Here is a 115,343-nt window from a genome sequence, read left to right on the forward strand (position 1 = left end):
TGATGATGGTCGTCATGGGCGTGTTGCTGGGGTAACGCACGATTGGACCCTCTTGCGACTAGACCTTCGCAGTCAGGCCTTCTAAAAGACGCGCATGGATATTCGTCAGATCACACCGACCTACGCTGTCAGCCCGCAAATCGCGCCTGACGATTGTGCAGCCATCGCAGACGCCGGATTTAAAGCAATCATTTGCAACCGGCCCGACATGGAAATCACACCAGATTGTCAGGCAGCAGCTATTGAGGCCGCGGCAAAGGCCGCAGGTCTTGGATTCACCGTTCTGCCACTGACCCATCAAACCATGAACGCAGAAAATGTGGCGGCACATCGCGCTGCGATTGACGCAGCTGGCGGGCCAGTTCTGGCTTATTGCGCGTCCGGCACACGGTCGTCCATTGCTTGGTCACTGGGCCAAGCGGGTGATATGGCCAGCGACGACATTATCGAAGCCACTGGTAAAGCAGGCTACGATCTACGGGGATTGCACCCGCAGCTAGAAATGATCGCGGCGCAAAAGCCCTGATTTAGTCGTCAGTCGGGGTTTCTAAACCTTCGTCTTCCCAACTCAGTTTCGCGGGCGCGACAGGGTCTGCCTCCAGATCCTCGTCATCCCAAGATAACGGTGCAACGGCGACCGCTATGCTGTCGGCTTCCGGCATATCCATCGGGGCAGCCATCGGCATATCTAGCCCCCCATCATCGTCATGCGCTGCGTTATCAATATCCATCTTGTTGGCCGCGCCATCGATATCAAATGCGGCACCCGTCTCGGGGAGATCAACCAAGCTTGGCATATCGCTTTTGCCCAACTGGTTCATATCGGACAGCGCGACCTGTGGCGGGACCTCGATCCGAACGGCGCGCATCCCCGCAGATTGACCTAATCTGGCCGTCGCCACCTTGCGGCCATCGCGCGCCAAAATCTTGACGGATGAAACGGTGCATCCAGTTAGCGGCAGGACTTGCCCGACAACCAAATTTTCCGCCTGATGAAGTGGCAATTTGAAACGGTGCAGCTCCGCATCCAATCGGGCGGGCGACCCGTCGACAACCTTTCGGAAACGTTCATCCCAATCGCCCTTGACCTCAGGTGTCAGAACCTTCCCCACGGTTTCTGCACGGCAGGGCAAAGCCAACGCCAGTTCCGCCGTGCGGTCACCAGCACCAAGATCGAGCGACAGGCGGATCAGCCGATATTTCCCGTCATCAAGGATCAACCCCGCCGCCCGCGTCGAATTGATCTTGTCGCCCGCATCGAAACCCAACCCCCACCCGTCAAGCGGTGTGCGTTCAGCGGTATCCTGCAGGTGATGAAGAAACGCCGCGATCAGCGGCTGCGCCATTTGCGCATCGGTTCCGGTCGGCGGTCGATCTTCGGGGACATCCGGCAAAACCATCCCAACCGTCTGTACCTCCAGAAGAGCGGTCCGCATATTTAAATCGAGCGCGGCCAGACCGGTCACCGCCCCACCCGCGGTCATGCCAATCAACATCAGTTCTGGTTCTAACGCTGCAAGCAGTTGATCCAGCGACAAGACTTCTTCGCGCAGGGAACTGACACTGACCACAAAGTCGTGTGCTTTGTCCGCCGCCCGTGTGATCGCCAACCGGATCGCGCGCGACGACGTAATGGGCACATCTTCTGGTGCCGGGGGTGGCGGCGACGCCATTCGGCGCAGGACATCATGTACAACCTGTCTTGTCATAGACCCCAAACCAGACTCGTCGAATCGTCCACCCGCAGAATGCAAGCCAACCTCATATCATTAAAAATACACCGAAAATTCTTACTGAGACACTAACAGATCAGCGCCTTTTGCACTTGCATCATGCTTGGGCAACGTCACGCGGAAAGCAGCCCCCTTCTGCCCCGGCAAATAACTGATTTCACCGCCAAGCCGACCAAGGATTTCGCGACAAATCGCAAGACCTAGCCCCGCGCCACCTGCTTTACCTTCGTCTTCGATCCTTGCGAATTTTTCAAAGATCATCGTTTGATTTTCGATACTGATCCCATCGCCATTATCAATAAAATCAATGACATCCCGTCCATCAACGACCCGCACCTTGATGTTAAGAATTGGGCGCTCAACAGTGCAATACTTCTGCGCATTTGCGATTACATTCACAAACACCTGCACGAGCCGATCCAGATCAGTGGTCAGGGTTACGTCTTCGCGGCTGCGGTTCCGCAATATCTGCAAACCACGTTCTTGTACGCCGGATGCCCCGATAGCCCGATCCAGCAAATCAGACAACTGCCCGGTATGAATGTGTAGCGTCACCTGCCCGTTTTCCAACACCGACAAGTCCAGCAGATCATCCAGCAAACGCGTGAGCCGTAAGGCTTCATCGTGAATAATGCCCGCATATTTCCCGTGGTCTTCAGGCGACATATCCATATCGCGTAAGATTTCCGAGAACGATCTGATGGACGTCATCGGCGTGCGTAACTCGTGCGAAATCTGACTAAGGAACGCATCCTTCTGGATCGAAATCGCCGTCAGTTTTGTGTTCGCATCGCGCAAAGCACGCGCCGTGCGTTCTTGTTCGGCCGACTTCGCCTCAAGCTCGTTCGAATACTCTAGGATTTGCGCGGCTTCATCCGCCACAGCAATCAAGTCCTCGACCGAGATCGCAGCACCTTCCGTTAACTGTCCAACCATCGCATGGGCCGTTGCCGCCCCGACAGACCCAGCCAGTTCGCGTTCAAGGCGCACAACAAAATCGGGGGTGACGTCAGGCAAATACCCTTCTTTCCCTTGCTCTTCCGCCGATTTTTGGAACAAGCGTTGCGCCTCCGCCCCGCCTAATATGCGTTGCGCCATGATCAGCAGATCATCGGCACGCGCACCACTATTTGTCCACGACGTTGTACCCGCCGACATCTCGAACACGTTGACAAATTGCGCGCCCTGCAAGCGTTCCAACGGCGTTGGGAAACTAAAGACGGACCCGATAAAGAAGGCCAATGCGTTCAGAACGAGCGACCACATCAAGCCGTGAACAAGGTCATCCATGCCTTCAAGACCAAACAGCGCGTGGGGCCGCAGCCACCACATCCCCATCGGCCCGTTCGCAAGAACAGTCTCGGAAATAAACGCATCCGCACCGAAACTCGGAATATACAAGGTCCACAGCCAAACGACGAAACCAGTCACGAGGCCTAATACAGCCCCAACGCGCGTCGCACCCCGCCAAAAGATGGCCCCCAGCAGCGCCGGCAAAACCTGAACCGCGCCGCTGAACGACACCAAACCAATCGCTGCCAGCGCAGCCCCGCCCGCAGAGATACGGAAGTAAAGGTAACCTAGCGCCAAGATGCTCGCGATGGATAGCCTGCGCGCCAAAACGTTGACGTTGCGAATATCGCCGGACACCAGCGCGCCTTGCGGTCGACTGCTGAGCCATAATGGAACGATAATATGGTTCGACACCATCGTGGCCAAAGCAATCGTAGAGACAATCACCATCGACGTGGCCGACGAAAAACCGCCCAAGAACGCAAGCATCGCCAGCCCGTTTTCCCCCTGCGATAACGGCAGTGTCAGCACGAACAGATCGGGGTTCGCCCCTTCCGGCATCAATCGCAGGCCGACGACGGCGATAGGCAGCACAAACAGCGACATCAGCATCAGGTAAATCGGGAAAGCCCAACTGGCCATGTGCAGGTTCCGCTCGTCTGGATGTTCGACAACCAACACCTGGAACATGCGCGGCAAACAAATGAACGCGGCCGCAGAAAGGAAAATAATCGCGACCCAACGACCTCCTTGCGGTTCAAACTGGGCTATTTTTGATGCGTCAATCTGGTCCAGCACCGCAGCGGGCCCACCCGCGAGCCCCCAGATCACAAAGACGCCAACGGCGACCAAGGCCACTAGTTTCACGACAGCCTCAACGGCAATCGCAATCACGATCCCGCTGTGCCGTTCGTTTGCATCCAGACTACGCGTCCCAAATAGGACCGTGAAAATGGCCAACCCAACAGCAACCCACAGCGCCGTCGTATTCAAATCGGCCTGTTCCCAAATCCCACCACTGACCGGCACAAATGCGGAAAACGATTGGGTCACGGATTTGAGCTGCAACGCAATGTAAGGCGTCGCGGCCACCACGGCCATCACCGTTACAATCGCGCCAAGCCAACCGGATTTCCCGAACCGGCTGGAAATCAAATCTGCAATCGACGTGATCCGTTGCGTACGCCCAATCCGGACGAGGCGACGCAAAATCCACCACCATCCGATCATGACCAGCGTGGGGCCAAGATAGATTGTGACGTATTCCAACCCCGAACGGGCCGCATAGCCAACCGCCCCGTAAAAGGTCCAAGCCGTACAATAAATCGACAACGATAGCGTGTATACGAACGGACCGCGAAGCCATGATGCTAAGGTCGTGCGCGCCCGCCGTTCGGCCCAAAATGCAACCAAAAACAAGAACGCGACGTAGGCAAGCGACACAAAGACAAGCAGGTTAAACGACATCCGTCACCGCCCCTTCATGTGAGTGCGTCGTCACTTTTGTCCGGTGATCCTTCCGGTGACAAGCTGCGTGTGATCACCGCCGCGACAATAATCAGGATCACCCAAACCGCAAAAATATATAGCCCGACAGAAGACGTGGCAGGGATCAATCCAGACATAATCGGCAAAATCCACGCCAGAAACCCGACGAACGGCAGCATCCGTATCACATCCCTGAGCCGCCGCTGCCGATACGACGCGCGCGCCAGATAAAGCGGCATCTTGGCGGCCGATATGGTCGGCGGAACGGGCCTTAGGGGTTTCGGATCGTCCTGCATCTAGGCCGTTTCATCCATCAACTTGCGAACATAATCCTTCACGTCCTGATTGGAAAACGGCTTTGTCATGAAGTGGTTAGCGCCCAGCCTTAATGCAAGTTCGCGATCTTTAACTTGCCCACGTGCCGTCAACATCATGACCGGTAGATTTTCGAAATCAGGCTCCGCGCGAATATCACGCAAGATATCAAAACCGCTGCGACCAGGCAGCATGACATCAAGAATAATCAGATCAGGCGGCGTCGCGCGGACTTTGTCCATCGCAGTTTCGCCGTCTTCGTGTGTATGAACAGTCCACCCGTCACGCGACAGAATAAAGCTGATCGCTTCGATGATATTTGGTTCGTCCTCGATCAGCAGGACCCGTCTACCCATGATGTTGCTCCCCCCGAATGACGCCATGGTAATTTTCTTGCGCAGAGTATTGCGGCAATGCGCGGCCCTGTCAAAGCCCGAAACGCCAAAAACACTGACCAGCTGATCGCGCTACGCCGCATCGAACAACCCCAAGATGTTTCGCACACGAAACAACTTATGTAAAATCAGGATTTCCAAAACCTTAACAAAACGAAGCGCTTATAGCGCACAATTAAGATTTCACCTCAATTGCGGACGGTTCACGGCGCGCCGCGCATCCCGAACGTGGGCAAACCCTGCAAGACACGCCAGCCTTGATCGGTTCCTGTAGGCCGGGCGCAGGATCGGAGACAACCAACATTGTGGTTTCAAGCACTGGTGCCGCGCTGAAATCGGCATGCGTTTTAGGCACAGCAATCGCGTAACACATAAAACGTGCCCCAGCCTGCCCGGGCAAAACGACCTCTGATTTGATGGGGCGCATGGGCTGCGTCAGTGCGGCGTACAGTGGCCATAACGGACACCCTGCCGTGAACCGAGACGGCGCAAATCCGGGAACTGTTTTCAGATAAGTCAACGCGCCGGTTTGATCTGCGATAGCCAACCCCATCGGCGGAAGGCCTACATCAGCAGGCAACCCGCCAAGCCTGCGCAACACGGCGGGCAAGTCTGCGTCAAACTGTGCGGCAAGGGTCGACGGATCACCATGTGCGGCGACTGCGGCAGGCACGAAGGTGGCGCGCGGCATAAGACGCACGTCTTTGCTGAAGCGTACCAAATATTGCAGTAAAACCTCGCGGCCTTCCCGTGACAATGCGGGCGCATCATAGTCGCGCAGCAATGTGTCAGGCGCTGCGTTTGGATGCGCCTCTACCCGATCTAACAATTTGGTTTCGCGCGATAAAAAGGCTTCAACTTCTTCGAACCCCGTCAGGTGTTCGCGCGACGATGCAGCTTCTGTCGGGGGTTCAAGGTAGGCGACCAAGGCTTCGCTTTCGACCGCCAACCGCCGGCTATCGTCGTGGATGTTAACGTGAAACCTGCGCTGCCAATCGGCATCAATATTATCGTCGTTGGCCAAGATACCCGCAGTCGCACGGATCGACGTCACAGCCGTAATCACGTTGTGCAACGCGCCCGCCAACGCGGGGTCATGTGTCATGCGATCGCGCAGTACACGCACTTCCGCCTCCAACGCATCAACCCGCGCCTCTTGGGCAGCAATTAAACCCGCCCACCCCGGAAAGCGGGTCGCAAGATCTTCTGCACGGTCTGTTTCAATCGGTTGCGACGTCCGTGCGGCAGCGGCCCGCATACCATTCAACACAGCGGGTTCTGCCCCCTCGGACAAACTGGCCGGATCAGCATTCAAGGCACGTGCGAGCGACTGTAGCAATTTCCCGCCGATTCTGCGTTTGTTGTGCTCGATCAAATTCAGATAGCTGGCAGAAATGCCCGCGGCGTCGGCCACATCGGCTTGACGCATTCCTTGATCCAAGCGGCGTTCGCGAATGCGAGACCCTGTCATTGCATGGGCTGCCAACCGATTTCTCCAATACATATCAGGCGCTTTCTGCGTCTGCTCGATAATCAATTTACAAGATTTACAGATTTAGAGTCCAGTACTTTACAAAAAAATGACACTTGCACAAAGCACTGTTGGTAACGCGGGGTCACGCAGCCAAGATAGCATCAGCATGTAAAATGCGAGCTGTGTTCGGTAGGAGGCTGGATATAGCGAAATCAAAATGGGAGGATTTTAATGTCCAATTCTAACTTCTCACGTCGTGGCGTGCTGAAGACAGGCGCCATCGCTGGTGCCGGTCTTGCTGTTCCGACGTATCTCCGTGCTGATGGCCACACTGGCTACACAAACGCACCGGGTGACGGCGGCTCCGTGAAAATCGGTTTCAACGTTCCACAAACGGGTCCTTACGCTGAAGAAGGTCTTGACGAACTGCGCGCGCAGGAACTGGCTGTTGAGCACCTCAACGGTATCGGCGACGGCGGCATGCTGAACACATTCTCTGAGAAGAACCTCGACGGTACAGGTATCCTGGGCCGCAAAGTCGAGTTCGTCACAGGTGATACGCAGACGAAATCTGACGTGGCACGTGCATCTGCACAGTCCATGATCCAGAAAGACGAATGCATCATGATCAACGGCGGCTCATCTTCTGGTGTTGCCATCGCGGTTCAAGGTCTGTGCCAAGAAGCTGGCGTGATCTTCATGGCTGGTCTGACGCACTCTAACGACACAACTGGTAAAGATAAGAAAGCCAACGGCTTCCGTCACTTCTTTAACGGTTACATGTCTGGTGCGGCTCTGGGTCCGGTTCTGGAAGCAGAATACGGTAACGAGCGTAACGCTTACCACCTGACAGCTGACTACACATGGGGCTGGACACAGCAGGAATCCATCCAAGGTGCAACAGAAGCGCTGGGTTGGAACACAACACAGAACGTTCTGACACCAGTTGGTGCGGGTGACTTCTCATCCTACATCGCGCCTGTTCTGAACTCCGGTGCTGATACGCTGATCCTGAACCACTACGGTGGGGACATGGTGAACTCTTTGACACAGGCTGTTCAGTTCGGTCTCAAAGACAAGCAGGTCAACGGTAAAGACTTCACGATCATCGTGCCACTTTACTCTGAACTGATGGCCGCTGGTGCGGGTTCCAACATCCAAGGCGTGTTCGGTTCTATGAACTGGAACTGGCAGCTGCAGGATGAAGGCACAAAAGCTTTCGTTAAATCCTTTGGCGAAAAGTACGGCTTCCCACCATCCGGTGCGGCGCACACATGCTACGTTCAGACGTTGCTGTATGCGGATGCTGTTACACGTGCTGGCACGTTCAACCCTTGTGGCGTTGCAGAAGCTCTCGAAGACTTCGACTTCGACGGCATGGGCAACGGTCCAACATCTTACCGTGGCGCCGACCACCAGTGCTTCAAAGACGTGCTGGTTATGAAAGGCACGGACAACCCAACCAACCAGTTCGATACACTGGAAATCGTGGAAGTTACGCCACGTGCACAGGTTGAGTACGCACCAGATCACCCAATGTTCGCCGGTGGCGACCTGGGTGCATGTAACCCTGGCGCATAAGCTAACCAAATCCGAGATCGGCACACTGTGCCGGTCTCACCCACCCCGGGGGAGCGGGGCGTAAACGGCCATCATCACGATGCGCCGTATCAGTAGAGAACTGGTAAAAAGAGGCGGGGTCGATGGACGATATTATCCTTCAAATTCTCAACGGTTTGGACAAAGGCTCTGCTTATGCATTGATTGCCTTGGGTCTGACGTTGATCTTCGGGACACTAGGTGTGGTGAACTTCGCCCACGGTGCCCTTTTCCTGATCGGTGCATTCTGCTCGGTCACAGTGTCACGTCTACTCTCGATTAGCTTTGAGAAGATTGACGAGACCCAAACAGATTTCTTGGGCAATCCGTTGAAGGTCGAAACACCCTATGTGGTGGAATGGTTCGGACCTGAAATGGGCATGAGCCTGATCGACTGGGCTGTGCCTATCGCGATTATATTCGCAATCCCTGTGATGATCCTTGTCGGTTTCGCCATGGAACGAGGATTGATCAAGCACTTCTATCACCGCCCACATGCTGACCAGATCCTCGTGACCTTTGGTTTGGCGATTGTGATCGGTGAGATCGTCAAGGCAAACTTCGGCGCGAACCCAATCCCAACGCCCGCGCCTTCTGCATTTGCAGGTGCGATGGACTTTGGTGTGCTGATGGGATTTGAACCAAACGCGATCATCTATCCGATCTGGCGCTTAGTCTACTTCCTCTTCTCGATGGCCATCATTGCCGCTGTGTTTGCTTTCTTGCAGTTCACAACATTTGGCATGGTCGTGCGTGCTGGTATGGCGGACCGCGAAACAGTTGGCCTGCTGGGCATCGACATCGACAAACGCTTTACCTTTATGTTTGGTCTTGCGGCTGCGGTCGCTGGTCTGGCCGGTGTGATGTACACACCAATCCTGTCGCCCAACTATAACATCGGTATGGACTTCCTCGTGCTGTCCTTCGTTGTGGTTGTTGTTGGCGGCATGGGGTCATTGCCGGGCGCTGTTCTGGCGGGCTTCTTGCTGGGTATTCTGCAGTCCTTTGCTTCGATGAACGAAGTCAAAGCGATCCTGCCGGGTATCGACCAAATCATCATCTATCTTGTTGCAATCATCATCTTGCTGACCCGGCCACGTGGCCTGATGGGACGCAAGGGCGTGATGGAGGAATAATCATGCTTGGTATGAACGGAAAAGACACCGCTCTCTTCATCGTGGTCTGCCTGATGGTTTTGGCAGCCCCGATCCTACTCAACCCTTTCCCAACGGACAGCGCCTTTGCGCAGTTCAATGCGGGCTACCCTGCCCTGTTGCAGCGGTTCGTGATCTTCGGGATCTTGGTCATCGGGTTTAACATCCTGTTCGGCCTGACAGGTTACCTGTCCTTCGGTCACGCCGCTTTTCTGGGTGTGGGGTCGTTCGCAGCCGTTTGGATGTTCAAACTGCTGTCCTACAACATCGTCCCTGCAATCATCCTGTCGGTGATCGTCGCTGGATTGTTCGCGGTCGTCATCGGCTACGTGTCCCTGCGTCGGTCAGGTATCTACTTTTCAATCCTGACACTGGCATTTGCACAGATGATGTATTCCATCGCCTACTCCGACTTGGTCGGTAAGGTTCTGGGGACGCCAATCACCAACGGTGAAACTGGCCTACAGGTCTACAACGACGATCCGCAGTTCCTACTTGGCGAAGGCGATCCGGTGGTTCCCCACCTGTTCGGTATCGAAATGAACGGGTCTGTCACATGGGACGTCGGCGGCTGGAGCTTCGTATTCCAGAACGGTTACTACCTTGCTGGTATCTTCATGATCGCGTCCTTCTACCTTGCGATCCGCATCTTCCGGTCCCCGTTTGGCCTGATGCTGCGGTCCATCAAGTCCAACCAACAGCGCTTGAACTACACTGGTATTTCAACGCGTCCTTACATGCTGACAGCCTTTGTCATCTCTGGAATGTATGCTGGTCTGGCAGGCGGTCTGCTGGCTGCGATGGATCCGCTGACAGGAGCGGAACGGATGTTCTGGACTGCGTCTGGTGAGATTGTGATCATGTCCATCCTTGGTGGTGTTGGCACGCTGATCGGTCCGATCTTGGGCGCTGGTGTGATCAAATACATGGAAAACATTGTATCTACGATCAACGACACGGTTGTGCACGGCTGGTTCGCTTTCATGCCGGAAGGTCTTGAAAACTTCTTCGTGGCGGTCATCCACCCGTTCATCGGTAAGGGCTGGCACCTGACACTGGGCCTTGTGTTCATGGCAGTTGTTATCTTCCTACCAGGTGGTCTGGTCGAACTTGGTCAGCGCATTGGCGCAAAGTTCAGCCGCAAGAAAACAACTGACGCCTCTGATGGCGCCACGACACCAGCTGAATAAGGAGCAATATGATGGGTATCCTTGAAGTAAAAGGCGTCAACAAACGCTTCGGCGGTTTGCAAGCGCTTGGTGACGTGAACCTCAGCGTCGCTGAAAACACAGTCCACGCGATTATCGGCCCAAACGGGGCCGGTAAATCCACCCTGCTGAACGTGCTTGTTGGAAAACTGATCCCTGATAGCGGGTCGGTAATGTTCGACGGTCAATCTGTGCTAGGGCGTCAGCCCTACGAGATTAACCAGATGGGCATCAGCCGCGTGTTCCAAACACCTGAAATCTTTGCCGATCTCACCGTGTTTGAAAACGTAATGATCCCGTGTTTCGCCAAACGTGACGGGGCCTTCCGGCTTCACGCGATCGGCAGCACACGCCACGAGACTGACATCCACGAGACCGCAGAAGCGATCTTGGAAGACGTCAACATGCTGGAAAAGCGTCACATGGTGGCATCCAGCCTATCACGTGGTGACAAACGTCGCCTTGAGATGGCGATGTGTCTGGTGCAGGAACCGCGCCTGTTGCTGTTGGACGAACCGACTGCGGGTATGGCCCGTGCGGATACAAACAACACGATTGATCTGCTCAAAGAGATCAAGGAAAAGCGCGACATCACAATGGCAATCATTGAGCACGACATGCACGTTGTGTTCAGCCTAGCGGAACGGATCACCGTTCTGGCGCAAGGTACGCCGCTGGTGGAAGAAACACCTGAAAACATCAAAGGCCACCCGAAAGTACGCGAAGCGTACCTCGGCGAAGCACAGGTGTAAGGAACAATCCAATGAACCAACCATTCAACAAAAACGCCAACAACGCGGCCACCCACCCTGCTTTTCTCAGCGTGTGGGAAATCGAAGCGTATTACGGCGAAAGCTACATCGTTCAAAACGTCAGCTTTAATATCCACGAAGGCGAAATTCTGGCTCTGCTCGGTCGGAACGGTGCGGGTAAAACATCAACGCTGCGCACCATTGCGCGCCTTGATGACCCCGCATTGAAACACGGTGAAATCTGGCTGGACCACCAGCCGCTTCACGATATGAAAGCCCATCAGGCCTCTGCCGCAGGCATCGCGCTTGTGCCAGAAGACCGGCGTATCATTGCAGGCCTGACAGTTGAAGAGAACCTTCAACTCGCCCAAATCGCCCCGCCAATCGGTTGGTCGCTTGAGCGAATCTATGAACTCTTCCCGCGTCTGGGCGAACGTAAGAAACAGGAAGGCGTCACACTGTCTGGTGGTGAGCAGCAGATGCTTGCCATCGCTCGCGCCCTTGCACGCGATATTAAGGTTCTTCTGTTGGACGAACCTTACGAAGGTCTGGCCCCCGTCATCGTGCAAGAAATCGCAAAGACACTGAACATCATCCGCGACCAAGGGATTACGACCGTGATTGTTGAGCAAAACGCAGTTGCTGCGTTGAAGCTGGCGGATCGGGCGGTGATTCTTGATACGGGCACCGTGGTCTATGACGGCTCTGCTCAGGAAGTTCTGGAAGACGAAGCACTGCGTGCGCAGTACTTGGCGATCTGATTTTATTGCGGACAATTTTATCCGATTGTCCGCAATTCATACTTTGCTAAGGAAATTGACGGAAACTAGACCAATATGGTGTCAATCATTGAGGTCAGAGATGGAAGTTTCCTTTGCGCCACGCGCCGTACCGCAATATCAGAACGACGTTGTAACACATCAAACTACTCCTGCTGCCGACGAAGAAACCAGCAGAACAACAGCGAAAACACCTGACGAAATCGTCACCGTCAGTAATCCACGGTCAAAAATCGATAAGGCCCCGCTTCTAGGTCTGTCAGAAATCGAAAAACCTGCCCCGACCGAAGAACAAACTTTGAAGCCTTATGGCGTGATAATGCTACCAATTCGTGAAGATGACGACGCCACGACACGGAAGCTTTGACCTGTCAATTCCGACGCTCCGTCACTTTCCCTGATGCTCTGGCTTTCCACTGCGTCACCGTTCCCCTATAAGCGTCCCGATTGATACCGCGCAAAAGCGGATCTGAGGAACTTTGGGCAACGGGCCGAGGACGACATGAGCAAAAAAACCTCTCACGACAGCGACGTCAGCTTTATCCAAGCATTGGCAGAATTGCTGCGCGAAAATGATTTGACCGAATTGCGTGTCAAACGCGATTACGCCGAAAACGACAGCCTTGATGTACGTGTCGGCCGCTATGCGCAACCAGCACCACAACAAGTTGTGGCCGCAGCCCCAGCACCCGTTGCTGCTGCACCGGCGGCAGCCCCTGCCGCAGCACCAGCTGCCGCACCCGCAGGCGGTAGCGAAGATCCAGCAAGCCATCCGGGCGCTGTGACATCACCAATGGTCGGCACAATCTACATGGCACCAGAACCCGGTGCTGCACCTTTCGCCGCTGTGGGCAAAACAATCGCTGAAGGTGAAACATTGTTGATCATCGAAGCGATGAAAACAATGAACCACATCCCTGCCCCCAAATCCGGCACGATCAAACGGATCCTGGTCGAAGACGGCGCACCTGTCGAATTCGGCGCACCACTTGTGATTATCGAATAAGGGGCAGCCAATGTTCGACAAAATCCTCATTGCCAACCGCGGCGAAATCGCCTTGCGGGTGGTGCGTGCGTGCCGTGAAATGGGCGTGAAATCTGTCGCGGTCCATTCTACAGCCGATTCCGACGCGATGCATGTCCGCATGGCCGACGAAGCGATCTGCATCGGACCGCCTTCCAGCGCGCAATCCTACCTGTCGTTTCCGGCCCTGATTTCGGCCTGTGAAATCACAGGCGCGCAGGCGATCCACCCGGGCTACGGCTTCTTGTCGGAAAACGCTGCATTTGTGCAGGCCGTCCAAGACCATGACATCACGTTCATTGGCCCGACAGCCGAACACATCCGCGTCATGGGCGACAAAATCTCTGCGATTGAGACCATGAAAGAACTGGGCGTGCCATGCGTTCCCGGCTCTGGTGGCGGTGTTGATACGCTGGAAGATGCACAACGCATCGGTGCTGAAATCGGCTATCCGGTCATCATCAAAGCCACTGCTGGTGGCGGTGGTCGCGGCATGAAGGTCGCCGAAACCGCAAAAGACATGGAACAGGCGTTCTATTCGGCCCGCGCCGAAGGCAAAGCCGCATTTGGCAACGACGAAGTCTACATCGAGAAATACCTGACAACACCGCGCCACATCGAAATCCAAGTGTTCGGTGACGGCAAAGGCAACGCAGTCCACCTCGGCGAACGCGATTGTTCCCTACAACGGCGCCACCAAAAGGTTTTCGAAGAAGCCCCCGGCCCCTGCATCACGCCAGAACTGCGTGAACGGATCGGTAAGGTCTGCGCGGACGCAGTTGCGAAAATCAACTACATCGGTGCGGGAACGATCGAATTCCTGTTCGAGAACGATGAATTCTACTTCATCGAGATGAACACACGTTTGCAGGTGGAACACCCTGTGACCGAAGCGATTTTTGGCGTCGATCTTGTACGCGAACAGCTGCGCGTGGCTTCTGGCCTGCCTATGTCATTCACGCAGGACGATCTGAAAATCAACGGTCATTCGATCGAGGTCCGGATCAACGCCGAAAAGCTACCGAACTTTTCACCCTGCCCCGGTACGATCACACAATACCACGCACCAGGTGGTTTGGGCGTTCGGATGGATTCGGCGCTTTACGACGGCTACCGCATCCCGCCCTACTACGACAGTTTGATCGGCAAATTGATTGTGCATGGCCGCGACCGTCCAGAAGCGTTGGCGCGTTTGGCCCGTGCGTTGGGCGAATTGATCGTGGACGGTGTCGACACGACGATCCCACTGTTCCACGCGCTTTTGGCGGAGGAAGCGGTCCAAACCGGCGATTACACCATCCATTGGCTCGAGGAATGGTTAGACGCCAACCTCGCTTAAACCATTGAGTAATCAAGACGAAATCGAATTGACGCCAGACCTGTTGCTGCAAGGCTACCGGGCTGGCGTTTTTCCGATGTCAGAAACACGCGACAGCGAAGACGTGTTCTGGGTGGATCCCCGCTTTCGCGGCATCCTACCCCTCAACGGTTTTCACATCTCACGGTCTTTGCGCAAACGGTTGCTGCGCGGCGACTACAGGGTGAGCTTTAACACCTGTTTTGCGGACGTCGTGCGCGGCTGTGCGAACCGTGACGAAACGTGGATCAACGCCACCATCTTTGATCTGTACAAGGCCCTGCACGACCAAGGCGATGCGGCCAGCTGCGAGGTTTGGCAGAACGATACGCTTGTGGGCGGTGTCTACGGCGTCACAATCGGCAGTGCCTTCTTCGGCGAAAGCATGTTCAGCACGGCCACCGACGCATCCAAGGTGGCACTGGCCTACCTGACAGATAAGTTGCGGACAGATGGGTTCACACTGTTTGACACGCAGTTCATCACCGACCATTTGGCCAGTTTAGGCGGTGTTGAAATTCCCAGATCGGCCTATCACGCCTTGTTGCGTGATGCCTTGCAACAGACCGCCGAATTTACACCAAGCCGGCAAATAGCCTCAGCTCAGGACCTGATACAGCGCAACACCCAGACGTCGTAACGCGGGTGCTCCATCGCGTTCAGCGCAGGCGCAGAGGCGATCAGCCAGCCTTGAAATGCCGGATCAGCGTTATCCCGATAAGCCACTGTAATGTTTGCAAAAGCATCACCCGACGGGTTAGCGCGCGGATAGCGGCATTCTTCGAGCGTTAGTTTGAGATGGCCAATGTCACGGGTTTCGCCATTCGTCATTTCAACGTCGGTCACGGTGCCGTTCAGCTTATCCAGCACCCGCAATTCACCGCCAACGGCGGTTGCTGCCTGCTGGGCAACAGCGCCAAACGGCAGCATCGCAAGCGCAGTACCAAGAATCAAAGCCTTCATTGCGTATCCCCGTCCCCGGTCACAAATTTCAACAGCAAGGAAATCAAACTGATCGCGCCCTGCGTATCTTCGATTTCTTCGCCCGGCGCAAAGTTATCCATCGACCCGCCCGGTACAATCTCGACGAAACTGCCGCCCAAAACGCCTTCAGATGCGATGGCCACAGCGCTGTCATTCGGAATTGCGACGCCGTCTGCGAAGGACAGCACGACGTCAGCGCGAAATGTATCAGGGTTCAGCGTCAGCGCACCGATCTGGCCGATCTTCACGCCAGCAAGGCGGATATCGGTTCCGGTGGTGATACCTTCGGCGGACCTGAAACTCGCCGTCAAATCATACCCTTGGGACGATCTTCCTAGGCCAGCAGCCTGAGCCGCGTAAAACCCAAAGCCGAGGGCCACAGCCAAAACGACAGCCCCAACAAGCGTTTCTGTCCGGTTCTCACGCATGATCAAACCACCACGGGACCCGTCTATTCGGGGCTCCACGCCTCGTAATCGCTACGGGATTTTGGTGTCGCCGCACGCAAAGATCCGGCTGGTGCATAGGCATCCACGGTACCCGTCAGGTTTACCTGATGCGGCTGTTCCCATGATTTGTGGACCAGTGGTTTGTCGGTGGGTGGTTCGTCCCATGTCCGGTGCAACCAGCCGTGCCAATCAGGATCAATGCGGGATGCTTCGATGTCACCGTTGTAGATCACCCAACGACGGCTATCGTCTGCGTTGCGGTAAAAGATGTTCCCTTGACCGTCTTCGCCGACTTTTTCACCGTTCCGCCAAGTCCAGAACTGCGTGCCGAAGGACTGACCTTCCCACCATGTGAAAATGCGTTTGATTGTGTAGCCGATGCCCATTGCGCGTCTCCAATTCGTCCCCGCTGTCATGCCCCAATTGATGTCAAACGTCTAGTCCGACAGATGTGGTCAGGCGGGTGTAAGCCCAAAATCTTTGGCGAAAATTTATGCGTCGGGCGCCAGTGCGGTCACTTCGATCTCAATTTTGTATTTCGGATCGACCAAACCGCAGCTAATCATCGTCGCAGCCGGAGGATTCTCGCCAAAGGTGGCACGCAACAGCGGCCAGCATGGTTCAAAATCGTCAGCATTTGGTAGGATATAACGCACACGCACGACATCGGCCATCTCAGCCCCTGCATCCGCTAGCGCGGTTTTGATCACATCAAGCGCGCCGTGGCACTGTGCGATCACGTCCTCGGGGACATCCGTGCCGGGATAAACGCACCCCGACACATGCACAAAGCCACCTGCAACAACAGCGCGGCAATATCCGATCTTGTCCTCGAAAATACCGCCTGATGTCATACGCTTCATCCGTTAGCTCGCTGTTGCGGGCTCTTTTTCCGATGATTTTGCATCGTCGTGGATCATCAATGGTGATGCGTCTGGACCAACCGCCTCTTCGTTCACGACAACTTCGGTCACAGTGTCCATGCCCGGCAGGTCAAACATAGTATCAAGCAGGATATCTTCCATGATGGACCGAAGACCACGTGCACCTGTTTTGCGTTCGATTGCACGTTTCGCAATCGCCTGCAGGGCGTCGTCGGTGAATGTCAGCTTCGTGTTCTCAAGTTCGAACAGACGCTGGTATTGCTTCACAAGCGCGTTTTTCGGCTTGGTCAGGATGATGATCAGCGCATCTTCGTCCAGATCGGTCAGCGTCGCGATCACTGGCAAACGGCCAACAAATTCAGGGATCAAACCGAACTTCAACAGATCTTCTGGTTCGAGATCGGTAAACACTTCGCCCACGCCACGTTCGTCGACGTCTTTCACTTCCGCACCAAAGCCCATGGAAGACCCTTTACCGCGCTGTGAAATAATCTTGTCGAGACCTGCAAACGCACCACCACAGATGAACAGGATGTTCGTCGTGTCCACTTGCAGGAATTCCTGCTGCGGGTGCTTCCGGCCACCTTGCGGCGGAACAGAGGCCACAGTGCCTTCCATGATCTTCAGCAGCGCCTGCTGAACACCTTCACCCGATACGTCACGGGTGATGGATGGATTGTCAGATTTCCGTGTGATTTTATCAACTTCGTCGATGTAAACGATGCCGCGCTGCGCACGTTCAACGTTGTATTCGGACGCCTGCAACAGCTTGAGAATGATGTTTTCGACATCTTCACCGACATAACCGGCTTCCGTCAGCGTGGTCGCATCGGCCATTGTGAAAGGCACGTCCAAAATACGGGCAAGGGTCTGCGCAAGCAGTGTCTTACCGCAACCGGTTGGGCCGATCAGCATGATGTTAGATTTCGCCAACTCAATGTCGGATTTATCCGCATGGTTCAGGCGTTTGTAGTGGTTGTGAACGGCCACAGACAGCACGCGTTTCGCATGCATCTGACCGATGACATAATCATCCAGAACACCACAAATCTCGGTCGGTGTTGGCACACCTTCACCGGCTTTCAGACCAGCGGATTTGGTTTCTTCGCGAATAATGTCCATGCATAGTTCGACACATTCGTCGCAAATGAAAACGGTTGGACCCGCGATCAGTTTACGCACTTCATGTTGGCTCTTGCCGCAAAAGCTACAATAGAGGGTGTTTTTGCTGTCGCTGTTGGACGAATTCGCCATTATCTTCCCCTTGGCCGGACGGCCATACTGCTGCCGTGAACTGCTTACCGACCCAAGTCTAGGGCAGCACGCACCGGTCCACAATGTCAAAATGTCTACCGCACGGTGGTGTTAACAAGGTGTTAACAATCCACCGTGCGGAAGTTGATTATGCGTCTGCGTCGTCGTCTTTCGCGCGGTTCGTCACGATTTCGTCGATCAGACCCCAATCTTTCGCTTCTTCAGGCGACATAAAGTTGTCGCGCTCAAGTGCGGCTTCGACTTTTTTCAAAGTCTGGCCTGTGTGCGTTACGTAGATCTGGTTCAGACGATCTTTCAGCTTCTGGGTCTCTTGGGCGTGGATCATGATATCCGTTGCCTGACCTTGGTAACCACCAGATGGCTGGTGGACCATGACGCGGCTGTTCGGCAGTGAGAAACGCATGCCTTTTTCACCAGCTGTCAAAAGCAATGACCCCATGGATGCCGCCTGCCCGATAACCAGCGTGGACACCTTCGGTTTGATGTATTGCATCGTGTCGTAGATCGACAAACCGGATGTCACAACGCCGCCTGGGCTGTTGATATACATAGAGATTTCTTTTTTCGGGTTCTCGGCTTCAAGGTGCAACAGCTGCGCCACAACAAGCTGGGACATGCCGTCATGGACAGGCCCATTCAGGAAAATGATCCGCTCTTTCAGAAGGCGCGAAAAAATATCGTAGGCGCGTTCACCACGGGCTGTCTGTTCGACGACCATAGGCACGAGGTTCATGTATGTTTCGACTGGATCTTGCATCGGCTGTGCCTCACTCCGGGATGGCTTTTGACCATCATTACTTCAAATGTCCTGACAGAGTCTTAGTGTCGCCTGACAGGGGCTTCAAGGGCGGCTGTTTCATCTTGGCGATTTGGATTGACAAATGCGTTAGCCGTGGCTTACGGTAAGCCATGACTTACGAAATGACAATAGCCGCTTTGGCCGACCCGACCCGCCGCGCGATTCTTGCGTGTTTGCGCGACGGCCCCCTTGCTGTCGGGGCATTGGCCGAAGGTTTGCCTGTCAGTCGTCCGGCAGTAAGCCAGCACCTGAAGGTATTGTCAGGCGCTGGCCTGCTGAAGGTCTCGCAACACGGAACCAAGCGCCTATATACCATTGACCCGCGTGGCGCGGATGATTTGCGCCGATATCTTGACAGCATGTGGGATGACGCGCTCGACGCATTCGCAAAAGCAGCACGCGACAAAGCCGCCCAAAAGGACAAATCATGATCCCAATCCACAAAACGACGCATGTCCCGCTTTCGCCAGCAGAAGCGTTTGATCTGTTCATGGCGAACCTCGACACGTGGTGGCCTAAAGACCGACACGCGTCAGACCCAACCGCCAAATTGATCGTGGAACCCCGCAAAAATGGTCGCATCATCGAAATTTGTACGGATGGTACACAAATCCACTGGGGCACAATCATCGGATGGGACCCCGACCGCTACATGGCCTTCACATGGCACCCTGACGGCGATGAAGACGCGGCAACGGTCGTAGCGGTGTCCTTCAAACAAACGGCGGATGGCTGCCAGCTTGATCTGACGCACGGTGGCTTCGACGTTTTGGGTGATACCGCCCATGCCGTTAGCACGTCCTATCTGATCGGATGGGACTTAACGCTCGGGTCCTATAGTTTTGCGGCGTCAAAGCAGCGGGTGACTGCTTGATTTCACACTGCATCGCGATAGCTGTCGGTGATGATAGACCCGACATATACCGCCGCCCTCGCCCGCCTGAATGCATTCATACCGCATGCGGGCTTCGACTACGCGACCAAACGCAATTATGACCGCTCCGACCATCCTCATGTGTCGCAACTGTCCCCCTACTTGCGCCATCGCATCATCACTGAAGACGAAGTATTGCAAGCCACGCTAGCCCGGCATTCCCCCAAAGCGGCTGAGAAATTCATCGCAGAGGTATTCTGGCGGACCTACTGGAAAGGCTGGCTAGAAATGCGCCCTTCCGTTTGGGCTTCATACAAGACCGACCTGCAAGCCGCGCAAAACCGTATCCAAACCGAATCCGGACTGCGCGCCGATTGGGAAGCGGCCTGCAAAGGCAAAACAGGCATTGATTGCTTCGACCATTGGGCAAAAGAACTGGTCGAAACGGGTTACCTGCACAATCACGCCCGCATGTGGTTTGCGTCGATCTGGATTTTCACGCTGCGACTGCCATGGACCTTAGGGGCAGATTTCTTTCTACGGCACCTGCTCGACGGTGATCCGGCCTCGAACACGCTGTCTTGGCGCTGGGTTGGCGGGCTACAAACCGTCGGGAAAACCTACCTCGCACGGCCTGATAACATCGCAAAATATACGGACGGACGGTTCCAGCCCAAAGATTTGGCAACCGAAGCGTTCCCACTGGATGGCACGCCACCACCGCCGCCGACTGACATTCCAACCAGCGATCCAATCGACCCAACCGCACGCACCGGTTTACTGGTGACAGAAGAAGACCTATCGCTTCATCATGTACTCTCGGTTTGCAAACCGGTGGCCACAATCACTCTCGACGCTACCCAATACCGCAGCCCAAACCACGTCAGCCCAAAGGTCACAGATTTTGCAGGCGCGGCCATCACGGCCGCAACGACGCGCTTCAGCGATCGGATCGGTCCGGTATCAGAAGACGCAGACATCACCGCATGGGCGCAAGCCAACCAAATCACGCAGATCGTGACACCCTATGCACCCGTCGGACCCGCAGCCGATCAGTTGGCCGTCCTGAAACCTCAACTCGCAGCAGCCGATATCACGCTCTGCCAAGTCGTCAGACCCTACGATTCAGCGGCTTGGCCCTATGCCACCAAAGGGTTCTTCAAATTCAAAGACGCGATCCCCAAACTGCTTCCCCAACGTCACCTCTGATATGATACACTTGTAAACGCCACATAACGCTTATCTAAAACCGAACGACACCAATCACTCTAAGGGGCCGACATGCCAACAACGCTGAAAATCAACGACACGTCCTACGATATTGATTTGCCAGACAATGTGCCCCTTCTTTGGGTCCTGCGGGACGAAGTGGGTCTTCCGGGAACAAAATTCGGATGTGGTGTTGCAGCGTGTGGGGCCTGCACGGTCCATATCGACGGTGAAGCAGTACGGTCCTGTCAGGTCGCACTCGCGGACGTTTGGGGCGATGTGACCACCATCGAAGGCCTTGGAACACCCGACAACATGGCGATCATCCAGCAGGCATGGGTCGACAACCAAGTCGCACAATGCGGCTACTGTCAGTCGGGTCAAATCATGCAAGCCGCTGATCTTTTAGCAAATAACCCCGAACCAACGGACCAAGACATCGACGATGTGATGCAGGGCAACCTATGCCGCTGCGGCACCTACCCGCGTATCCGCGCCGCCATCCATGACGCCGCCACAAAAATGAAGGAGGCTTGAACCATGGCCAGCATCGGTAAAATCGCCCGCCGTACATTTCTGATCGGGTCCGCCGCTTTGGTGGGTGGGGTCGCTTTCGGGGTCTATCAAGTCAAAAAAGACACGCCAAATCCGCTCCAAACCGCCGACGGTGAAAGCACCCTGAACCCTTACATCCTGATCAACGCAGATGGCGTCACGATCATCACGCCGCGTGCCGAAATGGGCCAAGGCATCCAGACCACAATGGCGGCACTTGTTGCCGAAGAAATGGATCTGGATTGGAACGACATCAACGTGATGCACGGCCCACCTGCAAAGGCCTACTACAACGGGGCACTTCTGGGTCTCGCCCTACCCTATCACCACTACACCGATTCCGAATTCATGACCGGAATGCGCGAAACCGTGGGCGAGGTCGGCAAGCTGTTGAACCTGCAGGTCACAGGCGGGTCCACATCGACACGTGACGCTTACACCAAAATGCGCGAAGCAGGTGCTACGGCACGCGAAACGCTCAAACTTGCAGCCGCAGATCGGCTTGGCGTCGATGCCAGCACACTGAAGACGGAAAATGGACATGTGATCACCGCTGACGGCGAAAAGCTGTCCTATATTGATCTAGCGGCAGAAGCCGCCGCCATTGATCCGCCGAAGGTGGACCTGCGCGCAAAATCCGCGTGGACCAAACTCGGCAAGGCCATGCCCCGCACCGACATGGTCGGAAAATCAACGGGCACCGCAACCTATGCCACCGATGTGACGCTCGACGGTGCAAAGTTCGCGACCGTGCGGATCAACCCTGCCCGCGCCGGCATGGTGTCGTTTGACGCGACCGAAGCCGAAGCGATGGACGGCGTAGACCGCGTGATCGACCTAGGCGACGGCATCGCAGTTGTGGCGTCCAACACGTGGCTGGCGATGCAGGCGGCCGAAATGGTTGATATCACATGGGAACCATCCACCTATCCAGAAACAACAGACGGCCTGATGGACGCGATCACCGCATCCCTTTCGTCCGAACCGAACAGCGTCACCCGCGATGATGGCGATGTAGATGCAGCGGTCGAAGGCACAGAAATCACGGCAAACTACCACGTGCCATGGCTTGCACATGCGACGATGGAACCGATGACATCCTCTGCCCTGTACACAGGTGATGCCATGACCATCTGGGCCGGAAACCAAGCGCCGGTGATCATCCAACAAAAGACTGCGGAAGCTGTCGGTCTGACCCCCGAACAAGTCACCGTGCAGACGACCTATATGGGCGGCGGTTTTGGACGACGTACTGAATTTGACGCAGCAGTGCACGCAGCACGTGTCGCGAAAGAATTTGAAGGTACACCAATCAAACTGACATGGTCGCGCGAAGAAGACATGCGCCACGATTTCTACCGACCAGCCGCAGCGGCGTCATTCCGGGGCGTGGTCAAGGACGGTGAGCCGGTATTGCTACACGGCAAAGTCGCAGCGCCGTCAGTCACGCATCAATCGTCACTTCGTATCGCAGGACAAATACCACCCGGCCCTGACCGTGGACACATCGAAGGGTCCGCAGACCAGCCCTACGCCATCCCGAACTTCCGTCTGTCAGGCCACCTGACAGATATATCCGTGCCGGTCGGGTTCTGGCGCTCTGTCGGGAATTCCTTCAACGGGTTCTTCTTTGATACGTTCATCGACGAAATGGCCGTGGCCGCAGGCGCTGACCCGGTACAATTCCGGTTGAACATGGCGTCCAAGGAACATGCTGCTTCTGCGAAAGTCATTGAAACGGTTGCAGAAATGGCGGGTTGGACCGGACAGACACCCGACGGCGTCGGACGCGGTATCGGGTTCACCTATTCGTTCGGCACACCCACTGCGGAAATTGTGGAAGTCGTGGATGAAGACGGCGCAATCCGGATCAACAAATGCTGGATTGCATGCGACGTTGGCACAGCACTTGACCCAAGCATCATCGAAGCGCAGATGATCTCGGGTGCAATCTACGGCATGTCGGCGGCGGCACAGGGTGAAATCACCTTCACCGACGGCGCAGTGGATCAGTGGAATTTCCCTGACTATGACGCCTTGCGGATGCACAACACGCCCGAATTCGAGGTCTCGATTTTAGAAAGCGGGCACAGCATCGGCGGGGTCGGCGAACCGGGAACACCACCATCAATGCCAGCCTTGGGTAACGCGCTGTTTGATCTGACAGGCACGCGTGCCACAGAATTGCCGCTAATTAAGACGTTCGACTTGATTCTATGACCAAGAATTCAAATTCGCGTAATGATTGCAACGAATTGCCCTTGATCGTGATTCAAGGGCAAAAACGTCTATTTTGCCTGTCCAAAAGGATAGGCTGACACAATTTAGTCTAAAACTTTCTCATTTGCGCCACTCTTCACACTCAGTGTCGCCTTCTCTCGCCATTACTCAAACGTCAACGAAGTCGGATTCCGCGCGGTTGTTTTGCGGTTCCGGCATTCAGGCATGTGCCTGTTTTGAGGCTGGAGTGAGTTACGATGTTACAGAGTGTCTATAGTGGTTTAGGCGGTTCCTTTTGGGGGAAGACCGGATGTTCGGTTGGCCCACACAATAACGCCGGTAAGGCTGTCAATTTTGACGGCCCCAAAACGTATGCGCAGCAGGCCCCACAGAAATTCTCGAAAAAGCTTCGTGCTGTTCCCAGCCCTTCCAACGTCATTGATTTTGTCAGTGCGCACCGCAACTCACTTAAAGGAGCGTTCTAGAGCCTCAGTTCAAACCAAGTTTCGTAATTCCTGAACTGATATCTAGAGAATAAATCATGGCAAACATTGTAATCCCTACCACATCGACCACCCAAACCCTGACAGGGGACAACGGGCTTTCGACCGTCGCTACCTTCACCGCCAATTCGCTTGAAGCACCATTCTGGAGCCGGACGGGCGTTGGCCTGCGTGGCAGCAACTACGCGCCATCAAACGACCCAGCACTCGAAGTCGACTTTTCGAACACTGTCGAAGACGTCCAGTTCACACTGTTTGACGTTGACCAAGCCACAGGCAGCTGGGACGACCAAATCCGCGTCGAAGCTTACGATCCGGACGGCAACCCGATTCCGATCACTTACACGACCACTGGCACGGGCCATGTTGTGGAAAGCAACGGTCTCGACGGCAACCTCCAGATTGAAGCCAGCAACAACGACGGCGACAACCAGTCTTCCATCATCGTGAACATTGCAGGCCCTGTTGGGTCTTTCAAAATTTTCTACGAAGACGGTACAACTGACACCAACGACGCAGGTGTGATTAACCTTGAGTCGATGTCTTTCTCTGATGTGACACCGCCAGACGGCACTGTCACCGGTACTGCGGGCGACGACATCATCGATGGGACGTACTTAGGTGATCCGAACGGCGATATCGTTGATAACAACGACGCCATCTTGGCGGGCGATGTGGCTGACGATGACCTGATCTACGGTTTCGGCGGCGACGACTCGATTTCTGCGGGCGCTGGCGACGACGAAGCATACGGTGGCACTGGCGACGATACGATCGACGGTGGCGCAGGAAACGACTTCTTGGTCGGCGACCAATCCACACTTGCGGGCGGTCAGGACACCATTACCGGTGGTGCGGGCAACGACACAATCTATGGCGACAGCGCAGGCGACACGAACGCATCGGCTGGCACGTCGACATTCAGCTGGTCCACATTGGGTGTGGCCGATGGCGCTGACGTTAGCGGCGGCCTGACAGGGACCACAGCAAACGGTGACGTTGCCGTCACCATGAGCGTCGCAGAGGGGACGAACTTTACATCCGCTGCGATGGAAACAACTGACACGCTGTATAACTATGACGGTCAGAGCGACACATCTTCTATCGCCATCACTGGCGGTAGCTCTGGCACGTCATCAGGCGCTGCAGTCGTCACACTTGATTTCGAAGGCAATGATCCGGGCTACCACGACGAAGTCAGCAACGTCACATTCGGTATCTTCGATCTGGACCGCTTCGCCGGACAGTTTACCGACGAAGTTACCATTCGCGCCTATGACGCGGACGGCAATCTTGTTCCGGTCACCCTGTCGACAGTCGGTAACGGCAACACAACGATCAACACAACGTCCAACCCAGACGGTACAGCGCAAGCGGTCGCAGACAACGCGGCAGGCAACACCGAAACCAACCTGGATGCGGGCTTTGTTCAAGTCAGCGTTGCAGGTCCGGTGTCCAAAATCGTCATCGAATATGCAAACACAGACCCTGCTTACGGCGCGCATGCGATCCGGATCGGCGATCTGGAAGTCACAAGCATTCCAGTCGAAGACGGCATCGGTGAAAACGACAGCCTCGACGGCGGCATCGGTGACGACGTTATCTTCGGTCAAGGCGGTGATGACATCATCGCTGGTGGTACTGGCGACGATGTACTGACAGGTGGTGTTGGCGACGATACCTTCATCGTTGAAAACAATTTTGGGTCCGACACAATCGATGGCAGCGAAGACGCAGGCAACGGCGACGTTGACGTGTTGGATGCCTCTGCGGTGACCTCGGACGTGACGCTTGATCTTTCGGCTGTAAATACGGCTGACAACGAAAACGGCACGCTGACATCTGGCGCGGATGTGACCACATTCGACAACATCGAAACTGTTATTCTTGGTAGCGGCGACGACACTATTGTCGGCTCTTCCGGCAATGACACCATCGTCACAGGCGCTGGCGCAGACACCGTCACCATGGGTGCAGGCGACGACATCGTGAACCTTGGCGACGCGACCGCTGACATCACCGGCGGCGTTCCTGATGGCGACGATGATGTTGTGGTACTCGAAGACGGCTTCGGCGACGACATTGTCTCGAACTTTGACGCACCTACCCCAGCAGGCGGCGGGCTGTTTACAGGTATCGACACGTTGGACGTGACCAACCTGTACGACCGTCCAGCAGGCGATCCGACACGCGAACCGGTTAACACCAACGATGTGGTTGTGACCGACGACGGGTCTGGCAACGCTGTACTGACCTTCCCGAATGGCGAAAGCCTGAAGTTGATCGGCATCCCGGCTGCGGATGCGGACGATCCGTTCTACCTGAACGCCATTGGCATCCCCCTGCCCGACGGCACAGTGTCAGGGTCAAACAACGGTGATCTGATCGACGGATCCTACCTTGGCGATCCAGACGGCGACATCGTCGACAACAACGACGCGATCCTGACAGGTGACGCAGCAAACGACGACTTGATCGAAGCGAACGGCGGCAATGACACCGTCTTTGCAGCAGACGGCGACGACGAAGTCTACGGCGGCACTGGCGACGACACCATTGATGGTGGCGTTGGCAACGATACGTTGTTCGGTGAAGATGGCTCTGACATCTTTACTATCGCTGATGCGGACGGCACGGATACCATCACTGGCGGCGAAGACGTCGGTGGCGCAGACGTCGACACTGTCGACTTCTCTGGTGTGACCGGATCAGACGGTGTCACAGTCACATACAACGGCGATGAATCTGCGGATTACGCCGTTGGCGCAACTGGCTCTGACGGGACGTTCGACGAAATCGAAGGCGTCATCGGGACCGACAACACAGACGTCATCGACGCAACGCTCGATACGGCTGGCTTTATTGCGGACACAGGCGCAGGCGATGACACGATCATCGGCGGCGCAGGTGACGACGACATCACAGCTGGCACCGGCGACGACCAAATCGTCATCACAGACGGGTTCGGCAATGACACCATCGATGGCGGCGCAGATGCTGGCAACGGCGATGTAGACGTCCTTGACGGGTCAAGCCTGACCGAAGACCTGACCGTTGACATGACCGCGCCGGAAGCAGGCACGATCTCAAACGGCACAGACACAACATCCTTTAGCGAGATCGAAGAAATCGTTCTTGGCTCTGGCGACGATAGCGTCATCGGTTCTGCTGGTGATGATGTTGTGGACCTTGGCCAAGGGACCGACACGATCAACGCAGGCGCAGGCGACGACCAGATCAATCTGGGCGAAGACAGCCCGGGCAATCCGGATCAGGACCCGGACGTTGTGGTTCTTGAAGACGGCTTCGGCAACGACATCGTTACAAACTTCGACGCCCCAACCGACAATCTGGACGGCACATTCACAGGCGTCGATACGTTCGACTTCACGAACCTGTTCGACGCGCCATCCGGCGACCCTGCCCGCAACCCGGTCAACACAAACGACGTTGTGGTCAGCGATGACGGGTCCGGCAATGCAGTCCTTACGTTCCCGAACGGTGAGACGATCACCCTCGACGGCATTTCCCCTGCCGACGCGGACAATCCGTTCTACCTGAACGCTATCGGTATTCCGATGCCAGAAGACGGTATCGTCACCGGTACACAAGGCGACGACCTGATCGACGGCAGCTACAACGGCGACCTCGAAGGCGATTTCGTCGATAGCGGCGATGCGCTGGTCGCGGGCGAAGCACCAAACGACGACATTATCGTGGCCCAAGGCGGTGACGATAGCGTTGTTGCTGGTGCAGGTGCGGACGACATCTACGGTGGCGATGGATCGGACACGATCAATGCGGGCGCAGGCGACGATACCGTCTATGGCGATACACCCGACGGTGCATGGCACTACGAATATTTCGATCTCGACCCGACAGGCAATCCAACGAGCCTCGCGGATGCAGGCTTTGTTGCGGGCTCACCTGATTATGACGGGACACCAACATCCGTTGGCTACACCGACAGCTTGAACCCTGCTGAAATCGACAGCGCAGATGACTTCGCGATCAAATATTCCTCCACGTTGATCATCGACAACGCGGGCGACTACACGTTCCGGACCGGGTCTGATGACGGATCGAAGATGTTCATTGATGGCGTTGAAGTTGTCAACAATGACGGCCTACACGGTCTTGTATACGTCGACGGAACTCCGGTGACATTGACGGCTGGCGAACACACAATCGATATCATCTACTTCGAAAACGATGGTGGAAATTCGCTAGAGGCGTTTATCTCAGGTCCCGATACAGGCGGCGTGCAAACGTCCCTGACCGGATATGACGGTCTGCGCGCGGCAACAGGTGATGATGTCATCATCGGCGGCACGGGCGACGATACGCTGTTCGGCGGCGCTGGCGACGATACGATCATCGTGTCCGAGGCGGACAACACAGATACGATCACTGGTGGCGAAGACGCAGACGGTGCGGATATCGATACCGTGACCTTCGACAGCGTCGGCACAACAGACGGCGTCGATGTCAGCTTTACCGGCGATGAAGCGGCGGATTACCAAGTCGGCACAACTGGATCTGACGGGTCGTTCACAGAAATCGAACGTGTTGTTGGGACAGACAACGACGACACGATTGACCTGACCAACGATACATCCGGCATCACAGTCGAAAGCGGCACAGGCGACGATACAATCACCAGCGGCGCTGGCGATGACGTCATCGATGCAAGCACTGGCGATGATACTGTCGTATTGAACGACAACTTCGGTAACGACGATATCGTCGGCGGCGAAGACGCCGGAAACGGCGATACAGATGTTCTGGATGCGACCGGCGTTACAGCTGATACAACGCTTGATCTGACAGCGCCTGAAACCGGAACCCTGACAGACGGAACCGATACCGCGACGCTCGCGGAAATCGAACAGTTCTTCTTGGGCTCAGGCAACGACACGGCAACCGGTTCAACTGGCGACGACTTTGTCGATCTTGGTGCCGGTGACGATACGATCAACGCGGGTGCTGGTGACGATGCGATTGCCGGTGGCACAGGCGACGACGAAATCGTTCTGACCAATGGCTTCGGTGACGACACGATCACAGGCGGTGAAGACGAAGGTGACAGCGATGTGGATGTCTTGAATGCATCCGACATCACGGTCGATACGATCCTGAACCTGACATCCCCTGAAACAGGGACTTTGACGGACGGGACCGACACCGCATCTTTGGCCGAGATTGAACAGTTCTTCTTGGGCTCTGGCGACGATTCCGCGACTGGCTCTGCTGGCGACGACATCATCGATCTGGGTGCAGGCGACGACAGCATCAACGCGGGCGCAGGTGACGACAACATCACGGCTGGCACTGGCACCGATACGATTGCGATCACAGACGGGTTCGGCAACGACACCATCGACGCAGGCGAAGACGTTGGTAACGGCGATGTGGACGTTCTGGACGGATCAGACCTGACCGACGACGTGACCGTCACATTGACTGGCGACGAAGTTGGCACCGTGACAGACGGCGTCGATACGCTTGATTTCACTGGCGTTGAAGAAATCGTCACAGGCTCTGGCGACGACACAGTCGTTGGCGGTACAGGCGACGATTCAGTTTCGACTGGCGCAGGCGCTGACGTGATCAGCACAGGCGAAGGTGCGGACACGATCAACGCTGGCGACGGCGATGACATCATCACCTTCTCTGAAGGCGACAGCATCGCGGGCGGTGACGGTAACGATACATTCACGCTCGAAGACTTGGGTGAGCCAACAAATGGCGTCATCACGGTTACAGGCGGCGACGGTGACGAAGCCCCAGTTGATCCCGTGGCGCAAACAGGCGGCGATATCCTCAAGTTGGGTGATCTGGCTGACCTGACAACGCTGGTTCAAACGTCCGACGGCATCAACGCTAGCGGCAATGAAACGTTCTCGGGTTCGGTTGAACTGGACGATGGCACGACGCTGAACTTCTCTGGCATCGAACAGGTCATCTGTTTCACACCAGGCACAAACATCGCAACGCCGCACGGGTCCCGCCCGATCGAAACCCTGCGCGTTGGCGATCTGGTTGTGACACGCGACCACGGCATGCAGCCAATCCGCTGGATCCAGCAACGGACTGTGCCTGCGACCGACAAGTTCGCACCAGTGCGTCTGCGTCCGGGTGTCGTGACAGGTCTGGAACGTGATCTCCTAGTGTCACCACAGCACCGGATGTTGTTCCAAGGCTACCGTGCAGAACTGTTGTTCGGTGAAAGCGAAGTCTTGATGCCTGCGACGCACCTGATCGACGACAAGATGGTCACGCGTGAAGAAGGCGGATTTGTCACATACATCCACATGATGTTTGACGAACACGAAGTCGTCTACGCGGAAGGTGCAGCATCCGAAAGCTTCCACCCCGGTGAGATTGGCCTGACAGGTGTGGCAGACAAAGCCCGCGAAGAACTGTTCGCGCTGTTCCCTGCTTTACGCAGCGATCCCAAAGGGTACGGTCGGACAGCCCGCCGGACCCTTAAGCAACACGAATCTCAGATGCTACGGACCAAATAACGGTTCATCAGCGCTGAAAGAAAAGACCGCCCTTCTGCTCGGGGGCGGTCTTTTTGTGTTTTTCAGGGAAAACCTTAACGTGGTCACTAGCGCCGCCAATAATGCATTCATTAACGCACAAGTAGCAATCAAAGCGCCTATGGTTTCAGCAAATTCATCAATGAAACATACGCACACCGCCTTCTTGCCACATTCCACCCTTAGACAAATTTTTACAGTTATTTGGTTAAAAAGTGAGTTGTTGAATGTTTGAGATCAGCACGAGGCTGACGCTTCCGATTGGCGCCCTGATTTTCGCGGGTTTGGTTCCTAGCCATGCCATCGCGCAAACCTCTCCCTCTTCTGCCGACGCAGTATTGCCCTCAGCGGCAGACGCTACAGTGCAGGCATCATCTACACGCGCATCATTCGATGCCGACACGGCCGAAACACCAACGGAAGCCGCAATCGCATGGGCTGCCGTTGCTGAAAGCCGCGTGAAAGAAGACGTCTTTGCATTTATCGCGGCCTACCCGGACACGCCTGAAGCCAAAGATGCCAAAGCCTTGATGATCGACCTGCTCTGGACCGAAATTGCACAAGCGGATGCCGCGCCTGCAGTCGTTGAAGAACCCGTTGCGCAGGAAGCAGATATTGTCGAAGTCGCAGCACCTGCCACCAACGAAATCGAACTGGTTTCTGCTGATGGGCTGGTCTCTGTGATTGGCGAAATCGTGTCATTCGACGCCGACCTAATCAGCATCAAGACATCATACGGAACCGTCGGCATCCCGAACGACGACATCAGTTGCGTTGGTGCGGCCTGCCCTGCAGGGCTCTAAGCCACCCCATTCGTCCTTCCCAAACCTGACCCACGCGCATCTGCGCGACCCGACCCCAATCGGAACATTCCCCCTGTTCCATACAAAACCAACACGGAGCCCCCCAAATGAAACTTCATGCCCCACAAACCGCCTGCGCCCTTGCCCTTTGCCTGACAGCGGTCGGATCTACGGCCTTTGCTGACGACATTGCATGCGGCACGCCCTACGCGATTCAGTCCGGCGATTCACTGTCTGCCATCGCAAACAATGCATATGGCCCAGGCGGTGATTTCCAGATCATCTACAGCGCCAACGCAGCTGCGATCGGTCCGAACCCGGGTGTCATCCGCGTGGGTACGACGCTGAACATCCCGTGCTTGGATGAGGAAGTCGTTGCATCTACAGCGGACACCGCCGCGATCACACAGATCGAAACGACTGAAAGCCTGCCTGCGCCAACCAATAACATGATCCGCGTCGTGGCCGGTTCAAACTGGGCACCATTCGTCCACGAAGACCAAGCCCAAGGCGGCATGCTGACCGAAATCGTCAACGTGGCGCTGGACACAGCCGAAGGCAATCCAGAATACCGCATCGACTTTATCAACGACTGGGGCGCACACCTGACGCCACTGATTTCTGACCACCGGTACGATTTCTCGCTGGCATGGTTCCAGCCCAACTGTGACATCGTCGAACGCCTTGGCGACGGCAGCAAATTCCGCTGCAACAACCTGATGTGGTCCGAGACATTGTTCGAACAAATCCTCGGCTATTACACCGTTGTGGGCACAGCAGTGCCAGAGACACACGCAGACCTAATGGGCAAAACGATCTGTCGTCCGGCTGGCTATTCCATGTTCATGCTGGAAGAGCACGAACTGGTAGAACCAAACGTCACAATCGTGCGGGCCGATACACCACAAGCCTGCTTCACTGGCCTGGCAGACGGGACATACGACGTTGTGGCGCTCGCAACCGAAGCATCTGACGGCGTGATCTCATCAGAGGGTCTGTCAGAGGTCGTGACATACAACGAACCGCTGAGCCAAGTTCTGACGCTGCACGCGGTGATCTCGAACACAAACCCGAACGCAGAGGCATACCTCAAGACGCTGGACGACAGCCTGATCAAGATGAAAACATCCGGTGCATGGTTTGAAATCGTACGCCGCCACCTGAGCGAAGCACGCGCCGCGAACCAGTCATAATCGCAACCAAAGCTAGAAACAAAAAACCACCCTGTTTTGCGACAGGGTGGTTTGCTTTTTCAGATGACGTGTTGCGTCAAAAGGCGTTTATGACAACCACGTCTTATAATCGCTGACCAACAAATGCGTTGGCTCAACATCTTCTTCGATATCGGCAAAACGACCAATCGGTTCGCGGAAGATATTGTCGGTTTCATCATCGTTCACGGTGCTGACCTCGCCGATCAACACATCACCGCCCTCGCCCCAAAACGCGTGCCAGTCGCCGGGCATCAAGGTGACACTTTCGCCGGGCGCAAATTTGATCTTTTCGCCTGCCGAAAATGCGCGACGGATCCCGTCACACATCACAACACCACCGGCGTTTTCGTCAAAGTTGCCATCAGCGTCAGAACCGAACAATTCAATCACCATCGTGGCCCCGCCACGGTTGATGATGTCTTCGGCCTTAAGGACATGCGTGTGCATCGGAGACAGCTGATCCTGTTTCGAAATCAGCAGCTTTTCCGCATAGCACATGCCGCCACCGCGTTTCAGATCTTCCTGACGGCCATTGCGCAAGGTGAACAGGAACAGGCCCATCTCATCGTAGCGTCCTGCGCCATAATCGGTGATGTCCCACCCACAGCGCGCAGAGATCACATTGGCGGCGCGGTCAGCGTTTGCCTTAAATTCAGATGGTGTCCAATAGGCCCACGGCGGCAAGGTAAACCCGTGGCTACGGATCATGTCATCGGCTTGCGCCATAATATCATTGATTGTCGAACGTTTCATAGCGGCCTCAAAATAGGAAAGCGTCGCTTACTATTTGGCTGGCGTAACACGTTACGGCAAGTCTCATTTTTGGAAAAAAGGCCTGCATCGGTTGGCGGTGTTGGGACCGTCAACCGATACAGCCCCGTTCAAAGTTCCGCCGCTTGCGCGGCGGAAATTACTGAACAGGTTACTCACACCCAGAACAAAAAACTCACTACGAAACTACTTGGGACGGGAGTGATGCCCTCATTTGATCACCCCCCCCTCGCAGCAACTAGGGGGAAAAAAAACACATTTGCATCCGTGAATATCAACCCTAGGCTGATTTTAGCGACAATTCCGATTGTCCCGCAACCCAAGCGCGACATGCATCGCCAAAAGCCGCAAAAAGCGGCCTTGAAACCGGATCTGACGCCGCATTCCATTCCGGATGCCATTGAACCGAATAGGTAAATCCGGGTGCATCTTTGACAAAGATCGCCTCAGGCGTGCCGTCAGGCGCATAGCCATCAACCACAATACGTGGCCCGGGTTCTTTGATTCCCTGCCCGTGCAGCGAATTCGTCATCACCTTCTGCGCCCCAATGATTCGTTCAAAGGGTCCGCCCGCGCTAAATGTGATCTCGTGGCGCATCGCGAACTTTTCTTCCAGCGTGCCATCCGGTGGCATCCGGTGGTTGTCACGGCCGGGCAGATCGCGAATTTCAGGATACAGCGATCCGCCAAACGCCACATTCACCTCTTGAAAGCCGCGGCAGATACCAATGATCGGTTGCCCCGCCGCCACGCATGCACGGATCAGCGGCAATACCAAACGGTCGCGATTGCGGTCAAACGTACCATGGGCTGGCGTTTCGACTTCGCCGTACTCCTCTGGATGCACATTCGGCCGCCCGCCCGTGAAAACGAAACCGGCGCAGGTTTCGCGTAATTCTTGCAAATCGAACAAATTCGGGTTCGCCGGCACAATCAACGGGATCCCCCCCGACGCTTCGACGACGGCTTGCAAGTTTAGCTCGCCTGCTGCTTGAACATGATAATCGTCATTGATGGTATGGGCATTGGCGATAACGCCGATCACAGGCCGAGACATTGCGGTCTATCCAATCTTTACTTTGCAATCGTGATTATAGCCCAGCAACTGTGCTTGGGAACCCTCACTAGGCACACAGCAGCATTGACACCAATGCACAGGCGGTAATGATACCGATATGCGCTATTCGCTGAATTCATCGTCATTTCTGGCTGATCCGACATCGCAACTGGCACACATGCGCGACGAAGCCACGCTCGTACGCGCAAAGATACCTTTGTTAGGTGAAGTTTGGGTTACGACCAATGATCAAACCGCCCGCAGCGTCCTAAAGAAAACCGACCTATTTGTCCGGAACCCTAAACCGATCACCGGACGCGGTCTTGATGCGTCGGTTTGGTGGTTACCGAAGTTTATGAAACCCTTGCTGCGCAACATGCTTGGCGCGGACGGTGCAGATCACAAACGGTTGCGCGGCTTGGTCGATCAGGCCTTTGCTCGTCATCAGATCGCTGACATGGAACCTGAACTGACGGACATAGCGGATGGCCTGCTTGCAGGTTTAGACATACAGGGGCCCGTCGATATCCTGTCCAGTTACGCCCGTCCGCTACCGTTGATGGCGATTTGTATATTGCTGGGTATTGATCCGGCAGACCGCGCCCGTATCGCGCATTGGATTGCGCCCATATCGGGCCCTGTCAACGGCATGACCCTGCTGCTCGCCCTGCCAAGCCTACGTCGCTTGATGCAATACTTCCGCGACGCATTCGCGGCGCAACGCATATCGCCCCGCCCCGGACTAATATCCGAACTGGTCGCCGCAGAGGCCGCAGGCGACAAACTGGACGACGACGAATTGCTGGCGATGGTGTTCACACTTTTCGTGGCGGGTCACGAAACAACCGTCCACCTGATCACCATGACCATTCTCAGCATACTTCCACGGCCAGACGCACGGGCAGCCGTCCGCGATACCCCCGACGCCCTGCCGCTGCTGATCGAAGAAGTCATGCGCCACGATTCACCAGTGATGCTGACGAAGCCGCATTTCGTCGCCCGCAACGTCGCTTTTGAAGGGGTGCAACTGCGCAGAGGCGACACCGTCATGCCGCTCCTGATCGCAGCCAACCGTGATCCGGACCGCTTTGATGCAGCCGATACGTTTCAGCCACGTCGCCAACCCAACGCGCACATCGGTTTTGGGCATGGACCACATGTCTGTTTGGGGATGCAGTTGGCACGGGCGGAAGCGCGGATCGCGATCACACAGCTATTCACCCGCTTTCCGGACACCGTCTTGGCTGTGCCGGATAGTTCCCCGTCCTATACAACAAGGACGGGGATACATGGTTTAACGGGTTTGCGCGTCCTATTGCGTTAGCCTTCGCCTTTCAGGCCAGCTGCCGCAATTCCGGCCATCGCCGCTTCAAGATCGTTGTCGCTTGTGTCGCCTGTGACGCCGACAGCGCCGATCACAGCACCATCGTCACCGCGCACAATCACGCCCCCCGGAACAGGCACAACCTGACCACCAAAGGCACCATTCACAGCGTCCATGAAATAAGCCTGCTGTTCGGCCCGCGCCATCTGCGCAGACCCCGTCATACCCAGCATCACGCAGCCGTAGGCCTTGCCGTGCGCAATCGCAAAACGACCCGGAGCAGCGCCATCTTCACGCTCAAATGCTTTGACGTGACCGCCTGCATCCAACACCACAACAGACAGCGGCTTCAGACCCATTTCACGGCCCTTAGCGATGGTTTGCGCAATGATTACGCGCGCGTTTTCAATCGAAATCTCAGCCATTTGCAGGCTCCTTTAGATGAGTGTGTTAAGCTTGCGCTTTGAATTCTTGGCGACGGCGGTGCAGCACAGGTTCCGTATAACCAGACGGCTGCACACGGCCTTGGAACACCAGATCACAGGCAGCTTGGAACGCAACTGTGTCAAAGTTCGGAGCCATCGGAATGTAGCTCGGGTCGTTCGCGTTCTGACGATCAACGACTTCGGCCATTTTCTGCATGCCCGCCATCACCTGTTCTTGAGACACGACGTCATGGTGCAACCAGTTTGCCAGCGCCTGCGACGAAATCCGGCAGGTCGCGCGGTCTTCCATCAGCCCCACATCGTTGATGTCCGGCACCTTGGAACAGCCAACACCAGCATCGACCCAGCGCACAACATAGCCAAGGATACCTTGGGCGTTGTTCTCGATCTCGCGGGTGATTTCGTCCTTGGACCAGTTCGCACCGCGTGCCACAGGAATCGTCAGCAGATCGTCAAGCGATCCGCGGGCACCGCCTGCTTTGATCTCGTTCTGGCGGTCAAGCACACCGATCTTGTGGTAATGCGTGGCGTGCAGCGTCGCAGCCGTTGGTGACGGCACCCACGCACAGTTCGCACCTGACATCGGATGGCCGACCTTGGCGTCCAGCATCTCGGCCATACGATCAGGCATCGCCCACATCCCCTTGCCGATTTGCGCCTTGCCCTGCAGGCCACAGGCCAGACCGATATCAACGTTGCGGTCTTCATAGGCGGTGATCCACGCAGACGATTTCATCTCGCCCTTCGGCACCATTGGACCCGCTTCCATCGAAGTGTGGATTTCGTCGCCGGTGCGGTCCAAGAACCCTGTGTTGATGAACGCGACCCGCGATTTTGCGGCGCGGATACATTCCTTCAGGTTCGCGGACGTGCGGCGTTCTTCGTCCATGATCCCCAGTTTCACAGTGTTCGCAGGCAGCGACAGCGCCTTTTCTACAGCTGTGAAAATCTCGTCAGCGAAAGCCACTTCTTCGGGGCCATGCATCTTTGGCTTCACGACATAAACAGAACCGGTAATCGTGTTCCCACCCTGACGGCGCAGATCGTGGATCGCGATCATCGTTGTGATCATTGCATCCATCAGCCCCTCGCCCGCTTCATTGCCGTCGCGGTCCAGAATGGCAGGGTTCGTCATCAGATGACCCACGTTGCGGATCAGCATCAATGCGCGACCCTTATAACGGATTTCCTGACCCTTCTTGCCCGTGAAACCAATGTCATCATTCAGGACACGTTCAAACGTCTCGCCGCCCTTGGTCACAGTCTCGGACAAGGTGCCCTGCATCAGACCAAGCCAATTGGCATAGGCGACGACTTTGTCCTCACCATCCACAGCGGCAACTGAATCTTCGCAGTCCATAATCACTGACAACGCGCTTTCCAGCATGATGTCCGCAATACCCGCCTTGTCGGTTTTCCCGATGTTGGATTCCGGATCAATGATCACACCAATCAACAGACCGTTGGCGCGCAGGAACACATCCGTCAGACCGTTGTCGTCAGCATTGCCGCCCACAAACTGGTTCGGATCTTTCAACGCAGGCACAAGGTTGCCGTTGTCCACGGCAAGCCCATCGATGTCCGCCCAAGACCCTTCGGCCAGCGGTGCCACATCGTCCAGATGCTTACGACCCCATGCAATCGCTTTCGCGCCATGTTCCGCGTCATAGCCACCCTTCGGCGCGGTGCTGCCCAGCGCATCGGTGCCATAAAGCGCATCGTACAGGCTGCCCCACCGCGCATTCGCAGCGTTCAGCGCAAACCGCGCATTCATAATCGGCACAACCAATTGCGGACCCGGCACAGATGCGATTTCAGGATCAACGTTTGTTGTCTCGATTTCAAAATCCGGCCCTTCGGGCACCAGATAACCAATGTCCGTCAGAAACGCTTTGTAAGCGATCGGATCATGGTCCTGACCGCGGTTCGCGACGTGCCAACCATCGATTTGTTCTTGAATTTCGGCCCGTTTTTCCAGCAAAGCGCGGTTCTTCGGGCCCATCTCATGAATCAGGCCCGACAATCCGGCCCAGAACGTATGCGGGGCAATGCCTGTATCTGGCAACGCTTTTTGTTCAATAAAATCAGCAAGGACAGGGTCAACTTGCAATTCATCACGTGTCACATAAGCAGTCATAATCGGGCCTTTCAGTACAAATTGAGTATCCGCAGCACGGCTTTCATCACCATTAGAACAAAAGTTTCCTATAGGCAACAAATCTGGTAAAATCTTTTGACCAATCCTTCACTTGGCCCGCCGACACCGGTCAGAACAGTAGCGGACCTCGTCCCAAACCGTTGCCCATTTCTTGCGCCATGTGAACGGTTTCTCGCACACGATACATATTTTCTGAGGTAAGTCAGATTTCTTGCGCATCTTTGCCAATGGTCTGCCTTTCGCTTGCAGTTCGGGGGCGGGTTCCCAATAGTTAGATCAACCCTGCGTATCATAAAGGCTGCCTCATGAAAGATTCCGCGCCGTCCGTCATCTATCTGGCAGACTATACCCCACCCGCCTATCTGATCGACGATGTTCATCTGACCTTCCATCTGCACCCAACCCAGACCCGCGTGATGAGCCGCATCGCGTTCCGGCCTAATCCGGATGCGACCGACGGCACCTTCTCTCTACACGGCACGGAACTGAACTTGGTCTCCGCCAAAATAGACGGCACGCCGGTTGATCCCACGCTCACTGACGACGGTCTCACCTGCGACGCGCCCAGCGCCCCGTTCATCTGGGAAGCAGAGGTCACGATATCGCCGGAAACCAACACCGCGCTTGAAGGGCTCTATATGTCCGGCGGCATGTACTGCACCCAATGCGAAGCCGAAGGGTTTCGCAAAATCACCTACTACCCCGACCGGCCCGATGTAATGGCCGTCTTCACCGTGCGGATCGAAGGCGACTATCCTGTCTTGCTGTCCAACGGCAATCCGCAGGCGTCCGGCGACGGCTGGGCTGAATGGCACGACCCGTGGCCGAAACCTGCGTACCTCTTCGCGCTGGTCGCGGGTGACCTGGTAGCACATCCGGGGTCGTTCACCACAATGTCAGGCCGCGACGTTGCATTGAACATCTACGTGCGCCCGGGGGCTGATGAGGAAAAGTGCGCCTTTGGGATGGGCGCACTGCAGCGGTCGATGAAATGGGACGAAGATGTCTACGGCCGTGAATACGACTTGGACATTTTCAACATCGTGGCCGTCGATGACTTCAATATGGGCGCAATGGAAAACAAGGGATTGAACATTTTCAACTCCAGCTGCGTTCTCGCATCCCCCACCACATCCACAGATGCAGACTTTGAACGGATCGAAGCGATCATCGCCCACGAATACTTTCACAACTGGACAGGCAACCGGATCACCTGCCGCGACTGGTTCCAACTTTGCCTGAAAGAAGGTCTGACCGTCTACCGCGACCAACAGTTCACCGCCGACATGCGGTCCGCCCCCGTCAAACGGATCGACGACGCAATCACACTGCGCGCAGCACAGTTTCGCGAAGATGCAGGACCACTGGCGCACCCGCCCCGCCCGTCCAGCTTTTCCGAGATCAACAACTTCTACACGGCGACCGTCTACGAAAAAGGGGCAGAGATTATCGGCATGCTGCATACCCTCGCGGGTGACGCAGGCTACAAAGCAGCGCTCGACCTGTATTTCGACCGCCACGACGGCGACGCGGCCACCATCGAAGATTTCCGCGCTTGTTTCGAACAGGCGATGGATACGGACCTTACGCAATTCACACGCTGGTGGACCGATCCCGGCACGCCTCATGTTACCGTCACCGAAGAATGGAACGACGGCACCCTGACCTTACACCTGTCGCAATCCATTGACGCGCTTGGCCGCATTGATTGGCCTGCCCGCGTTATCCCCTTGCGTTACGCGTTGATCGGCCAAGACGGGACCGAAATGCAGGCTGAACAACTACTGATCCTCGACGATACGGTCAAAACTGTTGTCATCGCTGGGTTATCTGCCCGCCCGATCCTGTCGATCAATCGGGGCTTCACTGCCCCCATCACACTGTCACAAACGCAATCGGACGCAGATCGGGCGCTTTTACTTGCCCATGACAGTGATCCCTTCAACCGCTGGGACGCGGGCCGGAAACTGGTGTCGGACGTTCTATGCCGGATGGTGATGCACGAAACAGCACCTGATACGCGCTACCTTGATGCGATGCGCGTGGCTGTGCGTGACAACGATCTTGATCCAGCCTACCGCGCGTTCCTTTTGTCTTTTCCAAGCCAAGCTGAAACAGCCCAAGCGCTGCATATGCAGGGGGTCATACCCGATCCGGATGCAATCCATCTAGCCCACCAAACGCTCAGGCAGGCCTTGGCGGAACATCTTCAGGACCACCTTGCTGCGCTCTATGCGGCGATGACTGTTGATGGGGACTACAGCCCTGAGGCTGGGCCAGCGGGCAAACGCGATTTGGGGAACGCGGTCTTGGGACTGATTTCGCGGCTTGATGGCGGCAAACAAGCAGCCCAGCAATTCGCAACCGCAGACAACATGACGCAACAAATCAGTGCGCTGTCAGCATTGCTGTGGAACGGGCACGAAACAACACAGCTAGCGGCATTTGCAGACCAATGGTCTGACGACCGTCTGGTCATGGACAAATGGTTCGGGCTTCAAGTGGCGCTTAGCGCACCAGAAGACACAGTCGCGACGGTCAAAGCCTTGGCCGCCCACCCCGACTTCAACGAAAAGAACCCAAACCGGTTCCGTGCAGTCTTTGGCGCGTTCGCACGACACGCCGCCGGTTTCCATCGCGCGGACGGTAGTGGCTACGCGCTGCTGGCGGATTGGCTGGTCAAACTAGACGCGATCAATCCCCAAACCACCGCGCGAGTGGTCACGGCCTTTGATAGCTTCAAACGTTACGATGCGGGACGACAGGAAAAAATGAAGGCGGCGCTCAACCGGATCGCGGCGACACCAAACCTGTCCGGCGACACACGCGAAATGGTGACACGTATCCTCGATACGGTGTAGATCGCCTATCCCCGCGATCTGTCATTTGCCTGTTACGGTTGCACCACATGGTGCATCCCATGAGACATCGTATTGATCCCCTGATCCACGAACGCGCCCCTTGGCTGGGGCGCAACACCGCACTGACGCAAGTCGCACAACAGTCGCTTGATCATCTACTTGGGTACGGCGAAACCGTCGCCTTGGCAGAAAAGCTGGAAAACGCGTCTGCGGCTCACGTGATGCATACAATGGGACAGATGCTGTCCCAACACGTGACAGCAACGGGTCTGGGTCATATCCCCGCAGATGGTCCTGCTTTGATCGTGGCAAACCACCCGACGGGCATCGCGGACGGCATCATACTGCACCACCTGATCGCGCAAAGACGACCGGACACCTATTTCTTCGCGAACAAAGACATTTTGCGTGTTCTGCCGCAAATGGAAGACATGATCTGCCCCGTTGAATGGCGGCTCGAAAAACGTAGCCGCACATCTGCGCGCGAAACGATGCAATACGTCCGCAAAGCCACGGATGCAGGCCGGCTCGGCGTGATCTTCCCGTCAGGGCGGCTGGCCAAACGACGCGGCCTGCGCCTGTGGGAACGTCCATGGATGGCGTCAGCAGCCATGCTCGCGCGCAAATTTGACCTGCCCGTCGTGCCCGTGAACATCCGCGCCCGCAATTCAGCGCTGTTCTATCTCTTCGACCGCATCCACCCGACACTGCGCGACATCACACTGTTCCACGAGACATTGAACAAGCACAAACAGCCGTTCCAAGTCACGGTCGGTCCACACATTCAAGGCCGCACCCTACCGAAATCAGCGGACGACGGCATCGCCGTGCTGCGGGATGCCACGTTGCTACTGGGTGAAAAGCCGACGCCAGAGATTGATATGATGGCCGTGACCCGACCACTATTGTCGCGTCTAGGCTAGGTGACGGAGCCTCGGCGGGGATATTTAAGGCCAAAAGAAGCACGCACAGCACCAAACGCGACAGGCCTTACCCGTTCGCAGGCGCTGTCATAGTGGACACGGTCACGTCCCAATTGCCCGCTGGACGCGCCTGCGGGCGGATGTTGACCTGCGGTTTGCAGTAACTTTGACGGTTTGTCCAAGCGGCCATTTCCGAAATCTTGCTCCGGTTCGACATCGGGCCCCAATCTGCAGCAATGCCGCGCCAACGGCTATCGCGCACAGCAATCGCGTTATCTCGGGCGACCGTCACGTTCATGATACGGGCAGCACAGGACAGGTTATCCTCGGGATCTTTCAACGCCTCGCCAGTGCGGGCGTAGCAGCCATAGCGGCGTGCCGTATCCGGATAGATTTGCAGCAGACCAAACCACAGGTTTCCGCCCCCCACAGCACGCGGATTATACGTGCTTTCGTGCTTGGCCAAAGCCGACATGACACCTACCCAAAACGCACGGCGCTGTTCGGGTCCGTTTTCAACATAAGCAGGACACCAGGTGTCGATGTCGCGCGGAACAAGTGATTCGAGCCCATCACCATGCCCGCTGATCGCCGTCATCGCCGCACGCGTCCACAGATCAGACCCGTCTTTATGGGTCCACCGCGTGTTCGGCAAAAAGCTGGATCGCGCAATAGGACGCACATCGGGTTCACCCGTTTCCACTATGGCCGGATACCGGATCATGTGGGCAGGACGGGCTTGCACACGAAACCCTGCAAGGCGATTTGCAGCGGCCTCGACCTGCAAAGTCGCAGCATCATCGCGCGAGAAGGGTCTGACAGGTGTGTCGGCCATGGCCGCGGCCCCCACACATATCGCCAAAATCCCCCCCAGAAGTGTCTTGGCATTTATCATGGCGCAAAATTTGCCTTGCGCATGCACCTGAATGCAAGCGGAATTTCAGATGCAGGCGGGGCAACGCTTGAACTTACTCACCCGTTTACAGCGCAACAGATACAACGATTACTGTGGAACGTTCACACCTTAACTCTCGGTGGGCCTTATAACTTGAGCGATTTGAACTAGAAAATGTCTAAGGCTGGCGGTAAACCATTGTGGATGCCGCGAAATACCTCGGGGCCTGTTACAAAGGTGATCCGGATGAACGCACACGGCATGACAAAATGGTTTGGTCTCGTCTTGATTTTGTCCGGACCAGTAAGTGCGCAAGAGACGGATGTGGGCGGCGTTAGCGATGAAATCATTGCCTACTGGGCCAAAAACGCAATCCCACTGGCTGAATTCGTCGAGCAGGGTTTTGGCATGGCCGAACCTAAAGACGCGACATCACCGCAGTGGTGCCCCTATCAAGCCGTTACGATCTCTTTGCTATTTGCCGACCATCCAAATTGTAGTCGCCTGCTTCAAGAGATGCGGCAACAAGGCCGCATCGAATAGGCCTGCGCGGAACGCATAAATTCAGTTTATCGCAGTCACACATTAGCCCGTTGACCGACCACTGTATAAAACAGGTGTTTTCAACACCGTGATTGACGGCTCCAAACCAACACCCACCTCACCAACAAAACACCCAAATCCCCGCATCCTCTTGTCCCTGCCTGCCCCCTGTCTTAGAACGCAGCAACACCCTGACGGAGAGACCCCATGTTGGACCTGACATACGACACCCCTGCCCCCAAAGTGATCGCTGGTGCGAAGCATGATTGGGAGCTTGTGATCGGCCTTGAAGTCCACGCGCAGGTCGCGACCAAAGCGAAACTGTTTTCTGGCGCATCCACCCTTTTCGGCGCTGAGCCGAACAGCAACGTGGCCTTCGTGGACGCAGGCATGCCCGGCATGTTACCCGTCATTAACGAAGAATGCGTCGCACAGGCGGTGCGCACGGGTCTGGGCCTGAAAGCCGAAATTAACCTGTTCTCTGCCTTCGACCGGAAGAACTACTTCTACCCTGATCTGCCGCAAGGCTACCAGATTTCCCAACTTTACCACCCGATTGTGGGCGAAGGTGAAGTGCTGGTCGAACTCGGTGACGGTACCGCCCGCAACGTCCGCGTGGAACGCATCCATCTTGAACAAGACGCCGGCAAATCCGTGCACGACATGGACCCGAACATGTCCTTCGTGGACCTGAACCGGACCGGCGTGGCGTTGATGGAAATCGTATCGCGCCCCGACATCCGTGGGCCGGAAGAAGCAGCTGCTTATGTGTCCAAGCTGCGCCAAATCCTGCGTTACCTCGGGACCTGTGACGGCAACATGCAAAACGGCAACCTGCGGGCTGACGTGAACGTATCGATCTGCCGTCCGGGCCAGTACGAGAAATACATGGAAACGCAGGACTTTAGCCACCTCGGCACGCGCTGCGAAATCAAGAACATGAACTCGATGCGGTTTATCCAAGCCGCCATTGATGTGGAGGCCCGCCGCCAAATCGCCCTCGTCGAGGACGGCAAAGAGGTTGTGCAGGAAACACGTCTCTACGATCCGGACAAGAACGAAACACGGTCCATGCGGTCAAAGGAAGAAGCGCACGATTACCGCTACTTCCCCGATCCGGACCTGCTGCCGCTCGAAATCGAACAGGACTGGGTTGATGATCTGGCGTCCAAATTGCCAGAACTACCAGACGCCAAGAAATCCCGTTTCATGGCTGACTTCGGCCTGTCCGACTACGACGCCTCCGTGCTGACCGCCGACGTGACCAACGCGGCCTTCTTTGAAGCCGTGGCCGAAGGCCGCGACGGCAAACTGGCGGCGAACTGGGTGATCAACGAACTGTTTGGCCGCCTCAAGAAAGACGACAAAGACGTCACCGAAAGCCCGATTTCAGCGGCACGTCTGGGCCAGATCGTCGGCCTTATCAAATCCGACAAGATCAGCGGCAAGATCGCCAAAGACGTGTTCGAAATCGCCTACACCTCGGACCGTGACCCCGAAGAAATCGTCGCGACCGAAGGCATGGAACAGGTGACAGACACAGGCGCCATTGAGGCAGCCGTGGATGAGATCATCGCAGCCAACCCCGCGCAGGTCGAAAAAGCCAAAGTGAACCCGAAACTCGTTGGCTTCTTCGTCGGCCAAGTGATGAAGGCGACAGGCGGCAAAGCGAACCCTGCGGCGGTGAACAAATTGGTCAGCGAAAAACTAGGCCTTTAAGCCCTGATGTCGGCGGACTAATTCCGCCGACCCACGCGCACGCATCTACGGACAGTTGAAATGCAACCAATGTTGAAGCGCGCGCTCTATGTTCTTCTTCCTGCAGTCATCCTTTGCTGCGCATTCCTTGGTCTTTATGCGCTCGCGTTAACGGGTGGGGCCGATACGGTTAGCTTTGCTTTCCTCATCGGATTTCCAATGATTGCGGGCGCAGTCATCTATTATTTCAAGCCTAAGAACCAACTGAATACACTGTGGGGCAGTATTTTGTGGTTGGGTGGAATCACGTTGGGGGCAGTCGCCCTGTCCCTCATTTCCGGTCTCGAAGGTATGGTATGCATTGCCATGGCCGTCGGTCCAATCTTGTTTGGTGTGATGCTGGGCGGTATTTTTATGGTTGTCGCCCTGCGTTGGCGCGACAAGTCCCATGGTACACTCAAGGCCGTTGTTGCACCCATTATGCTGCTTGTTGCACTTGGATATGCAAAAGCACCGCAAACCACCTACACAATATCGAATACGATCATCATTCAGGCGGCACCTTCTGACGTCTACGCAATGCTGCAGAACATCCCTGACATCGCACCAGTCGAAGTCCCAACCCTGCCGTCACATTGGCTCGGCATTCCGAAACCAACGGCGGCCGTTTGGGAAGAAACAAGCAGCGGTTCGGTGCGGCATTCATACTGGGGTGACGGCATCCATTTCCGCGAAAACATCACAGCCGTCATTCCCGACAAACACATCGCGTGGAACTTCAGCTTTCCTGAGAACTGGATCGTCGAAGGCATCCAAGATCCGCACATCACAGTCGGTAGCCCGTATTTTGATGTGCTTTCGGGCTCTTATACGTTGGCGGCAACTGAGACAGGCACGCAGCTGACATTAACCACACGTACCTACGACGGATCAGAACTAGGGGCGTACGCAAAGTTCTGGCATCACTTCTTCTTTGAAGACTTCCACGAAGCGATCCTCACAGTGGTCAAAAACCGCGTAGAGGCGCTGTGACCGCATCTGCTCTGCTTGGCCCGCCCATCCTTCTTTGCTATAGGGGCGACATCTTAACAGGGATGGTGAAATGTCTTACGAATATGCAGTGGTGCCTGCACCGAAAAAGGGGCTCAAGGCCCGTGGTGTGAAATCCACCGAAGATCGTTTTGCTTATGCCCTGCAAACCGTCATGAACGAATACGGGGCCGAAGGGTGGGAATATGTGCGCACCGATACGCTCCCGTCCGAAGAACGGTCTGGCCTGACGGGCCGCACAACCGTGTTTCAAAACATGATGGTGTTCCGCAAGCCGCTGGCCGCCGCTGCACCCGACGTGGATCCGAAACCTGCCGCGTTACTTGCGCCGCCGGAACCCACTCCGCCGACATCACCAGCCGCGCCAGACGTCGCACCTGCGCCGCCTGCGGTGCCAACCCCAGCGCCGGATCACATGATGAAGGTTGACGGGGCCGCCGACCAAGGCCGGACAGAACCGCCCCTGAAATCCGACTGATCAGCGGAACGAAATCGCCAATGCATGCAGCCTGCTGATGATGTCAGGCCCTAACGCCGCGTGCACTGCGCGGTGCCGTGCAATGCGCGTTTTGTCTGCCAAATCAGGTGCATCCAGCACGATCTTCCAGTGGCTTTCACCGGACCCATCATCGCCTGCGTGACCCGCATGCAGATGGCTTTCGTTGATCACCTCGAACGACGCCGGATTCAGCTTCGTTTTGATCGCGTCAATTATTTCGACTTCAAGCCCCATTATTTTGCACCTAACCTCTTCTATCCTGCACCCAAAGGTTTATTGTCTGCACCTCGATGAGACAAGGAGTCGCGTGACATGAAGAAAGATGATCCGTTTGGTTTTGATATGTCCGTCTCCAGCGCGAAGAAGAAAAATCCGCGCGGCCGACGGGGGATGTCAGGGGCATCAGAGACATCGCAACGCGTTTGCGAACATGAAGGCTGCCAAGAGCAGGCAAAATTCCGTGCGCCAAAGTCACCCGACACAATGGATGACTATTTCTGGTTCTGCCAAGAACACGTGCGGGAATACAATCTGAAGTGGAACTTCTTTGACGGCACGTCCGAGGCTGAATTGATGGCCCAGCAGGCCAAAGACAAAGTCTGGGAACGGCCAACAAAGCCGTTCAAACGGTCCGAAGAAGAACGGGCTTGGGCGCGCCTGGGCGTTGATGACCCGCATCAGGTGCTGGGCCAGAACGCAACCCAGAACCCGGGGCGTAACGCCAAACTGGGCAGCACACGCCGCCTACCGCCAACCGAACGCCGTGCGATTGAAATTCTGGAAGCCAAGGACACACAGTCCAAGCCACAGATTCGCAAGCAATACAAAGCGTTGATCAAGGTTCTTCATCCCGACATGAATGGCGGGGACCGGAGCCAAGAAGAACAATTGTCCGAAGTCGTTTGGGCATGGGATCAGATCAAGGCCAGCAAACATTTCCGCGAAAAAGACTAAGACGGAAAAGACCAAGACATCGGGCCGCATTCAGCGGCCCTTTTTCTTGGGCGGTTACGCTGAAAACTGACCCGACCGGAAGATGCTGTCGCGCTCTTGCCGCCATTGTCCCAACAACCCATGCGCGCACATCAACATGCCTAGCCAGATCAGGCCAAGACTTGGGTAGGCAACGATCAACATGATCAACTGGAACGGGCCGAACATGGTCCCGTAAAACGGCAAAATCAAAGTGCCGGCAATCACCGATCCTATACCGCTGGTGATAAACGCGCCGATCAGCGCCGACGCCCAGCCTCTCGCACCTTCGTGGCCGAACCAACGTTCATAACAGGCCCAAAGCCCGCTCGCGCCCCCAATGCAGCCTGCAAGTAAGGTCCAATAGGTAATCGCAGTTGATATCCGGCTTTCGGATGATGTTTCGGACAAGTGCATGACCGCAACGCAAGAAAGCGTGGCCCCTAAAATAGAGGTGCCGATCATCGCAAAAATAAAACTTCGTTCGCCGCGACTAATTTGCGACAAAATTGATTGTACAGCCAATCGAATAACTCCAAGGCAATTGGCGTTCTCAAACTGTACAAATGTGACCTTAAGTTGGCGAAGGTACTGAAAAATCCGACCAGTCTGCATTTTCCGTTGGGGCCAGTGCGATTCATGGTCTCAAATGCGCCACCCTTCCCCTTGCGAACCCCTGCATTATGTTGCATCCCGACAGGACAGAGACGCGCGATTTTGGAAGGCAAGATATTATGGCCGACGGCACAATGGAAACACCAGTAAAACCAACCGAAGAGATTTCTGTTCGCGAGGTGTTTGGCATCGATTCCGACATGAAGGTCAAAGGTTTTGCCGAAAAAACTGACCGCGTGCCTGAAATCGACAGCACATATAAATTTGACCCTGATACGACATTGGCGATCCTCGCAGGCTTTGGCTACAACCGCCGCGTGATGATCCAAGGGTACCACGGGACTGGTAAATCAACGCACATCGAACAAGTCGCGGCCCGTCTGAACTGGCCATCTGTGCGTGTGAACCTCGACAGCCACATTTCGCGGATCGATCTGATCGGTAAAGACGCGATCAAACTGCGCGACGGCGTGCAAGTAACAGAATTCCACGAAGGCATCCTGCCATGGGCTCTGCGCAACCCTGTTGCGATCGTATTTGATGAATACGATGCGGGTCGTGCGGACGTGATGTTCGTGATCCAGCGCGTGCTGGAAACCGACGGTAAACTGACGTTGATGGATCAGAACGAGATCATCACACCGCACCCGTCCTTCCGTCTTTTCGCGACAGCCAACACAGTTGGTCTGGGTGATACGACTGGTCTTTACCACGGCACGCAGCAGATCAACCAAGCGCAGATGGACCGTTGGTCCCTTGTCGCGACGCTCAACTACCTCAGCCACGACGCCGAAGCAGCAATCGTGTTGTCAAAGTCTCCGCACTTTAACACCGCAGACGGTCGCAAGCAGATTTCACAAATGGTGACAGTCGCTGACCTGACACGAACAGCGTTCATGAACGGTGACCTGTCCACAGTCATGTCACCTCGGACCGTTTTGGCTTGGGCCGAAAACACCCGTATTTTCCAAGACGTTGGCTACGCATTCCGCCTGTCGTTCCTGAACAAATGCGACGAACTCGAACGCCAAACAGTCGCCGAATTCTACCAACGCTGCTTTGACGAAGAACTACCAGAATCAGCGGCCAGCATGTCGTTGGGCTAAACCGCCGACAGCAATGTAATTTTAAAGGCGGGGCTTTGTGCCTCGCCTTTTGCGTTTCACCACCTTTTCTGATGACACGTCCATTCCATAAAATTGTCCATTTTTCCGGCTAGGTCCGTTTGCAAATCAACAAACGATCTAACGAGGCACAGAAAATGAAGATGATTATTGGCGCTGAACTGCCCGACGGTTATACGCCCGGGCACAACGACTTGGCAGCGACGTCTGCCAGCCTGATGGCCCATGCCCTTTTGCCATTGTTTATCGACAACATGCCGGAAGACGCGGCAAAAGCGAATGTCGAGGGCATTGTCATGGAACTGGCCTACCTCTTTGACGATGGTGAAATTGAAATGGGTGGCAAGACATACCGCCCGCGTTTGTCCTTCGTTGATGAAGCTGGCCAAACCCTTGCCGGTGCAGCAGAATTGAACACGATGCATGACCTCGCATCAGAGCCGTTCAACCTTGCTCCGGAAGCGCAGATCAGCTTCGAAGAACCAGAATACGACGAATAGCAGCAAAACCATAAAGCGCTGCGCCCCTCCCGTAGCGCGCCTATCCTTTGGTAAAAGTTTATTTTCCGACCAGTTGACTGGCACAAAAAGGCAGTCGATGCTGCATCTATGGGCGGTTTAAAAAGATTAGCGTGCCTCGTGATGGTGACAGCAACCCCGCTTGCGGCTTTCAACGGAACGGCAGATCAGCAGCTTCATTTCTTTGCAAGCTGCGCAGGCCGATTGTCGGCGACCATGGAACACCAGTGGAACCACGACACAGCCTCCGCTGATCAAACCAAGTCCTACCGCACTGAAATGATTGATCTTGTCACAGCCGTGATGCCCGCAGATCGGGGCCGCGACGTGCTCCTGATGCGGGTCGAAGCCAAACATGCCCAAGCCCGCCTGCTGCGCCGGACCGTGATCAACCGCGATCCCGTCGACGCGGATTGGGCATTATCACGGGCCGAAGCGATGCTGCACGAATGCACCAGCGTGCTGATGTCGGCCTCCGCAGACTAAGCGATATTTTACAAGACGCTACCATGGCATCCGCGTCACAAATCCTATATTCAAAAGACAACTCTTATCCGGATGTCTTGTGCCATGACCAAACAAAACGACAACCCAGCTGATCCGTTCAAAAAAGCGCTGGCTGAAGCCACGAAAGTCATGGCCAATGACGCCGAACTTGCGGTCACCTATTCCGTTGATCCGGCGGGACAAACGGCGGAAACGATCCGTCTGCCGCAGGTCTCGCGGCGCATGACCCGCGACGAAGTTTTGTTGGCACGCGGCACGGCAGACGCATTTGCGCTGCGCCACAAATTCCACGACCCGAAAACCGCGGCGCGTTACATGCCGCAGGGCCAAATGGCGCGCGATCTCTATGACGCTATGGAAACCGCGCGGATCGAAGCGGTCGGTGCGCAGCACATGCCCGGCACCGCAGGTAACATCGACGCCAAAATCGGTAACGAGGCGATGCGCAAGGGATATGACCAAGTCAAAGACACAGCCTCTGCGCCCCTGTCCGTCGCGGCAGGCTACCTGATCCGGCATCTCGCCACGGGCCGCGATCTGCCTGAAGGCGCGGACAACGTCATGAACCAATGGCGCGGCTTTATCGAAGAACAGGCGGGCGGGACGCTCGAAAACCTGACCGATCTCCTTGAGGATCAAAAAGCATTCGCAAAATTCGCACGTCAGATGATTGCCGATCTCGGCTACGCCGATCAATTGGGCGACGACCCCGATCAGATCGACGACAACCAAGAAGACGAAGCTGAAGAAGGCGCAGACGACAACCAAGACGAACCTGACAGCACAGGCGACGACGAAAGCGAAGGCGACGAAGCCGAAGCATCGCCAGAGCAAACACAAGAAGACCAACAAGACGCGTCGCAAGCCGAAGTGTCGATGGACGACCAAGCCGACGCCGAAATGGGCGAAGAAACCGAAATGCCCGACGGCGAAGCGCCGCTTGAACCGCCTGCCCCGCAGCCGGTGTCTGCCGCCGACCCTGAATACCGCGTCTATTCGGATGCCGACGACGAAGAAATTCGGGCCGAAGATCTGGCCGAACCGATCGAGCTGGAACGCCTGCGCGCCTACCTTGACCAGCAGCTTGAACCGCTGAAAGGGGCCGTGTCGCGTCTCGCGAACAAACTGCAACGTCGTCTGCAAGCCCAGCAAAACCGGTCATGGGAATTCGACCTTGAGGAAGGCACACTTGATGCAGGCCGCCTTGCCCGTGTTGTGGCGAACCCAACAACGCCGCTGTCTTTCAAACAGGAAAAAGACACCGAATTCCGCGATACCTGCGTGACACTGCTGCTGGATAACTCCGGCTCTATGCGTGGCCGCCCAATATCTATCGCGGCGATCTGTGCCGATGTGATGGCGCGGACGCTGGAACGCTGCCAAGTGAAAGTCGAAATTCTTGGTTTTACAACAAAGGCTTGGAAAGGTGGGCTTGCCCGCGAAAAATGGCTGAATGACGGACGCCCTGCCACGCCCGGACGCCTGAACGACCTGCGCCACATCATCTACAAACAAGCTGACGCGCCATGGCGGCGTGCGCGGCCGAACCTTGGTCTGATGATGAAAGAAGGGCTGTTGAAGGAAAACATCGACGGTGAAGCGCTGGAATGGGCGCACCGCCGGATGCTGGCGCGTCATGAACAGCGCAAGATTTTGATGGTGATTTCAGATGGTGCGCCGGTGGATGATAGCACCTTGTCCGTGAACCCTGCCAACTATCTGGAAAAACACCTGCGTGACGTGATTGCGATGGTCGAAAAGCAAAAAGCGGTCGAATTGATCGCCGTCGGCATCGGCCACGACGTGACACGCTACTACGAACGCGCGGTCACAATCACCGATGTGGAACAATTGGCGGGTGCTATGACAGAACAGCTCGCCAGTCTGTTCGACACAGACCCGCGCAAACGCGCCCGTGTCATGGGAATGCGCAAAGCGGGGTAGTCGTTCTGTGCGAACGACATGAGGGCCAGCCCCCAAACCCCGAGATATTTCAGACCAAAAGAAGATAAGGACCGCCCCATGTTTCAGACCTTTGAAGCATCATCGACGCCGGAACAGGGTCTCGCACGTCTTGCGGCGTTGCGGGCAGCATTGGCCGCGTTTGGGGTTGACGGGGTTCTGGTGCCGCGCGCCGATGTGCACCAAGGCGAATATGTCGCCCCGCGTGACGCACGTTTGGAATGGCTGACTGGATTTACTGGGTCTGCGGGTTTCTGTGCCGTTTTGCCTGATGTGGCGGGTGTTTTCATTGATGGCCGGTATCGTTTGCAAGTCCAGGACCAAGTGGCGGATGTTTTCACGCCAGTCCACTGGCCGGAAATCCAATTGGCTGATTGGTTGAAGGATAACGTGGCTTCATCTGCTGCGATCGGGTTTGATCCATGGTTGCACACAATGACCGAGATCGCGGCACTACGGGACGCGCTGGACGGGACAGACATCACGCTGCGAGCAATTGCAAATCCAGTGGATCACATCTGGGCGGACCAACCTGCCCCACCGATGGCCCCGTTCACCGCCCATCCCGATAATTTTGCTGGCGAAAGTCACACCGCGAAACGGGCGCGTGTGGCCCAAACGCTAAAGGCAGACGCCTGTATCCTGAACTTGCCGGACAGTATCGCGTGGCTTTTGAACATCCGCGGCACCGACATCGAACGCAACCCTGTGCCGCACGCATTTGCCGTTCTACGGTCCGACGGAACCGTGGACCTGTTTGCCCGCAGTGGCAAAGCAGATGGCATCAAAGATCACCTTGGATCTGATGTGATCTTGCGCGACTGGGACGATTTTGCGGCGGTTATCGCGGCGCTTGACGGTGCCGTTCAGTTCGACCCAAAATCCTGCCCCTACGCCGTCAAACAACTACTTGGCGATGCCCCGCTCGTCGAGGAGGCCGATCCATGCGCGCTGCCCAAGGCACGTAAAAACGCTGTTGAAATCCAAGGGTCACGTGATGCCCATCTGCGTGATGGCGCTGCGATGGTCCGTTTTCTGGCGTGGCTGGATCGCGAATCCCCCGCGGGCGGATTGACAGAAATTGATGTCGTCAAAGCGCTAGAGGGTTTTCGTCGCGACACCAACGCACTGCGCGATATTTCATTTGAAACTATTTCCGGGTCTGGTCCGAACGGAGCCATCGTCCACTACCGGGTCAGCGACAAAACCAACCGTGCGGTGAAACCATCAGAGCTTTTGCTGGTCGATTCAGGTGGCCAGTATCAAGATGGCACCACCGATATCACGCGCACGATGATCATAGGCACACCTGCGCAAGACCACATCGACTGCTACACACGCGTCCTGCGCGGCATGGTGGCGGTTTCAATGGCCCGTTTCCCGAAAGGTGTCGCAGGATCGCATCTGGATGCACTTGCCCGCACGCCGCTTTGGCAAGCTGGTATGGATTACGACCACGGCACCGGCCATGGTGTTGGCAGCTACCTGAGCGTCCATGAAGGCCCACAAGCCATTTCGCGGCGTAGCACGATCCCGCTTGAACCAGGCATGATCGTATCAAATGAACCCGGGTACTACCGCGAAGGTGCTTTTGGTATCCGGATCGAAAACCTAATTGTCGTGCAAGACGCGCCCCAGATCGCGGGCGGCGATGATCGCGCGATGTTGTCATTTGAAACGCTGACCTATGTGCCTTTTGATCGCCGCTTGATTGATACAGGCGCGCTCACACCCGACGAACGTCGCTGGATTGATCGCTACCATGCTGATACGTTGCGGCTTCTGGCAGATCGGATCGACGGACCGGCCCTTGATTGGTTAAAAGCGGCCTGCGCCCCACTTGCTGCAGACCGCCCCGCATAATGCAATTGTAGCAGTGCCCGACGGGACCCTGCCGACTATTTTGAAAGGACTATTCACATGGCTCATCAAATGACCATTTCACCAGCCGAGGGGACGTGGGTCGTCCGCGTCGCAGGTGCTGTTCTTGGCGAAACCACATCTGCGCTTATGCTGACCGAAGGCGATTACGATCCCGTCATCTATTTTCCGCGCGACAGCATTGCGATGGCGTTCCTCGAGCCATCAGACACCACAACTGTCTGCCCGCATAAAGGCACGGCCACGTATTTCGCGATTGAAGCGAAAAGCGGCACGCTTGCCGACGCGGTCTGGACTTACGAAAACCCACTTGATGGCGCGAAACAGATCGCGGGTTATCTGGCTTTTCAGGGCGACAAGGTCACCATTGAACAGGTCTAAGGCCTGATATCGCGCGGTGGATTTGGGACCTTGCAGATCCCAAGCCTTCGGCGAGGATATAGAAAACGTCAAAGAAGCAAAGTGCAGCGCGAGAATGCCTTAGGAATGCTCTTCCGCCGCCGTCGCCGATAGTGCTTTGTTCATCGCTTTCAGCGCATCAACTTGGAACAGCGCCCCCCACAATTCGGGCGGCGCGTCTTCGTCTGCAATTGTCACGACCGGAATGAAGACCTGATTGCCCGCCTCAAAAATCGGCATGGCTTGTTCCAAGGTCGCATTCCCGTCGATATAGACGCCTTCGCGGATCAACGCCCAGCAACTTTCGGTGTCTGCACTGCCTTGGCTGTCAGCTTTGCGCATGACATTGGCGACCATGAAGGTGGCGAGCAGATAGGCTTGCGGCCCCGCTGCCAAATGCACGTTGCGCCGTTCCAGCTGTGTCAGGAAGAAAGACCGATCTACCAGTTTGGACGAAATAGCCGTCGACATGGACACGGCGACCATCACGGCCAGACCGGTTTGCCAGTCACCCGTTAATTCAAACACAATTAGTGATGTCGAGATCGGCGCACCCAGCACAGCGGCCGCGACGGCCCCCATCCCTGCCAGCGCGTACAGCGATCCTTCACCGGACACATTCGGGAAAATGCTTGTCGCAACGATCCCGAAGGCCAGCCCTGTCAAAGCTCCCACCATCAGTGCCGGCGAAAATACCCCGCCGCCCATGCGTCCGCCCATCGTGATCGCAACCGCGACGACCTTTACGACCGCAATCATCACCGCCATCCCAAAGGTCAGATTGCCCGACAAGGCCTGTGTCGTTGTCTCGTACCCAACTCCGATGATTTGCGGAAATTCGACGGCTAACAGGCCCAATAGGACACCTGCAATCGCAGGGCGCAAATAGCCGGGCAGTTTCGTTTGGGTCTGGAAATGGTTCGCCAAATCCTCTGTCCAGAAAATCGCACGCATCAGCACAACTGCAATCCCGCCGCACATGAGGCCCAGCAACAAGAACGCTGGCAATTCAACATAGAAGTTCAGCGCGTTTTGGGCGGGCAGCACAAATTCGGTCACATCTCCAAAAGCCAATCGGTTGATGACCGTCCCTGCCACAGACGCAATCACGATTGGCGCAAAGGCGTGAACCGCAAAGTGACGCAGCACGATCTCCAGCGCGAATAATGCACCCGCGATCGGCGTGTTAAAGCTGGCGGATACGGCTGCAGCCACCGCACATCCTAACAAATCACGGCCCGTGATCCCGTCCGCGCGAATGAACCGGCACACCACGGTCGAAATCACCGCAGCCATGTGGACAACAGGACCTTCACGCCCCGTGGACCCGCCCGACGACAAGGTCACCATACTGGCCAAGGCGGACGCAATCCCACGCCGGACCTGCACCCGACCTTCGTTCAGCGCCGCCCCTTCGATCACGTCAGCGACTGACCGCGATCTGCCGTCATCTGTGAAGAAATGCAGGATCAGGCCAACCAACAACCCGCCAAACGCGGGGATCAATATGATGTGAATCCAGTGCAACCGCGTGGCCAAGGAATGCAGCCGACTGACGTCTTCCGCCTGATACAAAAACGATTGAAGCCAATCGACGCCAAGCCGAAACCCGAGCGCCGCAAAACCGGCCCCGATCCCGACGAACAGCGCGATAAACCAGAACTGAACCTGCGACGGTCCTTCACGTTTGATCGTGACGAGACCGCTCTGGGCCATACCGCACCATTTGGTCCAACTTTCGGACAGAAACTGGGAAACAGGCGACGACATGGTCGGGTCTTTCAATGCCAAAGTTCAGCGTTACCAAAACCCTACGGGATCACGTGGCGCGGTCCAAGGGGTGGCTGCTAGCTGCTTGGTGCCATCAGGGCTTCGGCAGCGGCGCGTGCTGCATCGGTCACAGTATCGCCCGATAACATGCGCGCAATTTCATCAATACGCGCGTCATCAAGCAAAGGCACAACCGTAGATGTTGTTTCTTTCTTGGTCTGCCGTTTTTCGACACGCCAATGGTGCTGACCAAGGGCTGCGACCTGCGGGGAATGTGTCACCACAAGCACCTGACCACCGCCTGCCAGTTCGGACAGGCGACGCCCGACAGCATCGGCAGTCGCCCCACCAACACCACGGTCGATTTCATCAAAGATCATCGTCAAACCGCCCTTGCCCGCTTGGGTCAGACAGACCTTCAAAGCCAGCAAGAAGCGGGACAATTCCCCGCCTGATGCGATCTTGTTCAATGGACCAGCAGGTGCGCCGGGGTTCGTCGCAACCGTAAAGGCCACGCTATCGCGGCCTTCTGGACCTGCGTCCGTCGGCGTGACCATCGTCACAAAAACGGCGCGTTCCATTTTAAGCGGCGCCAATTCGGCAGCCATCGCTTTGTCCAGCGCCTTCGCGGCTTTGGTGCGTTTTGCGGTCAAACGATCCGCCGCCGCATCGTAAGCCGCCTGCGCGGTCATCACGTCAGCCTCGCACGTCGCAAGGTCTTTCGCACCGCCATCCAACACGGCCAACCGCGCGCGTAGATCATCGGCAAACGGACCAAGATCATCGGCCAAAACGTTGTGCTTACGGGCCAAACCGCGAATGGCAAACAACCGTTCTTCGGCTTCTTCCAACTCGGCGGGGTTAAACGTCAGGGCATCCAAGCAGGACGCAACGCCTTGCTGGGCCTGATCCAGCGCCAGAACAGCCCGTTCAATAGCAGCCAACGGATCATCGAGACGCCCGTCGGCCTTGTCTGCGGCACCAATCAACCAGCGGTTCGCGTCATTCACCATACCTTCCGCACCGGACAGTCCCAACGCCTCACCAGCCTTCGCGATATCGGCCCTGATCTTTTCAGCAGCTTGCATCAGGCGGCGCTGAGTATCCAATGTCGCCTCTTCACCCGCTTGCGGATCAAGCGCATCCAATTCAGCCACAGCGTGACGCAAATATTCTTCTTCGGCCTTTGCTTCGGCGATGCGGGCGTGTGTCGCGCTCAGGCGCTTCTGCGCCTCAGCCAGCGCTTTCCACGCGGCGCGGGCCTTCGTTATGTCCGCATCAAGGCCGGCGTATTCGTCCAGCATCAACCGATGACCACGCGGGTTCAAAAGCCCGCGATCATCATGCTGACCGTGCAGTTCTACCAGCGTTTCGGACAGATTGCGCAAAACCTCACCACTGACGCGACGGTCATTGATCCACGCGGTTTTGCGGCCATCACGTGTGTTGATCCGGCGTAGAATAACTTCGCCGTCTTCAACTTCGATCCCGGCTTCCGCCAAAACATCGCGTCCGGCGTGACCCATTGGCAGATCGAAAACGGCGGTCACTTCACCCTGATCAGCGCCAGCGCGCACAAGTTCAGCACGGCCACGCCATCCCAACACAAATCCCAGTGAATCCAGTAGGATAGACTTACCAGCACCGGTTTCACCCGTCAGCACATTCAAACCGGGCTGAAACGCAAGTTCCAACCGGTCGATGATCAACATGTCGCGTATGTCTAAGCCGCGCAGCATCCTAAACGCGCCTTCCGTGAAAGATCAGAGCCATTCGCCAAGCAGCACTTGGCGGTAGATTGACGACAACCAATTGTCTCCCACTGACCGCGCCTCTAGGCCCTGCCCCGTCAGCAATGCGAAACTTTCCTGATACCATTCGGTTGATTGGTAGTTGTGACCCAAGATGGCACCAGCCGTCTGGGCTTCGGCAGTCAGGCCAAGCGACAAATACGATTCAACCAAGCGATGCAACGCTTCGGGTGTGTGCGGTGTGGTCTGGAAATCCTCAACCACGATGCGGAACCGGTTCACGGCTGCGGCGTAATTGTTGCGCTTCAGATAATAACGCCCGATTTCCATTTCCTTCGCAGCCAAATGGCTGAACGCGAGGTCGAATTTCGGGATGGCCGCAGACGCATATTCCGTCCCCGGGTATTGTTCGATCACAACGCGCAAAGCCTGCAACGCCTGAAAGGTCAGCCCCTGATCGCGGCCAATATCATCAATCTGATCGTAATAGGACAACGCGAGAAGATAATGCGCGTAAGCTGCATCTTCTTCGACAGGATAAAAATCAATGTAGCGTTGGGCGCTGGCGCGGCTGTTCGGGTAATCTTGGTTCTTATGGAACGCAAAGGCCTGCATGATCAACGCACGCTGGGCAAACCCAGAATACGGATACAGACGTTCGATTTCACCGAAAATATTGGCCGCTTCGTCTGCTTTGCCCTTTTCCAGCTCCAGCTCACCCATTGCAAAAATCTGCTGGGCAGACAGGTTTTCAAGCTCAACCGGCGTTTCTTGGTCCAGCAAACCGCAGCTTGCCAAAAGTCCAAGCGCCAGTACAGGGCCCAAGCGGCGGGCTTTGCGCCCATTTGGTTTGGAAATGCCTGACATAGATGTCCTCGTGCAACGCAACTTCTGCTCAAAGGGGTTTTGCCCCATTTCCGAAGAGGTCTAACAGAAAAATTTGGGGTGCAAAATGCCTTTTACAGACCCTGCGGTCACTTCCGCGCATCCATCGCGTGAGGATACGTGAGAACATGGGGGCCAGCCCCCATACCCCCGAGATATTTAAGACCAAAAGAAGTTAAGCGACAGCACCCAGATCAGCATGCGACACACCAACACCGGGCAAACGCGCCGCGATTGTGTGGTCAACATTGACCCAGCGCCATGCCTTTGGCTGCGCAAAAAGCGCGCGCAACAGCTTGTTCGTCAAAGCGTGCCCTGCCTTGTGTCCCGTATAGCGGCCCAAGATCGGCGCGCCGGCTGTGTAAAGATCACCCAACGCATCCAGCATTTTGTGACGCACAGCTTCATCAGCGTGGCGCAGACCACCCGGAGAAAGCACTTGATCGCCGTCAACGACGACCGCATTTTCCATAGTGCCGCCAAGCGCCAACCCATTGGCCCGCATCGTGTCCACATCCGATGCGCGGCAGAACGTCCGGCTATCGCAAAGTTCACGCACAAAGGCACCGTTTGCCATGTTCAACGTTTTGCGCTGCGTCCCGATGGCCGCATCAGGAAAGGCAATATCGAACGCAATTTGCAGTGACGTCGCCGGAGACAGCGTCGCAAAAGCGTCGCCTTCTTCAACAATGACTGTGTCCAGAATTTCGATCGCGCGCATTGGCGCATCAAAATGAACAACCCCCGCATCCACGAAACCACGGACAAACATCGCGGCCGACCCGTCCATGATCGGCACTTCAGGGCCGTCCAATTCGATGAAGGCGTTGTGGATACCACAGCCGGCCAATGCTGCCATCACATGTTCGATTGTCGAAATCGTCGTGCCATGCGTATTGCGCAGGCGGGTGTTCAACGGCGACACTTCCACCATGTCCCAACGCGCAGGCAAACGACCTGCTTCGCCCAAGATATCCATTCGGCGAAACGTGATTCCGCTTCCGGCCAATGCAGGGCGGACAACCATCTTGGCGGTCTGTCCTGCGTGCAGGCCAACCCCCTCAAAGGTCACAGATGATTTCAACGTTGCTTGCACAGAGCCTCAGCGGATTAGACATGTTTCGTTAACCTGCAAAGTAGGGTGACAAGGCCCGCATCTCAATTCACCAATTGCGACGGACTGAAACATGATCACGCTGCATTGCAGCACAACGACCGAAGCGCCAGCAATTCACTGATTTAAAACGAAAAAGACCACCCGAGGGTGGCCTTCGTTCGTGATCGTGACGGGGCGTCAAGACGCCCACATCACAGAATATGACGTATTCTTAGTTAGCCTGACGACGCAGGAACGCTGGAATCTCGATGCGTTCTTGATCTGGATCAACGTCTGCTTCGTCGTGAATTGCAGTCACTTCTGGCGCGCGACGGGCAGATTGCTGAGGCTCAGCAGCGGCACCTGTCATGCGATTGATCAGTGAATTGATACCGAAGCCACGCTTCTCTTCACCAGCATCTGCGGAAGCGGCTGTTGGTACAGGACCCGCTGCTGCAGGGCGTTCAACTTGACCTGTTGGCGCACGGCCAACTGCGGCTTGCAGACGCGCCATTGCTTCCGGTGTTGGTGTACCCGCCGCAGCACGTGGTGCCACGAATTCTTCAGGTGCTTCCAATGTAGGCTCTGGTGCAGGCTGGTAGGCAGGCGGCGGCAGATCGTCGGCCACTGCTTCGCGACGTGGCGCGAATGTTGGGGCTGCTTCAGCTGCTGGCTGTTCGAACATTGTGCGCTGCTCTGGCTGTGGCGCAGGTTCTGCTGCAACGGCCGCGACTGGTGCAGCAGCAACTGGCGCTGGTACTGGCGCACGTGCCGCTTCTTCAACAGCAGGTGCTTGTGTCAAAGGCTGGGACATAGACCGGCGCGGCACAGGTGTTTCCATGTGACGTGCAATCGCGTCAATGCCAGTGGCCACAACGGACACGCGCATTTTGCCTTCCATCGCTGTGTCCAGCGTGGAACCAACGATGATGTTTGCTTCTGGATCGACCTTTTCGCGGATTTTGTTCGCGGCTTCGTCCAGTTCGAACAATGTCAGGTCGTAAGAACCTGTGATGTTGATCAGAACGCCCTTTGCACCTTCGAGTGAAATCTCGTCGAGCAGCGGGTTCGCGATCGCCTTTTCAGCGGCTTCAACAGCGCGGTTTTCACCCTCTGCTTCGCCTGTGCCCATCATCGCTTTGCCCATTTCGTCCATGACGGCGCGAACGTCAGCAAAGTCGAGGTTGATCAGGCCCGGACGGACCATCAGGTCAGTCACGCCCTTCACACCTTGGTACAACACATCATCCGCAAGCGAAAACGCTTCGGTGAATGTTGTGTTTTCATTCGCAAGACGGAACAGGTTTTGGTTTGGAATGATGATCAGCGTGTCGACAACCTTCTGAAGCGCTTCAATGCCTTCATCCGCTTGCTTCATGCGCTTGCCGCCTTCGAACTGGAACGGCTTAGTCACAACACCAACAGTCAGAACACCCATTTCGCGGGCAGCCTGTGCGATAATCGGAGCAGCGCCAGTACCTGTACCACCGCCCATACCGGCTGTGATGAAGCACATGTGCGCGCCAGCAAGGTGATCAACGATCTGTTCGATGCTTTCTTCAGCGGCAGCAGCACCAACAGTCGCGCGTGCACCAGCACCCAGACCTTCGGTCACTTTGATGCCCATCTGAATTTTCGCTTCAGAGCGGGATTGCTGCAACGCCTGCGCGTCAGTGTTGGCCACGACAAATTCAACACCATCAAGCTCTTGCTCGATCATGTTGTTCACGGCGTTGCCGCCTGCCCCACCCACACCAAATACGGTGATACGTGGTTTAAGTTCGTCCTGTCCGGGAATCGAAAGATTCAATGTCATGGTTCCTGTCCGCCTGTTTTTTTGGGCCCGTCCCACCGGGCAGTCGTCGCATAATTACGCCGATCCTAAACCCAGAGCGCCATGACGTCACCTAAAAAACGTGAAATAGCCACAAAATATAGGTAAATCTACTTTGGTTTCGGCGAGATCGCGCCGAAAATCCCAGATATTGAAAAGTCAGCGCACCACACCCCAACATGTAGACGCACGACAACAGTGCCCACACAAGCGGAACACCACATCTAGACCCTATCAGACTCGGTGTAGCGCCATATGTAGCGCCCACACCTAGGCAATGCATACATTACCAAGCAACGGATTCGGAGAATCCGTCGCTCAGCGGCATGTCAACCCTACCAGTTGTCTTTGAACCACTTCACCGCGCGCCGGAACGACCGGGACGGATAGCGATCCGCTGGAATTTCAAAGTCCCACCATTCGTCTTGTGGGTTCGCCGCGAACAACGTCATGCCCACTGCGGCCGCAAATGCCGGACCTGTCGCGGCCTGCGGAAGACCCTGCACACGCAAAGGCCGACCAAGACGCACTTGGTTTCCCAAAATTTTGGATGCGAGACCATCAAGCCCCGGAATCTGGCTCGCCCCGCCCGTCAGCACGATCTTCTGTGACGGAAGATGTTCAAACCCTGCGGCATCCAAACGGACACGTACTTCTTCCAGAATTTCTTCGACACGTGGGCGCATAATCCCGATCAGTTCGGCGCGTGACACAGTCCGACGGTCATGTTCCCAATCGCCGGTGTTTCCACCGATCTCGATCATTTCGCGGTCATCCATCCCCGTGGCCATCACGCCGCCGTAGAATGTCTTGATCCGCTCGGCCGTCGCCAATGGCACCTGAAGGCCCATCGAAATATCAGACGTGATGTGGTCGCCGCCCATGCGGACCGCATCCGTATAAATCATGTGCTTGCGCATGAAGACGGAAATGCCAGTGGCCCCGCCGCCCATGTCAATACAAGCCGCACCCAGTTCCTGTTCGTCCTCAACCAATGACGACATACCGGACACATAAGCAGACGACGCAAGGCCAGCCAATTCCAGATCACAGCGCTTGATACAGAAGAAAATGTTCTGCACAGCCACCGCATCCACAGTCAGCATATGCATATCCGTCGTCAGCGTATTCCCGACAAGCCCACGCGGATCAGCCATGCCAGACCGATGATCCAACGCAAAATTCACAGGTTGGGCGTGCAGCACTTCGCGGTCGTCGCCGTAATCAGGGACATCACAAGACGCCATGACCTGCGCGATGTCCTGCTCGCTGACCATTCCGCCTTCAAGATCAAGCGCACCATCAAGGCCATATGACCGCGGACGCGCACCGGACAGACAAGCGATCACGTGATCCACACGGACCTGCGCCATCTTCTGGGCAGCATTCACCGCCGTGCGGATCGCACGTTCAGTTTCCTGCATCGCATCGACTTCACCAAATCGGACACCGCGCGAACGGGTCGTCGCAGCGCCAATCACACGGAAAGACGACTGCCCTGCCATCGACCCGATACCATCCGCTTCTAGCGGTTTGGCTTCGTCAAAGCGCAACACAAGGCATGCAATCTTGGACGTCCCCACGTCCAAAATGGCAACCACACCCCGTTGCATCGCCGCCTTGCGCATATTCCGCATGGCCCGTTGGCTTTCGTATAAATCCCGCATCTGCCCTTAGTTCCCCGTATCGCTTACTCTGCGGTAAGCATTTGCTGCCTCGGCTGTCATTCTTAGGACAGCTCTTTTTGGATTGCGCATATCGACCACCGCGACGTCCCGGTCGAGCATGTCTTGCGCTTCGTTCAATACAATCATCCGGTCCAGCGCCGTGATTGGGTTTTCGTCAGGCAACAGCAGGCGTTGCCCCCGATCCAGCACCAGATCCCAGCGCCGTTCACCCATCCGCACAAGACCGCGCACGCGTTCGCGGATCGGTCCAGCGGTCCGGAATAGCGTCAGCGCCTCGTCGATATTTTCAAATGCACCATCGCCCGCGATCAACGGCAGATCACGGCGTTCGGCGCGTTCTTCGATAATGCCCGCGATAATTCCATTGGCATCAATCAGGCGCAGCGTATTGCGATCGCGCCAAACGGCGACAGGCACGCGCGGCGTGACATCCACATCCAGCAAACCGTTTTCACCGACACGCACACGGGCGGACTTAATCGCATAAAGCTGCTCAACCGTTTCACGCAGCTCTTCCATGTCCAGATCAAACGAAGACACCGGAAATTCGACAGGCAAGATACCTTCGATATCAGCAGTCGTCTGCGGATCAGCCCCGATCACGTTGAAATCTGTCATTACAAATTCGGGACGTTGCTGCAGGCTTGCTTTCACCTGAGCATATTTTTCGGCAACCATCGCGCGGTTATTGTCATTCGACACCCACAACGTCGCGACAATCGCAATCAACGCCAAAGGGGTCCCCACACGTACCGCCGTCCGCACACCTGGCGTCAGCATCCAACGCTGATAGCGGTAGTGCCACTTCGACGGGGCCGGATCACGTGGCGCGCGCAACTTCGGCTGTGCAGCAGCTTTACGTTCGAGAGGGTGTTTGAAGATCAACGATCGCATGACGCATCCTCCACCAACCAACGGCACAGATCAGGGAAGGAAATCCCCATCTTGTCAGCCTGTTCAGGGGCCAGCGACGTCGGGGTCATACCGGGCTGCGTGTTGGTTTCGAGCAGGATCAACCCGTCCAAGCCACGGCTTTCATCCCACCGGAAATCCGTGCGGGACAAGCCGCGACAACCCAGCACCTGATGAGCACGCAGGGCGTAGTCCATACAGGCGTCGAAAATCTCTTGCGGGATTTCTGCGGGGATCACATGGCGCGACCCGCCGTCTGCATATTTGGCGTGATAGTCGTACCAACCGTCCGTGATAATGTCCGTCACGGTCAAAGCGCGATCACCCATCACGGCAGTCGTCAATTCGCGACCCGGCGCATAGGTTTCCACCATCACTTGATCCGGCATATCGCGGGCAAGCTGCGGGGGGCCATTCGGGTTTTCGCCGACAATATAAATACCGACAGACGACCCTTCGTTGAAAGGCTTCACCACGTAAGGCGGCTCCATCACGTGAGCGGCTTCAACGTCTTCGCGACTGGCGATTACGGACTTCATAAAAGGCAGATCGTTGGCAGCGTAAACTTCTTTGGTACGCTGCTTGTCCATCGTCAACGCGGACGCAAAAACACCAGAATGCGTGTAAGGAATGCGAAGCCATTCCAGCATCCCCTGAATACAGCCATCTTCGCCCCAACGGCCATGCAATGCGTTAAAGACAGCGTCGGGTGCAATATCTTGCAGTTGAACAGCCAAAGCCGCACTCGGGTTTTCGCCCGCGTCCACTTCGATCACGTCACATCCTGATACCCGCAAAGCTGCTGCACATTCACGACCGGTTGAGAGCGACACGTCACGCTCCGCCGATGGTCCGCCCATCAAAACAACAACTTTCGGGTTTGCCCTGCTCGACATACCCACTGCCTCTTTCGTGGGACTTTGCGCCCCATCGTTTATAGTTGGTCCGTTTTCGGACCTGATTATCTACGCGCCTGACGATGCCTTTTCGCCGACCCGCTTGATTTCCCATTGTAACGTGATGCCAGAGTCTGCGTAAACCCTTTTCCGCACCTCTTCGCCCAATTCTTCAAGGTCAGCCGCCGTGGCACCGCCTGCATTGGTCAAAAAGTTGGAATGCATCGTGTTCATCACAGCGCCGCCAACGGTTGCGCCCCGCATGCCAGCGTCATCAATCACTTTCCACGCCTTCAATTCGTGGCTGTCATCCGCCTGCCCCGTGGATGAAAACCCAGCCGGATTGCGGAATGTGGACCCGGCGGTGCGATCCTTTGTCGGTTGGGTCTCATCCCGCTTTGCCAGCTGATCCGTCATCCGCTGTTCCAGCGTCGCCGCATCCCCCTTCGGCGGGGTCATCGTGGCACTGACAATCACGGCACCTTCGGGCAGCGTGCTTTGCCGGTACTGCAAATCCAGTTCGGTCGCTTGCAAAACGCCACGCGATCCATCGCGATAAATCACATCCACATGGTCCAGCACGTCGGCCATATAGGTGCCGTAACACCCAGCGTTCATCCGCACAGCACCGCCAATCGTCCCCGGAATCGTGCGCAGGAACGTCAGATCAAGGCCCTCAGCGGCAGCTTTGCGCGCCACATGCGCATCCAATGCAGCGGCACCTGCAACAACCTGATCACCAATCTCGATCCCGTTAAATCCGCGCCCCATGCGGATCACGACGCCACGAATACCACCATCGCGGACAATCAGGTTCGACCCGACGCCCATCGTAAACACAGGCACGCTCGGGTCCAACGCGGCAAGAAAATCCGCCAGATCATCCACATCCGCAGGCTGGAACAGCACATCAGCAGGCCCACCGACACGCATCCACGTCAAACTATCCAACGCACGATCCATGGTCAGGGTCCCGCGCACCTCAGGCAGATCAAACATGGTTATTTTCCTTGAAACTTCTTCACGCGCCGCCGCTCTATCATCCATCCAAGCAGAGCGCCAACCGCACAGCCAATCGTGGCGGGTAAAAACACCAACAACGCAGCACCGATGGCTTTGATCGGATCAACGCCCATCAATCTGGTCGATGCCTGCACCGAAATCGCAAGACAGGCCGCGAGAATGGCAAACAACGTCATCGTGTAACCAACCTTGCCCGCCTTCATCCACGCAGCGGCCGCAAAAAATGGGATCAGCCCTGCGGCAGACATCAAAAGAAGAACAAGGACGTTGGCCATGAAAACTTAATCTTTCGCAAACTGGGTCCGGACCCAGCGGCCCAGATACAGCACGGGCCACCGCAATACAGACATGCCAGCGGCCAAAAACACAAGCGCCAACCAAGGGCCGTTTTCAATCGTGACCCACCCCAAAAGCGGCACACCAATGGCAATCAACAGATAGGCGCGACGCCAATGATTATCCTTGGACGGCATCATCCCCAATACATTCGCAACAACCAACCAGAGCAAGGCACAGACAACAGATAACGTCATTTCGGAACCTCCGGATTTTCGCCGCGCAAGCGACGATAGATGTAAATAAGCGGGTTTCGAAACATCGAAACAAACCCGAACAAACCAATCAGAGCAAGCCACCAGCCATAATCATACCCCAACCAGACAATGATCAACGGGGCAGCGATGAGTAACATGATACCGGGAAAATACTGATTTTTCATCGGTAAAAAGGCGACAACAGCGGAAGCAATGACCCAAACACAAGCGATGATGGCGGAAAGGGTCATAAGAAGAACCTCGAAACAAGCTCAACAACCCACCAAGAGTTCTTGCCAGTTGTTACTATCTTATTGCCGACATCCGCCGCGCGTTCGACCTTCGCGGCATTGCTCTTTGGTGACGCTTCAACTTCTCTGGGGCGCAATTGATTGATCTGAATGATACGCTCGCCTTCGCGCACCAGCGCGCGTTCCCGCACATCGTTTGGGGTATCCGATCCTTCGATCAGCGGAATATCTTCGCGCATTTCTGACTGTAGGCCAACCTCGGCCCCTGCCGCACCTTCTTCAATCACTGTCAAGAATGCGGCTTGCGCATCAGCTTTCATTTCATCAAAGCGAACCCGAACGCGCGCATTGATACGCTGTTCTACGACAGGGTCACTCGCGCGGATATCTGTACGACTACGTTCCAATTCACGTTTCAGAACAAGAACGGCTTGTTCTTGGCTCAAGCCACAATCGCGGGCAATGTCGTCAATGAACTCTTGGGCGTCTGCCAGCTTCTCATAAAGTCGCATTGGACGGTCGCCATAACGATCGATCCAATCACGAATTTGGTTGGTAATCGCAGCAAAAGCACCGAGATAAGACTGCTGCCCTTTCACCAATTCTTGAAAATCACTAAGCGCATCACATGCGCGCTCTATCGCTTCATCGCGCAAATCTTCGGGAAGTTGCGTGACGGGTTCGGCGTAATACTGTTTACGATCGTTCAGCTTGATACGCTCAGCGAGTTGAGCCGACTCAACTGCGTAGATCGCAAGAACATCGTCGAATAGTGGATTGATTTGTGCTGAATTGGCCAACCAATCGCTATCCTCAAAACCATGCAGCTTGGCCAATAGTAAGTCATTTCGTGTATCCGCCCCGCTTAACAGCCGTTCGTACCACGCAATCCAAAATGACCAATCCGCCACGCAGTTTTCGTCTGTCAGCAAATCCCGCGTTTCCAGCCAGTCCTGCTCAAATCTTCGCATGGGACCGAGCCCGGACCACAGCGGAACATTTCGCTGAGAAAATCCAACCGGACCAATTTCAAGATCGCGTCGAATAGCCCCCCAAAAAGCATCCTCATGTACCGTCGCGGCCATTTGATCATCAAGTCCAGCAGCTATGCCGCTTGCAAAGGCTATAGCTGACGACAAATCAAACGCTTCTAAGACTTCCGATACCCAATTGACTTTACTTGCTTTTACAATGGCCTCCGATGAGATGGCTGCTGGGGCTGAGCCCAGATCATGAGCGCTTTCCGCGATCTGATTAACCAAATCTTCAAATGAAGTTGGAAACTTGATCCTGTCATATTCATCGGCGGAAGAATTTAAATGGGTTGCCAACATGGTGAGGAAAACGTGAACAACAGAAAGTTCTTTTACCTCATTCCGCTCAATCACAGAAAAGTATGAAGTTGCTGTTGGCGCAACCCGGGCAGACATTCGAAAAGCCATAGTGATTGCGAAAGTTATCGCGTCTTTCAACGGAAATTCGTTGATATAGGCTTTCAAACTCTCCTGATCGACAACCTCCGCAATCTCCACCAAACCTACCCCTTCAAACGATCCGGCAGCCCGTTTGCCCAAGCAGAAATCGTACCCGCCCCGAGGCAGACAACCATATCCCCCGGACGTGCTTGTTCCTTCACCAGCCGCATCAAATCGTCTTCGCTTTCCACAGCCCGCGCGTGGCGGTGGCCGTGCGCGATCAGCCCGTGGACCAGATCGTCGCGGCCAGCCCCTTCAATCGGTTCTTCGCCCGCCGCAAAAATGTCAGCGATCCCAACCACATCGGCGTCGTTGAAACAGGCGCAGAACTCCGCAAAGTGGTGGTGCAGGCGCGTGTAGCGGTGCGGTTGGTGCACAGCGATCACGCGGCCCTCGGTGGCCTGACGTGCGGCTTTCAGCACCGCAGCGATCTCAACCGGATGGTGGCCGTAGTCGTCGATGATCGTCACACCGTCCACTTCGCCGACTTTCGTAAAGCGGCGGTTCACCCCGCCAAAGCCTTTCAGCGCCACCTTGATCGCGTCCGCCGTCATGCCCAAATGCCGCGCCACCGCGACCGCGGACAACGCGTTCGACACGTTATGGTCCCCCGGCATCGGCAATTCGCAGCCTTCGATCACAATATCCTCGGCCTGCAGCGCAATATCGAAATGCGCCACACCCGCCTTATAGGTCAGGTTCATCGCGCGCACGTCGGCTTGGGCGTTGAACCCGAACGTCGTGACACGGCGGTCGCGGATTTTGCCCACGAGCGATTGAACTTCAGGGTGATCGGTGCAGCACACAGCCAGCCCGTAAAACGGAATATTCGACGTGAAATCGATAAAGCCCTGACGCAGATTCTCAATCGTACCCCAATGTTCCATATGTTCCGGATCGATGTTGGTCACGATGGCAATCGTCGCAGGCAGACGGTTAAACGTGCCGTCAGATTCATCCGCCTCAACCACCATCCATTCGCCTTGGCCCATCCGCGCGTTGGAATCGTAGGCGTGGATAATGCCGCCGTTGATAACAGTCGGATCAATCCCGCCCTCATCCAGCAAAGCCGCAACCATCGTCGTCGTCGTCGTCTTGCCGTGCGTCCCCGCCACGGCAATGTTCGATTTCAGGCGCATCAGTTCAGCCAGCATTTCCGCACGGCGCACAACAGGCAGACCCTTCGCACGAGCGGTATCCAGTTCAGGGTTCCCCGGTTTAATCGCGCTTGAAATTACAATGACCTCAGCGCCTTCAAGGTTCTCCGCCTTCTGCCCCACAAAAATCGTGGCCCCCAATTTGGCCAGACGATCCGTGATCTTCGTGGCCTTCAGGTCAGACCCCTGCACGGTATATCCGTGTTCAATCAACACTTCGGCGATGCCCGACATCCCAATGCCACCAATCCCCACAAAGTGGATCGGACCAATATCAAGAGGCAGTTTTGTGGCGGATTTCATCATCGCACGGGTCTTTCTATTCGTTAAGCTTGCGGGCCGTTTGCCAGCGTTTCAACCAAAGTTTCAAGGCGGTTTGTCGCGTCAGGTACAGCGCAGGCAAATGCCGCGCGCGACATCTGCAACGCCGCGTCCGTGTCGCCCAAGATCTTGGCAATCTCGGCGGACAGTGCGTCGACTTCGAACACGTCCTCTTTCATCATCACAGCGGCGCCCGCATTAACGAGCTCGCGCGCATTCGCTTCTTGTTCATTGCGGATCGCGACAGCCAACGGCACCCAGATCGCAGGGCGGCCAACGATGCTGACATCCGCCACGGTCGACGCACCAGAGCGGGCAATCACCAACTGCGCATCAGCCAGCCGTTCCGGCACATCCGTAAAAAACGTCTGCACATCGGCCTTGATACCTTCAGCCGCGTAGAAATCCGTCACCCGTTCAAGGTCTTCTTCGCGGGCCTGCTGGGACACGCGGATATTGCGGCGCATTTCCATCGGTAGGTTCGCAATCGCAGGCGGCACAACGTCCGACAGGATGCGCGCGCCTTGCGATCCGCCCATCACCACAATCGACATCGGGTAATCACCGGGGGGAATATAAGGCGCACCGGCACGATCCAAAATCGCGGACCTTACAGGATTGCCCGTATGAACACCCTCAACACCGTCAGGCAATTCAGTCGGCCACGTCCCGCAAGCAATCTGATCAACACGTTTCGCAAACAACTGGTTCACACGACCCAGAACACCGTTTTGCTCATGGATCATCCGTGGAATACGCAGCACCCACGCAGCCGTCATTGCAGGGATCGCGGGATACCCGCCAAAGCCCACAACAACGACAGGGCGATCCTTGATCATCCGACCAATCGCTGAAAACGCACCGCCAAGAATACGAAACGGCACCGCCAATTTCGCGGCAATCCCACCACGGGCAAAGGTCGCAGAGCCAACGACGGAGACTTCAACCGCGTCCGGAAACCCACCCGTATAACGAGCACCACGGGCATCAGTCGACAGACGGACCCGCCAGCCTTTTGCCAGCATCGCTTCGGCCAACGCTTGAGCCGGGAACATATGTCCGCCCGTGCCACCCGCCGCGATAATCAATAAAGGTGCAGGCATTATCCAAGCCTCCGTCCAAGCACATCGGCCAATTCGCCCTGTGGACGCGACCGCGTAAACGCCAACAACATGCCCACAGCAATCCCACCAGCGATCAGCGATGACCCACCGTAGGATACAAATGGCAACGTCATCCCCTTCGCGGGCAACAACCGGACGGCCACGCCCATGTTGATCATCGCCTGCACGCCAAACGCACAAGCAAGCCCAGTCCCCGCCAAACGAATAAACGGATCACGTTCTTTCATCAGACGAGTTAGCGAACGGACCACAATCGTGGCATAAAGCGCAATGATCGCGATGACGCAGACAAGGCCATATTCCTCGGCGGCAACGGCGATAATAAAGTCTGTATGCGCATCCGGCAGCGACCATTTCACTTGGCCTTCACCAACACCCACGCCGAAAAATCCACCTTCGCGGATCGCGTTTGTCGCATACCCAAGCTGCGTTGTCGGGTCGACATCTGGCGACAAAAACCCGTCAATCCGACGGGCAAAGTGTTCTGAATTGGCATAAGAAAACGTGCCCACAAGCACGACAACACCGGCCAAGACCAGCAACAACATCATCGGGGCACCGCCCACGAAATACATCACACCCCATGAAAACAAGACTAGACAGGCCTGTCCGAAATCCGGCTGCAACGCCAAGAAGGTACAAATGACAACGGTCAGCGCAAAGGAATACGACTTACCCGGCGGGCCACCGACAGCCTGTCCAGCGGCCAACATCCACGCGGCGACAACAACAAACCCTGGCTTCAAAAATTCTGACGGCTGAACCGACGCGAACCCCAGCGAATACCAACGCACAGCGCCTTTGCCGAAATCTGTGCCCAGCACAGGTAGCAAAGCCAGCGCCACAAACGCGCAGGCAAATCCAATAACGGCCCAACGACGCACCAGTTGCGGCGGCATCATCGACACGCCGACCATCACCATCATCGCAACACCGCCGAAAACGGCCTGACGCGTCACGTAATGAAACGGCTCTAGCCCGTTTTTCGCAGCCAATGGCGGCGAAGACGCAAGACCCAGCATGAGACCAATCCCGAACAGGATCAGAATGCAGGACATCGTCCATCGATCAATCGTACGCCACCAACGTGGAAGAATAGGGTCACCGGTACGTACCGGGACCGTGCCATAGACCATTTCCGTCATGGATCACCGCTCTCACTGCCTCTTTGCCCGCTTTTGCGGATCTATATTCTGCGACCTTAGCGCGAAAAAACGCGTCTTACCACTAAAAATAACGACTTTTACTGGTTCAGCGCCCGCTTTCATCTTCTGCTGCACGGCAACTTTGCAGCCTACCTCTTGCACTGGTTCAAATTTCAGGCCACCCACGGCCACATGCATATCCAAACTCTCATCCTTGGCGCAGGTGCCGCAGGCATGATGGCCGCCGCGCACGCGGGTCCGGGCGTCGTGATCATAGACCATGCCAAAGCACCGGGCGAAAAGATCCGCATTTCCGGCGGTGGACGCTGCAATTTCACGAATATGGGCACGACACACGCGCAATTCCTCAGCCAGAACCCCCATTTCGCCAAATCCGCGCTTAAACGTTACACGCAGTGGGATTTCATCAATCTGGTGTCGGACTACGGCATCGCATGGCATGAAAAAACGCTCGGTCAATTGTTCTGCGACGAGACCGCAAAAGATATCGTCGCCATGCTGCGATCAGAAATGGACAAAGCGGGTGCGCAACTTTGGCTGAACACCGGGATCACCAACATCGCCCACGATGGCACGCACTTCTCGGCGACCCTGACACGCGACGGACGCGACACGCAGATCACCGCGACTAATCTGGTCGTCGCGACAGGCGGCAAGTCGATCCCTAAAATGGGCGCAACCGGCCTCGCCTATCAAATCGCTGATCACTTTGACCTAGACGTAATCACCCCGCGCCCCGGCCTCGTGCCACTGACCTTCAGCGACGACAAATTCAAACCGCTCGCCGGTGTCGCCACCCCCGCCCGCATCACGGCAAACGGCACCAGCTTCGACGAAGCGCTACTCTTCACCCACCGCGGCCTATCCGGCCCTGCGATCCTGCAAGCGTCCAGCTATTGGCACGAAGGTGATCCAATCACCGTCAACGTGATCCCGGCAGCTGATCTCTTCGACAAACTGCGCGGGGCACGGGAAACGTCTGGTAAGAAAGCTCTGACGAGCATCCTGTCGATGCACCTACCCGCCCGCCTGATTGATTTCCTCAAGGACGATATGAATCTGACCGGCAACATCGCAGACCAAAGCGACGCGCGACTGCAAGCGATCTGTGACGCACTATCGGCTTGGCCGCTCCTGCCATCAGGTTCCGAAGGCTACCGCACAGCCGAAGTCACGCTCGGCGGCGTCAACACCGACGGCCTATCGTCCAAAACCATGGAAGCCAAATCCGTCCCCGGCCTGTTTTTCATCGGCGAAGCGGTCGACGTGACAGGCTGGCTCGGCGGCTACAACTTCCAATGGGCATGGTCATCGGGTTGGGCAGCGGGGCAAGCAATCAGAAACACGCGGAAATGACACGGCCTGACAACCATCTCAGGGCGCTAAGCTACTTGTCGCGCCTTAGCGGATTACTTCGCCTGTCGAATACACTGCGCTTCGGTCAAAATGCGCCCGGACCTGCGGTACGCTTAGATATCCCGCCCAAAATGCTACAGCTTAGATACCACGCAGCGGCCAACGACGGTCTGCGCCTGCCCCACTGGCGCACCGGGCAAATCAAAGACGGTGATTGGGACATCGCGCAACGCCCGTTCGTGCTTTCCTTCAAATTCAAAGCCTGCAAAAAACACTTCATAGGCGGGCAGTCTTGGGAAGAGACCAATATCATCGACTATGGGGTGAAACGTATCGCGGACCAACATAAATACGATGATTGCTTTACCCGCGCAGACCTCGTCGCACGCTATGCCAGACTTGACGACCTGTGGGAAAAAACCAAACGCAACGGCGCATTGCCCGATGCGCTTAATAAAACCGCGCGGCTGCATGATTGTATCGTCGTCCATATGGATCGCGACGGGAAGCTGATCTTCGGAAACCAAGGCTTCCACAGGCTTTCGATCGCAAAACTGGCCAAAGTGAAGACAATCACCGTGCTGCTTGGGGTGACGCACAAACAGGCGGTACAGTCAGGCGCGGCCGCAGACACCATTGCAACCTACCGGTCGAATTAGCCCAACGCAGCTTGGACTTGTGCCGCAAAATCATCACCACGTTGTTCAAAGTTATCGTATTGATCAAACGACGCAGCAGCAGGCGCAAGCAGAACCACTTCACCGTCCTGCGCATCAGCCGCAGCCGCAGCGACAGCCGCTTCCATTGTTGTGCAAATCGCCGCATCTACACCAGGCAAATCACGGGCAAACGCGTCCGCTTCGCGACCAATGACGTAAGCCTTCACGACGTGATCCAACGCGCTGTGTAACGCCTCAAGCCCGCCTTCTTTCTGTAATCCACCACAAATCCAACGCACCTTCGGGAATGCAGCCAATGCTTTTGCAGCGCTATCCACATTCGTGGCCTTACTGTCATTCACATACGTCACCCCGCCGGACGTCGCGATCACCTGTGACCGGTGCGGTAACCCCGGATACGTCCGCATCGCGGCCTCGATTCCTTTCGGACCCAGCCCAATCGACCGACACGCAGCATAAGCCGCGCAGGCGTTCTGGTGGTTATGCGCACCGGGCAATCCCGCAATTCCGCGCAGATCAATAGACCCGACTTGGCGGCCCTTGCGATATTCGGACAGGAACCCCTTTTTCGCAAAAACGGTCCAGCCACCCTGATCAAGCTTACGGCCAGACGACACCCTGATCACCCGATCATCAGAGAAGCTATCCACCAACTGATTGGCCAGATAGCGTCCTTCGTCCTCATCGACGCCAATCACGGCGCGGTCCGGACCACCTTCGGCAAACAGGCGTCGTTTGGCGGCGAAATACCCACCGGGACCTGCGTGACGATCCAGATGGTCGGGGCTGAGGTTCGTCAGGATTGCAATGTCAGGCGTCAGCGCACGAGCCAGATCAGTCTGATAAGACGACAGTTCCAGCACCACGATGTCCCCGTCCAGCGGTGGATCAATGTCCAGCACCCCACGGCCAATATTACCAGCCAATTGGGCAGCACGTCCGTTTTCGGTCAGGATATGATGCACCAAGGCAGAGGTCGTGGATTTCCCGTTTGATCCCGTAATCGCAATGACGCGCGGTGCAGTGTCGAAACTGGCCCAATCGGACGTCGCAAAGGACCGGAAGAACAGGCCGATGTCATTGTCCACGGGTACGCCCGCATCCCATGCAGCAGCAATCACCGGATGTGGTTTTGGGTAAAGGTGGGCAATTCCGGGGCTGACGATCAACGCCGCAATGCCGTCGAACGCCCCCGCTTTGGTCAGATCCAAGACGTCGAAACCTTCGTCGGTCGCAGCTTCACGTGCAGGTTGCCCGTCGTCCCAAACAACTGGAACCGCCCCGCCTTCGCGCAATGCCAATGCGGCTGCTTTGCCAGACCGGCCAAGGCCCAAAACAGCGACCTTCTGACCGCGATACCCCTGCACTGGAATCATATGACGCCCTTCAACTTTGTCCAAAACCATGCGGCACGACACGACATCGCAGTGCACGGGTTGTGCACGCATTGTGCACGCAAATCACAAGCAGTTTAGCGGACCTTCAGCGTCGCCAAACCGATCATCGCGAGGATTAACGAAATGATCCAGAACCGGATCACAATCGTCGATTCCGCCCAGCCCTTTTTCTCGTAATGGTGGTGGATCGGAGCCATCAAGAACACGCGTTTCCCAGTCGCTTTGAAGTACAGCACTTGGATGATCACAGACAGCGCTTCGACCACAAACAGGCCGCCGACAATTGCCAAAACGATCTCGTGTTTTGTGGCCACAGCAATCGCACCCAAAGCGCCGCCCAATGCAAGCGATCCGGTGTCGCCCATGAACACCGCAGCGGGTGGCGCGTTGTACCAAAGGAAGCCCAGACCGCCGCCGATCAGACCAGCACAGAAGATCAGAATTTCACCTGAATCAGGCACATAATGCAGACCAAGGCTTTCCGAGAAATCGACCCGACCCACAAAATACGCAATGATTCCAAAGGTTCCCGCCGCAATCATCACCGGCATAATTGCCAAACCGTCCAACCCGTCCGTCAGGTTCACCGCGTTCGCCGCCCCCACAATCACGATGACTGCGAAAGGGACAAACAGGAATGACATGTTGAACAAAAGGTCTTTGAAAATCGGCACGGCAAGCTGGTTCGACAGTTCAGCCGGATGGAAATACGCAGCCCAAAGGCCCGCAATTGCGGCAATCAGAAAGCCCAGACCAAGACGCACGCGCCCAGACACACCAGCCGTGTTTTGCTTGGATACTTTCGCATAATCATCCGCAAAACCAATCGCCGCATAGGACAATGTGACAAACAAAACCATCCAGACATAGGGGTTATCCAACCGCGCCCAAAGCAGCGTTGACGTGGTTAACGCGCCCACAATCAGCAAACCGCCCATCGTCGGCGTCCCAGCTTTCACAAAATGCCCCTCTGGACCGTCTTCGCGGATCGGCTGGCCCTTGCCCTGACGCTTGCGCAGCACGTTGATCAATGGCAGGCCAAAGATGAAACCAAATGTAAGCGCAGTCAGAAACGCACCGCCGGCACGGAAGGTGATGTATCTGAAAAGGTTGAAAAAATCACCGCCGTCAGACAGGGCCGTCAGCCAATACAACATTTACACTCGTCCTTCTTGGTCGGTTTTTGATTGCGCAGCATCGCGATGCCCCAGTTTACGGATCGCGTCAACGACAAGACTGACTTTGCTGCCTTTTGATCCTTTCACAAGGATCACATCGCCCGCGTCCACTAGCGTGTTGGCAATCGCAGCCACATCCGCAGCGGTTTCGCGCCACTCGCCGCGTTGCTCTTCGGGCAACGCATCCCAAAGATGTTTCATCCGCGGCCCAGCACAATGCACCACGTCCAAAGATTGAAGATGCTCGTTTTCACTGAGATCACGGTGATTGGCGGTCTCATCAGGGCCCAGTTCCAGCATATCACCCAGCACAGCAATGCGCCGCCCTTTGACGATACGTCCCACATTATCAATGGGTTGTGTCGCGGCCAGCACTTCTAGTGAGGCTGTCATGGACGTTGGGTTGGCGTTAAAGGCGTCGTCGATCAGGTCAATCGTGCCGTGTTCAATACCGCTGTCAATCGTCACGACTTCACGGGTGCCGCGCCCTTCGACGGGTGACCATCCCGCGATGGAAAGTGCGGCTTGCATCGGGTCAGCACCAAGCGCTTTGACCGCCGCCAAAACCCCAACTGCATTCATCGCAAAATGACGCCCGGGGACAGAGAGCTTAATAAGATAATCTTCCCCTGCGCCATGTGCTTGAATCACCGTTGCATCAGGTGTGATCCGTACATCGTTGATTTTCCAATCACTTTGCGCGTCGTGACCGAACCAGACGCCAGTTTTCTCGCCCAGATGATCCCGCAGCACGTGCGCCGTTTCGATATCACCGTTCAAAATTGCGATGCCACCGGACTGCAGCCCATCCATGATCGACGCTTTTTCAACGGCGATGCCGGACAGGTCTTCAAACGCTTCCAAGTGTGCCGCCGCCACGGTCGTGATCATTGCCACATGCGGCTTGGCCATCTTGGACAGCGGCGCGATTTCGCCCGGATTGCTCATCCCGATTTCGATGATCGCGTAGTCCGTGTCGGCTGGCATCCGCGCGAGCGTCAGCGGCACGCCCCAATGGTTGTTGTAAGACGCGACAGAGGCGTGGGTTTTGCCCTGTGCCTCTAACACGATCCGCATCATTTCTTTGGTGGACGTTTTGCCGACGGATCCCGTGATCCCGATCACGCGGGCGTCCGTGCGGGCGCGCGCCGCCGCCCCAAGCTGTTCCAACGCCGCCAAAACGTCGGGCACAATCAGTAAAGGCGCGTCGCCAGCAACACCTTCAGGGCGATGCGTCACAAGTGCCGCTGCCGCCCCTTTGTCCAACGCCATCGCGACAAAGTCATGCCCGTCGCGGACGTCCTTCAGGGCAACGAACAAGTCGCCTTCTTGGATCGTGCGGGTGTCGATTGAAACGCCGTTGGCCACCCAGTCTGTTGTGGCCTTGCCACCCGTAGCCGCGGCTGCATCCGCAGAGGTCCAAAGCGTCATATCTTGCCCTCCAAGGCCGCGACAGCAACGCTGGCTTGTTCCACATCGTCAAACGGCAAAACGGTATCGCCGACAGTTTGGCCACTTTCGTGGCCCTTGCCCGCGATCAACAACGCATCACCAGGTGCCAGCGAATCGACGCCGCGCAAAATCGCCTCTGCCCTGTCACCGATTTCAGTCACTGATGGCGTCCCGACGCCGTTCAATGCGCCAGCCATGACAGCGGCACGAATGCTCGCGGGGTCTTCGGAACGCGGGTTATCATCAGTTACGATCACCACATCTGCGTGCTGGGCAGCCGCGGCCCCCATCAGCGGGCGTTTCGATGTGTCACGATCCCCACCTGCCCCTACGATCACCACGATGCGGCCCATAACGTGCGGGCGCATTGCTTTCAGCGCGGTCGCGATAGCGTCGGGTGTGTGCGCGTAGTCAACAAATACAGCAGCCCCGTTATCACGGGTCGCTGCAAGCTCCATCCGGCCACGCACGGTTGTCAGTTCTTGCAGCGCATCAATCACATCGTTGGGTTCAGACCCCGACGCGATGCAAAGACCTGCAGCCAGCAAAACGTTTTCGGCTTGGAACCCGCCAATCAGATCAAGACGGGTCTGGTAGCGGGTGCCCTGCCATTTGAACAAGACATCTTGGCCAACAGAATCAAAGCGTTGTCCGGTCAATTGCAATTGCGCATCAGGGTGACGGCCAACGCCGATGACTTCTTGTCCGCGCGATGTGCACAGGCTTGCGACCTCGTCGCCTTTGGGGTCATCAAGGTTCACGACCGCGACGCCATCTTCGGACAGAACGCGGGTGAACAGACCCATTTTGGCTTCAAAGTAAGCTTCGAATGTTTCGTGGTAATCAAGGTGATCTTGCGTGAAATTCGTAAACCCCGCCGCCGACAGCATCACCCCATCAAGGCGGCGCTGATCAAGCCCGTGCGACGACGCCTCCATTGCAGTGTGCGTGATACCGTTGCGGGCCGCGTCGGCCATAACGCGGTGCAACGTGATAGGTTCTGGTGTTGTGTGGCTGAGCGGATAGGTCCATGATCCTTCGACGCCCGTTGTGCCAAGGTTCACGGCCGAACAGCCCATGATTTCCCAGATTTGACGACAGAAGGTCGAGACGGATGTTTTTCCGTTTGTTCCGGTTACCGCCACGACATTCGCTGGATGCGGGCCAAACCAGAGTGACGCGGTCTGGGCCAATGTTTGTCGTGGGTCTTGGGCGACGATCAATGCGGCATCTGATTGCGTCAGAACCTCTGCCGCCAGCGCGGCCCCATCCTGGTCCGTCAAAATGGCCGCAGCACCATCCGCCAGCGCTTTTCCTATGAAGGACGCGCCGTGCACCTTCGCACCCGGCAATGCTGCAAACAACATGCCCGGCATAACCGCCCGACTATCAACCGTTAGGCCTGTAATGTCTGCTTCGCGGCCACCGGCGGCACGCAGCCCCAAGCTTGCAAGCGACGCCGCCTGATGTTGTTGACTGCCCATGTCCGACCCTCAGTATTAGTTTGAGGTCAGTGTTACACCAACGGGCTGGAGGGTTTCAATCTCTGGTCTGAGGCCAAGCAGCGGTGCGACGCGGCGGATCATCTCTGCGGCGACAGGTACAGCGGTCCAACCAGCCGTACGGCGTGGTTTATCGCCTGAATTTTCAGACGGTTCATCCAACGTCACGATCAAAACATAGCGAGGGTTGTCAGCAGGGAACACGCTGGCGAAGGTCGAAATCACCTTATCGTCGTAGTAACCACCACCGTTTTCGCGCGGCTTGTCCGCTGTTCCTGTTTTTCCGCCCACTTCGTAGCCCAAAACTTCGCCAAAGGACGCGGTGCCGCGTTCAACCACAGCCCGCAACATGTCGCGGGATGCACGAGACACACGTTCACTGACGATACGTTCGCCGTTCTGCGGGTGATGCTGGCGCAGCAATGTCGGTTCAACCTTCGTACCGCCATTCAAAAGCGACGCGTATCCAGCCGCCAAATGCAGCGGAGACGTCGAAATGCCGTGCCCGTAAGAGATTGTCATCGTTGAGATTTCAGACCAGTTACGCGGTAACAATGGCGCACCTGACGGCGCTTCGATCATTTCAACTGGTGTGGCTTCCAAGAAGCCCAATTCACCCAGAAAATCGCGTTGACGGGTGCCACCTAATTGCAATGCAATGCGAGCGGTGCCGATGTTGGACGACTTCACGATGACGTCCGTTGCGGACAATTGCGCCCCGTAGTCGTGGAAATCGCGAATGCGGAAACGACCCCACGTCAGCGGACCTTTAGTATCGATCATCGTGTTTGCGTTGATCAAACCAAGTTCCATGGCCTGTGCTACCGCGAAGATTTTGAAAGTCGAGCCGAGTTCATACACCCCTTGCACCGCGCGGTTAAACAGCGGGCTGTCAGATTGATCGCCCGTCAACAAAACCTGCGGGCGGTTGTTTGGATCGAAGTCCGGCAAAGACGCCATGGCGATGATTTCGCCTGTGTGCACGTCCATCAATACGGATGCAGCACCTTTGGCGTTCATCAACGTCATACCACCGTGCAACACTTCTTCGGTCGTGGCCTGCACGGTCAAGTCGAGCGACAGTTCCAGCGGCGCACCTTCGCTTGCCGGATCACGTAGGAAATTGTCAAATTGACGTTCAACGCCAGCCACACCGATCACTTCGGCACTTGCCACGCCTTCACGCCCGTAGGACGCACCACCAAGGATGTGTGCTGCGACAGGACCGTTTGGATAGAGCCGCATTTCACGCGGGCCGAACAACAACCCCGGAGAGCCGATATCGTGGACCTGCTGCATCTGTTCAGGGCTTAACTGCCTGCGCACCCACAGAAATTTGCGCGACCCTGTGAAGTCTTCGAGTAGTTCTTTTTCGTCCATTTCTGGGAAAATGGTAGCCAGTTGCGTCGCTGCGTTTGCAGGATCAACCATGTCTTGCGGGTGGGCATAAAGGCTGAATGTCTCAAGGTTCGTGGCCATGATCCGCCCGTTGCGGTCCACAATATCAGACCGCTGGCCAATGATGGGATTACCGTTGGCAACCGCGCGCGGTTCTTCCGCGACGGTGCCAGCAAGCGTGCCCATGCGCAGACCAATGGTCATAAAAGCCACGAAGAATGCAGCCCCAAGAACAAGCAAACGCCCTTCGGCCCGCATCCGTGCCTGATCAGCCATTTCTTCATGACGCAGGCGGATGTTCTCTTTTTCAATCGCTTTCGTATCTTCGCCCTGATCACGGGCTTTGAGGATACGGGCAAGCGGGCGCAGGGGCGTGCGGATCATAGCGGATCCTCGTCAGTTGGTTCTGGAACGTAGTTGTTGACGTCAATCGGATCAGTGATCGGCAGAATTTCCGGCAATGGATAAATGATGTGGTCAACCTGCCCGAATGCATCCGGCATCAATGGTAAAAGGCCAAGACGTTCATAGTTCAGCTCTGCCAAATCACGCAGGCGATCCGGACGGTTCAGGTAAGCCCATTCCGCACGCAACATGCCGATACGTTCATGCGCCGCACCAATTTCGCGGTGCAATTTGCGGACCTCGGAAATCGCATCACGGGTTTTGTAGTTCTCTTGATATGACCAAAACCCCAGCGCCATCACCATAATGGCCCCCACAAACAACATGAGCCCCCGCATCACCGTTTTCCCTTTTTCTTCTTCATTGGCATCCCCAAGTCCGCTGGATCAATGTCCGCCGCCGGAACGTCTGTTCTGGTGGCCACGCGCAGTTTCGCGGAACGTGATCTTGGGTTTTCAGCTAATTCCTGTTCGTCCGGCCCAATGGCCTTGCGCTTTGTCACCTTGAAGGCCGCAGCGATTTCTTCAGTCGCGGGCGCATAGCGGTTGGCATTGGCCATGCCGCCACCACGGGCCTGCAGGAACCGTTTGACCATGCGATCTTCGACTGAATGGAAGGTCACGACAGCAAGCTGCCCACCCGGTTTGAGCGCACGTTCAGCGGCCATAAGACCTTCTGCCAGCTCACCATATTCGTTGTTCACCGCAATCCGTAGCGCTTGGAACGTCCGCGTCGCGGGATGCGATTGACCGGGCTTTGAACGTGGCAAACAGCCTTCGACGATCTTTGCGAGCTCTAGCGTTGTTTCTAACGGACGCGCCGCGACGATGGCTTTGGCAATGCGACGCGACGCGCGTTCCTCGCCATACAGGAAGATAATGCTGGCGATTTCTTCTTCATCGTAGGTGTTGCAGATGTCAGCCGCAGACAACCCGTCCTGCGACATGCGCATGTCCAAAGGTCCGTCGCGCATGAATGAAAAGCCACGTTCGGCCAAATCCAACTGCATCGACGATACACCTAGATCCAACACGATACCGTCCAAATCGGACGCATATTCGTCGAGCCGTGAAAACACGCCCTCAACCAGTTCAATTCGGTCGCCGAAATCTTTAGTCCACGGTTCGGCCAGCTCAAACGCCAATGGATCGCGGTCCACACCGATCACTTTATCCGCGCCGGCGGCCAGCAATTCACGTGTGTAACCACCCGCCCCAAACGTGCCATCCAGCCAAACGCCAGAGACAGGTGCGACCGCTTGGATAAGCGGCCAGATCAGGACAGGAATGTGAGGGTCGTTTTGGTCTGCGGCAGCTGACATATTCTTTATCCGTCCAACAGGCTGAGCGGATCAAAGTCGTCGCCCTGCCCTTCAAGCCAATCGGCCATGTTATCGCCGACTTCCTCGGTGTAAGTTTCGGCTTTCCAAATCTCGAAGTGATCGCCAAGGCCGCTGAAATACAGCTCACCGTCTTTCAGGCCCAGCTTTTGACGCTGCTTGATGGGCATGACAGTGCGGCCATCCTTATCAACGTCCAGCTTGATGGATTGACCGATAAACAACCGGGACAGGCGTTTTTTCGCGTCAGACCCACGGGGCAATGCGTTGATTTGATCGACGACCTTATTGAACTCTTCCACGGTGTAGCCGTGCAGTTCATTTTTCAGGTGATCGCCATAAAGAAGATACATGCGGGGAGATAGGCCAGTGGTCCATTCGGGATCGCCCGCCTCAAGCACACGACGAAAATCAGCAGGGATCGACATGCGTCCCTTGCTGTCCACCTTTTGGGTGTGTTCGCCTGTAAAACTCAAGACCACTGTCCCTTGGTCCTCTCTGATGTGCCCAAATCGGCGTTAGATGTGAAAATGGCGAACTGAGCTGCTGCCACTGCTCAATTCGCCACCTTCTGCCCTTATCGGGCTCGTCCAGCTGCGCGCGCCACCTGGGGGGATGTCTGCTCGCTCGCGCGCCGGATCTCTTCGTTCGGTAATGACGAGGCCTGTATGAAACCTGCTTTTGCCGGTGGGGTTCTTTTTCGCCCCTTGTTGTCATGTTCTCGTCGTTGCCGTGCTTATGTTGTGACCTATGTTCGCCCACCGATCAACACCTTTTTGGGATTTCATGGAACCATATGGTGTTTTTCGAACACCCCGAAAACAACATATAGTATGCACCATTTCGAAGCAGGTAACATTCACGTCAGTTAATAAAGGATAAATTCGGCATTAGAGTTATCCACAGCGGCATATATTGTGGTGCATAAAATTCCCAAATTTTTTGAATTTCTTTGCTTTTTGGACATTTGAAAGTGCCGAATGCCTCGGCATCGGGTGCTGTATTCAGCGCGAATCCTATCGAATCCCAAACCTGCCCACTAAGATTCCATAATTTCCCAGACGCCCCATGAATTCCCAGAATCAAAAAACCCCCGCCTGACGCGAGGGTTTTCTATTTCGATTACTTTGGCGGTCCGGTTACGCCATGCCACCGTCAATGAAACGCCGCGCCAATTGACGGTACGCTTCGGCCATCGGGCTGTCCCCCGCCGCAATTGGCGTTCCTGCGTCGCCCGCCAGCCGCGTGTCCAAATCAATCGGCAACGCACCAAGCATCGGCACGCCGATCTTCTCGGCCTCGGCCGCCACACCACCGTGACCAAAGATATGACTTTCGTGACCGCAATTCGGACAATGGAATGTCGACATGTTCTCGATCAGGCCAAGGACAGGCGTGTTGAGCGACTTGAACATATCAAGCGCTTTACGCGCATCCAGCAGCGCCACATCTTGCGGCGTGCTGACGACAACTGCGCCAGTTAGTTCCGTCTTTTGGCATAATGTCAGCTGCACATCGCCGGTCCCAGGCGGCAGGTCGACGATGAGAACGTCAAGCTCGCCCCATTCCACCTGCCCCAGCATCTGCTGCAAGGCCCCCATCAACATAGGACCGCGCCAAACGACGGCCTTGTCAGGGTCTACCATCAGGCCAATCGACATCATCGTCACGCCATGCGCTTTGAGTGGTATAATAGTCTTGCCATCTGGCGAACCGGGGCGCTGATTGACGCCCATCATGCGCGGCTGGCTCGGACCATATATATCAGCGTCCAGCAAACCGACGCGACGACCCTCTTTCGCAAGCGCCACGGCAAGGTTCGAAGATACGGTCGATTTGCCCACGCCACCCTTGCCAGACCCGATCGCAAGGATACGGTCGACACCCGTTACCTTCGCAGGACCAGCCTGCGGTGTTGGGTGACGTCCGACCTTCAACGCTGGCGGTTCACCCTTCGGTGCCGCCGCTGGCGTCGCAGGCCCGTGCGCCGTCAAGACAACAGACACGCTTTCAACGCCTGCCAGATTTGACACGACCGCCTGCGCGGCAGTTCGGACGCCGCCCATGCGGCTTGCTTCTTCTGGAGTCGGTGCCTCGATCACGAAACGGACGGTACTACGTTCTATTGTCAACGCCCGTACCATGTCGCGCGCAACAATAGATTCGCCGCCCGGCAACGTAACTGCGCCCAATGCGCCTAAAACTTGGTCACGTGTGACTGACATAGCTCTGCCTCTTTCTGAAAATTGCACAATCTAGAAGCCTGTTTCACAGATTTGAGGCAATTCGCAAGACAACGCGGGCCTCCTAAGACGATTTGTGACAGGTTCAAGACAATAGGTCAGGAATGCTCATGCATTTTCTGCATAGCAGCAATGCCGATTTGAATATTGTGCAGATGCAGCAAAATCCCACATAACAGTCACAACAGAAAGAACGGCACCTCCCGCCGAACGACGCAAACGAAAGACGAAGACGATGGCATTTATCACTGAGAACCGCACAGCGACAGTAACGCTTGCAGACCGCGCAACAGCGCTTTTCGCGAACATCAGCGAAGCATACGCGCAGCGCAAGTTGTACAAAACAACATACAACGAACTTCAGTCCCTCACAAACCGTGAACTGGCTGACCTCGGCATCCACCGTTCCATGATCAAGCGGATCGCACTGGACGCAGCAAAGAAATAATCGCATTCGGATCACTTCTCTCCTCCCAGAATGAATGATCCGATATCCCCGGTCTACTTCCTCCCAGATATGACCGGGACACTTGAAGGACCGACGACATCCACCTCCTCCCGGATGTCGTCGGACACCTCAAAAAACAGATTTTCGGCGATGTCACCTCCTCCCGACTAGCCGAGATAGAGCGGTCCAACCCACCTCCTCCCGGGTTAAGCCGCTCTCGTCGCCTACACCACACCTCCTCCCGTGGTCGTGGGCACAAATAAGAGAACCGCAGCGCCCACCTCCTCCCGGGCACTGCGGTTTTTTTACGTCTTGTCGGCAGGTCAAACCTAAGCCGTTCGGCGAAACACCATTTCCGTATCATGATTGTGAGATTGGTCGTTGACCTGTGACGCTTGAAAGAAGCTCACCAATTCCCGTAGTTTTGTAGCCCCCTGCGCAAGCTTTGCTGCACTGTGCGCACTCTGATCCGCCAACGCTGCGTTCTTTTGGGTCGTGTTATCAATTTGCGACGTCGCTGCGTTCACCGCAGCCAGTCCTTCTGACTGCTCTAATGCAGCCTGTGAAATCTCTTTGATGTTTGTCACAACCTGATCTAGTTCATTTCCGATCAGTCCTAAAGATGCGCCAGTTTGATCAACCAGATCAGACCCAGACGCGACATTTGCATTGCTGCGTACGATCAGTTCCGAAATATCGCGAGCCGCTTCTGCGGTGCGTTGTGCCAAAGCGCGAATCTCGCTGGCGACAACGGCGAACCCCTTGCCAGCATCACCGGCCCGTGCAGCTTCGATCCCCGCGTTCAGCGCCAAGAGATTCGTTTGGAAAGAAATGGAATCGATGACTTCAATGATTTTCCCGATTTCACCTGACCCGTCTTTGATTTCCTGCATTGCGGCAATCGCGTCGGACACGACGCGTGTTCCTGTGCCGGAATTGCCGGCTGCCTCTTGGGCGAATGACGTCGCCTGTTGTGCATTCAATGCGGTTTGCTGCACAGCACTTGATATTTCTTCAAGCGTTGCGGCGGTTTCTTCCAAGGTGGCCGCTTGCGCTTCACCGCGGTGCGCCAAATCTTGTGCGTTGCGCGCAATCTCGTTTGATTCGGTTTCCAACCCGCGGGACACGCTGTTGATGGAACTGACCAGCTGTTCCAACCGGTCCATCGTCGCGTTGAATTGCGCATTAATCGGCGCAAACAGCGGCAATGTCGCAGCTGGTAACCGCACGGACAGATCGCCGTCTGACAAAGACTGCAACCCATTGGACAAATCCGTTGTCGCCTGCCGCTGCGCTGTCACATCTGTTGCGACCTTAACAATGCGGACAATCTGACCCTTTTCATCATAGACGGGATTATAGAACGCCTTGATCCAGACGGCCTGATTGGATTTTGTCAGCCGCCGAAATTCGCCTTCGTGAACGTCACCTGCACGCAATATGGCCCAAAAATCCCTATACTCCGCGCTTTGCGCGAATGACGATTCCACAAATATGCTGTGCGGTTTCCCGACAACGTCCGCCGGATCATAGCCCATGAGATTGCAGAAGTTAGTGTTGGCTTCAATAATTGTGCCATCCGTTTCGAACCAGATCACGGCCATGACCCGATCAACGGCCACACGCAGACCTTCAGGCCAGGATTTCTGTGTTACCGTCGCCGCCGATCTCAATCGCAACATCTTGTCCGTCCTATTCTGATCATAAGCTGGCAGAATGGGGCTTCACTGTTGAGATATCCTTAACTTGAAACATCGCGCCATTTAGCGGCTCGCCATTGCCTTGCATGTCGGCTTAAGGTGTCCAAATGACCCAAGAAATTCTAATCGCCCTGATGACATTTTCCTTTGTCAGTTCCATTACCCCCGGCCCAAATAATCTTATGTTGATGGCATCTGGTGCGAATTTCGGACTGCGCCGCACAATCCCGCATATGTTGGGAATTTCGTTAGGCCACGCATTTATGGTCACGATGGTCGGCGTCATTCTGCTGCAGGTTTTTGTCACCTACCCGGTCTTAAACACGGTCCTAAAAGTGCTGAGCGTTGGCTACATGATCTGGCTCGCATGGAAAATCGCAAATGCGGTGCCGCCCGAGGCGAAATCGGTCACCGGATCACCCTTTACGTTTATGCAGGCGGCCGCTTTTCAATGGGTGAACCCGAAAGCGTGGTTCATGGCGATTACAGCCATCACCAACTACGCGCCGCAAGAAAACGGTGTCTGGGTTGGCGCCCTGACTGTCGCCGCAGTTTTTGCAGCTACGAACCTGCCGTCGGTGTCCGTATGGGCGTGGCTTGGCGTGCAAGTCCGGCGCGTGTTGCGGACGCCGCACCGGTTGCGCAGCTTCAACATCACGATGGCCGTTCTATTACTATTGTCGCTTTACCCGGTTTTGACCCACTAGAACGGCACATCGTCCGCTTGAGCTGCATTCACGACAAAGCGCGCCACGACGTGTTTGGAACCGGCTTTATCAAATTCGATCTCAAGCTTGTCGCCCTCAATCCCCATGACTTCGCCGTACCCAAATTTCTGATGAAACACGCGATCGCCAGTCGTGAATGCGCTGACAGCATCCAGATCAATCGTCATGTTCTTGGCTGCAGCGGGCTGGGCCACACCGCGTTGTTGGCTGCGCGTCTGCAGCCTGCGCCAACCGGGTGAGTTATAGACGTCAGCGTTCGCAGCCTTGTCATGAAGGTCCGACCCCATCGCGGCTTGGGTCGCGGGTGATGCGCTGGCGGCCATGCCAGCCGCACCAAATCCGCCGCCGTAAAGGCCCGGTGGGGTTAGAACGTCGACATGGTCTTCTGGCAATTCGTCAATGAATCGCGACGGCAGCGCCGACTGCCACTGGCCATAGACACGCCGGTTTGCGGCAAATGAAATCGTACAAATCTGTTCAGCGCGGGTGATGCCGACGTAGGCCAAACGGCGCTCTTCCTCGAGCCCCTTGACCCCGCTTTCGTCCATCGACCGTTGGGACGGGAACAATCCGTCTTCCCAACCGGGCAAGAAAACAGCTGTAAATTCGAGCCCCTTAGCCGCGTGCAGCGTCATGATGCTGACTTTCTCGCCCTGCTCTTCGGTCTCGTTGTCCATGATCAGGCTGACGTGTTCGAGAAACCCTTGCAGGTTCTCGAAATTCTCCAGCGCTTTGACAAGTTCCTTAAGGTTTTCCAACCGCCCCGGTGCTTCAGGCGTTTTGTCGTTTTGCCAGAAGCCGGTGTAGCCGGATTCATCAAGGATCATCTCGGCCAATTCAACATGTGTGTCGGCCTCGGCCATCACTTGGGCATGCCAACGGTCCAAGCCATCGACCAAGATAGTCAATTCTTTCAGTCCCTTACCGCCAAGCCGCTTTTCTTGTACGCAAATACGTGCGCCTTCGACTAGCGACACACCACTTTCACGTGCGGCCATTTGGATCGTCTGCACAGCCTTGTCACCAAGACCTCGCTTGGGGGTATTTACGATGCGTTCAAACGCCAGATCATCATCTTGGGACACGGCGAGCCGGAAATAGCCCATGGCATCGCGGATCTCGAGCCGTTCGTAGAAACGCGGGCCGCCGATGACGCGGTACGGCAGGCCAATCGTCAAAAAGCGATCTTCGAACGCACGCATCTGATGCGACGCACGGACCAAAATTGCCATGTTGTCGGGGCTGATCTTGTCTAGACCACGTGTGCCACGCTGCATCGCCTCAATCTCTTCGCCGATCCAGCGCGCTTCTTCTTCGCCGTCCCAATGGCCGATCAGGCGCACCTTTTCGCCGTCTTCTTCGGCGGTCCACAGTTCTTTGCCCAAACGCCCTTTGTTGCCCGCAATCACGCCAGACGCAGCGGCCAAAATATGCGGCGTGGATCGGTAGTTTTGTTCCAACCGGACCACCACAGCGCCGGGGAAGTCTTTTTCAAACCGCAGGATGTTGCCAACTTCGGCACCGCGCCAGCCGTAAATCGACTGATCGTCATCACCGACGCAACAGATATTTTTATGTTTGCTCGCCAACAACCGCAGCCACAGATATTGGGCCACGTTGGTATCTTGATATTCGTCCACCAAAATATAGCGGAACCAGCGTTGATATTGATCTAGGATGTCTTGGTTCTGCTGAAAGATCACAACCATATGCAGCAGTATATCGCCAAAATCGACGGCATTCAGATCCTCAAGACGCTGCTGGTAGGCGGCATAAAGCGCCACCCCTTTGTGATCAAACGCCCCGCCATCAGCGGCCGGAATATTGTCTGGCGTCAGCGCCTTGTTCTTCCAGTTATCGATGATCCCTGACAACATGCGCGGCGGCCAGCGTTTTTCGTCAATGCCATCGGCGCGGATCAATTGTTTGAGCAAACGCAGCTGATCGTCGGTGTCCAAAATGGTAAAGTTCGACTTCAGGCCAACCAATTCCGCATGGCGCCGCAACAGTTTGGCACAGACCGAATGGAACGTGCCGAGCCACGGCATGCCTTCCACGGCCTCGCCCATCATCTGACCCACACGATTCTTCATCTCGCGGGCCGCTTTGTTAGTAAACGTCACCGCCAAAATCTCGTGCGGCCGCGCAGTCCCCGTCGCCAACAAATGCCCAATCCGCGTGGTCAACGCTTTCGTCTTGCCAGTGCCCGCACCAGCCAACATCAGCACAGGACCATCCAACGCCTCAACCGCTTCGCGTTGGGCGGGGTTCAACCCGTCCAGATAAGGCGCACCGCGACTGGCCATCGCACGCTGGGACAAAGGAACGGACGCTGCCTCGAAGGCATCTTCATCGGAAAAATTGCTCATGCCGCATGTTACCGCGAATCCGTACACGTTAAAACCCTAATGTTCGCGGTCTGTTCTGCAGGTTTTACATCTTCGCGACCTTCCGCTTTCATCTGTCCAAAACAACGCACCTGAATGCTTGCCCCAAACGCGCCTTCCCCCATACGGTACCGCCATGAGCCACGATCGTTTTCCCGCCATTTCTGACCTAAAGGCCCGCGCCCAGCGCCGTATTCCACATTTTGTTTGGGAATATCTGGACAGTGGCACAGGGACAGAGGCCACGTTGAAGCGTAACCGGACGAAGCTGGACGACGTCCTGTTCCGGCCTTCGATCCTGCACGGCGTGTTTACACCGGACCTGTCGACGACGTTTCTTAACCGAGAATATCCGCTGCCGTTCGGAATCGCCCCCGTCGGCATGTCGGGCCTGATTTGGCCGGGTGCGGAACAGATGTTAGCGCGGACCGCCGCGAAAGAAGCAATCCCCTACACGATTTCAACAGTCGCGACCCAAACGCCAGAGGACGTCGCAGATCATCACGGTGGTCAAGGCTGGTTCCAGATTTACCCCCCACGTGACGCGGAAATTCGTGCAGACATGCTGAAACGTGCGAAAAATGCGGGATTTCATACCCTTGTGATGACAGTCGACGTGCCGGTCGCATCGCGCCGCGAACGCCAAACACGCGGTGGATTGCAACAGCCGCCGCGCCTGACGCCGCGCTTGGCGATGCAGGCGGCGCTTTGTCCTGCATGGCTGGACGGCATTCGCAAAACCGGCATGCCCCGCATGAAACTGATGGATAGTTACGCCGAACAAACGACAACGCTGCCTTCAAACCAGCACGTGGGTTATCTGCTACGCACGTCTCCTGATTGGGACTATGTCGATATGTTGCGGGCTGAATGGGATGGACCGCTGATAATCAAAGGGGTGTTAGACGCTAACGATGTCACAGCGCTCGCGGACAAAGGTGTTGACGCGATCTGGATCAGCAACCACGCGGGTCGTCAATTTGATGCGGCTCCCGCGACAATCGAGGTGTTGCCAGCGATCCGCGCAACTACCGATCTGCCAATTATTTTCGACAGCGGCGTGCAAAGCGGTCTCGATATCATGCGTGCGCTCGCACTGGGGGCGGATTTTGTCATGCTGGGTCGTGCGTTTCATTACGGCCTAGGTGCTATGGGCGAACCGGGGGCCGCCCATGTCGTTGATATTCTGCGGCAAGATATGATCGCCAACATGGGCCAGATCGGCGCGCGTCGTCTCGCCGACCTGCCCGACCGTGTGATCTAGGCGTTAGCTACGCTTCACCCCGTTCCGTTTGGCGACGTAATCCACCAGATGCGGGACGTAGTTTTCAGGTCCGTCGCCCCCATCTGCATGCGCCATGGCAAGGCTGTTCTTGATCGCATTCCCAACAGGGTTTGCAAGGTTAACGCTATCCGCCATTGCCTCGAGATACCGCATGTCTTTCAACGCATTGGTAATGGTAAACTTATGGGCCTCCGCGTTACCTTCGACCGCATATCCCATGAACGTCTGATAAAACCCGCAGTCCATCCGGCTACCGCGGATCACGCTATCAAACTGTTCCGTGGTGATCCCGACCTTTTTGGACAGTGCCAGCGCTTCGGAATACATCGCCGCATAGCCCATCGCGAGCATGTTGTTGAGCAGCTTCATCTTATGCCCAGCGCCGACGTCGCCCATGTGCACGATTGTACCTGCCCACGCATCAAGCACCGGTTTGATCCGCGTAAAGGTGTCATCAGACGCCCCAACCATTGTCGCAAGTTCTCCTGCTTCGGCCTGCACGGGGGTGCCGCCCAATGGCGCATCAGCCATAAAGCATCCCTTTTCACCCAATATCTCTCCCAGTTTCGCAGTAGACGTTGGATCAGACGTCGAACAATCCACAATGACACTGCCCTCTGCCAAAGTCGGCAAAAGCGATGTGACGATGGCTTCGACCTGCGGCGATCCCGGTGCGCAGATGTGGATGATTGATGCGGCGGCCGCGAGATCGGCGAGACTGCTGGCCTCTTGCGCGCCCTGCCCGACCAGATCGTCCACTGGCCCTCTGTTCCGGTGCGCGATCACATGCATTTCGAACCCAGCGCCCAAGATGTTCTTGGCCATCCCATGCCCCATCAGGCCTACGCCTACGAATCCAACAACGTCCTGTGCCATTTAGTCATTTCCTCCAACCCATTTTGCATGACTGTGCCTTTGCTGGTTCTATCCCGCAACCTGTTCTAGGGTTTGCACAACATTTGAGGAGGATCACCCATGCCAGAGTTCGCGACCTACCCCAGCTTGCGCAACAAACCTGTTCTTGTCACGGGCGGGGCGAGCGGTATCGGTGCCATGACCGTCGCCGCATTTGCCGAACAAGGTGCCAAGGTCGCGTTCCTTGATCGTGATGCAGACGCCAGTGCAAAAGTCGCCGCAGAAACAGGGGCTGCCTACGCCCTATGCGATTTGCGCGACATCGCGGCCACGCAGGCCGCAATTGCAGAGCTGGCATCGCAAGTGGGTGATTTCCTTGTGCTTGCCAATAATGCCGCCCGCGATGATCGTCATGATTGGAAAGACGTCACTCCTGAATACTGGGACGAACGTATGGATACGAACCTGCGCCATATGTTTTTCACGATGCAAGCTGTCGCCCCTGGCATGATTTCGGCGGGTGGCGGGTCAATCATCAACCTTGGTTCAAACAGCTGGTGGGAAGCCGTCGGGAATTTCCCCGCCTACGCCACAGCGAAAGCCGCCGTACATGGCCTGACCCGCACGATGGCCCGCGATTTGGGGCGTGATCGTATTCGTGTGAATACCGTCGTTCCCGGATGGATCATGACAGAGCGTCAAAAAGAGCTGTGGACGACGCCAGAAGCGCTTGAAAACCATAAGCAATCGCAGTGCCTGCCCGACCTCATTGATCCGGTTTACGTCGCCCGCATGGTTCTGTTTTTGGCATCGGATGACGCGGCGATGTGCACTGCAAGCAACTACATGGTGGAAGCCGGTTCTATATAGTCGGATGCGGGCAGCGGTTTGATCTGCTGCCCGCTACGTTTACCTAAGCATCTTCGGCAAAAACATCTGCCAAAAACTGCACCGCTGCGTCTAGAACCTCGCCATGAATCACATCGCGGTGGCGCAGCCCCCAATCGGAACAAATATTATCGTCGCCCATCAGCGCTGTTGCCGCTTTCCCGATGATCCCGCAGGTTGGCAGAAAGCTGAAATGGGCCGCCTCGGGTATCCAGACATGCGCGGCGTCGGGCAGTTTTGTACCAAGATGGGATGCATCCACCGCAAGCGGGATCGTATCTGCCGTCCCCAAGCCAATCGTCATGACGGGTAAATCCATCGCGGCCAGACCATCAGCTGTCATGGCCTGTGTCAGTGCTGGATCAATGGCGAGAACCGCGTCGATCCTTGGGTCAGTCCAATCGGCCTCGTAAAGTGAGGCATCGATCGCAGTGAAATCGACACCCGCTGCGTTCATCCAGTCGCAATCAGGCTTTTCCACGGGCTGTGCGCAATAGCGGATAAAGGCGTCTTTCGACAATTCAGCCCCACCCAAAGACAATGCCGCCGCACCGCCCAAAGAAAAACCGACAGAAGCAACCCGATCCATATCCGCAGACAGTTCCCCCAAAGCGCCAGTCTCTAACGCGTCCAATGCAGCCGTCAGATCACGCGTCCGTTGCCAGAGCATGGGCGTCTGATGCGGGTCACTGTCGCGTGACATGGTTCCTTGATGGTTCGTCGACACAACGATGATCCCTTGGGCGGCCATTGCCGATGCGAACCATCCGGTTTGGACCGCTTTGCCGCCCGACCCATGTGAAAAGATCACGACGGGATGCTCGCCTGACAGTACGGGCGCGTCTAATTGCGCGTCAAACCCATCAAACAACGCGTTTTCTGCGAAGGTTTCAGACGCCGCGGCGCTTTCCGTCGGGTACCACACGTGCACCTCAATGGGTGCATCGCGATGCGGCGCCGTGATGGATTGGACGGTATACCCCTGTGCCACCACTTCATTTTGTGTATCGCTGGCCAAAACAATTGCCGCACCAGCTACCGTCGCTGCGGTGCAAATCCCAAGTGTCATCATGTGTCTCATGTCTGCGTCCTTTCCTGTGACATTGATCCAGCAATTGCCTACACCTTGGGAAAATACGTCCTGAAACCGTATTCAGGTCGTCCGCAAACCGATTTCAGGACTAAGTCGTCTGATGATTAACCTTCCCCTACCCGTTGTCGTGAGCCTGATCCTTTGCTTTGTCCTTGTGCGGGGCTGGCTGACTGGTGTGGCACGACCTTTGCTAATCCTGCTGGCACTTTGTGCGGCACAGGCGATGATTGCGACCTTGAACGATATCGTCACCAATCCGTTTCTGGTTAACCTGCAAGTCGCCAACGCGAGCCTGATCGCCGCCATGGCATGGGTTGCTTATGTGACGACAACCCAACGTCCTTACGCGCGCAAATGGGATGAACTTCATTTGGTAGCTGGACCTGTAATTATACTGGTGATCGCGAACATGCTGCCAGTGGCTTTGGATAGCATTCTGGCGCTTTGGTTCGCGGGACACGGGATCGCGATATTGAGGTCGATATCCAAAGGACCGGACGCCTTACCGAATGTCCCGCTTGAAAGCACCGAAACGGCCCGCAAGTTATGGATGGGCACAGCGCTGACGTTGCTGGCGACTGCGGCCATAGATGTGTTCATTGTCGGGGTTGTGATCGCGGGCTTCGGTGACTTGGTACCATTCATTGTCAACATCATCTCTGCGGTCGTCTTATTGTGCCTCGGTCTGATCGGCTTGGCGCAACCGGTCACGCATACGGTCGAACACCCACCGTCGCCCTCAACACCAAAACCAGCCGATGAAGAAGCGACCGCACTTTTCGCTCGTGCGACGGCGTTGCTTGAATCCGAAAAGCTGTATCTTGATCCGGACCTCAATCTGACCCGTCTTGCGCATCGGCTGCACGTACCAGTGAAAAAACTGTCGGCCGCCATCAACCAAAGCACTGGCGAAAACGTGTCACGGTTAATCAATGGCTATCGCATCCAAACGGTCTGCGCGGATATTTCCAACGAAAACGTGCCAATCACGCAAGCCATGTTTGCTGCGGGATTTTCCACGAAGTCGAATTTCAACACCGAATTTCGCCGCGTGACTGGGCAATCCCCGCGCGAATGGCTGCAAAACCGCAAAAATAGCGCCGCAATGCAGCGTTAGCGCAAACTACGCAGTTATACGAACTTTACAAAGGCCGTTTTGTAACTAATGGTGCCGCAACTGCGAAAGGGACGACCATGACTGACTTCAAAAAAATTCTCATTGCGAACCGCGGCGAAATCGCGATCCGCATCATGCGCGCGGCGAACGAAATGGGAAAGAAGACGGTCGCGGTTTACGCCGAAGAAGACAAATTGGGCCTGCACCGGTTCAAAGCGGACGAGGCATATCGGATCGGTGAGGGCCTTGGTCCCGTCGCCGCCTACCTGAGCATTGAAGAAATCATCCGCGTCGCGAAGATGTCGGGTGCTGATGCGATCCATCCGGGTTATGGCCTGCTGTCCGAGAACCCCGAATTTGTAGACGCCTGCGAAGCCAACGGCATCACCTTTATCGGCCCAAAGGCCGCCACGATGCGGATGTTGGGCGACAAAGCCTCTGCACGTAACGTGGCCGTTGATGCGGGCGTTCCGGTTATTCCGGCCACCGATGTGCTTGGCGACGATATGGAAGCGATCAAAAAGGAAGCTGCAGAAGTTGGCTATCCTTTGATGTTGAAAGCCTCATGGGGTGGCGGCGGTCGCGGTATGCGCGCCATCAACTCTGAAGAAGAGCTTGAAGAAAAGGTTCTTGAAGGCCGTCGCGAAGCAGAAGCTGCATTCGGCAACGGTGCTGGATTCTTGGAGAAGATGATCGTGCGGGCCCGTCACGTTGAGGTCCAGATCCTCGGCGACAGCCACGGCCAAATTTACCACCTGTGGGAACGCGATTGTTCGGTTCAGCGCCGGAACCAAAAGGTCGTCGAACGCGCCCCTGCCCCGTATCTGTCCGGCACCCAGCGCGAACAAATCTGTAATCTCGGCAAGAAAATCTGCCAGCACGTGAACTATGAATGTGCCGGTACGGTCGAATTCCTGATGGATATGGACAGCGGCGAATTCTACTTCATCGAAGTAAACCCGCGCGTTCAGGTGGAACACACCGTGACCGAAGAAGTCACAGGCATCGACATCGTCCGTGCCCAAATCCTGATCGCTGAAGGCAAATCTCTGGTCGAAGCGACTGGTTGCGCGTCCCAGTACGACGTTCAACTTGATGGTCACGCGCTGCAATGCCGAGTGACAACCGAAGATCCGCAAAACAACTTCATCCCCGATTACGGTCGCATCCAAATGTACCGTTCGGCGACTGGTCCGGGCATCCGCCTCGACGGCGGGACCGCATATTCAGGCGCCGTTATTACACGCTACTACGACTCTTTGCTGACCAAAGTGACCGCACGCGCGCCCACACCGGAAATGGCGATTGCCCGTATGGACCGTGCGCTGCGCGAATTCCGTATTCGCGGCGTGTCGACTAACATCGCTTTTGTGGAAAACTTGCTGAAGCATCCGACCTTCTTGTCCAATGAATACCACACCAAATTCATCGACGAGACGCCAAGCCTGATGGATTTCAAGAAGCGCCGCGATCGGGCTACGAAAATCCTGACCTATGTCGCTGACATCACGGTCAACGGACATCCTGAAACGGCTGGCCGTCCGCGCCCCGCTGCCGATGTGAAACCACCAAAACCGCCGGTGAAACCATCGCTTGAGGTCGTGCCCGGCACACGCAACATTCTGGACGATTTCGGTCCGGAAGCGGTGGCCAACTGGATGCGCGATCAGAACCAATTGCTGATCACCGACACCACAATGCGTGACGGTCACCAGTCCTTGCTGGCCACACGCATGCGGTCGATCGACATGATCAACGCGGCCCCTGCTTACGCGCAAAAAATGAACCAGCTGTTCTCTGTTGAATGCTGGGGCGGTGCGACGTTTGACGTGGCCTACCGGTTCTTGCAGGAATGCCCATGGCAGCGTCTGCGCGACATCCGTGCGGTGATGCCAAACATCATGACGCAAATGCTTTTGCGGGCGTCCAACGGAGTTGGCTACACCAACTACCCTGACAACGTCGTGCAAGAATTCGTGCGCCAAGCTGCTGGATCCGGCGTTGACGTGTTCCGCGTGTTCGACAGCCTCAACTGGGTTGAAAACATGCGCGTGGCCATGGATGCAGTCGGCAAATCCGGCAAAGTCATTGAAGGCACGATCTGCTACACAGGCGACATGCTGGACCCAGATCGGGCGAAATATGACCTGAAATACTACATCGGCATGGCCAAAGAACTGGAAGCGGCAGGCGCGCACGTGCTTGGTCTGAAAGACATGGCTGGCCTGTTGAAACCAGCCGCCGGCCGTGCACTGGTTAAGGCGTTGAAAGAAGAGGTCGGTCTGCCGATCCACTTCCACACACACGACACATCCGGTGCCGCCATCGCAACCGTTCTGGCGGTGTCCGAGGCGGGCGTGGATGTTGTGGATGCGGCGATGGACAGTTTTTCTGGCAACACATCGCAGCCGACACTTGGGTCTATCGTTGAGGCGCTGAAAGGCACCGACCGCGACACCGGCCTTGATGTGAAAGCGATCCGCGAGATTTCAAACTATTTTGAACAGGTCCGCGAACACTACAAGGCCTTCGAATCCGGTCTGCAAGCACCAGCATCCGAAGTATACCTGCACGAAATGCCAGGTGGTCAGTTCACTAACCTCAAATCACAAGCACGGTCCTTGGGTCTGGAAGAACGTTGGCATGAGGTCGCACAGACCTATGCAGACGTGAACCAGATGTTCGGCGATATCGTAAAAGTAACACCATCTTCCAAAGTTGTGGGTGACATGGCCCTGATGATGGTGAGCCAAAACCTGACACGTGCGGATGTTGAGGACCCGAAAACCGACGTCGTCTTCCCTGACTCTGTTGTGGACATGATGAAGGGCTCACTTGGTCAACCACCGGGTGGTTGGCCAAAGGGAATCCAGAAGAAGGTGCTGAAGGGCGAAAAGCCGTCAACAGACCGTCCCGGCCAGCACTTGGCCCCTGTTGATCTGGATGCAACCCGCAAGGAACTCAGTGATCTGCTGGATGGACGTGTCATCGACGACGAAGATCTTAACGGCTACCTGATGTACCCGAAAGTCTTCCTTGATTACATGGGTCGCCACCGGACATATGGTCCCGTGCGCACATTGCCGACCAAAACGTTCTTCTACGGCATGGAACCGGGCGAAGAAATCGCGGCGGAAATCGATCCGGGCAAGACGCTGGAAATCCGCATGCAGGCCGTGTCCGACATGAACGAAGACGGCGAAGTTAAAGTGTTCTTCGAACTCAACGGTCAGCCGCGTACGATCCGCGTTATGAACCGTCTCGCCGCATCTGAAAAAGTGCAGCGTCCAAAGGCTGAAGCGGGCAACGCAGATCACATCGGGGCACCAATGCCGGGTGTTGTGGCGACCGTTGCTGTTTCCGCAGGTCAAAAAGTCAAAGAAGGCGATCTACTGCTGACCATCGAAGCGATGAAAATGGAAACCGGTATCCACGCAGACCGCGACGCGACCATCAAAGCGGTTCACGTGGCGGCTGGTGGCCAAATCGACGCCAAAGACCTGCTCGTCGAGCTTGAATAAATCTAATCGGCAGCGGGGCATGGTCCTCGCTGCCTTTCTTTTGGCCGCAAATATCCTGGGAGTTTGAGGGCAAAGCCCTCACATTTTTCATCAGAAAAATACCTAGCCGCGCATGATCCGTCCCTATAGCCTGCGATGACATATCACAGGACATAAACATGCTTCCCATCACATCGCTCTACGTGGGTCTTCTGACCCTCATCTTTCTGGCGCTATCGTACCGCGTTATCTTTTTCCGGCGTGCCAATCGCGTCTCGCTCGGCGATGCGGACAGCAAAGATCTGCGCCAACGGGTGCGCGGTCAAGCGAACTTTACCGAATATACACCGATTGGCCTGATCATTCTGGCCTGCGTCGAACTGCAAGGTGCCCCCGGTTTGGCGGTTCATATCCTTGGCCTGATGCTGTTTGCGGGACGGTTGCTGCACGCCATGGCGTTCTGGGTGCACCCGATGAATTTCTCTTACCGGACATACGGCATGATCCTGACCACATTGATGCAGGCAGTTGGCGCTGTTGGCCTGATTCTGCATAGCCTGCTATGACAAAACATCTTTCCATGCTCGCGATCCTTGTGCCCGACTACGACGCGGGGATCGCATTCTTTGTTGGCACGCTAGGCTTTGACCTGCTGCAAGATGACAAAATTGATGAAGAAAAGCGTTGGGTCCGCGTCGGCCACCCGGACAACCAAACCAATTTCCTGCTGGCACGCGCTGTGGGCGACCAGCGCGATTGCATCGGCAAACAAGGCGGCGACCGCGTTTGGCTTTTTCTTGAGACGGATGACTTCGCAACTGATCATGCGGCGATGGTGGCAAATGGCGTCCATTTCGAAGAAACGCCGCGTGTTGAACCCTACGGGACCGTTGCCGTCTTCCAAGATCCGTTCGGCAACCGCTGGGATCTCATCGAATTTGCGCAAGCTGCGGATTAATTTTGAGAAAATGCATCTTTGGTCAAATTTTCTTTGCCCAAGATTCGCAAAATGGCCCTCTGCTTTAAACACCCTCGGCCAGCGATTCACGCGACCACGGTATCATCGCACCACAGGGCGCCCGATCTTGCTGCCGTGATGTGTAAAATTTGCACTGCCTCGCATGCCCCAACAATAATCTGCGGCTCTAAATGCCCTATAAATAAGAGCTTCCCGTGCAAATTTAGAAAAATGTGAAATCAGTGTAATTTTGGTCTTGCGGCCATCCGCAACACCCCTTAAATCCCCCTTACCAACAGGAAGCGGGCGTAGCTCAGGGGTAGAGCATAACCTTGCCAAGGTTAGGGTCGGGCGTTCGAATCGCCTCGCCCGCTCCAAGTTGGATACTCACCTACCCAGTGAGTGTCACGATAGGGTCGCCTTAGGGCGGCCCTTCGTCGTTTCGGGGACCAATATTTTCAAGCACTTAACGCGAATGGCTGTGGCTGCCGCCCAAGCAGTCCGATGGACCGGTGCCGGATCAAGGCGGCCAACCGGTCCGGTGCATCTAACGGTACCGCGTGACCGCAGTTCGCCCAAACTTCGACTTTTGCGCGTGGCAGGCGCCGTTTCACCGTTTGCAGGAAACATGCGGTGGGCGTTGTGTAATCCGCATCACCGATGACAAACGTGATCCGGTCTTGAAGGTCCACCAAACGTGGATCGTCCCAGAAAGATTGCGCCGCTGATTTGTACTGCCGCAACCGTTTGATCTGAGCCCTACTTTCAAGCAACCCGTGCACTTGGGCCGTTGCGTGCTGTAGAAACGCAGCTTCGCCTTTGATCGCACCGTGCTGGACGTAAAGACCTTTGATCCACTGACGTACGAACGCTTTGCGTAATGGAACCATCCCGCGACTATAATCAAACGGCGGGGCCGTCAGGATCAACTGATCGTCGTCGCCCGCTAATGCAACGGCCAAGCCGCACCCGATAGAATTGCCGACACGCACCGTTGGTCGCAGTCCCGTGTCGCGGAGGTCATCGACAACATCGCTATAGTCTTGATCCAGAAACGGAATATCGGGCGCGTGGCACCGTCCGACGCCATTCTCAAGCCGCGCAGCGACCTGCGCAAAATGACGGTGGTCCCCGATCAGACCGTGGTAAAAGTGGATCATGACGCAATCCTTTGTATCTGGAATGCCGTCACCCTAAGACAGCCGACGCATCCGCCAAAGTCGGGTATTCCTGCCTTCTCGCCACATCTGTCCATATTCGTCACGCGCCATCTTGGCCCCTGCCCACAGCGCGCCTATAAGCGGCCTACAACGCCTACGGAGGTTCCCATGCGGACTGCAACGATCACGCGCAAAACGGCTGAAACCGACATCACTGTTACCCTAAACCTTGATGGCACAGGGATTTATGACAACCAGACGGGTGTGGGTTTCTTTGACCACATGCTGGACCAGCTGTCGCGCCATGCGTTGATTGACTTGACAGTACGGGCATCCGGCGACCTGCACATCGACGACCACCACACGGTCGAGGACGTGGGCATCGCGATTGGCCAAGCATTGACCGAAGCGATGGGCGATAAAAAGGGTATCGTACGCTACGGGTCGTGCCACCTTGCGATGGATGACGCGCAGGTCCGCTGTGCGCTTGACCTGTCCGCACGCCCCTATCTGATCTGCAACCTTGGCCTGCCGTTCGGCAAGATCGGAACGTTCGACACGGAACTGGTTCGCGAGTTTTTCCAAGCGCTGTCGACACACGGCGGTATCACGCTGCACATCGACAAGCTGCACGGGTTTAATGCGCACCACATCGTCGAAGCCGCGTTTAAATCCGTAGCGCGCGCGTTGCGCGATGCGCTGGAAACCGACCCACGCAAAGCAGACGCTATTCCGTCGACTAAGGGTGCTCTATGACCACTGTTCTGATCGATTACGACAGCGGCAATTTGCATTCGGCGCAAAAGGCGTTTGAACGGATGGCTGCGGAAGTTGGCAGTGGCGCAATTCACGTCACCGCCGACCCTGACATCGTAGCCAAGGCCGACCGGATCGTGCTGCCCGGCGATGGGGCGTTCCCACATTGTCGCGCCGAATTGCTGGCCCGCACCGGATTAGGCGACGCGATCACAAAAGCCGTGACCGCGCGTGGCGTCCCATTCATGGGGATTTGCGTGGGCATGCAGATGCTGGCGACTACGGGCCACGAATATGAACCAACCGCAGGTTTTGGCTGGATTGCGGGCGATATTCGCAAAATAACACCATCTGACCCATCCTTGAAGATTCCGCATATGGGCTGGAACGATCTGGTGATCGACAACCCGCATCCGGTTCTTGAGGGCATTGAAACAGGCGAACACGCGTATTTCGTCCATTCCTATGCCATGACGGTCACCAATCCGGCTGAACGTCTAGCGCACGTCGATTACGCCGGCGACATCACTGCGATCGTGGGCCGCGACAACATTATAGGAATGCAGTTCCACCCCGAGAAAAGCCAAGACGCAGGTCTGCGGATGATCGGCAACTTCCTGTCGTGGAAGCCGTAGACGGCGACTGTTTGCCCGTCTGGAAACCCTGACTACCGTTATAGGCCAAGTTGCGTTAGCTTTTAGGAAACAACCCTAGAAAGCTTCTCATGTTTCAGCGTTTGATGTGTCTCGCCCTTGCCTGCTCTGTCGCCAGTTGCGGTTTCATTCCCGTAAGATCGCCAGAGGTCGCAGCGCAATCGCAAGGCACACGCGACGATATCGGACTTTACCCTGGTGAAACCCGCGAAATGCGGGCCTTGGTGCAGAAATATGCGGCCTGCCACGGCATTCCCGAAAGTCTGCTGCACCGCGTGATCCAACGCGAAAGCGATTATCGGGCGGGCGCACGGAACGGTCCTTACTGGGGTTTAATGCAGATTTTGCCGCAGACTGCCCGAACGATGGGGCATCGCGGCACGCCAGACAGCCTGCTGAATGCGGAAACGAATTTGCTTTATGCGGGGCGATATCTGCGGGGCGCTTGGTTGCTTTCGAACGGCGACGAAGCAACGGCTGTCAGTTGGTATGCGCGCGGATATTACTACGAAGCGCGGGATCGCGGCCTACTTGTCGAAACTGGCCTGCGTCCCGGCGGGGAACGAAGCTGCGCCGCTGAGGCGCAACTTCTTTAGGATTTAGCGTACACGCGTCCACGTCTGTGAACGGCTTGTCAGCGCTGTGCAAACACCAACACAACCGCGAACAACCATTGAATTGTTACCGTTCATGGTCATGTCGGATTTGTACGTTTTGTCTGTATCAGGCGCCCAGATCGTGCCGCCAGTGTAAGACCCGCCACCCTGCGGTGACATGCCCTGAATGATCGTGCGACCAACGATGGACGTGTTGTCGTTGCCAACCACTTGGGTGATTTCACCGCACACGTTTGACCCACACGGCCCAAGACGCACGTGGATGTAACCACCGGTTTCGCCCGGCTGGGATTTCCATTCGCCATAGACGGCTTCTTGCGCAACAGCAGTGGTTGCCATCGACATCGCAGCAACCGCCGCCAATACCAAAGTCTTCATTTTCTCTTCCTCCCGTAAGTGATGTCGCAGATTGGGCGCGAGCACGGTCGCAAAGCAACAATGACGTTGGGTCGGGCACGCATTGCATTCCACGCCGCCGACTGTAGAAAGCGGCCAAGCAACCGGAGTAGCGCCATGATCCTTTATCCCGCAATTGACCTTAAAGACGGTAACGCAGTGCGGCTTGTGCACGGCGATATGGATCAAACAACCGTCTTCAACGACGATCCGGCTGCACAGGCGCGCAGCTTTGTTGAAGCGGGTTGCGAATGGCTGCACCTTGTTGACCTGAACGGTGCGTTTGCAGGGGAACCGGTAAACGCCGCACCAGTTGAGGCGATCCTAAAGGCCTGCAAGGTCCCGACCCAATTGGGTGGCGGTATCCGCGACATGGCCACGATCGAACGTTGGCTAGACCGCGGTTTGACCCGCGTTATTCTTGGCACGGTTGCTGTCGAAAACCCTGATTTGGTGCGCGAAGCTGCAAAGGCATTCCCGAACCAAGTAGCCGTCGGCCTTGATGCACGTAACGGGCGCGTCGCCACACGCGGCTGGGCCGAAGAAACCGACGTCATGGTCACCGATCTGGCCAAATCGTTTGAGGACGCAGGGATTGCCGCGATCATCTATACAGACATTCTACGTGATGGCGCGATGAAAGGCCCTAACATTGATGCAACAGCCGCCCTCGCCCGCGCCGTCGATATTCCGGTGATTGCGTCTGGCGGTGTGTCGTCGCTTGCAGACCTCAAAGCGCTGAAAGAAACAGACGTGATTTCCGGCGCAATTTCGGGCCGTGCGCTGTACGACGGGGCTATTGACTTGGCCGAAGCAATGGCCCTGCTCACCGCGTGATATTAGAGGGGGCAGCGGTTACGCCGCCCCTTTTCCGAACATCCGCAAAGAAGCCGTTGGGCCTACTCCGCGATGGCCTTGCCGGTCAGCATGGCCAATGCACCAGTCATGCGCTGAGCAAATTCAGCGTCCAATGGCACATCCAACCCGTCAAACAATGTCTCGACGCTTTCGTAAGCGACAACCGTCCCATTGTCGCCCGCGTACACCAGCACGCGCAGCGGCAATTGCAGGCCCGCGTGAATGTCAGCCTGCATCGCAGGCGTGCCGAGCCGTGGATTGCCAAAAATCAACAGCTCCGCATCAGTAAGCTCCATCTCGACCGATGTCGCCCCTGCGCCGTGGTTCACACGCGCAAATACAGTCGCACCCGCGCCTTCAACAGCAGCCTGAAGCGCGTCCATCGTGGCAGATACGGATTTGAGTGAGTTTTGTGTGATCGTCTCGGCCATCGATGGGGCTCCAATCAGGGAAAGTGCCGTCGTCATGGCAGTCAGTATACGTTTCATGGTTTTCTCCTCATAAGGGACCCCAACACATGACACAGCACCTTTCCAAGCGATACGATTCCCCCTAAACCTCACGGCATGTTGAAAACACGCATCATCCCCTGCCTGGACGTCGCCGAAGGGCGTGTCGTGAAAGGCGTGAACTTTGTGGACCTTGTCGACGCGGGCGATCCCGTCGATGCGGCCATCGCTTATAACGCAGCTGGCGCCGACGAACTTTGCTTTCTCGACATTATGGCCACCGAAGAAAATCGGGGCACGATGTTCGATCTGGCAACGCGGACCGCCGAACAATGTTTCATGCCGCTGACGATTGGCGGCGGGGTGCGGACCCATCACGACGTGCGCAACCTTCTGCTCGCAGGGGCCGACAAGGTCAGTTTCAACTCCGCAGCTGTGGCCAATCCAGACGTGGTGGCGGAAGCCGCGATGCGTTTTGGCAGCCAATGTATCGTTGTGGCGATTGACGCCAAGACCGTCGAACCGGACCGCTGGGAAATATTCACCCACGGGGGGCGCCGTGCCACGGGCATCGACGCCGTGGAATTTGCACGCACAGTCGTGGAAAAAGGCGCAGGCGAAATCCTACTGACCTCCATGGACCGTGACGGCACCAAATCCGGCTTCAATCTGCCGCTGACCCGCGCCGTCAGCGACGCAGTCAACGTGCCCGTCATTGCATCAGGCGGCGTTGGCACGCTGGATCACCTTGTTGAGGGCGTCACCGAAGGCGGCGCATCCGCCGTACTCGCGGCGTCCATCTTCCACTTCGGCACCTATTCCATCGCAGAGGCGAAAGCCCACATGGAAAACGCCGGCATCCCGATGAGAACCGCATGAGCATTCACGACCTCGCCGCCACAATCGCCGCCCGCAAAGGCGCTGATCCGGACAGCAGCTGGACCGCAAAACTGCTCGCCAAGGGTCCGGAAAAGTGCGCGGAAAAGTTCGGTGAAGAATCGATCGAAGCGATCATCGAAGCCATCAAAGGCGACAAAGCGAAACTGACCTCGGAAGCCGCTGATGCGATTTACCACTTGCTGGTGATGTGCGCCGCACGTGATGTCACACTCGCCGATATCGAAGCCGAGCTCGCATCGCGGACCACACAGTCCGGCATCGCCGAAAAGGCGTCTCGCTAACTTCTTTTGGTCAAAAATATCTCGGGGATCACAAGGGGCAGCGCCCCTTCATAATTTCGAAGAAATTATTCCGGTGTTGAACCCACCCATCCGCAATTCGCCCATCAGCCGCTGATATTCAATCTTCGGACAACGGTTCTGGACAACATCAACACCGCGCGCCTCTGCCACGGCTGCTGCATCCGCATGTTCCACACCAATCTGCATCCAGATCGTCTGTAAATCAGGCCACCGCGCAAGCGCTTCGTCAATAATGCCCGGCACCGCGTCCGATCTGCGGAAAATATCGACCATATCAACGGCGTCAGGGATGCTTTGTAAATCGGGGTACACTTTTTCCCCGAAAAGCGTCTGTCCTGCGATACTGGGGTTTACCGGAATAATCCGATAACCTTTCAGTTGCAGGTACCTTGCCACAAAATAGCTTGGCCGGACTTCTTTGGCGGACACCCCGACAATTGCGATTGTTTTGGCACGGCGCAGGATCCCGCGAAGAAATTCGTCTGAATATGTCATGGTTCACCCTAGACCGCGATCCCAAAAGAAAAAAGCGCCCAGGGAGAACCCGGGCGCAAGGTATGGAACGAGGGACAGTGAGGCAGACAGGCAGGTTCCAATGCCATGTCTAGTTACGAATCTGGGGGTGAAATTCGCATATCCAAGAGTTGATCAGCAAAACGTGAACACGTTCTTAATGCGCGTGATCAGTCAAAGATATCTTCGACAACGTCCCAAACCTCTGACCATATCTTGCGGCCAAGGCTTTTGGATTTCCGGCGTTTACCGGGTTTCACGCGATGCTTCGCGTTCTCATAATCGCGGACTTTTTGCGGCTTTGGACGATGGGAGACCGCTTTTGGGCGCGCGGGCTCCGCTGCCCTTTGCGGGAGAATTTTAAGTGCATGTAGCGGCGCACCGCATGTGCTGCAGCTGAGTTCGTGCCGCTCTGATCCGCGTAACACCAAAGCCGCTTTCGTTCCGCAATAGCAACACGTCCCAACCTTGGTAATCGTCATCCAGCAGCCCCTTTTTGCTTACCCTTTAGAAGCATATAGGGCGACAGCCGCCGCATTTGAGACGTTGAGCGACCCAAATCCGCCTGCATAATCGATTTTCACCAAAGAATCGCAGGTTTCCAGCGTCTTTTCGCGCAAACCCGGTCCTTCGGCGCCCATCACGAGCGCAATGGCGCGGTCGCGCTTACCTTCGACAGCCTGTTCGATTGTCTGTTCAGCGGTCCCATCAAGGCCCAGCACCAGATACCCCATGTCTTTCAGTGCAATCATCGTGTCGGCCAGATTGCGGACCCGCACGTAGGGTTGCCGTTCCAACGCACCACTGGCGGTTTTCGCCAAAGCACCTGTTTCGGGGGCAGCATGGCGGTTCATCGCAACCACAGCCCGTGCGCCAAACACTTCGGCAGACCGTAGAATCGCCCCGACGTTATGCGGGTCTGTCACACGGTCGAGCAGAACAATACGCGGTGGACCTGAATCATCCGCACCACCTAGTGCAATTTCTTCGATTTTGCCCCAATCCAGCGGTTTCACTTCCAAAGCAGCCCCTTGGTGGACCGATTGCGGATCAAGCGGTGCTGCAAATTTACGTGGATCAGAGATTTCAGGCTCAATACCCGCCTTCCCGATCGCATCGGCTAGTTTGTCCATCGCATTGCGCGTCACAACAAGCCGCAGCTTCACACGTTTCGGGTTCTCAAGCGCGTCCCGCACCGCATGGATGCCAAACAACCAGACTGTTTCGTTCGCAGCCACCCGTTTTGCTTGTTCTTTTGCAACAACCCACTTTGGCTTTTTCATCTGTTTTCCTGACGCTTTGAGACCCCGCTGCCTACCGCGTTCGAAACAAACTGTGAAGGGGGGCAAAAGAGTGGCTTTTTGCGGTTGACGGGGTGATGTGGCATCGGTAATCAGCCGCCTAGTGGGCGACAGGCCGCAAGGTGTGGCAGGGGACTGTAACTCCCTCGAGGCGACTCACGCCTGGTTCGATTCCAGGGTCGCCCACCATTCACGCACAGTGATTGCATCTAAAGATGCCCTTAAGAAAAGACCGTTCGCGGCGCTTTTCAATAACTTAGGGGTACCTTTAGATGCGCGTGCGCCCTCCTCAATCAAACATCCCAAGCTTCGTTTGACTTTCGGCACCGCGTTCTGCACATTAATATTCACAAAATAGAATATGTAAGGATGTTTCGATGATCCGCAGACGTGCCCTGCTTCAATCAGTTGCCGCCGCTGGCGTGACACTTGCGACGCCACGCATGACGTGGGCACAGTCCAGCGTCGTTGTAGGCGATACCAAGCTGCACACGCTCAGCGACGGACATCTTGTTTTGCCTCGTTCCTTTGTCTTGGGCGACATGCCTGCGCCCAGTGCGAATGAAATTCTGACGCGTAACGGATTGGTCGGTGAAACCGTCTCCCCCGACTGCAACGTCACATTGCTGCGCACGGCTGATCGGACTGTTTTGTTCGATGTCGGTTCAGGTGCTGATTTCATGCCGAGTGCTGGTAAGCTCAGCGACGCCTTGGACCAACTGGGTGTCGACCCATTTGATATCACGGACGTCGTGTTTACCCATGCGCATCCTGATCATCTGTGGGGCCTGCTGGATGACTTTGGCGATCTTTGGTTTCCTGAAGCTGCGTATCACATCGGGCAAACCGAATGGGATTATTGGACCAATCCAAACACTGTTTCGACGATCCGGTCAGATCGGCAGGCCTTTGCAGTCGGCGCTGCCAATCGGCTGGGTGCGATTGCAGATCGCATCACATTCTTTGGTGATGGCGCAGAAGTACTGCCGGGTGTGACCGCACGCGCAACACCGGGCCACACGCCCGGACATATGGCGTTCGCGGTGCAGGTCGGGACAGAAACGATCATGATTGTAGGCGACGCAATTGGTAATCACCACATCGGTTTTGAACAGCCAACGTGGCATTCGAATTCGGATCAGGATCCCACCTTGGGGGCAAAAACCCGTGCAGGGTTGTTAGATCAGCTGACGCAAGACCAGATGCGGTTCGTTGGGTTCCATCTGCCCGGCGGTGGGCTTGGTCGCGCAGAAAAACGCGACGGCGGGTATATTTTCGTCGGAGAAGTAATATGAAACCTATCGTTTTGATCGCGGCCTGCTCCGCTACAACAGCTATCGCGAATGAAGACATTGCCGATCAATATCCCGGATCGCTGCTTTACAGTGCACCCGTCGAATTCATTCCCGGCGTGTTCAGCGCCATCGGTGCCACAGCCCCGCCGACATATGAAAACGCAGGCCATAACAACAACCTCAGCTTTATCATCACAGGCGAAGGCGTGGTTGTGATCAACGGCGGTGGATCATACGGATTAGGCGAAGCGCTTCATACCGAGATCAAGGCGCGCACGGATCAGCCTGTTGTTTTGGTCATTAACGAAAACGGCCAAGGCCATGCGATGCTCGGCAATTCCTATTGGGCAACCCAAGACGTCCCGATTATTGCCCATGTCGATGCCGCAGCCGAATTTGCGGATCGCGGTGGCCAGATCATCGCAAATGCCGAACGGATGAACCGCGACCGCCACGAAGGCACCGTTTTGCAAGGCCCGACCGAAACCTTCGAGGACGACTATATCGTTGAACTCGGGGGGTACCGGATCGAAGCGCGTTACTTAGGTCCGTCCCATAGCGCGGGCGACGTGGTTGTCTGGCTGCCGAACCAAGATCTTGTGATTGCAGGCGACATGGCGTTTCACGAACGAATGCTTCCGATTTTTGAAGATACCTACACCCTTGATTGGCTCGAAACGTGGGATACGGAATTCGAAGCGCTGGACGCAGCTTATGTCATTCCGGGCCACGGCCATCCGACGAACATGGATCAAGTCCGTCTGTATACGAAGGGCTATCTAGAATATTTGCGCGGCAAAGTCGGCGAACATCTTGATAGCGGCGGCGGGCTTGCGGACGCATATTACGTAGATCAGTCGCCCTATTTGCACCTTGATACGTTCGAAGAACTGGCCACAAAGAATGCAGGCCGTGTCTACGAACAAATGGAATTCGAATAGGACACGACTACGCTGTTCGCATGATGGGCCTGCGGGTGATGATCCGGTGCGTCACCATCGCACCGACCCACATTGATCCAACGGCGACCCAAGCGGTCACGGCAAAGATTGCACCGCCCGACAGCCCTGCGCCAACTGCACAGCCCCCCGCCAGCATACTACCGAAACCCATCAGGGCTGCACCGATCAAGTAGTTCTCAAGCGGATTGTCAACGCCGAAGCGTTGGATCTTCGCCTCGCCTTTCCACAGCGCCATGGCCCCAGCGCCCACGAATACGCCCGGCACAAGACCGACACCAAACCCAAGCGGCAATTGCGGGTTGCTGACCAAGCCCATCAACGTATCCGTGGCAGGCCCTGTGAAAGTCACCGACGTCACAGCCACGACGTCGAAGGACGTCATCGCGACCAGATAGGTGACCAGCCAGCCCAAAGATACGGCTAACCCAACCCCGATGCCCGCGATGATATGGGTCGACGGAACCTTGCGAGACGCCGCAAAAAGAAGCGCACTAAACAAGGCAGCACCTGCGATGAAAGCCGCGATGCCAGATGTCAGCCCAAGCTGCGCCAGCAAATCACGATCAGTGCCGCCGGACACCATCCACAAACCGCTCAGCGCCTCGCGCGCAGGTGACAGGACACCGCGCAGTGACGCCTGCGCAACCAACGTCAGCACCAGTCCGGTGATCAGGGCGCGCAGATTGCCTGTGGCGGACAAGACCAACAGGCGGCTTGCACAACCGCGTGCTAGAACCATTCCGACACCAAACATCAAACCGCCGATGATCGCGCCAGATAGGCTACCGGGGTTCGCGATTTGGCGGCTGTCAGAGACGTCTAACCAGCCCAGAACGATCATGGTCTGAACGGTGGCAACCGCCATCGTGAAGGCGACCAACCAGATCGACAAGCGTGGGCCAAATTGGCCCTCTGCGACTTCGACGGTTGAGGCCCGCAAACAAAACTTGGAATGCTGTGCCGCGGCCCCAAACAAGATGCCAACCAGTGCGCCAAAGCAAACCAGCACAACGCCATCGCCAAAGTTTTCAAGTGCACTTTCTAACATATCATTGACCTAATCAGTCAGGCACCACCCTGCATTGACTTACGTCAATCTACTGGGCGGCCATCGGAATGCGGGCCAATTCGCATTGATGCCACAGATCTTCCAACGCACCGATCAATGCATCAATGTCGTCAGCCGAATGCACTGGCGATGGTGTGATCCGCAACCGTTCGGTGCCTTTCGGTACGGTCGGATAATTGATCGGCTGGATGTAGATACCGTGCTCTGCCATCAAAATGTCGGACAGGTATTTGCACTTCACCGGATCACCGACCATCACCGGAATGATATGGCTCGGATTGTCGATATGCGGGATGCCAGCGGCATCTAGCCTTGCACGGACTTCAGCCACTTTGGACTGATGGATGTCACGCTCTGTCTGGCTCGACTTCAGATGTTTGATAGACGCGGCAGCGCCTGCCGCCACGGCAGGAGGTAACGCCGTCGTAAAGATAAAACCGCTCGCAAACGACCGCACGAAATCACACAACGCCGCACTAGCCGCGATGTAGCCGCCGACAACGCCATACGCCTTACCAAGCGTGCCTTCGATCACGTCGATCCGATGCATCAATCCTTCGCGTTCCGCAATACCGCCGCCGCGCGGGCCATAAAGACCCACGGCGTGAACTTCGTCGATATAGGTCAGCGCATTGTATTTTTCGGCAAGATCACAAATCGCCTCAATCGGCGCGATATCCCCGTCCATCGAATAGACGCTTTCAAAGGCAATCAGTTTCGGACGATCAAGCGGTTGTGCGGCCAGCAATTCTTCGAGGTGGTCCAGATCGTTATGCCGCCAAATCTGCCGATCAGCTTTGGAATGACGGATGCCTTCAATCATTGACGCATGGTTCAGCGCATCCGACAGCACCAGACAATCGGGAATTTTCGCGGCCAAAGTACCAAGAGCGGCCCAGTTCGACACATAGCCCGACGTGAACAACAACGCCGCCTCTTTGCCATGTAAGTCCGCCAATTCATGTTCCAAAACAACGTGATGGTGGGTCGTGCCTGATATGTTGCGCGTCCCACCTGCCCCTGCCCCGACCGTGTCCAACGCGTTGTGCATCGCCGCGATCACATCTGGATGCTGGCCCATGCCAAGGTAATCATTCGAACACCAGATCGTCACCTCACGTGTTTCATCCCCGCGATTGGTGGCTTTCGGAAAATCACCGCGATGCCGTTCGAGATCAGCAAATACGCGGTAATTCCCGTCGTCCATTAGATCAGTCAGCGTTTGGTCAAAAAAAGCAGAGTAGTTCATGTCGTTCCTATTCGCCCAAAGCGTCCTGCACGATGTCATCCAAAAAGGATTGGACCATCTGCATTTCGCCTTCTGGATAGTTGCGGTAGCCAATGCTGACATCTCCGGCTTGGTCGGCCACGAAGATACCATAAGGGCAATGCGCGATATTCATGGGATTGATTTCCATCACTTCGCGCGACAGCTTTGCCGAGCAAAAAACGAAAATGTCGGCAGCGGCGAACAGGTCGACGTCGCTACCAAGGTCAGGCCCGGTCCGCGCCAACATCTCGCCCGTGTGGCTGACGTAATCAATCACGAGGCCTTGATCGAGGATAGCACTTTCGACAGCAAAGGTCGCATCTTCGAAGGTGCCGTCAAACGCGTAAATCGTGGAATCTTCTGCCATGGCGTTGGTGGCCATCGCAGCAAGTAGCGCAGTCATATAAGCAGTTTTCATAATCGTTCCTCCTTGTGACTTTACAATAGGTCGCGTCGGGCTGTGGGGCCTTGATACAGGTCAAGACCCCAGCAGACCTTACCCAAACATGTCGGACGTGATGCCGTCATACCAACCCACGGATTCACGGTACGTCGCAGCCCGCACTTCGGACGTTTCGCCCGTTGCACTGATAAACCCGTCGACCTTTGCGATCTTTTCGTCAGTGGCCTCGTAGGTTGCGCCAACTTTCACACCGTCGTCAGTGTCGATCAATGACCAGCACGTATTCGCAAAACGCGCAGGAAACACAGTTGATCCGGTCAACGCACCACGTACCGCGTTGGCGCAGACCTTTGCTTGTGAATTCGCAGAGAAGCCCGATTTCGGCATGTCGCCCTGCGCACATGCATCACCAAGCACATGGATGTTTTCATCCATCTTTGAGGACATGTCAGCCGCGTTGACAGGCGCCCAGTTCCCTTCGGTGATGCCAGCCATTTCGGCAATCTGGCCCGCTTTCATCGCAGGGATCACGTTACAGGCGTCAACCTTGGTCACTTCGCCATCGATGTCGACGGTCATCGCGTTATGATCCACAGTGACGTTGTCACCGCCAAAATCGGGGCCAACGCGTTCGATCATACCGTCGTAGTGTTTCGCCCAACCTTCCTCGAACAGACCCTGCTTCGAGAATTTTTCTTTTGGATCAACGATCAGGATCTTCGCGGTAGGGTTTGTATTCTTCAACAAATGCGCAACCATCGACACCCGTTCATATGGACCAGGTGGGCAACGATATGGGTTCGGCGGGGCGACCATTGCGAATGTCCCGCCTTCGGGCATCGCCATGATTTGCGCTTTCAGCAGCTCAGTTTGGGACCCGGCCTTATACGCGTGCGGCATCGCATTTTGTGATGAGAGGTCCCAACCAGCGATCGACCCTTCGATGAAATCAATGCCGGGTGATAGGATCAAACGGTCGTATGGCACGGCACCGCCGCCAGCCAACGCAACTGTTTTTGCATCACGGTCTACGCCAGTCGCCCAATCATGCACAACGTTAATGCCATAGTCCGCCGCCAAGCCGCCATAGCTATGGCCAAGCGAATTCATTTCGCGGAAACCGCCAAGGTAAAGGTTGGAAAAGAAGCATGTGTAGTATTGGCGTGATGGTTCAATCAGCGTGACATCAATCGCGCCGTCGCTGTCTTTAGCGATGTAACGTGCAGCAGTCGCCCCCCCAGCGCCCCCGCCCACGATTACAACGCGCGGACGCCCTTGCGCTAATACCATCGGTGCAGAAAGCGCCGTTACAGCAGCAGATGCAGCCGCCATAAATGTTCTTCTATTCAATGACATAATGTCATCCTCCCTAATTGGCATCGATTTATTCGACGTCCTTAAAATACGCGGCAAGGGCTGCGATTTCTTCGTTGGACAGACGTCCCGCCATCATCTGCATGACGGGATGGGCACGCACACCATCTTTGTAGGCATGCATCGCTGTCACAAAATCCTCTGTTGGCCATTGGGTAATTGCGGGAATACCGTCGCCCGCACCGC

The 115,343-nt window shown here is 56.0% G+C and carries 110 protein-coding genes and 2 tRNA genes (2 of these 112 only partly in view); 53 read left to right on the plus strand and 59 right to left on the minus strand.

Annotation, left to right across the window (positions count from 1 at the left end; translation table 11 throughout):
* Together AC0L7R_RS11490 and AC0L7R_RS11495 are read left to right on the plus strand one after the other, a co-directional pair.
* Positions 1–35: the 3' end of a hypothetical protein gene (locus AC0L7R_RS11490; RefSeq protein ID WP_247126717.1), read on the plus strand. The gene continues 181 nt to the left of window position 1, outside the view; 35 of the gene's 216 nt are visible here — the last part of the coding sequence; its start codon lies beyond the left edge, outside the window; its stop codon occupies positions 33–35.
* A 59-nt stretch (positions 36–94) separates the two neighbouring features.
* Positions 95–526: a TIGR01244 family sulfur transferase gene (locus AC0L7R_RS11495; RefSeq protein WP_473657022.1), complete on the plus strand. Its 432-nt coding sequence runs from the start codon at positions 95–97 to the stop codon at positions 524–526.
* Position 527: 1 nt separating this feature from the next.
* On the opposite strand, the gene AC0L7R_RS11500 is transcribed toward AC0L7R_RS11495, so the two are convergent.
* From AC0L7R_RS11500 to AC0L7R_RS11520, 5 genes are all read right to left on the minus strand, one after another.
* Complete coding sequence (locus AC0L7R_RS11500) at positions 528–1,709, minus strand: FliM/FliN family flagellar motor switch protein (protein WP_473657023.1); 1,182 nt, start codon at positions 1,707–1,709, stop codon at positions 528–530.
* 81 nt (positions 1,710–1,790) lie between these two features.
* Positions 1,791–4,493, minus strand: coding sequence for an ATP-binding protein (locus AC0L7R_RS11505; RefSeq protein WP_473657024.1), 2,703 nt, complete (start codon positions 4,491–4,493; stop codon positions 1,791–1,793).
* Positions 4,494–4,507: 14 nt separating this feature from the next.
* Positions 4,508–4,753 carry a hypothetical protein gene (locus AC0L7R_RS11510; RefSeq protein ID WP_348107643.1) on the minus strand — a complete coding sequence of 82 codons (246 nt, stop codon included), beginning with the start codon at positions 4,751–4,753 and terminating at the stop codon, positions 4,508–4,510.
* Between the two features lie 57 nt (positions 4,754–4,810).
* On the minus strand, positions 4,811–5,185 hold the full coding sequence (locus AC0L7R_RS11515; protein WP_247126707.1) for a response regulator transcription factor: 375 nt from the start codon (positions 5,183–5,185) through the stop codon (positions 4,811–4,813).
* A 214-nt stretch (positions 5,186–5,399) separates the two neighbouring features.
* Complete coding sequence (locus AC0L7R_RS11520) at positions 5,400–6,728, minus strand: helix-turn-helix domain-containing protein (RefSeq protein ID WP_473657025.1); 1,329 nt, start codon at positions 6,726–6,728, stop codon at positions 5,400–5,402.
* 201 nt (positions 6,729–6,929) lie between these two features.
* Between AC0L7R_RS11520 and AC0L7R_RS11525 the strand changes: the two genes are divergently transcribed.
* From AC0L7R_RS11525 to aat, 9 genes are all read left to right on the plus strand, one after another.
* Positions 6,930–8,279 (plus strand): substrate-binding protein, encoded by a 1,350-nt coding sequence (locus AC0L7R_RS11525; protein WP_348107645.1) that lies wholly within the window; start codon positions 6,930–6,932, stop codon positions 8,277–8,279.
* 122 nt (positions 8,280–8,401) lie between these two features.
* Positions 8,402–9,433 (plus strand): branched-chain amino acid ABC transporter permease, encoded by a 1,032-nt coding sequence (locus AC0L7R_RS11530; RefSeq protein WP_473657027.1) that lies wholly within the window; start codon positions 8,402–8,404, stop codon positions 9,431–9,433.
* Between the two features lie 2 nt (positions 9,434–9,435).
* The gene (locus AC0L7R_RS11535) at positions 9,436–10,641 is read left to right on the plus strand and encodes an ABC transporter permease subunit (RefSeq protein ID WP_473657029.1); all 1,206 of its coding nucleotides are present in this window, start codon (positions 9,436–9,438) and stop codon (positions 10,639–10,641) included.
* Between the two features lie 11 nt (positions 10,642–10,652).
* Positions 10,653–11,411 (plus strand): ABC transporter ATP-binding protein, encoded by a 759-nt coding sequence (locus AC0L7R_RS11540; protein ID WP_247127206.1) that lies wholly within the window; start codon positions 10,653–10,655, stop codon positions 11,409–11,411.
* A gap of 11 nt (positions 11,412–11,422) precedes the next feature.
* A complete protein-coding gene (locus AC0L7R_RS11545) occupies positions 11,423–12,172 on the plus strand; it encodes an ABC transporter ATP-binding protein (protein WP_247126698.1) in 750 nt (249 codons plus the stop codon).
* A gap of 100 nt (positions 12,173–12,272) precedes the next feature.
* Positions 12,273–12,557 (plus strand): hypothetical protein, encoded by a 285-nt coding sequence (locus AC0L7R_RS11550; RefSeq protein ID WP_473657031.1) that lies wholly within the window; start codon positions 12,273–12,275, stop codon positions 12,555–12,557.
* Positions 12,558–12,692: 135 nt separating this feature from the next.
* A complete protein-coding gene (accB, locus tag AC0L7R_RS11555; protein ID WP_247126694.1) occupies positions 12,693–13,196 on the plus strand; it encodes an acetyl-CoA carboxylase biotin carboxyl carrier protein in 504 nt (167 codons plus the stop codon).
* A gap of 10 nt (positions 13,197–13,206) precedes the next feature.
* Entirely contained in the window at positions 13,207–14,553 is a 1,347-nt protein-coding gene (gene accC, locus AC0L7R_RS11560; protein ID WP_348107648.1) for an acetyl-CoA carboxylase biotin carboxylase subunit, read from the plus strand.
* A 4-nt stretch (positions 14,554–14,557) separates the two neighbouring features.
* Positions 14,558–15,211, plus strand: a complete 654-nt coding sequence (gene aat, locus AC0L7R_RS11565) for a leucyl/phenylalanyl-tRNA--protein transferase (protein WP_473657032.1) — start codon at positions 14,558–14,560, stop codon at positions 15,209–15,211.
* Here aat and AC0L7R_RS11570 read toward each other — a convergent pair.
* The 6 genes from AC0L7R_RS11570 to AC0L7R_RS11595 form a co-directional block, all read right to left on the minus strand.
* Positions 15,175–15,534: a DUF2155 domain-containing protein gene (locus AC0L7R_RS11570; protein WP_473657034.1), complete on the minus strand. Its 360-nt coding sequence runs from the start codon at positions 15,532–15,534 to the stop codon at positions 15,175–15,177. The two genes, aat and AC0L7R_RS11570, sit on opposite strands and share 37 nt — an antisense overlap.
* Positions 15,531–15,983 carry an outer membrane lipid asymmetry maintenance protein MlaD gene (gene mlaD, locus AC0L7R_RS11575; RefSeq protein ID WP_473657036.1) on the minus strand — a complete coding sequence of 151 codons (453 nt, stop codon included), beginning with the start codon at positions 15,981–15,983 and terminating at the stop codon, positions 15,531–15,533. The genes AC0L7R_RS11570 and mlaD overlap by 4 nt, the downstream gene beginning before the upstream one ends.
* A 23-nt stretch (positions 15,984–16,006) precedes the next feature.
* On the minus strand, positions 16,007–16,390 hold the full coding sequence (locus tag AC0L7R_RS11580) for an NADH:ubiquinone oxidoreductase subunit NDUFA12 (RefSeq protein ID WP_473657037.1): 384 nt from the start codon (positions 16,388–16,390) through the stop codon (positions 16,007–16,009).
* A gap of 105 nt (positions 16,391–16,495) precedes the next feature.
* Complete coding sequence (locus AC0L7R_RS11585; RefSeq protein ID WP_473657038.1) at positions 16,496–16,867, minus strand: Rid family hydrolase; 372 nt, start codon at positions 16,865–16,867, stop codon at positions 16,496–16,498.
* Positions 16,868–16,870: 3 nt separating this feature from the next.
* Positions 16,871–18,142: an ATP-dependent Clp protease ATP-binding subunit ClpX gene (clpX, locus tag AC0L7R_RS11590; RefSeq protein ID WP_247126682.1), complete on the minus strand. Its 1,272-nt coding sequence runs from the start codon at positions 18,140–18,142 to the stop codon at positions 16,871–16,873.
* A 148-nt stretch (positions 18,143–18,290) separates the two neighbouring features.
* Positions 18,291–18,920 carry an ATP-dependent Clp protease proteolytic subunit gene (locus tag AC0L7R_RS11595; protein ID WP_247126680.1) on the minus strand — a complete coding sequence of 210 codons (630 nt, stop codon included), beginning with the start codon at positions 18,918–18,920 and terminating at the stop codon, positions 18,291–18,293.
* Positions 18,921–19,072: 152 nt separating this feature from the next.
* On the opposite strand from AC0L7R_RS11595, the gene AC0L7R_RS11600 reads away from it, so the two are divergent.
* The 8 genes from AC0L7R_RS11600 to AC0L7R_RS11635 all read left to right on the plus strand — a co-directional run bounded on the left by AC0L7R_RS11600 (position 19,073) and on the right by AC0L7R_RS11635 (position 32,864).
* On the plus strand, positions 19,073–19,393 hold the full coding sequence (locus tag AC0L7R_RS11600) for a metalloregulator ArsR/SmtB family transcription factor (RefSeq protein ID WP_473657039.1): 321 nt from the start codon (positions 19,073–19,075) through the stop codon (positions 19,391–19,393).
* The gene (locus AC0L7R_RS11605; protein ID WP_473657041.1) at positions 19,390–19,836 is read left to right on the plus strand and encodes an SRPBCC domain-containing protein; all 447 of its coding nucleotides are present in this window, start codon (positions 19,390–19,392) and stop codon (positions 19,834–19,836) included. Before AC0L7R_RS11600 ends, AC0L7R_RS11605 begins: the two co-directional genes overlap by 4 nt.
* Before the next feature lie 30 nt (positions 19,837–19,866).
* Positions 19,867–21,045 (plus strand): FAD-binding domain-containing protein, encoded by a 1,179-nt coding sequence (locus AC0L7R_RS11610; RefSeq protein WP_473657042.1) that lies wholly within the window; start codon positions 19,867–19,869, stop codon positions 21,043–21,045.
* 72 nt (positions 21,046–21,117) lie between these two features.
* Positions 21,118–21,582, plus strand: coding sequence for a (2Fe-2S)-binding protein (locus AC0L7R_RS11615; protein ID WP_348107655.1), 465 nt, complete (start codon positions 21,118–21,120; stop codon positions 21,580–21,582).
* A 3-nt stretch (positions 21,583–21,585) separates the two neighbouring features.
* Positions 21,586–23,820: a molybdopterin cofactor-binding domain-containing protein gene (locus AC0L7R_RS11620; protein ID WP_473657044.1), complete on the plus strand. Its 2,235-nt coding sequence runs from the start codon at positions 21,586–21,588 to the stop codon at positions 23,818–23,820.
* Between the two features lie 541 nt (positions 23,821–24,361).
* On the plus strand, positions 24,362–30,850 hold the full coding sequence (locus tag AC0L7R_RS11625; protein ID WP_473657045.1) for a Hint domain-containing protein: 6,489 nt from the start codon (positions 24,362–24,364) through the stop codon (positions 30,848–30,850).
* Positions 30,851–31,095: 245 nt separating this feature from the next.
* Entirely contained in the window at positions 31,096–31,671 is a 576-nt protein-coding gene (locus AC0L7R_RS11630; RefSeq protein WP_473657047.1) for a hypothetical protein, read from the plus strand.
* 107 nt (positions 31,672–31,778) lie between these two features.
* Entirely contained in the window at positions 31,779–32,864 is a 1,086-nt protein-coding gene (locus AC0L7R_RS11635) for a LysM peptidoglycan-binding domain-containing protein (protein ID WP_473657049.1), read from the plus strand.
* 87 nt (positions 32,865–32,951) lie between these two features.
* On the opposite strand, the gene AC0L7R_RS11640 is transcribed toward AC0L7R_RS11635, so the two are convergent.
* Positions 32,952–33,638 (minus strand): D-lyxose/D-mannose family sugar isomerase, encoded by a 687-nt coding sequence (locus AC0L7R_RS11640; protein ID WP_473657050.1) that lies wholly within the window; start codon positions 33,636–33,638, stop codon positions 32,952–32,954.
* A gap of 298 nt (positions 33,639–33,936) precedes the next feature.
* Positions 33,937–34,713 (minus strand): gamma-glutamyl-gamma-aminobutyrate hydrolase family protein, encoded by a 777-nt coding sequence (locus AC0L7R_RS11645; protein WP_473657051.1) that lies wholly within the window; start codon positions 34,711–34,713, stop codon positions 33,937–33,939.
* Between the two features lie 118 nt (positions 34,714–34,831).
* On the opposite strand from AC0L7R_RS11645, the gene AC0L7R_RS11650 reads away from it, so the two are divergent.
* Entirely contained in the window at positions 34,832–36,037 is a 1,206-nt protein-coding gene (locus AC0L7R_RS11650; RefSeq protein ID WP_473657052.1) for a cytochrome P450, read from the plus strand.
* Here the strand turns inward: AC0L7R_RS11650 and AC0L7R_RS11655 are convergent.
* The 3 genes from AC0L7R_RS11655 to AC0L7R_RS11665 form a co-directional block, all read right to left on the minus strand.
* Positions 36,034–36,462 (minus strand): GlcG/HbpS family heme-binding protein, encoded by a 429-nt coding sequence (locus tag AC0L7R_RS11655; protein WP_473657054.1) that lies wholly within the window; start codon positions 36,460–36,462, stop codon positions 36,034–36,036. The two genes, AC0L7R_RS11650 and AC0L7R_RS11655, sit on opposite strands and share 4 nt — an antisense overlap.
* A gap of 25 nt (positions 36,463–36,487) precedes the next feature.
* Positions 36,488–38,620, minus strand: coding sequence for a malate synthase G (locus tag AC0L7R_RS11660; protein ID WP_473657055.1), 2,133 nt, complete (start codon positions 38,618–38,620; stop codon positions 36,488–36,490).
* A gap of 108 nt (positions 38,621–38,728) precedes the next feature.
* Positions 38,729–38,869 (minus strand): DUF2256 domain-containing protein, encoded by a 141-nt coding sequence (locus AC0L7R_RS11665; RefSeq protein ID WP_247126653.1) that lies wholly within the window; start codon positions 38,867–38,869, stop codon positions 38,729–38,731.
* Positions 38,870–38,946: 77 nt separating this feature from the next.
* Between AC0L7R_RS11665 and pepN the strand changes: the two genes are divergently transcribed.
* Together pepN and AC0L7R_RS11675 are read left to right on the plus strand one after the other, a co-directional pair.
* Positions 38,947–41,502: an aminopeptidase N gene (pepN, locus tag AC0L7R_RS11670; RefSeq protein ID WP_473657056.1), complete on the plus strand. Its 2,556-nt coding sequence runs from the start codon at positions 38,947–38,949 to the stop codon at positions 41,500–41,502.
* 59 nt (positions 41,503–41,561) lie between these two features.
* Positions 41,562–42,425: a 1-acyl-sn-glycerol-3-phosphate acyltransferase gene (locus tag AC0L7R_RS11675; RefSeq protein WP_473657057.1), complete on the plus strand. Its 864-nt coding sequence runs from the start codon at positions 41,562–41,564 to the stop codon at positions 42,423–42,425.
* Positions 42,426–42,492: 67 nt separating this feature from the next.
* Here AC0L7R_RS11675 and AC0L7R_RS11680 read toward each other — a convergent pair whose 3' ends face one another.
* On the minus strand, positions 42,493–43,260 hold the full coding sequence (locus AC0L7R_RS11680; protein WP_473657059.1) for a transglycosylase SLT domain-containing protein: 768 nt from the start codon (positions 43,258–43,260) through the stop codon (positions 42,493–42,495).
* 306 nt (positions 43,261–43,566) lie between these two features.
* Here AC0L7R_RS11680 and AC0L7R_RS11685 point away from each other — a divergent pair, with 306 nt between their 5' ends.
* The 4 genes from AC0L7R_RS11685 to AC0L7R_RS11700 all read left to right on the plus strand — a co-directional run bounded on the left by AC0L7R_RS11685 (position 43,567) and on the right by AC0L7R_RS11700 (position 47,089).
* Positions 43,567–43,863, plus strand: a complete 297-nt coding sequence (locus tag AC0L7R_RS11685; RefSeq protein ID WP_473657060.1) for a hypothetical protein — start codon at positions 43,567–43,569, stop codon at positions 43,861–43,863.
* Positions 43,864–44,070: 207 nt separating this feature from the next.
* On the plus strand, positions 44,071–45,582 hold the full coding sequence (gene gatB / locus AC0L7R_RS11690) for an Asp-tRNA(Asn)/Glu-tRNA(Gln) amidotransferase subunit GatB (RefSeq protein WP_473657061.1): 1,512 nt from the start codon (positions 44,071–44,073) through the stop codon (positions 45,580–45,582).
* 60 nt (positions 45,583–45,642) lie between these two features.
* Positions 45,643–46,593, plus strand: a complete 951-nt coding sequence (locus AC0L7R_RS11695; protein ID WP_473657062.1) for a polyketide cyclase/dehydrase — start codon at positions 45,643–45,645, stop codon at positions 46,591–46,593.
* 70 nt (positions 46,594–46,663) lie between these two features.
* On the plus strand, positions 46,664–47,089 hold the full coding sequence (locus AC0L7R_RS11700) for a DUF4177 domain-containing protein (RefSeq protein WP_473657063.1): 426 nt from the start codon (positions 46,664–46,666) through the stop codon (positions 47,087–47,089).
* On the opposite strand, the gene AC0L7R_RS11705 is transcribed toward AC0L7R_RS11700, so the two are convergent.
* A complete protein-coding gene (locus AC0L7R_RS11705; RefSeq protein ID WP_348108116.1) occupies positions 47,090–47,344 on the minus strand; it encodes a BolA family protein in 255 nt (84 codons plus the stop codon).
* Between the two features lie 78 nt (positions 47,345–47,422).
* Here AC0L7R_RS11705 and AC0L7R_RS11710 point away from each other — a divergent pair, with 78 nt between their 5' ends.
* On the plus strand, positions 47,423–48,064 hold the full coding sequence (locus tag AC0L7R_RS11710; RefSeq protein WP_247126635.1) for a J domain-containing protein: 642 nt from the start codon (positions 47,423–47,425) through the stop codon (positions 48,062–48,064).
* A gap of 54 nt (positions 48,065–48,118) precedes the next feature.
* On the opposite strand, the gene AC0L7R_RS11715 is transcribed toward AC0L7R_RS11710, so the two are convergent.
* Complete coding sequence (locus tag AC0L7R_RS11715) at positions 48,119–48,493, minus strand: hypothetical protein (RefSeq protein WP_348108117.1); 375 nt, start codon at positions 48,491–48,493, stop codon at positions 48,119–48,121.
* A gap of 323 nt (positions 48,494–48,816) precedes the next feature.
* On the opposite strand from AC0L7R_RS11715, the gene cobS reads away from it, so the two are divergent.
* From cobS to AC0L7R_RS11745, 6 genes are all read left to right on the plus strand, one after another.
* Positions 48,817–49,803 carry a cobaltochelatase subunit CobS gene (gene cobS, locus AC0L7R_RS11720; protein ID WP_473657064.1) on the plus strand — a complete coding sequence of 329 codons (987 nt, stop codon included), beginning with the start codon at positions 48,817–48,819 and terminating at the stop codon, positions 49,801–49,803.
* A gap of 155 nt (positions 49,804–49,958) precedes the next feature.
* Entirely contained in the window at positions 49,959–50,321 is a 363-nt protein-coding gene (locus AC0L7R_RS11725; protein WP_247126631.1) for a hypothetical protein, read from the plus strand.
* 138 nt (positions 50,322–50,459) lie between these two features.
* Positions 50,460–50,825: a hypothetical protein gene (locus AC0L7R_RS11730; protein WP_473657065.1), complete on the plus strand. Its 366-nt coding sequence runs from the start codon at positions 50,460–50,462 to the stop codon at positions 50,823–50,825.
* Between the two features lie 84 nt (positions 50,826–50,909).
* The gene (cobT, locus tag AC0L7R_RS11735; protein ID WP_473657067.1) at positions 50,910–52,790 is read left to right on the plus strand and encodes a cobaltochelatase subunit CobT; all 1,881 of its coding nucleotides are present in this window, start codon (positions 50,910–50,912) and stop codon (positions 52,788–52,790) included.
* A 78-nt stretch (positions 52,791–52,868) separates the two neighbouring features.
* Positions 52,869–54,671, plus strand: coding sequence for a M24 family metallopeptidase (locus AC0L7R_RS11740; protein WP_473657068.1), 1,803 nt, complete (start codon positions 52,869–52,871; stop codon positions 54,669–54,671).
* Positions 54,672–54,728: 57 nt separating this feature from the next.
* A complete protein-coding gene (locus AC0L7R_RS11745) occupies positions 54,729–55,070 on the plus strand; it encodes a DUF427 domain-containing protein (protein ID WP_247126623.1) in 342 nt (113 codons plus the stop codon).
* 99 nt (positions 55,071–55,169) lie between these two features.
* On the opposite strand, the gene AC0L7R_RS11750 is transcribed toward AC0L7R_RS11745, so the two are convergent.
* From AC0L7R_RS11750 to ftsW, 16 genes are all read right to left on the minus strand, one after another.
* Positions 55,170–56,858, minus strand: coding sequence for a chloride channel protein (locus AC0L7R_RS11750; RefSeq protein ID WP_473657070.1), 1,689 nt, complete (start codon positions 56,856–56,858; stop codon positions 55,170–55,172).
* Positions 56,859–56,935: 77 nt separating this feature from the next.
* On the minus strand, positions 56,936–58,597 hold the full coding sequence (recN, locus tag AC0L7R_RS11755; protein WP_473657071.1) for a DNA repair protein RecN: 1,662 nt from the start codon (positions 58,595–58,597) through the stop codon (positions 56,936–56,938).
* A 24-nt stretch (positions 58,598–58,621) separates the two neighbouring features.
* The gene (locus tag AC0L7R_RS11760) at positions 58,622–59,476 is read right to left on the minus strand and encodes an outer membrane protein assembly factor BamD (protein ID WP_473657072.1); all 855 of its coding nucleotides are present in this window, start codon (positions 59,474–59,476) and stop codon (positions 58,622–58,624) included.
* Positions 59,477–59,669: 193 nt separating this feature from the next.
* Complete coding sequence (gene lpxC, locus AC0L7R_RS11765) at positions 59,670–60,590, minus strand: UDP-3-O-acyl-N-acetylglucosamine deacetylase (RefSeq protein ID WP_473657073.1); 921 nt, start codon at positions 60,588–60,590, stop codon at positions 59,670–59,672.
* A 232-nt stretch (positions 60,591–60,822) separates the two neighbouring features.
* Positions 60,823–62,406: a cell division protein FtsZ gene (gene ftsZ / locus AC0L7R_RS11770; RefSeq protein ID WP_473657075.1), complete on the minus strand. Its 1,584-nt coding sequence runs from the start codon at positions 62,404–62,406 to the stop codon at positions 60,823–60,825.
* A 353-nt stretch (positions 62,407–62,759) separates the two neighbouring features.
* Entirely contained in the window at positions 62,760–64,091 is a 1,332-nt protein-coding gene (gene ftsA, locus AC0L7R_RS11775; protein WP_473657076.1) for a cell division protein FtsA, read from the minus strand.
* Positions 64,092–64,097: 6 nt separating this feature from the next.
* Complete coding sequence (locus AC0L7R_RS11780; protein ID WP_473657077.1) at positions 64,098–65,006, minus strand: cell division protein FtsQ/DivIB; 909 nt, start codon at positions 65,004–65,006, stop codon at positions 64,098–64,100.
* Positions 64,994–65,920: a D-alanine--D-alanine ligase gene (locus AC0L7R_RS11785; RefSeq protein ID WP_473657078.1), complete on the minus strand. Its 927-nt coding sequence runs from the start codon at positions 65,918–65,920 to the stop codon at positions 64,994–64,996. The genes AC0L7R_RS11780 and AC0L7R_RS11785 overlap by 13 nt, the downstream gene beginning before the upstream one ends.
* Before the next feature lie 69 nt (positions 65,921–65,989).
* Entirely contained in the window at positions 65,990–66,919 is a 930-nt protein-coding gene (gene murB / locus AC0L7R_RS11790) for a UDP-N-acetylmuramate dehydrogenase (RefSeq protein ID WP_473657079.1), read from the minus strand.
* A 2-nt stretch (positions 66,920–66,921) separates the two neighbouring features.
* A complete protein-coding gene (locus tag AC0L7R_RS11795; RefSeq protein ID WP_348109039.1) occupies positions 66,922–67,218 on the minus strand; it encodes a UDP-N-acetylmuramate--alanine ligase in 297 nt (98 codons plus the stop codon).
* Positions 67,219–67,224: 6 nt separating this feature from the next.
* Positions 67,225–67,476, minus strand: coding sequence for a DUF2484 family protein (locus AC0L7R_RS11800; protein ID WP_473657080.1), 252 nt, complete (start codon positions 67,474–67,476; stop codon positions 67,225–67,227).
* Positions 67,473–67,727: a DUF2484 family protein gene (locus AC0L7R_RS11805; RefSeq protein WP_473657081.1), complete on the minus strand. Its 255-nt coding sequence runs from the start codon at positions 67,725–67,727 to the stop codon at positions 67,473–67,475. Before AC0L7R_RS11805 ends, AC0L7R_RS11800 begins: the two co-directional genes overlap by 4 nt.
* Entirely contained in the window at positions 67,724–69,301 is a 1,578-nt protein-coding gene (locus AC0L7R_RS11810; protein WP_473657083.1) for a hypothetical protein, read from the minus strand. Before AC0L7R_RS11810 ends, AC0L7R_RS11805 begins: the two co-directional genes overlap by 4 nt.
* On the minus strand, positions 69,265–70,662 hold the full coding sequence (murC, locus tag AC0L7R_RS11815) for a UDP-N-acetylmuramate--L-alanine ligase (protein WP_473660404.1): 1,398 nt from the start codon (positions 70,660–70,662) through the stop codon (positions 69,265–69,267). The genes AC0L7R_RS11810 and murC overlap by 37 nt, the downstream gene beginning before the upstream one ends.
* Before the next feature lie 23 nt (positions 70,663–70,685).
* Complete coding sequence (locus AC0L7R_RS11820; RefSeq protein WP_473657084.1) at positions 70,686–71,783, minus strand: glycosyltransferase; 1,098 nt, start codon at positions 71,781–71,783, stop codon at positions 70,686–70,688.
* Complete coding sequence (ftsW, locus tag AC0L7R_RS11825) at positions 71,783–72,949, minus strand: putative lipid II flippase FtsW (protein WP_247126600.1); 1,167 nt, start codon at positions 72,947–72,949, stop codon at positions 71,783–71,785. Before ftsW ends, AC0L7R_RS11820 begins: the two co-directional genes overlap by 1 nt.
* A 192-nt stretch (positions 72,950–73,141) precedes the next feature.
* Here ftsW and AC0L7R_RS11830 point away from each other — a divergent pair, with 192 nt between their 5' ends.
* Together AC0L7R_RS11830 and AC0L7R_RS11835 are read left to right on the plus strand one after the other, a co-directional pair.
* Positions 73,142–74,326, plus strand: coding sequence for an aminoacetone oxidase family FAD-binding enzyme (locus AC0L7R_RS11830; protein WP_473657086.1), 1,185 nt, complete (start codon positions 73,142–73,144; stop codon positions 74,324–74,326).
* Positions 74,323–74,985, plus strand: coding sequence for a hypothetical protein (locus AC0L7R_RS11835; RefSeq protein ID WP_473657088.1), 663 nt, complete (start codon positions 74,323–74,325; stop codon positions 74,983–74,985). The genes AC0L7R_RS11830 and AC0L7R_RS11835 overlap by 4 nt, the downstream gene beginning before the upstream one ends.
* Here AC0L7R_RS11835 and murD read toward each other — a convergent pair.
* The 9 genes from murD to AC0L7R_RS11880 form a co-directional block, all read right to left on the minus strand.
* A complete protein-coding gene (gene murD, locus AC0L7R_RS11840) occupies positions 74,982–76,382 on the minus strand; it encodes a UDP-N-acetylmuramoyl-L-alanine--D-glutamate ligase (RefSeq protein ID WP_473657090.1) in 1,401 nt (466 codons plus the stop codon). The two genes, AC0L7R_RS11835 and murD, sit on opposite strands and share 4 nt — an antisense overlap.
* A gap of 95 nt (positions 76,383–76,477) precedes the next feature.
* On the minus strand, positions 76,478–77,560 hold the full coding sequence (mraY, locus tag AC0L7R_RS11845) for a phospho-N-acetylmuramoyl-pentapeptide-transferase (protein ID WP_247126594.1): 1,083 nt from the start codon (positions 77,558–77,560) through the stop codon (positions 76,478–76,480).
* Positions 77,561–79,012, minus strand: coding sequence for a UDP-N-acetylmuramoyl-tripeptide--D-alanyl-D-alanine ligase (locus AC0L7R_RS11850; RefSeq protein WP_473657092.1), 1,452 nt, complete (start codon positions 79,010–79,012; stop codon positions 77,561–77,563).
* Positions 79,009–80,517 carry a UDP-N-acetylmuramoyl-L-alanyl-D-glutamate--2,6-diaminopimelate ligase gene (locus AC0L7R_RS11855; protein WP_473657093.1) on the minus strand — a complete coding sequence of 503 codons (1,509 nt, stop codon included), beginning with the start codon at positions 80,515–80,517 and terminating at the stop codon, positions 79,009–79,011. The genes AC0L7R_RS11850 and AC0L7R_RS11855 overlap by 4 nt, the downstream gene beginning before the upstream one ends.
* A gap of 15 nt (positions 80,518–80,532) precedes the next feature.
* Entirely contained in the window at positions 80,533–82,317 is a 1,785-nt protein-coding gene (locus AC0L7R_RS11860; protein ID WP_473657095.1) for a penicillin-binding transpeptidase domain-containing protein, read from the minus strand.
* Positions 82,314–82,676 (minus strand): cell division protein FtsL, encoded by a 363-nt coding sequence (gene ftsL / locus AC0L7R_RS11865; protein ID WP_247126586.1) that lies wholly within the window; start codon positions 82,674–82,676, stop codon positions 82,314–82,316. The genes AC0L7R_RS11860 and ftsL overlap by 4 nt, the downstream gene beginning before the upstream one ends.
* Positions 82,676–83,659 (minus strand): 16S rRNA (cytosine(1402)-N(4))-methyltransferase RsmH, encoded by a 984-nt coding sequence (rsmH, locus tag AC0L7R_RS11870; protein ID WP_473657097.1) that lies wholly within the window; start codon positions 83,657–83,659, stop codon positions 82,676–82,678. Before rsmH ends, ftsL begins: the two co-directional genes overlap by 1 nt.
* 5 nt (positions 83,660–83,664) lie before the next feature.
* Positions 83,665–84,159: a division/cell wall cluster transcriptional repressor MraZ gene (locus AC0L7R_RS11875; protein ID WP_247126583.1), complete on the minus strand. Its 495-nt coding sequence runs from the start codon at positions 84,157–84,159 to the stop codon at positions 83,665–83,667.
* A 657-nt stretch (positions 84,160–84,816) separates the two neighbouring features.
* Positions 84,817–85,902, minus strand: coding sequence for a P-loop NTPase (locus AC0L7R_RS11880; protein WP_473657099.1), 1,086 nt, complete (start codon positions 85,900–85,902; stop codon positions 84,817–84,819).
* 253 nt (positions 85,903–86,155) lie between these two features.
* On the opposite strand from AC0L7R_RS11880, the gene AC0L7R_RS11885 reads away from it, so the two are divergent.
* Positions 86,156–86,368: a YjiS-like domain-containing protein gene (locus tag AC0L7R_RS11885; RefSeq protein WP_473657101.1), complete on the plus strand. Its 213-nt coding sequence runs from the start codon at positions 86,156–86,158 to the stop codon at positions 86,366–86,368.
* Between the two features lie 329 nt (positions 86,369–86,697).
* On the opposite strand, the gene AC0L7R_RS11890 is transcribed toward AC0L7R_RS11885, so the two are convergent.
* Positions 86,698–88,050: a methyl-accepting chemotaxis protein gene (locus tag AC0L7R_RS11890; RefSeq protein WP_473657102.1), complete on the minus strand. Its 1,353-nt coding sequence runs from the start codon at positions 88,048–88,050 to the stop codon at positions 86,698–86,700.
* A 125-nt stretch (positions 88,051–88,175) separates the two neighbouring features.
* On the opposite strand from AC0L7R_RS11890, the gene AC0L7R_RS11895 reads away from it, so the two are divergent.
* On the plus strand, positions 88,176–88,775 hold the full coding sequence (locus AC0L7R_RS11895) for a LysE family transporter (RefSeq protein ID WP_473657103.1): 600 nt from the start codon (positions 88,176–88,178) through the stop codon (positions 88,773–88,775).
* Here the strand turns inward: AC0L7R_RS11895 and AC0L7R_RS11900 are convergent.
* Positions 88,772–91,165 (minus strand): UvrD-helicase domain-containing protein, encoded by a 2,394-nt coding sequence (locus tag AC0L7R_RS11900; RefSeq protein ID WP_473657104.1) that lies wholly within the window; start codon positions 91,163–91,165, stop codon positions 88,772–88,774. The two genes, AC0L7R_RS11895 and AC0L7R_RS11900, sit on opposite strands and share 4 nt — an antisense overlap.
* Before the next feature lie 154 nt (positions 91,166–91,319).
* On the opposite strand from AC0L7R_RS11900, the gene AC0L7R_RS11905 reads away from it, so the two are divergent.
* Positions 91,320–92,447, plus strand: a complete 1,128-nt coding sequence (locus AC0L7R_RS11905) for an alpha-hydroxy-acid oxidizing protein (protein ID WP_473657105.1) — start codon at positions 91,320–91,322, stop codon at positions 92,445–92,447.
* Positions 92,448–92,450: 3 nt separating this feature from the next.
* Here AC0L7R_RS11905 and AC0L7R_RS11910 read toward each other — a convergent pair whose 3' ends face one another.
* Positions 92,451–93,344, minus strand: coding sequence for an NAD(P)-binding domain-containing protein (locus AC0L7R_RS11910; RefSeq protein WP_473657106.1), 894 nt, complete (start codon positions 93,342–93,344; stop codon positions 92,451–92,453).
* Positions 93,345–93,443: 99 nt separating this feature from the next.
* Here AC0L7R_RS11910 and AC0L7R_RS11915 point away from each other — a divergent pair, with 99 nt between their 5' ends.
* Positions 93,444–94,193 (plus strand): SDR family oxidoreductase, encoded by a 750-nt coding sequence (locus AC0L7R_RS11915; RefSeq protein ID WP_473657107.1) that lies wholly within the window; start codon positions 93,444–93,446, stop codon positions 94,191–94,193.
* Between the two features lie 43 nt (positions 94,194–94,236).
* Here AC0L7R_RS11915 and AC0L7R_RS11920 read toward each other — a convergent pair whose 3' ends face one another.
* Positions 94,237–95,292, minus strand: coding sequence for an alpha/beta hydrolase family protein (locus AC0L7R_RS11920; RefSeq protein ID WP_473657109.1), 1,056 nt, complete (start codon positions 95,290–95,292; stop codon positions 94,237–94,239).
* A gap of 112 nt (positions 95,293–95,404) precedes the next feature.
* Between AC0L7R_RS11920 and AC0L7R_RS11925 the strand changes: the two genes are divergently transcribed.
* The 5 genes from AC0L7R_RS11925 (at position 95,405) to AC0L7R_RS11945 (ending at position 101,256) form a co-directional block, all read left to right on the plus strand.
* Complete coding sequence (locus tag AC0L7R_RS11925; RefSeq protein WP_473657110.1) at positions 95,405–96,421, plus strand: helix-turn-helix domain-containing protein; 1,017 nt, start codon at positions 95,405–95,407, stop codon at positions 96,419–96,421.
* Positions 96,422–96,498: 77 nt separating this feature from the next.
* On the plus strand, positions 96,499–99,942 hold the full coding sequence (locus tag AC0L7R_RS11930; RefSeq protein ID WP_473657111.1) for a pyruvate carboxylase: 3,444 nt from the start codon (positions 96,499–96,501) through the stop codon (positions 99,940–99,942).
* Between the two features lie 158 nt (positions 99,943–100,100).
* Positions 100,101–100,487, plus strand: a complete 387-nt coding sequence (locus AC0L7R_RS11935) for an MAPEG family protein (RefSeq protein WP_247126560.1) — start codon at positions 100,101–100,103, stop codon at positions 100,485–100,487.
* On the plus strand, positions 100,484–100,879 hold the full coding sequence (locus AC0L7R_RS11940; protein WP_473657112.1) for a VOC family protein: 396 nt from the start codon (positions 100,484–100,486) through the stop codon (positions 100,877–100,879). Before AC0L7R_RS11935 ends, AC0L7R_RS11940 begins: the two co-directional genes overlap by 4 nt.
* A 302-nt stretch (positions 100,880–101,181) precedes the next feature.
* A tRNA-Gly gene (locus AC0L7R_RS11945) sits at positions 101,182–101,256 on the plus strand.
* Between the two features lie 81 nt (positions 101,257–101,337).
* Here the strand turns inward: AC0L7R_RS11945 and AC0L7R_RS11950 are convergent.
* Entirely contained in the window at positions 101,338–102,039 is a 702-nt protein-coding gene (locus AC0L7R_RS11950; RefSeq protein WP_473657113.1) for an alpha/beta fold hydrolase, read from the minus strand.
* A gap of 168 nt (positions 102,040–102,207) precedes the next feature.
* Here AC0L7R_RS11950 and hisB point away from each other — a divergent pair, with 168 nt between their 5' ends.
* From hisB to AC0L7R_RS11965, 3 genes are all read left to right on the plus strand, one after another.
* The gene (hisB, locus tag AC0L7R_RS11955) at positions 102,208–102,795 is read left to right on the plus strand and encodes an imidazoleglycerol-phosphate dehydratase HisB (RefSeq protein ID WP_473657114.1); all 588 of its coding nucleotides are present in this window, start codon (positions 102,208–102,210) and stop codon (positions 102,793–102,795) included.
* Entirely contained in the window at positions 102,792–103,430 is a 639-nt protein-coding gene (gene hisH / locus AC0L7R_RS11960; RefSeq protein WP_473657115.1) for an imidazole glycerol phosphate synthase subunit HisH, read from the plus strand. The genes hisB and hisH overlap by 4 nt, the downstream gene beginning before the upstream one ends.
* An 89-nt stretch (positions 103,431–103,519) precedes the next feature.
* Complete coding sequence (locus AC0L7R_RS11965) at positions 103,520–104,044, plus strand: transglycosylase SLT domain-containing protein (protein WP_473657116.1); 525 nt, start codon at positions 103,520–103,522, stop codon at positions 104,042–104,044.
* A 3-nt stretch (positions 104,045–104,047) separates the two neighbouring features.
* On the opposite strand, the gene AC0L7R_RS11970 is transcribed toward AC0L7R_RS11965, so the two are convergent.
* Positions 104,048–104,443 (minus strand): DUF2147 domain-containing protein, encoded by a 396-nt coding sequence (locus AC0L7R_RS11970; protein ID WP_473657117.1) that lies wholly within the window; start codon positions 104,441–104,443, stop codon positions 104,048–104,050.
* A gap of 135 nt (positions 104,444–104,578) precedes the next feature.
* On the opposite strand from AC0L7R_RS11970, the gene hisA reads away from it, so the two are divergent.
* Positions 104,579–105,298 carry a 1-(5-phosphoribosyl)-5-[(5-phosphoribosylamino)methylideneamino]imidazole-4-carboxamide isomerase gene (gene hisA, locus AC0L7R_RS11975; RefSeq protein ID WP_473657118.1) on the plus strand — a complete coding sequence of 240 codons (720 nt, stop codon included), beginning with the start codon at positions 104,579–104,581 and terminating at the stop codon, positions 105,296–105,298.
* 62 nt (positions 105,299–105,360) lie between these two features.
* Here the strand turns inward: hisA and AC0L7R_RS11980 are convergent, their stop codons facing one another.
* Positions 105,361–105,807, minus strand: coding sequence for a DUF302 domain-containing protein (locus AC0L7R_RS11980; protein WP_473657120.1), 447 nt, complete (start codon positions 105,805–105,807; stop codon positions 105,361–105,363).
* 78 nt (positions 105,808–105,885) lie between these two features.
* On the opposite strand from AC0L7R_RS11980, the gene hisF reads away from it, so the two are divergent.
* The gene (gene hisF / locus AC0L7R_RS11985; RefSeq protein ID WP_473657121.1) at positions 105,886–106,647 is read left to right on the plus strand and encodes an imidazole glycerol phosphate synthase subunit HisF; all 762 of its coding nucleotides are present in this window, start codon (positions 105,886–105,888) and stop codon (positions 106,645–106,647) included.
* Positions 106,644–106,949 (plus strand): phosphoribosyl-ATP diphosphatase, encoded by a 306-nt coding sequence (locus tag AC0L7R_RS11990; protein ID WP_247126541.1) that lies wholly within the window; start codon positions 106,644–106,646, stop codon positions 106,947–106,949. The genes hisF and AC0L7R_RS11990 overlap by 4 nt, the downstream gene beginning before the upstream one ends.
* Positions 106,950–106,997: 48 nt before the next feature.
* Here the strand turns inward: AC0L7R_RS11990 and AC0L7R_RS11995 are convergent, their stop codons facing one another.
* From AC0L7R_RS11995 to rlmB, 3 genes are all read right to left on the minus strand, one after another.
* Positions 106,998–107,465 (minus strand): CoA-binding protein, encoded by a 468-nt coding sequence (locus AC0L7R_RS11995; protein ID WP_473657122.1) that lies wholly within the window; start codon positions 107,463–107,465, stop codon positions 106,998–107,000.
* A 188-nt stretch (positions 107,466–107,653) separates the two neighbouring features.
* Positions 107,654–107,965 (minus strand): hypothetical protein, encoded by a 312-nt coding sequence (locus AC0L7R_RS12000; RefSeq protein WP_473657123.1) that lies wholly within the window; start codon positions 107,963–107,965, stop codon positions 107,654–107,656.
* Between the two features lie 18 nt (positions 107,966–107,983).
* Entirely contained in the window at positions 107,984–108,766 is a 783-nt protein-coding gene (gene rlmB, locus AC0L7R_RS12005) for a 23S rRNA (guanosine(2251)-2'-O)-methyltransferase RlmB (protein WP_348107829.1), read from the minus strand.
* Positions 108,767–108,889: 123 nt separating this feature from the next.
* On the opposite strand from rlmB, the gene AC0L7R_RS12010 reads away from it, so the two are divergent.
* The 3 genes from AC0L7R_RS12010 to AC0L7R_RS12020 all read left to right on the plus strand — a co-directional run bounded on the left by AC0L7R_RS12010 (position 108,890) and on the right by AC0L7R_RS12020 (position 111,020).
* A tRNA-Tyr gene (locus tag AC0L7R_RS12010) sits at positions 108,890–108,973 on the plus strand.
* Positions 108,974–109,161: 188 nt separating this feature from the next.
* Positions 109,162–110,079, plus strand: coding sequence for an MBL fold metallo-hydrolase (locus tag AC0L7R_RS12015; RefSeq protein ID WP_473657124.1), 918 nt, complete (start codon positions 109,162–109,164; stop codon positions 110,077–110,079).
* Positions 110,076–111,020 (plus strand): MBL fold metallo-hydrolase, encoded by a 945-nt coding sequence (locus AC0L7R_RS12020; protein WP_473657125.1) that lies wholly within the window; start codon positions 110,076–110,078, stop codon positions 111,018–111,020. The genes AC0L7R_RS12015 and AC0L7R_RS12020 overlap by 4 nt, the downstream gene beginning before the upstream one ends.
* A gap of 7 nt (positions 111,021–111,027) precedes the next feature.
* Here AC0L7R_RS12020 and AC0L7R_RS12025 read toward each other — a convergent pair whose 3' ends face one another.
* The 5 genes from AC0L7R_RS12025 to AC0L7R_RS12045 all read right to left on the minus strand — a co-directional run.
* Positions 111,028–112,089 (minus strand): YeeE/YedE thiosulfate transporter family protein, encoded by a 1,062-nt coding sequence (locus AC0L7R_RS12025; RefSeq protein ID WP_473657126.1) that lies wholly within the window; start codon positions 112,087–112,089, stop codon positions 111,028–111,030.
* A 49-nt stretch (positions 112,090–112,138) separates the two neighbouring features.
* Positions 112,139–113,359: a 5-aminolevulinate synthase gene (hemA, locus tag AC0L7R_RS12030; protein WP_473657128.1), complete on the minus strand. Its 1,221-nt coding sequence runs from the start codon at positions 113,357–113,359 to the stop codon at positions 112,139–112,141.
* A gap of 7 nt (positions 113,360–113,366) precedes the next feature.
* Positions 113,367–113,762, minus strand: a complete 396-nt coding sequence (locus AC0L7R_RS12035; RefSeq protein WP_473660406.1) for a DUF302 domain-containing protein — start codon at positions 113,760–113,762, stop codon at positions 113,367–113,369.
* A 114-nt stretch (positions 113,763–113,876) separates the two neighbouring features.
* A complete protein-coding gene (locus AC0L7R_RS12040) occupies positions 113,877–115,139 on the minus strand; it encodes an FCSD flavin-binding domain-containing protein (RefSeq protein WP_473657129.1) in 1,263 nt (420 codons plus the stop codon).
* 28 nt (positions 115,140–115,167) lie between these two features.
* Positions 115,168–115,343: the 3' end of a c-type cytochrome gene (locus AC0L7R_RS12045; protein WP_473657131.1), read on the minus strand. The gene runs 520 nt beyond the window's last position; the window shows 176 of its 696 coding nt (coding positions 521–696); the start codon falls outside the window, past its right edge — the gene reads right to left on this strand; the stop codon is at positions 115,168–115,170.

The organism is Yoonia sp. D2-7, from assembly GCF_055809435.1.

What these genes read in the sequence shown, in the direction of transcription:
- AC0L7R_RS11495 (WP_473657022.1), top strand. Translation starts at nt 95, where the DNA reads ATGGATATTCGTCAGATCACACCGACCTACGCTGTCAGCCCGCAAATC.
- AC0L7R_RS11500 (WP_473657023.1), bottom strand. Translation starts at nt 1,709, where the DNA reads ATGACAAGACAGGTTGTACATGATGTCCTGCGCCGAATGGCGTCGCCG.
- AC0L7R_RS11505 (WP_473657024.1), bottom strand. Translation starts at nt 4,493, where the DNA reads ATGTCGTTTAACCTGCTTGTCTTTGTGTCGCTTGCCTACGTCGCGTTC.
- AC0L7R_RS11510 (WP_348107643.1), bottom strand. Translation starts at nt 4,753, where the DNA reads ATGCCGCTTTATCTGGCGCGCGCGTCGTATCGGCAGCGGCGGCTCAGG.
- AC0L7R_RS11515 (WP_247126707.1), bottom strand. Translation starts at nt 5,185, where the DNA reads ATGGGTAGACGGGTCCTGCTGATCGAGGACGAACCAAATATCATCGAA.
- AC0L7R_RS11520 (WP_473657025.1), bottom strand. Translation starts at nt 6,728, where the DNA reads ATGTATTGGAGAAATCGGTTGGCAGCCCATGCAATGACAGGGTCTCGC.
- AC0L7R_RS11525 (WP_348107645.1), top strand. Translation starts at nt 6,930, where the DNA reads ATGTCCAATTCTAACTTCTCACGTCGTGGCGTGCTGAAGACAGGCGCC.
- AC0L7R_RS11530 (WP_473657027.1), top strand. Translation starts at nt 8,402, where the DNA reads ATGGACGATATTATCCTTCAAATTCTCAACGGTTTGGACAAAGGCTCT.
- AC0L7R_RS11535 (WP_473657029.1), top strand. Translation starts at nt 9,436, where the DNA reads ATGCTTGGTATGAACGGAAAAGACACCGCTCTCTTCATCGTGGTCTGC.
- AC0L7R_RS11540 (WP_247127206.1), top strand. Translation starts at nt 10,653, where the DNA reads ATGGGTATCCTTGAAGTAAAAGGCGTCAACAAACGCTTCGGCGGTTTG.
- AC0L7R_RS11545 (WP_247126698.1), top strand. Translation starts at nt 11,423, where the DNA reads ATGAACCAACCATTCAACAAAAACGCCAACAACGCGGCCACCCACCCT.
- AC0L7R_RS11550 (WP_473657031.1), top strand. Translation starts at nt 12,273, where the DNA reads ATGGAAGTTTCCTTTGCGCCACGCGCCGTACCGCAATATCAGAACGAC.
- accB (WP_247126694.1), top strand. Translation starts at nt 12,693, where the DNA reads ATGAGCAAAAAAACCTCTCACGACAGCGACGTCAGCTTTATCCAAGCA.
- accC (WP_348107648.1), top strand. Translation starts at nt 13,207, where the DNA reads ATGTTCGACAAAATCCTCATTGCCAACCGCGGCGAAATCGCCTTGCGG.
- AC0L7R_RS11570 (WP_473657034.1), bottom strand. Translation starts at nt 15,534, where the DNA reads ATGAAGGCTTTGATTCTTGGTACTGCGCTTGCGATGCTGCCGTTTGGC.
- mlaD (WP_473657036.1), bottom strand. Translation starts at nt 15,983, where the DNA reads ATGCGTGAGAACCGGACAGAAACGCTTGTTGGGGCTGTCGTTTTGGCT.
- AC0L7R_RS11580 (WP_473657037.1), bottom strand. Translation starts at nt 16,390, where the DNA reads ATGGGCATCGGCTACACAATCAAACGCATTTTCACATGGTGGGAAGGT.
- AC0L7R_RS11585 (WP_473657038.1), bottom strand. Translation starts at nt 16,867, where the DNA reads ATGAAGCGTATGACATCAGGCGGTATTTTCGAGGACAAGATCGGATAT.
- clpX (WP_247126682.1), bottom strand. Translation starts at nt 18,142, where the DNA reads ATGGCGAATTCGTCCAACAGCGACAGCAAAAACACCCTCTATTGTAGC.
- AC0L7R_RS11595 (WP_247126680.1), bottom strand. Translation starts at nt 18,920, where the DNA reads ATGCAAGATCCAGTCGAAACATACATGAACCTCGTGCCTATGGTCGTC.
- AC0L7R_RS11600 (WP_473657039.1), top strand. Translation starts at nt 19,073, where the DNA reads ATGACTTACGAAATGACAATAGCCGCTTTGGCCGACCCGACCCGCCGC.
- AC0L7R_RS11605 (WP_473657041.1), top strand. Translation starts at nt 19,390, where the DNA reads ATGATCCCAATCCACAAAACGACGCATGTCCCGCTTTCGCCAGCAGAA.
- AC0L7R_RS11610 (WP_473657042.1), top strand. Translation starts at nt 19,867, where the DNA reads ATGATAGACCCGACATATACCGCCGCCCTCGCCCGCCTGAATGCATTC.
- AC0L7R_RS11615 (WP_348107655.1), top strand. Translation starts at nt 21,118, where the DNA reads ATGCCAACAACGCTGAAAATCAACGACACGTCCTACGATATTGATTTG.
- AC0L7R_RS11620 (WP_473657044.1), top strand. Translation starts at nt 21,586, where the DNA reads ATGGCCAGCATCGGTAAAATCGCCCGCCGTACATTTCTGATCGGGTCC.
- AC0L7R_RS11625 (WP_473657045.1), top strand. Translation starts at nt 24,362, where the DNA reads ATGGCAAACATTGTAATCCCTACCACATCGACCACCCAAACCCTGACA.
- AC0L7R_RS11630 (WP_473657047.1), top strand. Translation starts at nt 31,096, where the DNA reads ATGTTTGAGATCAGCACGAGGCTGACGCTTCCGATTGGCGCCCTGATT.
- AC0L7R_RS11635 (WP_473657049.1), top strand. Translation starts at nt 31,779, where the DNA reads ATGAAACTTCATGCCCCACAAACCGCCTGCGCCCTTGCCCTTTGCCTG.
- AC0L7R_RS11640 (WP_473657050.1), bottom strand. Translation starts at nt 33,638, where the DNA reads ATGAAACGTTCGACAATCAATGATATTATGGCGCAAGCCGATGACATG.
- AC0L7R_RS11645 (WP_473657051.1), bottom strand. Translation starts at nt 34,713, where the DNA reads ATGTCTCGGCCTGTGATCGGCGTTATCGCCAATGCCCATACCATCAAT.
- AC0L7R_RS11650 (WP_473657052.1), top strand. Translation starts at nt 34,832, where the DNA reads ATGCGCTATTCGCTGAATTCATCGTCATTTCTGGCTGATCCGACATCG.
- AC0L7R_RS11655 (WP_473657054.1), bottom strand. Translation starts at nt 36,462, where the DNA reads ATGGCTGAGATTTCGATTGAAAACGCGCGCGTAATCATTGCGCAAACC.
- AC0L7R_RS11660 (WP_473657055.1), bottom strand. Translation starts at nt 38,620, where the DNA reads ATGACTGCTTATGTGACACGTGATGAATTGCAAGTTGACCCTGTCCTT.
- pepN (WP_473657056.1), top strand. Translation starts at nt 38,947, where the DNA reads ATGAAAGATTCCGCGCCGTCCGTCATCTATCTGGCAGACTATACCCCA.
- AC0L7R_RS11675 (WP_473657057.1), top strand. Translation starts at nt 41,562, where the DNA reads ATGAGACATCGTATTGATCCCCTGATCCACGAACGCGCCCCTTGGCTG.
- AC0L7R_RS11680 (WP_473657059.1), bottom strand. Translation starts at nt 43,260, where the DNA reads ATGGCCGACACACCTGTCAGACCCTTCTCGCGCGATGATGCTGCGACT.
- AC0L7R_RS11685 (WP_473657060.1), top strand. Translation starts at nt 43,567, where the DNA reads ATGAACGCACACGGCATGACAAAATGGTTTGGTCTCGTCTTGATTTTG.
- gatB (WP_473657061.1), top strand. Translation starts at nt 44,071, where the DNA reads ATGTTGGACCTGACATACGACACCCCTGCCCCCAAAGTGATCGCTGGT.
- AC0L7R_RS11695 (WP_473657062.1), top strand. Translation starts at nt 45,643, where the DNA reads ATGCAACCAATGTTGAAGCGCGCGCTCTATGTTCTTCTTCCTGCAGTC.
- AC0L7R_RS11700 (WP_473657063.1), top strand. Translation starts at nt 46,664, where the DNA reads ATGTCTTACGAATATGCAGTGGTGCCTGCACCGAAAAAGGGGCTCAAG.
- AC0L7R_RS11705 (WP_348108116.1), bottom strand. Translation starts at nt 47,344, where the DNA reads ATGGGGCTTGAAGTCGAAATAATTGACGCGATCAAAACGAAGCTGAAT.
- AC0L7R_RS11710 (WP_247126635.1), top strand. Translation starts at nt 47,423, where the DNA reads ATGAAGAAAGATGATCCGTTTGGTTTTGATATGTCCGTCTCCAGCGCG.
- cobS (WP_473657064.1), top strand. Translation starts at nt 48,817, where the DNA reads ATGGCCGACGGCACAATGGAAACACCAGTAAAACCAACCGAAGAGATT.
- AC0L7R_RS11725 (WP_247126631.1), top strand. Translation starts at nt 49,959, where the DNA reads ATGAAGATGATTATTGGCGCTGAACTGCCCGACGGTTATACGCCCGGG.
- cobT (WP_473657067.1), top strand. Translation starts at nt 50,910, where the DNA reads ATGACCAAACAAAACGACAACCCAGCTGATCCGTTCAAAAAAGCGCTG.
- AC0L7R_RS11740 (WP_473657068.1), top strand. Translation starts at nt 52,869, where the DNA reads ATGTTTCAGACCTTTGAAGCATCATCGACGCCGGAACAGGGTCTCGCA.
- AC0L7R_RS11745 (WP_247126623.1), top strand. Translation starts at nt 54,729, where the DNA reads ATGGCTCATCAAATGACCATTTCACCAGCCGAGGGGACGTGGGTCGTC.
- AC0L7R_RS11750 (WP_473657070.1), bottom strand. Translation starts at nt 56,858, where the DNA reads ATGTCGTCGCCTGTTTCCCAGTTTCTGTCCGAAAGTTGGACCAAATGG.
- recN (WP_473657071.1), bottom strand. Translation starts at nt 58,597, where the DNA reads ATGCTGCGCGGCTTAGACATACGCGACATGTTGATCATCGACCGGTTG.
- AC0L7R_RS11760 (WP_473657072.1), bottom strand. Translation starts at nt 59,476, where the DNA reads ATGTCAGGCATTTCCAAACCAAATGGGCGCAAAGCCCGCCGCTTGGGC.
- ftsZ (WP_473657075.1), bottom strand. Translation starts at nt 62,406, where the DNA reads ATGACATTGAATCTTTCGATTCCCGGACAGGACGAACTTAAACCACGT.
- ftsA (WP_473657076.1), bottom strand. Translation starts at nt 64,091, where the DNA reads ATGCGGGATTTATACGAAAGCCAACGGGCCATGCGGAATATGCGCAAG.
- AC0L7R_RS11780 (WP_473657077.1), bottom strand. Translation starts at nt 65,006, where the DNA reads ATGCGATCGTTGATCTTCAAACACCCTCTCGAACGTAAAGCTGCTGCA.
- AC0L7R_RS11785 (WP_473657078.1), bottom strand. Translation starts at nt 65,920, where the DNA reads ATGTCGAGCAGGGCAAACCCGAAAGTTGTTGTTTTGATGGGCGGACCA.
- murB (WP_473657079.1), bottom strand. Translation starts at nt 66,919, where the DNA reads ATGTTTGATCTGCCTGAGGTGCGCGGGACCCTGACCATGGATCGTGCG.
- AC0L7R_RS11795 (WP_348109039.1), bottom strand. Translation starts at nt 67,218, where the DNA reads ATGGCCAACGTCCTTGTTCTTCTTTTGATGTCTGCCGCAGGGCTGATC.
- AC0L7R_RS11800 (WP_473657080.1), bottom strand. Translation starts at nt 67,476, where the DNA reads ATGACGTTATCTGTTGTCTGTGCCTTGCTCTGGTTGGTTGTTGCGAAT.
- AC0L7R_RS11805 (WP_473657081.1), bottom strand. Translation starts at nt 67,727, where the DNA reads ATGACCCTTTCCGCCATCATCGCTTGTGTTTGGGTCATTGCTTCCGCT.
- murC (WP_473660404.1), bottom strand. Translation starts at nt 70,662, where the DNA reads ATGAAATCCGCCACAAAACTGCCTCTTGATATTGGTCCGATCCACTTT.
- AC0L7R_RS11820 (WP_473657084.1), bottom strand. Translation starts at nt 71,783, where the DNA reads ATGCCTGCACCTTTATTGATTATCGCGGCGGGTGGCACGGGCGGACAT.
- ftsW (WP_247126600.1), bottom strand. Translation starts at nt 72,949, where the DNA reads ATGACGGAAATGGTCTATGGCACGGTCCCGGTACGTACCGGTGACCCT.
- AC0L7R_RS11830 (WP_473657086.1), top strand. Translation starts at nt 73,142, where the DNA reads ATGCATATCCAAACTCTCATCCTTGGCGCAGGTGCCGCAGGCATGATG.
- AC0L7R_RS11835 (WP_473657088.1), top strand. Translation starts at nt 74,323, where the DNA reads ATGACACGGCCTGACAACCATCTCAGGGCGCTAAGCTACTTGTCGCGC.
- murD (WP_473657090.1), bottom strand. Translation starts at nt 76,382, where the DNA reads ATGATTCCAGTGCAGGGGTATCGCGGTCAGAAGGTCGCTGTTTTGGGC.
- mraY (WP_247126594.1), bottom strand. Translation starts at nt 77,560, where the DNA reads ATGTTGTATTGGCTGACGGCCCTGTCTGACGGCGGTGATTTTTTCAAC.
- AC0L7R_RS11850 (WP_473657092.1), bottom strand. Translation starts at nt 79,012, where the DNA reads ATGACGCTTTGGACCTCTGCGGATGCAGCCGCGGCTACGGGTGGCAAG.
- AC0L7R_RS11855 (WP_473657093.1), bottom strand. Translation starts at nt 80,517, where the DNA reads ATGGGCAGTCAACAACATCAGGCGGCGTCGCTTGCAAGCTTGGGGCTG.
- AC0L7R_RS11860 (WP_473657095.1), bottom strand. Translation starts at nt 82,317, where the DNA reads ATGATCCGCACGCCCCTGCGCCCGCTTGCCCGTATCCTCAAAGCCCGT.
- ftsL (WP_247126586.1), bottom strand. Translation starts at nt 82,676, where the DNA reads ATGCGGGGGCTCATGTTGTTTGTGGGGGCCATTATGGTGATGGCGCTG.
- rsmH (WP_473657097.1), bottom strand. Translation starts at nt 83,659, where the DNA reads ATGTCAGCTGCCGCAGACCAAAACGACCCTCACATTCCTGTCCTGATC.
- AC0L7R_RS11880 (WP_473657099.1), bottom strand. Translation starts at nt 85,902, where the DNA reads ATGTCAGTCACACGTGACCAAGTTTTAGGCGCATTGGGCGCAGTTACG.
- AC0L7R_RS11885 (WP_473657101.1), top strand. Translation starts at nt 86,156, where the DNA reads ATGGCATTTATCACTGAGAACCGCACAGCGACAGTAACGCTTGCAGAC.
- AC0L7R_RS11890 (WP_473657102.1), bottom strand. Translation starts at nt 88,050, where the DNA reads ATGTTGCGATTGAGATCGGCGGCGACGGTAACACAGAAATCCTGGCCT.
- AC0L7R_RS11895 (WP_473657103.1), top strand. Translation starts at nt 88,176, where the DNA reads ATGACCCAAGAAATTCTAATCGCCCTGATGACATTTTCCTTTGTCAGT.
- AC0L7R_RS11900 (WP_473657104.1), bottom strand. Translation starts at nt 91,165, where the DNA reads ATGAGCAATTTTTCCGATGAAGATGCCTTCGAGGCAGCGTCCGTTCCT.
- AC0L7R_RS11905 (WP_473657105.1), top strand. Translation starts at nt 91,320, where the DNA reads ATGAGCCACGATCGTTTTCCCGCCATTTCTGACCTAAAGGCCCGCGCC.
- AC0L7R_RS11910 (WP_473657106.1), bottom strand. Translation starts at nt 93,344, where the DNA reads ATGGCACAGGACGTTGTTGGATTCGTAGGCGTAGGCCTGATGGGGCAT.
- AC0L7R_RS11915 (WP_473657107.1), top strand. Translation starts at nt 93,444, where the DNA reads ATGCCAGAGTTCGCGACCTACCCCAGCTTGCGCAACAAACCTGTTCTT.
- AC0L7R_RS11920 (WP_473657109.1), bottom strand. Translation starts at nt 95,292, where the DNA reads ATGAGACACATGATGACACTTGGGATTTGCACCGCAGCGACGGTAGCT.
- AC0L7R_RS11925 (WP_473657110.1), top strand. Translation starts at nt 95,405, where the DNA reads ATGATTAACCTTCCCCTACCCGTTGTCGTGAGCCTGATCCTTTGCTTT.
- AC0L7R_RS11930 (WP_473657111.1), top strand. Translation starts at nt 96,499, where the DNA reads ATGACTGACTTCAAAAAAATTCTCATTGCGAACCGCGGCGAAATCGCG.
- AC0L7R_RS11935 (WP_247126560.1), top strand. Translation starts at nt 100,101, where the DNA reads ATGCTTCCCATCACATCGCTCTACGTGGGTCTTCTGACCCTCATCTTT.
- AC0L7R_RS11940 (WP_473657112.1), top strand. Translation starts at nt 100,484, where the DNA reads ATGACAAAACATCTTTCCATGCTCGCGATCCTTGTGCCCGACTACGAC.
- AC0L7R_RS11950 (WP_473657113.1), bottom strand. Translation starts at nt 102,039, where the DNA reads ATGATCCACTTTTACCACGGTCTGATCGGGGACCACCGTCATTTTGCG.
- hisB (WP_473657114.1), top strand. Translation starts at nt 102,208, where the DNA reads ATGCGGACTGCAACGATCACGCGCAAAACGGCTGAAACCGACATCACT.
- hisH (WP_473657115.1), top strand. Translation starts at nt 102,792, where the DNA reads ATGACCACTGTTCTGATCGATTACGACAGCGGCAATTTGCATTCGGCG.
- AC0L7R_RS11965 (WP_473657116.1), top strand. Translation starts at nt 103,520, where the DNA reads ATGTTTCAGCGTTTGATGTGTCTCGCCCTTGCCTGCTCTGTCGCCAGT.
- AC0L7R_RS11970 (WP_473657117.1), bottom strand. Translation starts at nt 104,443, where the DNA reads ATGAAGACTTTGGTATTGGCGGCGGTTGCTGCGATGTCGATGGCAACC.
- hisA (WP_473657118.1), top strand. Translation starts at nt 104,579, where the DNA reads ATGATCCTTTATCCCGCAATTGACCTTAAAGACGGTAACGCAGTGCGG.
- AC0L7R_RS11980 (WP_473657120.1), bottom strand. Translation starts at nt 105,807, where the DNA reads ATGAAACGTATACTGACTGCCATGACGACGGCACTTTCCCTGATTGGA.
- hisF (WP_473657121.1), top strand. Translation starts at nt 105,886, where the DNA reads ATGTTGAAAACACGCATCATCCCCTGCCTGGACGTCGCCGAAGGGCGT.
- AC0L7R_RS11990 (WP_247126541.1), top strand. Translation starts at nt 106,644, where the DNA reads ATGAGCATTCACGACCTCGCCGCCACAATCGCCGCCCGCAAAGGCGCT.
- AC0L7R_RS11995 (WP_473657122.1), bottom strand. Translation starts at nt 107,465, where the DNA reads ATGACATATTCAGACGAATTTCTTCGCGGGATCCTGCGCCGTGCCAAA.
- AC0L7R_RS12000 (WP_473657123.1), bottom strand. Translation starts at nt 107,965, where the DNA reads ATGACGATTACCAAGGTTGGGACGTGTTGCTATTGCGGAACGAAAGCG.
- rlmB (WP_348107829.1), bottom strand. Translation starts at nt 108,766, where the DNA reads ATGAAAAAGCCAAAGTGGGTTGTTGCAAAAGAACAAGCAAAACGGGTG.
- AC0L7R_RS12015 (WP_473657124.1), top strand. Translation starts at nt 109,162, where the DNA reads ATGATCCGCAGACGTGCCCTGCTTCAATCAGTTGCCGCCGCTGGCGTG.
- AC0L7R_RS12020 (WP_473657125.1), top strand. Translation starts at nt 110,076, where the DNA reads ATGAAACCTATCGTTTTGATCGCGGCCTGCTCCGCTACAACAGCTATC.
- AC0L7R_RS12025 (WP_473657126.1), bottom strand. Translation starts at nt 112,089, where the DNA reads ATGTTAGAAAGTGCACTTGAAAACTTTGGCGATGGCGTTGTGCTGGTT.
- hemA (WP_473657128.1), bottom strand. Translation starts at nt 113,359, where the DNA reads ATGAACTACTCTGCTTTTTTTGACCAAACGCTGACTGATCTAATGGAC.
- AC0L7R_RS12035 (WP_473660406.1), bottom strand. Translation starts at nt 113,762, where the DNA reads ATGGCCACCAACGCCATGGCAGAAGATTCCACGATTTACGCGTTTGAC.
- AC0L7R_RS12040 (WP_473657129.1), bottom strand. Translation starts at nt 115,139, where the DNA reads ATGTCATTGAATAGAAGAACATTTATGGCGGCTGCATCTGCTGCTGTA.